This window comes from Burkholderia sp. B10 (genome assembly GCF_004368385.1).
GTDB lineage: Bacteria > Pseudomonadota > Gammaproteobacteria > Burkholderiales > Burkholderiaceae > Burkholderia > Burkholderia vietnamiensis.
Map to the genome: position 1 here is coordinate 1 of NZ_PQMX01000004.1, position 112525 is coordinate 112525.

General features: G+C 67.3%; 103 protein-coding genes, 1 tRNA gene and 2 pseudogenes (1 of these 106 cut by a window edge). 44 read left to right on the forward strand and 62 right to left on the reverse strand.

The features are described 5' to 3' along the window. The 10 genes and pseudogenes from C3Y15_RS02965 to C3Y15_RS03010 all read right to left on the reverse strand — a co-directional run. Positions 1 to 235 (reverse strand): annotated as a pseudogene (locus C3Y15_RS02965) (multidrug transporter); the annotation flags it as partial. Between the two features lie 47 nt (positions 236 to 282). Continuing rightward, a complete protein-coding gene (locus tag C3Y15_RS02970) occupies positions 283 to 3369 on the reverse strand; it encodes an efflux RND transporter permease subunit (RefSeq protein ID WP_059474707.1) in 3087 nt (1028 codons plus the stop codon). Continuing rightward, positions 3366 to 4469 carry an efflux RND transporter periplasmic adaptor subunit gene (locus C3Y15_RS02975; protein WP_081053433.1) on the reverse strand — a complete coding sequence of 368 codons (1104 nt, stop codon included), beginning with the start codon at positions 4467 to 4469 and terminating at the stop codon, positions 3366 to 3368. The genes C3Y15_RS02970 and C3Y15_RS02975 overlap by 4 nt, the downstream gene beginning before the upstream one ends. Before the next feature lie 158 nt (positions 4470 to 4627). Beyond that, a complete protein-coding gene (locus C3Y15_RS02980) occupies positions 4628 to 5062 on the reverse strand; it encodes a DoxX family protein (RefSeq protein WP_069246442.1) in 435 nt (144 codons plus the stop codon). After that, positions 5059 to 6249, reverse strand: coding sequence for a multidrug effflux MFS transporter (locus C3Y15_RS02985; RefSeq protein WP_069246441.1), 1191 nt, complete (start codon positions 6247 to 6249; stop codon positions 5059 to 5061). Before C3Y15_RS02985 ends, C3Y15_RS02980 begins: the two co-directional genes overlap by 4 nt. A gap of 57 nt (positions 6250 to 6306) precedes the next feature. Further along, positions 6307 to 6933, reverse strand: a complete 627-nt coding sequence (locus C3Y15_RS02990) for a thermostable hemolysin (protein WP_034194523.1) — start codon at positions 6931 to 6933, stop codon at positions 6307 to 6309. Between the two features lie 14 nt (positions 6934 to 6947). Then, a complete protein-coding gene (locus C3Y15_RS02995; RefSeq protein WP_069246440.1) occupies positions 6948 to 8423 on the reverse strand; it encodes an AMP-binding protein in 1476 nt (491 codons plus the stop codon). After that, on the reverse strand, positions 8420 to 9349 hold the full coding sequence (locus tag C3Y15_RS03000; protein ID WP_069246439.1) for a TauD/TfdA family dioxygenase: 930 nt from the start codon (positions 9347 to 9349) through the stop codon (positions 8420 to 8422). The genes C3Y15_RS02995 and C3Y15_RS03000 overlap by 4 nt, the downstream gene beginning before the upstream one ends. A 203-nt stretch (positions 9350 to 9552) precedes the next feature. After that, the gene (locus C3Y15_RS03005; protein ID WP_014725453.1) at positions 9553 to 10509 is read right to left on the reverse strand and encodes a LysR family transcriptional regulator; all 957 of its coding nucleotides are present in this window, start codon (positions 10507 to 10509) and stop codon (positions 9553 to 9555) included. A gap of 78 nt (positions 10510 to 10587) precedes the next feature. After that, entirely contained in the window at positions 10588 to 11139 is a 552-nt protein-coding gene (locus C3Y15_RS03010; protein WP_059888233.1) for a MarR family transcriptional regulator, read from the reverse strand. A gap of 106 nt (positions 11140 to 11245) precedes the next feature. Here C3Y15_RS03010 and C3Y15_RS03015 point away from each other — a divergent pair, with 106 nt between their 5' ends. The 4 genes from C3Y15_RS03015 (at position 11246) to C3Y15_RS03030 (ending at position 14742) form a co-directional block, all read left to right on the forward strand. Continuing rightward, positions 11246 to 12055, forward strand: a complete 810-nt coding sequence (locus C3Y15_RS03015) for an alpha/beta hydrolase (protein WP_045577782.1) — start codon at positions 11246 to 11248, stop codon at positions 12053 to 12055. 900 nt (positions 12056 to 12955) lie between these two features. Further along, complete coding sequence (locus C3Y15_RS03020; protein ID WP_011548546.1) at positions 12956 to 13183, forward strand: DUF2945 domain-containing protein; 228 nt, start codon at positions 12956 to 12958, stop codon at positions 13181 to 13183. After that, on the forward strand, positions 13180 to 13755 hold the full coding sequence (locus tag C3Y15_RS03025; protein WP_014725473.1) for a DUF488 domain-containing protein: 576 nt from the start codon (positions 13180 to 13182) through the stop codon (positions 13753 to 13755). Before C3Y15_RS03020 ends, C3Y15_RS03025 begins: the two co-directional genes overlap by 4 nt. Positions 13756 to 14004: 249 nt before the next feature. Continuing rightward, complete coding sequence (locus tag C3Y15_RS03030; RefSeq protein WP_011882694.1) at positions 14005 to 14742, forward strand: sulfite exporter TauE/SafE family protein; 738 nt, start codon at positions 14005 to 14007, stop codon at positions 14740 to 14742. A 205-nt stretch (positions 14743 to 14947) separates the two neighbouring features. Here the strand turns inward: C3Y15_RS03030 and C3Y15_RS03035 are convergent, their stop codons facing one another. From C3Y15_RS03035 to C3Y15_RS31625, 5 genes are all read right to left on the reverse strand, one after another. Next, positions 14948 to 15526 (reverse strand): NnrU family protein, encoded by a 579-nt coding sequence (locus C3Y15_RS03035; RefSeq protein ID WP_069246437.1) that lies wholly within the window; start codon positions 15524 to 15526, stop codon positions 14948 to 14950. Positions 15527 to 15909: 383 nt separating this feature from the next. Continuing rightward, complete coding sequence (locus C3Y15_RS03040) at positions 15910 to 16443, reverse strand: TfoX/Sxy family protein (RefSeq protein ID WP_069246436.1); 534 nt, start codon at positions 16441 to 16443, stop codon at positions 15910 to 15912. A 25-nt stretch (positions 16444 to 16468) separates the two neighbouring features. After that, positions 16469 to 17578, reverse strand: a complete 1110-nt coding sequence (locus C3Y15_RS03045) for a malate/lactate/ureidoglycolate dehydrogenase (RefSeq protein ID WP_045577778.1) — start codon at positions 17576 to 17578, stop codon at positions 16469 to 16471. A 55-nt stretch (positions 17579 to 17633) separates the two neighbouring features. After that, entirely contained in the window at positions 17634 to 19088 is a 1455-nt protein-coding gene (locus C3Y15_RS03050; RefSeq protein WP_011882698.1) for a M20 family metallopeptidase, read from the reverse strand. Positions 19089 to 19445: 357 nt separating this feature from the next. Further along, a complete protein-coding gene (locus tag C3Y15_RS31625) occupies positions 19446 to 19694 on the reverse strand; it encodes a hypothetical protein (RefSeq protein ID WP_162471376.1) in 249 nt (82 codons plus the stop codon). Here C3Y15_RS31625 and adiC point away from each other — a divergent pair. Together adiC and C3Y15_RS03065 are read left to right on the forward strand one after the other, a co-directional pair. Beyond that, entirely contained in the window at positions 19588 to 21114 is a 1527-nt protein-coding gene (adiC, locus tag C3Y15_RS03060; RefSeq protein ID WP_059474701.1) for an arginine/agmatine antiporter, read from the forward strand. The genes C3Y15_RS31625 and adiC overlap by 107 nt on opposite strands. Before the next feature lie 3 nt (positions 21115 to 21117). Next, complete coding sequence (locus C3Y15_RS03065; protein WP_014725479.1) at positions 21118 to 23457, forward strand: Orn/Lys/Arg decarboxylase N-terminal domain-containing protein; 2340 nt, start codon at positions 21118 to 21120, stop codon at positions 23455 to 23457. A gap of 75 nt (positions 23458 to 23532) precedes the next feature. Here the strand turns inward: C3Y15_RS03065 and C3Y15_RS03070 are convergent, their stop codons facing one another. After that, positions 23533 to 24267: a hypothetical protein gene (locus C3Y15_RS03070; RefSeq protein ID WP_059474700.1), complete on the reverse strand. Its 735-nt coding sequence runs from the start codon at positions 24265 to 24267 to the stop codon at positions 23533 to 23535. A gap of 161 nt (positions 24268 to 24428) precedes the next feature. Next, a complete protein-coding gene (gene ftrA, locus C3Y15_RS03075; protein WP_011882702.1) occupies positions 24429 to 25403 on the reverse strand; it encodes a transcriptional regulator FtrA in 975 nt (324 codons plus the stop codon). Between the two features lie 111 nt (positions 25404 to 25514). On the opposite strand from ftrA, the gene C3Y15_RS03080 reads away from it, so the two are divergent. Then, positions 25515 to 25934: a rhodanese-like domain-containing protein gene (locus tag C3Y15_RS03080; protein WP_041494226.1), complete on the forward strand. Its 420-nt coding sequence runs from the start codon at positions 25515 to 25517 to the stop codon at positions 25932 to 25934. Positions 25935 to 26035: 101 nt separating this feature from the next. After that, on the forward strand, positions 26036 to 26362 hold the full coding sequence (locus C3Y15_RS03085) for a superinfection immunity protein (RefSeq protein ID WP_011882704.1): 327 nt from the start codon (positions 26036 to 26038) through the stop codon (positions 26360 to 26362). 9 nt (positions 26363 to 26371) lie between these two features. Here C3Y15_RS03085 and C3Y15_RS03090 read toward each other — a convergent pair whose 3' ends face one another. The 5 genes from C3Y15_RS03090 to C3Y15_RS03110 form a co-directional block, all read right to left on the reverse strand. Further along, complete coding sequence (locus tag C3Y15_RS03090) at positions 26372 to 27568, reverse strand: cytochrome P450 (RefSeq protein WP_059474699.1); 1197 nt, start codon at positions 27566 to 27568, stop codon at positions 26372 to 26374. A 254-nt stretch (positions 27569 to 27822) separates the two neighbouring features. Next, on the reverse strand, positions 27823 to 28089 hold the full coding sequence (locus C3Y15_RS03095; RefSeq protein WP_034195440.1) for a YodC family protein: 267 nt from the start codon (positions 28087 to 28089) through the stop codon (positions 27823 to 27825). 336 nt (positions 28090 to 28425) lie between these two features. Then, complete coding sequence (locus C3Y15_RS03100; RefSeq protein ID WP_059474712.1) at positions 28426 to 29286, reverse strand: isocitrate lyase/phosphoenolpyruvate mutase family protein; 861 nt, start codon at positions 29284 to 29286, stop codon at positions 28426 to 28428. Positions 29287 to 29496: 210 nt separating this feature from the next. Beyond that, a complete protein-coding gene (locus tag C3Y15_RS03105) occupies positions 29497 to 30357 on the reverse strand; it encodes a MurR/RpiR family transcriptional regulator (RefSeq protein WP_059474698.1) in 861 nt (286 codons plus the stop codon). A 55-nt stretch (positions 30358 to 30412) separates the two neighbouring features. Further along, a complete protein-coding gene (locus C3Y15_RS03110; protein ID WP_011882709.1) occupies positions 30413 to 30766 on the reverse strand; it encodes a NirD/YgiW/YdeI family stress tolerance protein in 354 nt (117 codons plus the stop codon). Positions 30767 to 30976: 210 nt separating this feature from the next. On the opposite strand from C3Y15_RS03110, the gene C3Y15_RS03115 reads away from it, so the two are divergent. The 3 genes from C3Y15_RS03115 (at position 30977) to C3Y15_RS03125 (ending at position 34123) form a co-directional block, all read left to right on the forward strand. After that, a complete protein-coding gene (locus C3Y15_RS03115) occupies positions 30977 to 31639 on the forward strand; it encodes a response regulator (RefSeq protein ID WP_011882710.1) in 663 nt (220 codons plus the stop codon). Next, complete coding sequence (locus tag C3Y15_RS03120; protein ID WP_069246435.1) at positions 31636 to 33012, forward strand: ATP-binding protein; 1377 nt, start codon at positions 31636 to 31638, stop codon at positions 33010 to 33012. Before C3Y15_RS03115 ends, C3Y15_RS03120 begins: the two co-directional genes overlap by 4 nt. A gap of 910 nt (positions 33013 to 33922) precedes the next feature. After that, positions 33923 to 34123: a DUF805 domain-containing protein gene (locus C3Y15_RS03125; RefSeq protein ID WP_011882712.1), complete on the forward strand. Its 201-nt coding sequence runs from the start codon at positions 33923 to 33925 to the stop codon at positions 34121 to 34123. 469 nt (positions 34124 to 34592) lie between these two features. Here the strand turns inward: C3Y15_RS03125 and blaPEN-bcc are convergent, their stop codons facing one another. Then, the gene (gene blaPEN-bcc, locus C3Y15_RS03135; RefSeq protein ID WP_060042534.1) at positions 34593 to 35486 is read right to left on the reverse strand and encodes a PEN family class A beta-lactamase, Bcc-type; all 894 of its coding nucleotides are present in this window, start codon (positions 35484 to 35486) and stop codon (positions 34593 to 34595) included. A 116-nt stretch (positions 35487 to 35602) separates the two neighbouring features. Between blaPEN-bcc and penR the strand changes: the two genes are divergently transcribed. Beyond that, positions 35603 to 36493 (forward strand): beta-lactamase transcriptional regulator PenR, encoded by an 891-nt coding sequence (penR, locus tag C3Y15_RS03140; RefSeq protein ID WP_011882714.1) that lies wholly within the window; start codon positions 35603 to 35605, stop codon positions 36491 to 36493. 507 nt (positions 36494 to 37000) lie between these two features. Here penR and C3Y15_RS03145 read toward each other — a convergent pair. The 3 genes from C3Y15_RS03145 to C3Y15_RS03155 all read right to left on the reverse strand — a co-directional run bounded on the left by C3Y15_RS03145 (position 37001) and on the right by C3Y15_RS03155 (position 40761). Then, positions 37001 to 37255, reverse strand: a complete 255-nt coding sequence (locus C3Y15_RS03145; protein WP_011880668.1) for a hypothetical protein — start codon at positions 37253 to 37255, stop codon at positions 37001 to 37003. A 98-nt stretch (positions 37256 to 37353) separates the two neighbouring features. Next, positions 37354 to 39579 (reverse strand): amylo-alpha-1,6-glucosidase, encoded by a 2226-nt coding sequence (locus C3Y15_RS03150; protein ID WP_011880669.1) that lies wholly within the window; start codon positions 39577 to 39579, stop codon positions 37354 to 37356. 147 nt (positions 39580 to 39726) lie between these two features. After that, positions 39727 to 40761, reverse strand: coding sequence for a rod shape-determining protein (locus C3Y15_RS03155; RefSeq protein WP_034195446.1), 1035 nt, complete (start codon positions 40759 to 40761; stop codon positions 39727 to 39729). 271 nt (positions 40762 to 41032) lie between these two features. Here C3Y15_RS03155 and C3Y15_RS03160 point away from each other — a divergent pair, with 271 nt between their 5' ends. Continuing rightward, positions 41033 to 43483, forward strand: a complete 2451-nt coding sequence (locus tag C3Y15_RS03160) for a patatin-like phospholipase family protein (protein ID WP_124259670.1) — start codon at positions 41033 to 41035, stop codon at positions 43481 to 43483. Between the two features lie 12 nt (positions 43484 to 43495). Here the strand turns inward: C3Y15_RS03160 and C3Y15_RS03165 are convergent, their stop codons facing one another. Both C3Y15_RS03165 and C3Y15_RS03170 read right to left on the reverse strand, forming a co-directional pair. After that, on the reverse strand, positions 43496 to 44626 hold the full coding sequence (locus tag C3Y15_RS03165; RefSeq protein ID WP_059474694.1) for an ATP-binding protein: 1131 nt from the start codon (positions 44624 to 44626) through the stop codon (positions 43496 to 43498). A gap of 67 nt (positions 44627 to 44693) precedes the next feature. Continuing rightward, positions 44694 to 45404 (reverse strand): response regulator, encoded by a 711-nt coding sequence (locus C3Y15_RS03170; protein ID WP_011880673.1) that lies wholly within the window; start codon positions 45402 to 45404, stop codon positions 44694 to 44696. A 220-nt stretch (positions 45405 to 45624) separates the two neighbouring features. Between C3Y15_RS03170 and C3Y15_RS03175 the strand changes: the two genes are divergently transcribed. Further along, a complete protein-coding gene (locus C3Y15_RS03175; RefSeq protein ID WP_011880674.1) occupies positions 45625 to 46539 on the forward strand; it encodes a glutaminase in 915 nt (304 codons plus the stop codon). A 248-nt stretch (positions 46540 to 46787) separates the two neighbouring features. Here the strand turns inward: C3Y15_RS03175 and C3Y15_RS03180 are convergent, their stop codons facing one another. The 4 genes and pseudogenes from C3Y15_RS03180 to C3Y15_RS03195 form a co-directional block, all read right to left on the reverse strand. After that, on the reverse strand, positions 46788 to 47345 hold the full coding sequence (locus C3Y15_RS03180; RefSeq protein ID WP_059474693.1) for a hypothetical protein: 558 nt from the start codon (positions 47343 to 47345) through the stop codon (positions 46788 to 46790). A gap of 285 nt (positions 47346 to 47630) precedes the next feature. After that, a pseudogene (locus C3Y15_RS03185) lies at positions 47631 to 49080 on the reverse strand (IS1182 family transposase). Between the two features lie 114 nt (positions 49081 to 49194). Further along, on the reverse strand, positions 49195 to 49815 hold the full coding sequence (locus C3Y15_RS03190) for a LysE family transporter (protein WP_069240416.1): 621 nt from the start codon (positions 49813 to 49815) through the stop codon (positions 49195 to 49197). Positions 49816 to 49965: 150 nt separating this feature from the next. Continuing rightward, entirely contained in the window at positions 49966 to 51858 is a 1893-nt protein-coding gene (locus tag C3Y15_RS03195; protein ID WP_069240417.1) for an SAM-dependent methyltransferase, read from the reverse strand. A 436-nt stretch (positions 51859 to 52294) separates the two neighbouring features. On the opposite strand from C3Y15_RS03195, the gene C3Y15_RS03200 reads away from it, so the two are divergent. From C3Y15_RS03200 to C3Y15_RS03220, 5 genes are all read left to right on the forward strand, one after another. Next, a complete protein-coding gene (locus C3Y15_RS03200; protein ID WP_059460569.1) occupies positions 52295 to 53530 on the forward strand; it encodes an MFS transporter in 1236 nt (411 codons plus the stop codon). A gap of 61 nt (positions 53531 to 53591) precedes the next feature. Then, entirely contained in the window at positions 53592 to 54518 is a 927-nt protein-coding gene (locus tag C3Y15_RS03205) for a LysR family transcriptional regulator (protein WP_224056444.1), read from the forward strand. An 88-nt stretch (positions 54519 to 54606) separates the two neighbouring features. Then, positions 54607 to 56136, forward strand: coding sequence for an amidase family protein (locus C3Y15_RS03210; RefSeq protein ID WP_059739067.1), 1530 nt, complete (start codon positions 54607 to 54609; stop codon positions 56134 to 56136). Between the two features lie 8 nt (positions 56137 to 56144). Then, entirely contained in the window at positions 56145 to 57506 is a 1362-nt protein-coding gene (locus tag C3Y15_RS03215; RefSeq protein ID WP_011880681.1) for a D-serine ammonia-lyase, read from the forward strand. 226 nt (positions 57507 to 57732) lie between these two features. Continuing rightward, the gene (locus tag C3Y15_RS03220) at positions 57733 to 58557 is read left to right on the forward strand and encodes an alpha/beta hydrolase (RefSeq protein WP_059739071.1); all 825 of its coding nucleotides are present in this window, start codon (positions 57733 to 57735) and stop codon (positions 58555 to 58557) included. A gap of 248 nt (positions 58558 to 58805) precedes the next feature. Here C3Y15_RS03220 and C3Y15_RS03225 read toward each other — a convergent pair whose 3' ends face one another. Then, positions 58806 to 59189, reverse strand: a complete 384-nt coding sequence (locus C3Y15_RS03225) for a hypothetical protein (RefSeq protein ID WP_014723903.1) — start codon at positions 59187 to 59189, stop codon at positions 58806 to 58808. 357 nt (positions 59190 to 59546) lie between these two features. On the opposite strand from C3Y15_RS03225, the gene C3Y15_RS03230 reads away from it, so the two are divergent. Next, the gene (locus C3Y15_RS03230; RefSeq protein ID WP_069246434.1) at positions 59547 to 60182 is read left to right on the forward strand and encodes an isochorismatase family cysteine hydrolase; all 636 of its coding nucleotides are present in this window, start codon (positions 59547 to 59549) and stop codon (positions 60180 to 60182) included. A 67-nt stretch (positions 60183 to 60249) separates the two neighbouring features. Here C3Y15_RS03230 and C3Y15_RS03235 read toward each other — a convergent pair whose 3' ends face one another. From C3Y15_RS03235 to C3Y15_RS03265, 7 genes are all read right to left on the reverse strand, one after another. Next, positions 60250 to 60981: a ribonuclease T2 gene (locus tag C3Y15_RS03235; RefSeq protein WP_069246433.1), complete on the reverse strand. Its 732-nt coding sequence runs from the start codon at positions 60979 to 60981 to the stop codon at positions 60250 to 60252. Positions 60982 to 61305: 324 nt separating this feature from the next. Next, positions 61306 to 62445 (reverse strand): enoyl-CoA hydratase/isomerase family protein, encoded by a 1140-nt coding sequence (locus tag C3Y15_RS03240; RefSeq protein ID WP_124259671.1) that lies wholly within the window; start codon positions 62443 to 62445, stop codon positions 61306 to 61308. Then, the gene (locus C3Y15_RS03245) at positions 62442 to 63233 is read right to left on the reverse strand and encodes an enoyl-CoA hydratase (RefSeq protein ID WP_069246432.1); all 792 of its coding nucleotides are present in this window, start codon (positions 63231 to 63233) and stop codon (positions 62442 to 62444) included. The genes C3Y15_RS03240 and C3Y15_RS03245 overlap by 4 nt, the downstream gene beginning before the upstream one ends. Continuing rightward, a complete protein-coding gene (mmsB, locus tag C3Y15_RS03250) occupies positions 63233 to 64132 on the reverse strand; it encodes a 3-hydroxyisobutyrate dehydrogenase (protein WP_059734111.1) in 900 nt (299 codons plus the stop codon). The genes C3Y15_RS03245 and mmsB overlap by 1 nt, the downstream gene beginning before the upstream one ends. 18 nt (positions 64133 to 64150) lie before the next feature. Next, on the reverse strand, positions 64151 to 65680 hold the full coding sequence (locus C3Y15_RS03255; protein WP_014723909.1) for a CoA-acylating methylmalonate-semialdehyde dehydrogenase: 1530 nt from the start codon (positions 65678 to 65680) through the stop codon (positions 64151 to 64153). Between the two features lie 142 nt (positions 65681 to 65822). Continuing rightward, on the reverse strand, positions 65823 to 67535 hold the full coding sequence (locus C3Y15_RS03260; RefSeq protein WP_045577759.1) for an AMP-binding protein: 1713 nt from the start codon (positions 67533 to 67535) through the stop codon (positions 65823 to 65825). A gap of 230 nt (positions 67536 to 67765) precedes the next feature. Next, positions 67766 to 68899, reverse strand: a complete 1134-nt coding sequence (locus C3Y15_RS03265) for an acyl-CoA dehydrogenase family protein (RefSeq protein WP_014723911.1) — start codon at positions 68897 to 68899, stop codon at positions 67766 to 67768. Between the two features lie 137 nt (positions 68900 to 69036). On the opposite strand from C3Y15_RS03265, the gene C3Y15_RS03270 reads away from it, so the two are divergent. The 3 genes from C3Y15_RS03270 to C3Y15_RS03280 all read left to right on the forward strand — a co-directional run bounded on the left by C3Y15_RS03270 (position 69037) and on the right by C3Y15_RS03280 (position 72506). Further along, positions 69037 to 70071: an AraC family transcriptional regulator gene (locus tag C3Y15_RS03270; RefSeq protein WP_011880692.1), complete on the forward strand. Its 1035-nt coding sequence runs from the start codon at positions 69037 to 69039 to the stop codon at positions 70069 to 70071. Positions 70072 to 70182: 111 nt separating this feature from the next. Beyond that, the gene (locus tag C3Y15_RS03275) at positions 70183 to 71736 is read left to right on the forward strand and encodes a nodulation protein NfeD (protein ID WP_059623243.1); all 1554 of its coding nucleotides are present in this window, start codon (positions 70183 to 70185) and stop codon (positions 71734 to 71736) included. Beyond that, positions 71733 to 72506, forward strand: coding sequence for a slipin family protein (locus C3Y15_RS03280; protein ID WP_011880694.1), 774 nt, complete (start codon positions 71733 to 71735; stop codon positions 72504 to 72506). Before C3Y15_RS03275 ends, C3Y15_RS03280 begins: the two co-directional genes overlap by 4 nt. A gap of 60 nt (positions 72507 to 72566) precedes the next feature. Here C3Y15_RS03280 and C3Y15_RS03285 read toward each other — a convergent pair whose 3' ends face one another. After that, complete coding sequence (locus tag C3Y15_RS03285; protein ID WP_069246431.1) at positions 72567 to 73844, reverse strand: haloacid dehalogenase-like hydrolase; 1278 nt, start codon at positions 73842 to 73844, stop codon at positions 72567 to 72569. Positions 73845 to 74347: 503 nt separating this feature from the next. Here C3Y15_RS03285 and C3Y15_RS03290 point away from each other — a divergent pair. Then, positions 74348 to 74635: a hypothetical protein gene (locus C3Y15_RS03290; protein WP_011880696.1), complete on the forward strand. Its 288-nt coding sequence runs from the start codon at positions 74348 to 74350 to the stop codon at positions 74633 to 74635. Positions 74636 to 74885: 250 nt separating this feature from the next. Continuing rightward, positions 74886 to 75260, forward strand: coding sequence for a DUF2917 domain-containing protein (locus tag C3Y15_RS03295; protein WP_059739105.1), 375 nt, complete (start codon positions 74886 to 74888; stop codon positions 75258 to 75260). Between the two features lie 163 nt (positions 75261 to 75423). Here C3Y15_RS03295 and C3Y15_RS03300 read toward each other — a convergent pair whose 3' ends face one another. Then, positions 75424 to 75702 (reverse strand): hypothetical protein, encoded by a 279-nt coding sequence (locus C3Y15_RS03300; RefSeq protein ID WP_011880698.1) that lies wholly within the window; start codon positions 75700 to 75702, stop codon positions 75424 to 75426. A gap of 690 nt (positions 75703 to 76392) precedes the next feature. Here C3Y15_RS03300 and C3Y15_RS03310 point away from each other — a divergent pair. Next, positions 76393 to 77694, forward strand: coding sequence for an NCS2 family permease (locus C3Y15_RS03310; protein WP_011880699.1), 1302 nt, complete (start codon positions 76393 to 76395; stop codon positions 77692 to 77694). Between the two features lie 91 nt (positions 77695 to 77785). On the opposite strand, the gene C3Y15_RS03315 is transcribed toward C3Y15_RS03310, so the two are convergent. Continuing rightward, the gene (locus C3Y15_RS03315; RefSeq protein ID WP_059607089.1) at positions 77786 to 78637 is read right to left on the reverse strand and encodes a LysR substrate-binding domain-containing protein; all 852 of its coding nucleotides are present in this window, start codon (positions 78635 to 78637) and stop codon (positions 77786 to 77788) included. Positions 78638 to 78827: 190 nt separating this feature from the next. Here C3Y15_RS03315 and C3Y15_RS03320 point away from each other — a divergent pair, with 190 nt between their 5' ends. Genes C3Y15_RS03320 through C3Y15_RS03330 form a run of 3 tightly spaced genes read left to right on the forward strand, consistent with a single transcriptional unit; the run spans position 78828 to position 80572 of the window. After that, a complete protein-coding gene (locus tag C3Y15_RS03320; protein ID WP_011880701.1) occupies positions 78828 to 79367 on the forward strand; it encodes a hypothetical protein in 540 nt (179 codons plus the stop codon). A gap of 12 nt (positions 79368 to 79379) precedes the next feature. Beyond that, on the forward strand, positions 79380 to 79706 hold the full coding sequence (locus C3Y15_RS03325) for a hypothetical protein (protein ID WP_060122692.1): 327 nt from the start codon (positions 79380 to 79382) through the stop codon (positions 79704 to 79706). A gap of 2 nt (positions 79707 to 79708) precedes the next feature. Further along, positions 79709 to 80572, forward strand: coding sequence for an MBL fold metallo-hydrolase (locus tag C3Y15_RS03330; protein WP_011880703.1), 864 nt, complete (start codon positions 79709 to 79711; stop codon positions 80570 to 80572). Between the two features lie 151 nt (positions 80573 to 80723). Here C3Y15_RS03330 and C3Y15_RS03335 read toward each other — a convergent pair whose 3' ends face one another. Together C3Y15_RS03335 and C3Y15_RS32590 are read right to left on the reverse strand one after the other, a co-directional pair. Next, positions 80724 to 81011, reverse strand: a complete 288-nt coding sequence (locus C3Y15_RS03335) for a DUF1488 domain-containing protein (protein WP_011880704.1) — start codon at positions 81009 to 81011, stop codon at positions 80724 to 80726. A 242-nt stretch (positions 81012 to 81253) separates the two neighbouring features. Further along, on the reverse strand, positions 81254 to 81529 hold the full coding sequence (locus C3Y15_RS32590; protein ID WP_226184110.1) for a DUF2964 family protein: 276 nt from the start codon (positions 81527 to 81529) through the stop codon (positions 81254 to 81256). 224 nt (positions 81530 to 81753) lie between these two features. Between C3Y15_RS32590 and C3Y15_RS03345 the strand changes: the two genes are divergently transcribed. From C3Y15_RS03345 to C3Y15_RS03370, 7 genes are all read left to right on the forward strand, one after another. Then, positions 81754 to 83652: a sigma-54-dependent Fis family transcriptional regulator gene (locus C3Y15_RS03345; protein WP_069246430.1), complete on the forward strand. Its 1899-nt coding sequence runs from the start codon at positions 81754 to 81756 to the stop codon at positions 83650 to 83652. A gap of 98 nt (positions 83653 to 83750) precedes the next feature. Continuing rightward, positions 83751 to 84053 (forward strand): 2Fe-2S iron-sulfur cluster-binding protein, encoded by a 303-nt coding sequence (locus C3Y15_RS03350; protein ID WP_034195467.1) that lies wholly within the window; start codon positions 83751 to 83753, stop codon positions 84051 to 84053. A gap of 94 nt (positions 84054 to 84147) precedes the next feature. Then, positions 84148 to 84525, forward strand: a complete 378-nt coding sequence (locus C3Y15_RS03355) for a DUF2946 domain-containing protein (protein ID WP_034195468.1) — start codon at positions 84148 to 84150, stop codon at positions 84523 to 84525. A 217-nt stretch (positions 84526 to 84742) separates the two neighbouring features. After that, positions 84743 to 85108 (forward strand): copper homeostasis periplasmic binding protein CopC, encoded by a 366-nt coding sequence (copC, locus tag C3Y15_RS03360; RefSeq protein WP_011880709.1) that lies wholly within the window; start codon positions 84743 to 84745, stop codon positions 85106 to 85108. Positions 85109 to 85160: 52 nt separating this feature from the next. Further along, positions 85161 to 85607 carry a copper chaperone PCu(A)C gene (locus C3Y15_RS03365; RefSeq protein ID WP_011880710.1) on the forward strand — a complete coding sequence of 149 codons (447 nt, stop codon included), beginning with the start codon at positions 85161 to 85163 and terminating at the stop codon, positions 85605 to 85607. A 30-nt stretch (positions 85608 to 85637) separates the two neighbouring features. Beyond that, positions 85638 to 85814, forward strand: a complete 177-nt coding sequence (locus C3Y15_RS31630; protein WP_011880711.1) for a hypothetical protein — start codon at positions 85638 to 85640, stop codon at positions 85812 to 85814. An 86-nt stretch (positions 85815 to 85900) separates the two neighbouring features. Continuing rightward, a complete protein-coding gene (locus C3Y15_RS03370; RefSeq protein WP_069240423.1) occupies positions 85901 to 86530 on the forward strand; it encodes a LysE family translocator in 630 nt (209 codons plus the stop codon). A 38-nt stretch (positions 86531 to 86568) separates the two neighbouring features. On the opposite strand, the gene C3Y15_RS03375 is transcribed toward C3Y15_RS03370, so the two are convergent. Further along, entirely contained in the window at positions 86569 to 87894 is a 1326-nt protein-coding gene (locus C3Y15_RS03375) for a leucine-rich repeat-containing protein kinase family protein (protein WP_014723930.1), read from the reverse strand. A 147-nt stretch (positions 87895 to 88041) separates the two neighbouring features. Between C3Y15_RS03375 and C3Y15_RS03380 the strand changes: the two genes are divergently transcribed. After that, positions 88042 to 88126, forward strand: a tRNA-Leu gene (locus C3Y15_RS03380). Positions 88127 to 88505: 379 nt separating this feature from the next. Next, a complete protein-coding gene (locus C3Y15_RS03385; RefSeq protein WP_011880714.1) occupies positions 88506 to 90317 on the forward strand; it encodes an ATP-binding protein in 1812 nt (603 codons plus the stop codon). 40 nt (positions 90318 to 90357) lie between these two features. Here the strand turns inward: C3Y15_RS03385 and C3Y15_RS03390 are convergent, their stop codons facing one another. Continuing rightward, a complete protein-coding gene (locus C3Y15_RS03390; protein WP_124259672.1) occupies positions 90358 to 90963 on the reverse strand; it encodes a flagellar transcriptional regulator FlhD in 606 nt (201 codons plus the stop codon). Between C3Y15_RS03390 and C3Y15_RS03395 the strand changes: the two genes are divergently transcribed. Then, complete coding sequence (locus C3Y15_RS03395; RefSeq protein ID WP_011880715.1) at positions 90937 to 91578, forward strand: response regulator transcription factor; 642 nt, start codon at positions 90937 to 90939, stop codon at positions 91576 to 91578. The two genes, C3Y15_RS03390 and C3Y15_RS03395, sit on opposite strands and share 27 nt — an antisense overlap. Before the next feature lie 251 nt (positions 91579 to 91829). On the opposite strand, the gene C3Y15_RS03400 is transcribed toward C3Y15_RS03395, so the two are convergent. Continuing rightward, complete coding sequence (locus C3Y15_RS03400; protein WP_059568722.1) at positions 91830 to 93119, reverse strand: right-handed parallel beta-helix repeat-containing protein; 1290 nt, start codon at positions 93117 to 93119, stop codon at positions 91830 to 91832. A gap of 530 nt (positions 93120 to 93649) precedes the next feature. Further along, positions 93650 to 94534 carry a LysR family transcriptional regulator gene (locus C3Y15_RS03405; RefSeq protein ID WP_175658061.1) on the reverse strand — a complete coding sequence of 295 codons (885 nt, stop codon included), beginning with the start codon at positions 94532 to 94534 and terminating at the stop codon, positions 93650 to 93652. A gap of 76 nt (positions 94535 to 94610) precedes the next feature. Here C3Y15_RS03405 and C3Y15_RS03410 point away from each other — a divergent pair, with 76 nt between their 5' ends. The 3 genes from C3Y15_RS03410 to C3Y15_RS03420 all read left to right on the forward strand — a co-directional run bounded on the left by C3Y15_RS03410 (position 94611) and on the right by C3Y15_RS03420 (position 97313). Beyond that, positions 94611 to 95912 carry an aspartate aminotransferase family protein gene (locus tag C3Y15_RS03410; RefSeq protein WP_034195474.1) on the forward strand — a complete coding sequence of 434 codons (1302 nt, stop codon included), beginning with the start codon at positions 94611 to 94613 and terminating at the stop codon, positions 95910 to 95912. Positions 95913 to 95997: 85 nt separating this feature from the next. Then, a complete protein-coding gene (locus C3Y15_RS03415) occupies positions 95998 to 96861 on the forward strand; it encodes an AraC family transcriptional regulator (protein ID WP_011880719.1) in 864 nt (287 codons plus the stop codon). Between the two features lie 44 nt (positions 96862 to 96905). Then, on the forward strand, positions 96906 to 97313 hold the full coding sequence (locus C3Y15_RS03420; protein WP_011880720.1) for a DUF2000 domain-containing protein: 408 nt from the start codon (positions 96906 to 96908) through the stop codon (positions 97311 to 97313). A gap of 31 nt (positions 97314 to 97344) precedes the next feature. On the opposite strand, the gene C3Y15_RS03425 is transcribed toward C3Y15_RS03420, so the two are convergent. The 6 genes from C3Y15_RS03425 to C3Y15_RS03450 all read right to left on the reverse strand — a co-directional run bounded on the left by C3Y15_RS03425 (position 97345) and on the right by C3Y15_RS03450 (position 102788). Then, the gene (locus C3Y15_RS03425; protein ID WP_011880721.1) at positions 97345 to 97695 is read right to left on the reverse strand and encodes a VOC family protein; all 351 of its coding nucleotides are present in this window, start codon (positions 97693 to 97695) and stop codon (positions 97345 to 97347) included. A gap of 91 nt (positions 97696 to 97786) precedes the next feature. Next, positions 97787 to 98488: an ABC transporter ATP-binding protein gene (locus C3Y15_RS03430; protein ID WP_011880722.1), complete on the reverse strand. Its 702-nt coding sequence runs from the start codon at positions 98486 to 98488 to the stop codon at positions 97787 to 97789. Then, positions 98488 to 99261, reverse strand: a complete 774-nt coding sequence (livG, locus tag C3Y15_RS03435) for a high-affinity branched-chain amino acid ABC transporter ATP-binding protein LivG (protein WP_011880723.1) — start codon at positions 99259 to 99261, stop codon at positions 98488 to 98490. The genes C3Y15_RS03430 and livG overlap by 1 nt, the downstream gene beginning before the upstream one ends. Next, positions 99258 to 100529 (reverse strand): high-affinity branched-chain amino acid ABC transporter permease LivM, encoded by a 1272-nt coding sequence (locus C3Y15_RS03440; RefSeq protein WP_059460590.1) that lies wholly within the window; start codon positions 100527 to 100529, stop codon positions 99258 to 99260. Before C3Y15_RS03440 ends, livG begins: the two co-directional genes overlap by 4 nt. A gap of 11 nt (positions 100530 to 100540) precedes the next feature. After that, a complete protein-coding gene (gene livH, locus C3Y15_RS03445; protein WP_011880725.1) occupies positions 100541 to 101467 on the reverse strand; it encodes a high-affinity branched-chain amino acid ABC transporter permease LivH in 927 nt (308 codons plus the stop codon). A gap of 202 nt (positions 101468 to 101669) precedes the next feature. Next, complete coding sequence (locus tag C3Y15_RS03450) at positions 101670 to 102788, reverse strand: branched-chain amino acid ABC transporter substrate-binding protein (protein ID WP_034195540.1); 1119 nt, start codon at positions 102786 to 102788, stop codon at positions 101670 to 101672. 786 nt (positions 102789 to 103574) lie between these two features. On the opposite strand from C3Y15_RS03450, the gene C3Y15_RS03455 reads away from it, so the two are divergent. Further along, positions 103575 to 104132 carry a hypothetical protein gene (locus tag C3Y15_RS03455; RefSeq protein WP_060042505.1) on the forward strand — a complete coding sequence of 186 codons (558 nt, stop codon included), beginning with the start codon at positions 103575 to 103577 and terminating at the stop codon, positions 104130 to 104132. 62 nt (positions 104133 to 104194) lie between these two features. On the opposite strand, the gene C3Y15_RS03460 is transcribed toward C3Y15_RS03455, so the two are convergent. Next, the gene (locus C3Y15_RS03460) at positions 104195 to 104692 is read right to left on the reverse strand and encodes a PIN domain-containing protein (protein WP_011880728.1); all 498 of its coding nucleotides are present in this window, start codon (positions 104690 to 104692) and stop codon (positions 104195 to 104197) included. Then, the gene (locus C3Y15_RS03465; RefSeq protein ID WP_011880729.1) at positions 104689 to 105861 is read right to left on the reverse strand and encodes an XRE family transcriptional regulator; all 1173 of its coding nucleotides are present in this window, start codon (positions 105859 to 105861) and stop codon (positions 104689 to 104691) included. The genes C3Y15_RS03460 and C3Y15_RS03465 overlap by 4 nt, the downstream gene beginning before the upstream one ends. A 392-nt stretch (positions 105862 to 106253) precedes the next feature. Here C3Y15_RS03465 and C3Y15_RS03470 point away from each other — a divergent pair, with 392 nt between their 5' ends. Continuing rightward, positions 106254 to 107495, forward strand: coding sequence for an FAD-binding oxidoreductase (locus C3Y15_RS03470; protein ID WP_014723941.1), 1242 nt, complete (start codon positions 106254 to 106256; stop codon positions 107493 to 107495). A gap of 16 nt (positions 107496 to 107511) precedes the next feature. Here the strand turns inward: C3Y15_RS03470 and C3Y15_RS03475 are convergent, their stop codons facing one another. The 5 genes from C3Y15_RS03475 to C3Y15_RS03495 all read right to left on the reverse strand — a co-directional run. Then, positions 107512 to 108273, reverse strand: coding sequence for a FadR/GntR family transcriptional regulator (locus tag C3Y15_RS03475; RefSeq protein ID WP_069246429.1), 762 nt, complete (start codon positions 108271 to 108273; stop codon positions 107512 to 107514). Positions 108274 to 108344: 71 nt separating this feature from the next. Continuing rightward, positions 108345 to 109235: an amidohydrolase family protein gene (locus C3Y15_RS03480; protein WP_059734154.1), complete on the reverse strand. Its 891-nt coding sequence runs from the start codon at positions 109233 to 109235 to the stop codon at positions 108345 to 108347. Between the two features lie 63 nt (positions 109236 to 109298). Next, complete coding sequence (locus C3Y15_RS03485; protein ID WP_011880733.1) at positions 109299 to 110240, reverse strand: ABC transporter substrate-binding protein; 942 nt, start codon at positions 110238 to 110240, stop codon at positions 109299 to 109301. A gap of 89 nt (positions 110241 to 110329) precedes the next feature. Then, positions 110330 to 111367 (reverse strand): ABC transporter permease, encoded by a 1038-nt coding sequence (locus tag C3Y15_RS03490; RefSeq protein WP_011880734.1) that lies wholly within the window; start codon positions 111365 to 111367, stop codon positions 110330 to 110332. Positions 111368 to 111387: 20 nt separating this feature from the next. Beyond that, on the reverse strand, positions 111388 to 112525 hold the 3' portion of the coding sequence (locus tag C3Y15_RS03495) for a sugar ABC transporter ATP-binding protein (protein WP_014723944.1). The gene runs 401 nt beyond the window's last position; 1138 of the gene's 1539 nt are visible here — the last part of the coding sequence; the start codon falls outside the window, past its right edge; its stop codon occupies positions 111388 to 111390.

Below are 112525 nucleotides of genomic sequence, written 5' to 3' on the forward strand. Positions count from 1 at the left end.
TCTCGATCAGCCGCTGCAGGCGCGGATCGGCGAAGAATTCGCGCCAGCCGATGGCGCTCGCCGCCTGGCCGTTGGCGCTGCGCGTGCCGGCCGCAGCGGGCTGCGTCGCGTAGACGCCGCCGGCCGGGTACGCCTGCGCGACGGGCGCGTCGGGCCGCGTGTAATGCGGCGCCATCGTGCAGCCGGTGGCGAACAGCGCGAGCGCCGCGGCGGCCGCCATGCGAAATCCATTCATGTTGCCCTCGTTGCGTCCCGTCGCGGCACGCGTTGCAGATTGCATCGTCATACGGTCTCCAGCACGCGGGCGCGCTCGCTGTTCGCGGCCTCGCGATGGCGCTTCGCGATCAGCGTGTACACGGTCGGCAGCACGAACAGCGTGAACAGCGTACCGACCAGCATGCCGGTCGAGACCGTGATCCCGATCGCGAAGCGGCTGGCCGCGCCCGCGCCGCGTGCGAAAATCAGCGGCACGAGCCCGGCGACCATCGCGGCCGTCGTCATGAGGATCGGCCGCAGCCGTACCGCGGCCGCGTGCTCGATCGCCGCGCGCCGGTCGAGGTGCTGCGTGCGTTGCAGTTCGTTCGCGAAGCTCACCATCAGGATCCCGTGCTTGGAAATCAGGCCGATCAGCGTCACGAGCCCGATCTGCGTATAGATGTTCAGCGTCGCGAAGCCGAGGTACAGAGGCACCAACGCGCCGCACACCGACAGCGGCACCGACACGAGGATCACCAGCGGATCGCGCAGGCTCTCGAACTGCGCGGCGAGCACCAGAAAGATCACGACGAGCGCGAACACGAACGTGACCGTCAGCCGGTTGCCTTCCTGCACGTATTGCCGCGATTCGCCGAGCCAGTCGATCTCGTAGCCGGCCGGCAGCGGCTGTTTCTGCAGAAACTCGACCGCTTGCCCCATCGTCACGCCCGGCGCGGCCACCGCCGACAGGGTCGCCGAGTTCATCTGATTGAACTGCGTGAGCGCGTTGGCCTGGCTGCCGTTCGACACGCGCACGACGGTCGACAGCGCCACCATCTTGCCGCCGCGCGTCTTCACGTAGTAGCGGTTCAGCATGTCCGACGACAGGCGCTCGGCGCGCGCGACCTGCGGAATCACGTCGTACGAGCGGCCGTCGTGATCGAAGCGGTTCACGTAGTTCTCGCCCACGAGCACCGCGAGCGTATCGGCGATGTCCTTCATCGTCACGCCGAGCGCATTCGCCTGGTTGCGGTCGATCGTTACGCCGACCGCACGGCTGTCGAACGTCAGATCGCTGTCGACCACCGCGAACAGCCCGCTCTTCGACGCGGCAGCCTTCAATTTGTCCATCGTCGCGAAGATGCCGTTGAAATCGGCCGGCGCGCGCAGCACCATCTGGATCGGCAGGCCGCCGCTCGACGCGGGCAGCGACGGCAGCAGGAACGTGAACACCTGGTCGCCGGCGATCGCGTTCGCGCCCGCCTGCACCCGCGCCTGCAGGTCGGCCGCACTGCGCGTGCGCTTCGACCAGTCGACGAGGTTCACGCCGGCGAAGCCGAGATTCGCACCGCCGACACCGTTCAACACGAAGCTGGTATCCGCTTCCGGCAGCGAGCGGAACACCTTCTCGATCTGCGGCGCGTAGCGTTCGAGGTAGTCCAGATTCGCGTACTGCGGCGCCTTCACCTGCAGCATGATCGAGCCCTGGTCCTCCTGCGGCGCCAGTTCGCGCTTCACGCCGCTGAACAGCAGGCCGATGCCCAACAGGACGCCCGCTCCGAAAACCAGCACCGCCGGCCGCGCGCCGAGGCTCGCATGCAGCAGGCGCCGGTACGCGTGCGTGACGCGCGACAGCGTGTGTTCGATCGCCCGCGCGACACGGCCCTCCGACATCCGGCTGTCGAGCAGCAGCGAGCTGAGCATCGGCGAGAGCGTCAACGCGATCACCGCGGACACGCACACCGCCCCCGCGAGCGTGAAAGCGAACTCGCGGAACAACGAGCCGGTCAGCCCGCCCATCAGCCCGATCGGCGCATACACCGCAACGAGCGTGATGGTCATCACGATCACCGGCGACGCGATCTCGCGCGCGCCGAGCAGCGCCGCGCGCGCGGGCGGCTCGCCGGATTCGATGTGCCGGTGAATGTTCTCGACGACGACGATCGCGTCGTCCACGACGAGCCCGATCGCCAGCACCATCGCGAGCAACGTGAGCAGGTTCAGCGAGAAGCCCGCGGCCAGCATCAGCGCGGCCGAGCCGACGAGCGCGAGCGGAATCGTCACGACCGGGATCACGACCGCACGGAACGAGCCGAGGAACAGGAAGATCACGACCACGACGATCGCGATCGCCTCGATGATCGTCTCGCGCACCTCGTCGATCGACGCGTTGACGAAGCGCGCGACGTCGAACACGTCGCCGATCCTGATGCTGGCCGGCTTGCTGCGCTCCATCGTCGGCAGCAACGCCTGTACGCCGCGCACGATGTCGAGCGGGTTGCCCGACGGCGTCGCGTTGATCGCGATGTTGACCGCGCGGCGCCCGTTCATCAGCGCGCTCGCGTTGTATTGCTGGCCGCCCAGCTCGATCGTCGCGACGTCGCGCAAGCGCACGAAACTGCCGTTCGCCTCCGATTTCACGACGAGGTTGCCGAACGCGCCGACGTCGGTCAGGTCGGTGTTCGCGGAAATGTCGGCGACGGTCAGCGCGCCCTTCAACTGGCCCGGCGCAGCCTGCACGTTGTTCGCCTTCAGCGCGGCCGCGACATCGCCGGCCGACAGCCCGTGCGCGGCGAGCCGCGACGCGTCGAGCCAGACGCGCATCGCGAGATTCTGGCCGCCGACGATTTCGGCGGAGGCGACGCCCGGCACCGTGGTGACCAGCGGCTGCGCCACGCGCACCACGTAGTCGGTGATCTCGGGGATCGACAACGTATCGCTCGAGAAGCCCAGATACATCACGGCCGTGGGCGCGTCGGTCAGCTTGGTGATCACCGAGTCGTACGCACCCTCGGGCATCTTGTACTTGACCTCCTGCACCTTCGCCATGATTTCGGTCATCGCGCGATCGGCGTTCGCATTCAGGCGCAGCCGCGCCTTCACGACGCTCTTGCCCTGCGTGGACGTGGAGGTCAAATACTCGATGCCGTCCGCGGTTGCGATCGACTGGGCGATCGGCGTCGTCACGAAGCCCTGCATCAACGCCTGCGACGCACCGGGATAGGCCGTCTCGACGCTGATCGTCGCGCTCTCCAGCATCGGATACTGGCGCACCGGCAGCGCACCGAGCGAGCGCAGGCCCACCAGCAAAATCAGCAGGCTGCAGACGATCGACAGCACCGGCCGCCGCACGAAGATGTCGGTGAAACGCGCGCCTTGCGTGGTCTGGCTCATCGCACCGTCTCCCGTCGTGTGCCCGCATCGGCGAGCGCCTGCACCTTCGCGCCCGGTGCGACGCGCAACTGCCCGGTCGTCACGACCACGTCGCCGGCGCGCAGCCCGTCCTCGATGACGATGCGGCCACGCTCGCGCGCGCCGGCACGCACCTGGCGCACGCGCGCAACGCCGACGCCGCGCCCGTCGCGCTGCTCGACCACCACCACGGTGTCGCCCGCCTGGGAGGTCTGCACGGCGGTATCCGGCACGCTGATCACCGCGTCGCGGCCGGGCAGCGCCAGATGCGCGTCGATATACATGCCGGGGCGCAGCAACTGGCCGGTATTGGTCACCGTGGCCTGCACGGTGATGTTGCGGGTCTCGTCGCCGACCTGCGGCTCGATCGCCGTCACGTGGCCTTCGAAGGTCCGGCCCGGATACGCATCCGTCGTCACGCGCACCGTCTGGCCGAGCGACACGCGGCTCAACTCCTTCTGCGGCACCGTGAAGTTCGCGTACAACACGCCGAGATCCGTCAGCGTCGCGATCGGATCGCCCGGGTTCAGGTACTGCCCCAGGTTCACGCGGCGCAAGCCGATCACGCCGGAAAACGGCGCGCGTATCAGCTTTTGCGTGATGACCGCTCGAGTCTCGCGAATATCGGCGCGCGCGGCGTCGAGCTCGTAGCGGCGTGCGTCGAATGTCGCCTTCGGCTCGGCGCCGTTCGGCACGAGCTGCACGGCGCGGTCGAACTGCCGGCGCGTATAGTCGGCCTTCGCCTGCAAGCCGGCGAGCTTCGCCTGCTCGGGTGCATCGTACAGTTGCACGAGCGTTTGCCCGGCGCTCACGCGCGAGCCCGCGACGAACCGGATGTCGACGACGCGGCCGGCGACTTCCGGCGCGATGGTCACCTGCCGCACCGCTTCGAGCGAGCCGACCGCCTCGAGCGTCGGCGCATCGGCCTGCGGCTTCACGACGATGGTCTCGACCGGCAACGGCGCCGGTGGCGACGCAGGCCGATCGGCCGCCGATACACGTTCCGTGCGCCAAAGGAACAATGCGCCGGACAGGACGACCAACGCGCCTGCGGCAAGGAACACAGAGCGTCTCACCGATATCTCCCCAATGAATCAGTCATGACGTCAGTTTGGGTGGAGCCGCCGCGCCCGGACGTCAACTTTTCGAATCCCCGTTTAAATTTTTCGCATGCCCGACACGAAAAAAGCCGCTTGCCGCGACGAACGCGGCAAGCGGCGAAGCAACGCCCGCTACGAGCTCAGATGGTCGTGGCAGGCGCTCGCGGCGCATGAAGGGTCCATGCGCGCGCATACGGGTGTGACATCGCCAACAGGACGGCGCCGAACAGCAGCAATGGATTGGTGCCGACCGCCCCGCACATCAGGAACAGCACCGACATCGCCGCCGCGCCGGCGACACCCCACGCGATCGCGATGCCGAGCAGGATCGATAATCCTGCCGCCAGTTCCAGCCAGGGCACGATCAGGTTCACCGCGACGACGTGCGGAAGCGCGACGTGCACGATCGCGCCGGTCAGCGCGAGCCGCACGGCTTCGGGCGCCACCGCGGATCGCGAGACGGCTGCCGTCAGAAAGGGGCCTGCATCGAAGTGCCCGACGATCTTCGTCAAGCCCGCCCAGCTCCAGAACGCGCCGAGTACGAGCCGCAGCACGAGCGCGACGGCGGCCTTCATCGCGCCACCTGCGGATGGCGGCGATGCAGCTGCCGGAAGCCGATCATGGTCACGCCGAGCAGACACGCGAACATGATGGCAATCGTCGCGTTCGTCTCCATGGGCAATGCGCTGACGACCCCCGACACGATCGAACCGAGCGCCAGCATCAGGCACCCTTGCAGACTCGCTGCCGCGCCCGCGCGGCCCGGAAACAGGGCCATCGAGCGCGCCATCGCGTTGGAGAAGATGAAGCCCTGTGCAAACGCGATCAGCATGATCCCGCCGAGGGTGGTCACGAGGCTCAGCTCGACGCCGCTCGACGCCACGCAGGCCACCCCGAGCGCAAAGGTCGCGATGCCGACGCGCATCAGCTGCTCGCCGCTGTAGCGCCGGATCAGGCTCCGGTTCAGCGTCGTGCCGCCGAGGTAGCACAGGCCGACGCCGAGCGCAGTCGAACCGAAATAAGCCGCGGAATGCCCGAGGCGGATTTGCACGATGTACGGGCCGATCACGTTCCACATCAGGAACGCCGAGAAGCTCATCCCGAGCATCGCGACAGCCGACTGGAAGTGCGGATCAGACAGGATCTCGCGATAGCCCGCAATGGTTTGCCGCGGCGTGCGCCGCAACTCCGGCCGCAGCGTCTCGCGCAGGCCCGCGAACGCGAACGACAGCACAATGAGCCCATAACCGCAGTACACGACGAAGTTCCAGCGCCAGCCGGCCCACTCCTGCACGTGTCCGCCCACGTAAGGCGCGATCACGGGGCCCAGCCCGAACGCCAGGCTGAGGTAGACGATCGCGACGCGGAAGCGGTCGCCCTTCAGCCGGTCGACCAGCACGGCGCGCGCGACGACCTGGCACGAGCCGATCGCGAAGCCCTGAATCGCGCGTCCCGCCATCAGCACCTCGAACGAAGGCGCGACGACCGCCAGCGCGCTGCCGGCGATGAACAGCACGAGGCCGAACAGTATCGACGGGCGTCTGCCCCACCAGTCGGCCAGGATGCCGAAGCCGAGCTGGCCGATCGCATAGAACACGAGCGTGATCGTGATCGTGTTCTGCATCATGCTCGGCATGACGTCGAGTTCTCGACCGATGGCCGGGATGCTGGGCGCATAGAGGTCGATCGCGATCCCGCCGACGCTATTGATCAGCGGCGCCAGGAACACGAGGAAGTTTTCATATCTGTTTGAGTTGGACATGGGGACGTTCCTGAAATGACGGGACAGGCCGACGCGAGTGCGTGCGGCCTGTCGGGATCAGTGACCGTTGGCGGTGCATTCGACCTGCCTTGGCGGCATTCGGGCCGAGGGCGGATCGCCGAGCGGGCTCCACATCGGCAAATCGTTGCGTCGGGCCATGTCGTCGATCCTTACCATGATGACGCGCGGCGCGTTGTCGTAGTACGTGCCCCAGTCGACATGCCGGTCACGCACCCGGCTCACGCACGCGCGGCCGAGATCGTCGTAGGCGATCTGCAACGACTGCACGATGTAACGCACGCGCTCGGTCGCCGTCATCAGCACGTACCGGTAGTGGTGCTGGGCCAGGGTGCGGAACACGCTCGCCATCAGGTAGCGCCCGGCGCCCTTCGGGCCGAACGACGAGAACTGCCCGAGCTCGATCAGCTCCGCACGCGACAGCCCATACAGGCTCGTCAGCGATTCGTCGAGGTAGTGCTCCGAGAACAGCCGCGCGCTATCGCCCCAGCTGAGCCCCAGGCATGCGTATCCGGGCAAGGTTCTCTCGCGGTCGGTCAGACACCAGAACTGGTCCGGGCGAGGCTCAGGACGCGCGCCGTGCGCCTGATAGTAGTGCTGCGAGACCGCGAGCTGAATCTCGCGATAGGCGTCCTGGCCCGGGTGAAAGGTCCGTACGATCTGCACGTTCGGCTCCCCGGTCAGTAAAGCGACGCCGCATGGTCACGCTCGATCAGCTGACGGCGCGGCCGCCCGGTGACCGTGTAGTAATCCGTGCGGAAGCGCTCGATGTCGGTCACGACCCGCACGCGCCGCACCCGCGCGAAATCCGCGAGCCGCGGTTCGAGCCGCGCCATCTCGTCGCGCACCGCCGCTTCGTCGTGCGTGGACAGCACGATCGCCGCCGGCTCTTCGCGCCCTTCGCCGAACACCACGATGTCGTCGATCAGCGCGCTTTCCTTGTAGACCGTCTCGACCCACTCCGGCGAGATGTTGCGCGCCGTCGACAGGATGATCACGTGCTTCTTGCGGCCGGTGATGTACAGGAAGCCATCGACGATCTCGGCGAGGTCGCCGGTATGCAGGTAGCCGTCGGTGAGCTCGCACGACGTATCGTCCGAGTTGTAGTAGCCCGCGCAGAGCGTCGGTGTGCGCACGCGCAGCTCGCCGTCGACGATCACCGGCTCGATGCCGTCGAGGAACGTCCCGGCGGAACCGATGCGGCGCTGCCCCGGATAGTTCAGCGAGATGATCGAGCTGTTCTCGCTGAGACCGTACGCTTCGTATACCTGCACGCCGCGCTTGTCCAACGATTCGAGCACGGTGGCCGGAATCTTCGCGCCGCCCGTGATGATGTGCGGATTGCGGCGGCCGAACAGTTGCGTCGTACCGGTCGACTCCAGCAAGGCATCGGCCTCCTCGAGCAGCTTCGGCGGCAGGTACAGGAAGTTCGGATCGACGCGGGCGATCAGGTCCAGGTATTCGCGCGCATTGCCGCTGCGTGCGCCGTACTCCGCGTAGTGCGCGGGCATCAGCGTCAGCGAGCCGCCGGACAGCACCGGCAGGAACACGCCGAGCACCTGTTCGATCAGCAGGCTCATCGGCACGATCGACAGGTAATCGAGCGGACCGGCCGGCACGCGCTTCAGCACGTTCGTCACGAGCAGGCCGACCGCCTCGTCGCGGATCTTCACGCCCTTCGGCTTCGACGTCGTACCGGACGTATGGATGATCCCGCAGATGCCCGGCTCGATCCGCTCCCCGGTGGGTGCGCCCGCTGCGGGCCATTCGTCGCGCTCGCTCGCGGCGTCGATGCACGAGATGCCCGGCAGGATCGAGCCGATGCGCGCGGCCGTTTGCGCATCCTGCGCGAAGATCGCGGTGGCCTTGTGCAACAGGCTGCCGATCTGCTCGTCGGAAAACTCGATCGGCACCGGCAGAAGCACCGCCTTCACGCGCAGGATCGCGAGCATCGTCGCCACCCACGTGTAGCTCGAGCGCGCGGCAATACCGAACACGAGACCGCTGCAATCGCCGTACACCTCCTCCAGCTTGCCGCCGATCCGCGCGACGTCGGTGCGCAGTTGGTCGAGCGAGTATTCGCGGCCGTCCATCTCCCGCACGACGATGCGGTTCGGCGCTTCGGCGAAATGACGTTCGATGAGTGCGCTGATCATGCGATGGCTCCCTTGCGATAGCTTTGCGCACCGAAGATGCGGCGGCCCGGGTCGGCGAGACGGCGGCGGCCGTGCATCACGCGGCTGTTGTCGATCACGACGACGTCGCCCTTGTTCCAGAACAGGTCGTACGTATAGCGGGCGGTCACGTCCTTGATTTCGTCCCACACCTCGAAATCGATGTCGGTACCGTCGGCCCACGTGATCAGCGGCGGCTCGTAGTTCACGCTCGGCCCGAGCAGCGAGTTGCAGAACGCGCGACGGCCGGAGAAGCAGCTGACGGTGATCGCATCGGTGACACGCTCGGACGACACGAGAAACTGGTCGAGACGGCGATAGTGCTGGCCGCGAACGCGCTGGTTGACGACCTCCAGGTGCGAGTCGTTCACCTCGTGCGCCGGCAGCTGGAGTTCGACGCTCAGGAAGCGCTGCACGTTCGGCCAGGGAATGCGGCGCGAATACTTGATCTGGCGTTGCTCGAACAGGCGACGCACGGCCGGCGTCAGTTCCTGCAGCACGCGCTGACCGTCGCAGATCGTCGTTTCGGAGCCGACGCGAGCCGGCTCGAGGCAGTAGAACCATTGCAGGTCGGGCGTGAACGGCAGGTTGCCGTTCTCACGGTGCAGGCCCATTTCCAGCTCGCCGGCATCGATTTCGGCGGTGTTCTCCGTCGAGGTCTTGCGCGCGGGATCGAACGTGACGCGCGCCGAATGCAGGCTGACGAAGCGGTTGAAATCGTCGAGCGTATCGGCGAAATTGCGAAAGATCAGGACACCCGAATGGGCGAGTTGCTCGTACAACTGATCGGTATCGACCAGGTCGATCGCCTTCTGACCGGCCTCGAGGCTTTCGATCAACTCGAAGCCGAAACGCGGTAACGGTTTGTGCTGAACCCTCGCAGCGACTACATCAACAACATCCATCATGGTTGCCTCTCAGTGTGGTTAGTTTTGTGTTCGAAGCACGGCCTCGTCGAACACTGACTAATCTACCGACACGGCGGGGCGCACCGTTTTAAAAATTAAATGGTGGATGTGAATTTTGTTCAGGTTCCTGAAAGGAAGCCCGGCTTTGCTTCCCCATTGGCAATAACCCGCACCGCTCGCCGGCCGGCGCGAACCGATTGCGGCTAGGCGCGAGGCAATTCCCCCGGCTCGAACGCGTTGGCGCTCGCGAGATCCTTGAAGAGGCTGCGCATGGTGCGGATGTCGGGGTTCTTCTCCATCGGCGTCGACCAGATCACGTCCAGCGTGAAGGTCGGGAAGCCGAGCGGCACTTCGCAGATCTGTACGTTCGCCGGAATCGACAGGTGCTGGATCAGGCGCCGCGGCAGCGTCAGCGCGACCGGCAGCCGCGCGACGATGTTCAGGCAGGCCTGATACGTGTTGGCGCGCGCGACGATACTGCGCGAGCGGCCGAGCTTTTCGAGCCAGCCGTCGATCATGTTGCGCTCGGATACCCACGGCGTGGGGAACACGTGCTCCATGTCGCAGAATTCGTCGAGCGAGACGCGCGTCGACGGTGCGAGCTTGCGCGAAGCGGTCAGACACACGAAGGTGTCGGAGAGCACCGACTCCCATTGCAGGTCGGGATGCAGCCGATGATAGCCGGGGCCGAAGCCGATCGCGAAATCGAGTTCGCCGGCCAGCAGCCGTTCTACCGGCAGCTCGCGGCCGAGGCGATCGACGATCAGCGAGGTTTCGCGGCCGCGCTTCATGAACGACTCGAGCACCCCCGGCAACAGCAGCAGCTCGAAGTACTCCGGCGCGCATACGCGCATCACACGGCGTGACGTGGCGGCCACCTGGTCGTCGTCCATGTCGGCGCAGTGGTTCACCGCGTCGATCACGTTTCGCAGATACGGCTCGATCGCCTCGGCCTTGGCCGTCGCGACGAGGCTGCCGCGATCGACGTCGAACAGTACGTCGTGAAAGCAATTGCGCAAGCGTTTCAGGCAATAGCTGACCGTCGGCTGGCTGATGCTCAGGACCTCGGCAGTGCGGCGCGCGCTTTTATGTTCGTACAGACACAGAAATACCATCACGTCCTGAAGATCGAGTTGGCGCAATACGTTACTGTTAAGCACGATATTTCCTTATCGTTATTGTTGTCGCCGGCCTCATTTGTTGCGGTCTTTATCTTAAACCCATCGAGGTTCGGTCTGTCACGCCTGCTCCCCTCGCGCCCACCCTGCGCCATCGGACGGGAGCGCTTCGCCCGGTAGCGCGAGAAGCGCACGCTTCAGGAGCGATGCAAGTGTCGTGCGGTCGTCCCGATCCAGCCCGCCGAGCAACAGATTCAGTGTGTCCACGTGTACATTCACCGCCCTGTCGATCAGTGCGAGCCCTTCGCGAGTCAATCGCACGGCCATTCCCCTGCCGTCCTGCGGATTCGGGATGCGCTCGACGAGGCCGGCCTGCTCGAGTCGCATCAGGCGGTTCGTGATCGCGCCCGACGAAATCATCAGCGAGCGGTACAGCTGCGTGGGCGACAGTTCGTACGGTGCGCCCGCCCGGCGAAGCGTGGCCAGAACGTCGAATTCGCCTTCCTTGAAGCCGAACGGCGACAACGCCTCGGTCCGCGCCTTCTCGCAATGCTTGGTCAGTCGCGCCAGACGCCCGAACACCTCCATCGACGCCACATCGAGTTCAGGCCGCTCGTCGCGCCATTGCGCGACGACGAGGTCAACGTGATCTTCGGTACCCGGAACCGTCATGAATATCCTCGCATTCGATGGGGGCTTGGTCGCTCAACTTGCAGCCAATATATCTCAATATTAAGATAGTTCAGAAGTACACGGGGGACAGCAGTGGAGCAGGCAGATGGCAAAACTATCATTCAGTGACCACGATCTTTATTATGCGGACGTCGGCAGCGGCCAACCGATCATATTGATTCACGATCTGGGTAGCTGCGGTCTCGCATGGGCACGGCAAATGCCGTTTCTGCGTCAAGCGGGTTATCGCGTCATCGTGCCGGATCTGCCGGGGCACGGTGCGTCGTCGTACCCGGATCGCACGCTTGACGTGAGGGAACTTGCCGGCAGCCTGCAGTTTCTGCTGGATTATCTTGGCCTCGAAAGTGCCGCCCTCGTCGGCATCTCGCTTGGTAGCGCGATCGCCTTGACGATCGCGCTCGATGCGCCCGCACGCGTCGGCAAGCTGGTCGTCTGCAATGGCTTCTCGAACCTGGTCGACGACGATTTCGTCCGGCGCTTCGAGTTCTGGAAATGCGGTTTCGCGCGCGACGATGGCGCAAGCCGCTGGTTCGAGGAAATGTGGCCGCTGATGGTGAGCGCCGAATTCGCTCAATCGGAAGCTGGCGAGATCGCGTATCAGATCGGCCATGCGCGCGCGGCAACCACCGATTCCGCGCAGCTTGCCCGCCTTTGCATCGGGATCGCGAACTACGACGTCAGAAGGCGACTGAATCTCGTACGCAGCGAAACGCTCGTGTTGCAAAGCGAAGACGGCAGCATTTTTCCGGCGACCGAAGGGCAACGGCTCGCTGCCATGATTCCGGGTGCCCGCTACGGAACGCTTCCCGGAGGCGGACATCATGCAAATCTCGACCGCGCCGGGGCGTTCAATTGGGCGGTATTGCGCTTTCTTGGCGGGTCAAATGCTGTGTAGGGTTTCGCACGAATCTCGTCTGGAGGCGTGAGGTGCGTGGGCCGTCATCAACGGCACCGCAGGCGACGAAGCCGGCTTCGCGCTCGGCTTCCTCGGCTACTGGCTGACCGCGTTTGTCTACGTCGAGCAATGGTGAGAACGTCGTTGTTGGCGGAAAGTGCGCAGCAACGCCGTCGCCCGGCCGGATTCGGCTCCGAACGCAAACGGTCGTAATCGTTCGTGTTCGCCCGTAGCGCCATTCATCGTCGTAGCACTCCGACCTAGAAGTCCGCCATCTCACGTCTGCACCAGGTCATCGCTCTACATCGGAAGCGGTCGATCTCTCGGCGATCCGTCGATGGTGCTGAACAGCGCTCGAAGCGCTGCATCATGGGTTCATGACGCATCGCGGCCATCGACATCGCACAACGCTTGTTCACTCCCGGCTCGAAGCACGGGAAACCGGCACGTCGGTGCTTTGAAGCGTCTCCGTGATGCGTACTTTATCGACATCCAGCCAGCATGAATTTGTGGAAGATGACAACGCATCTGCAAAAACTGCCAGAGTTTTGCTGATGCACGATGTCCTGTCGGCGGTCCATTGCCGAACCGCGCGCCGATTCGAGGCGGTCGTTCGGAGACGGCGCCATATACCGGACGATCCGATCGGGATCGACTTTCATCTGCTTCGCCTGCTCCCCGTCGAGCCATCGGCGGAAGCAAGGTCGTCGATGCTTGCGAAGCAAAATGTCACTTCCGACGTCGACACGGGGCATGCAGATTGCATGGACGAGCCTGACCGAGGCCCCACACGATGCACCTCGCACGCGCGAAAGCGCGGCAATGTGCATACTGGCGTGACTCGCTCCACCCGCCGCTTGCGGCCGTATCGCAACAGCATCACCACGAGGAGGCTCACGCATGACGACGCCGTTCGAACCGGGCGACCATGTCCGCTGGAATTCCGAAGCCGGTTACGTGACCGGCACGATCATTGCGGTGCACACGCAGGATTTCGACTACAAAGGCCATCGTCATCGCGCGTCGCCCGACGACCCCCAATACGAAATCAAAAGCGATCGCACCGACCACATCGCCGCGCATCGCGGCCGCGTGCTCGAACGCGTCGCCGGCAAGGAGCGCACGTGACGCTCCCGTTCTACACGATCGGCCATTCGAACCGCACGCTCGGCGAACTCGTCGCGATGCTGCGGGCCGTCGACATCACGCTGCTCGTCGATATCCGCAAGATGACGCGCTCGCGCACCAACCCGCAGTTCAACGAGGCAACGCTGCCCGACGCGCTGGCCGCCGCCGACATCGGCTACGAGCACATCGCCGAGCTCGGCGGGCTGCGCGGCAAGTCGCGCGACGTGCCCGACGCACTCAACGGCTTCTGGACGAACCGCAGCTTCCATCGGTATGCCGACTACGCGCTGTCGCCGGAATTCCGCGCCGGCCTCACGCGGCTGATCGCGCTCGGGGAGCAGCAGCGCTGCGCGCTCATGTGTTCGGAGGCCGTCTGGTGGCGCTGTCACCGGCGTATCGTGTCCGACTACCTGCTCGCGCGCGGCGAGACGGTGCTGCACATCATGGGCCTGAATCGTGTCGAGCCGGCGCGCATCACGGCCGGCGCGACGGTCCGCGACGACGGTGCGGTCGTCTATCCGGACGCCGACGGCGATACGCAGGAAGATGCCGCGCCGCAATCGAACGAATGACCGGGCGTCGGCGCTGCCCGCGCCGGCTGGTTGATGCGGTTGGGTGACGCGGTTGGTTGATGCGACGGGTTGACACGACCGGTTGACGCAGCCGGCCGATGCGCCGCCGCACGGCGGCCGCCCGTGCGCGTCTGAAACGGAGCGCACGCACCGCCTTTGCGCGGACGCGATCCTGCATTACCATCGGGCCACCTTCGCGCTCGCGCTCGCCGCCGGCGCGCCCTGCCACGCTACCCTTCCTGCGCACCGATGCTCGTCCTCATCATCCTCGCCGGCCTGTGGGCCGGTCTCCAGAACGCCCTCGCGGGCGGCGGTTCGTTCGTCACGCTACCGGCGCTGATCGTATCGGGGATGTCGCCGCTCGCGGCCAACATCACGTCGACGGTCGCGCTGTTTCCCGGCCAGGTCACGACCGGCTGGGCAAGCCGCAAGATGGTCCGCGGCGCAGGCACGCTGTCGTTTCGCGCGCTGTTCGTGATCAGCGTGATCGGCGGCGCGCTCGGCGGGCTGCTGCTGCTCAAAACGCCGTCGTCGATCTTCTCGCAGCTGGTGCCGTGGCTCGTGCTGTTCGCAACCGTCGTGTTCGCATGGGGCAGTTTCTTCCGCAAGCCGACCGAGGCCGCGCAGCATCTCGGCCCGATGGCGGCCGGGATCTCGCAGTTCCTGATCGCGATCTACGGCGGCTATTTCGGCGGCGGCATCGGCTTCCTGATGATGGCCGCGCTCACGATGGCCGGCCTGTCGCCGCGTCACGCGATGTCGACCAAGAACGCGCTCGCGGGCGTGATGAACGCGTCGGCGGTCCTGCTGTTCGTCACCTCGCCGCAACTGCACTGGGGCGCGGCGCTTGCGCTCGGCAGCGGCGCGATCGTCGGCGGCCTGCTCGGCGCATGGGCGCTGCATCGCGTGAACGAGCGCGTGCTGCGGATCGCCATCGTCTGTATCGGCGCGGCACTGACGGTCGGGCTGTTCGTCAGGCCGCTCTGACGCGCGCGCCGCGAGCGTCGTCGCTATGCGCCCGCGTCGATGCGCGGGCGAACTCGCCAGCCGCCGCGCGATCGTGCCCGCCGTCGGTCAATGCTGCCGCCGATGTTGAATGCGTCGGCCGGTAGGCCGGGCGATGCCTGCCGCTCGCGCGCCGGGCCGCGGCCATCGGCGTGACGCAGTCGCCGAGCCTGCGCACGCGCAACGTTCAACCGAACGGCCGCACGCCGATCAACGGGCCGTGCAGGAACAGCGCAAACACCGCCCATGCGACGACGCCGGCCGCGATCGCCGACACATCGCCCGACAGACGGCCCGCCGGATAACGGACGCGGTCGCGCCGATCGCGCGTGCGCGACACGATGAACAGGATGAGCGACCACACGAAGAATGCGCCGAACAACACGGCCGCCCGCAACGTGCCGTTGACGAGCAGATGCGCGACGGCCCACACCATCACGCCGGCGACCATCGGATGTCCGGCGAGCGTCTTGATCCGGTTGCGCGGCACGTACGACGCGGCGATCAGCACGAACGCGATCGCAGTCAACATGCCCGTCAGATGGCGCACGCCGACCGGCGAGACCCACAGCAGCGTCGCGCTGTCGCGGGCGATCCCGCAGCCGCGCACGACCAACACCAAGCCGATCAGCGACGCAACCGAATAGCCGGCCTTCCAGCCGCGCTCACCGACGCGCGCGATTGTCGCGGCGCGCCAGCGGCTGGCCACGATGCGGATCGAATGTACGCCGAGGAAGATCGCCAAACCGAGAATCAGCACGAGCATCGGTTGTCTCCATCTGCAACGATGAGTGGGGAATGCATTCAGCGCGGCGTTCGATGCGCCGTTCGCGGGGCGGGTGTCGCGGTGCGGGCCGCTCAGATGTCGCGTGCGGCTCGCGCCGATCATAAACGCCGCGACCGTCGTTGTGAAGCGCGGAGAAACAGCGCGCGGCATGCTTGAAGTTTCGTCTAGCGGATGCGAGCAACGTGCGGCGCGCGAATCGTCAGGGCGTATGCGTGCGGACGGCGCAGGGCACTGAGCATCGAGTAAGAGTCCTGAGCGTCGCGTGCCGAGCGCCGAGCGCAGCGAACATCGACCGCCGCGGGTCCAGTATCGACAAGCCCCGAACACTGAACAATCCGCAGTTGCCGTCACGCCGACCGACGCTACGCCTGCTTACGCTTCGACGCCGGTTTCGCTCCGGATTTCGTTTTCGCTTTCGACGCACGCTTCGAAGCCGATTCCGTCGCCCGCTTCGCGTCAGGTTTCGCGGACGGCTTGACACTGCGCCCACGCATCGACCGCGACTCCGCCTCACCCTCGTCCACCGGCTTCCGCCTCGCCTTCGCTTTGCGCTTGGGCGCCCCCGCAAGCAACGCCGCCCGATACGCGCCGCGACACCAGTCGAACAGCGCGCCCGCATCCTCGAGCACGTCGGCGGGCGTTTCGTAATAGCCTTCGAGCGCGACGGTACGCGTGCGCCCCGTATACGAAAACGGCCCCATCCCCGCCGCGACGAACGCCGGACGATTCAAGTCGTCGACGCGCAAGAACAGCGACCCGCGCGCGAGGAAGCCGAACATCACGCCGTCGAGCCGCATCGCCGCGCCGCCGAAGAATCGCGTCACCACGACGTTGCCGAGCATCGCGAGCCGATACGCGATCTCGTCGCCGTGCGCCTTGTCTGCCTGCCAGCTCATCGGCACGCTCCTTCTTGCCGGTGCATCACGCGGCGCCGACGCAGCGTTGCGTCCATGCGTCGAATTCGGCGGCGTCGAAGCCGAGCGCCGCCGCGCTGTCGCCGATCTGACGCCACGTCGGCCGATCGACCGGGATGCCGTGCGCGAGCCGCTCGGCGCGGCTCGCCTCCTCCGGCTCGCCGGGCATCTGCACCGGCGCGTCGCCGGAACGCGGCGACGCCTTCGCCCACGCGACGAACGCATCGGCCTCGCGCTGCGCATCGGCCGCATCGAACGCGTTCGGATCGATCAACACCGACAGCATGCCGTTGACGATCGCGCTGGTCTTCTGCAACGTGCCGTCGTAGGTCGTATGCCCGCCGACGAGTGCGCCGCCGAACACCTCGCACATCGCGGCGAGCGCATAACCCTTGTGCAGCCCGAACGGCAGCAGCGCGCCGAACGGTTGCTCGTGCATGACGGCCGGATCGTCGGTCGGCCGCCCGCGATGGTCGATCAGCGCGCCCGCCGGCACGCGCTTGCGCTGGTGGTACGCGACGCGCGTCTTGCCGTACGCGACCGCGCTGGTCGCGAAATCGAGCAGCAGCGGCGCGCGCCCGGCGCGCGGATACGCGGCGCAGAACGGATTGGTGCCGAACCGGGGATCGGCGCCGTGAAGCGGCGCGACCAGCAGATCGCCCGGCACGTTGACGAAATGGAACGAAGCGAGCCCCGATCGCGCGCATTGCTCGGCCCAGTGGCCGATGCGGCCGAGATGATGCACGTCGCGCAATCCGATCGCGCAGATGCCCATGCGCCGCGCGCGCTCGATGCCCTCGACCATTGCCTCGAACGCGATCACCTGCCCGAAGCCGCGGCCGCCGTCGATCGTCAGCACCGCGCCGCCGTCGCGCACGATCGCCGCATGCCGGTTCAACTGCAACTGCCCTTCGCGGCAGGATGCGACGTAGTTCGGGATCATCCCGATGCCGTGCGAATCGTGACCGGCGAGGTTCGCGCCGACCAGGTGCTCGGCAACCAGCCGCGCCTCGCGCGCGCTGCTGCCGGCCCGTTCCCACAGCGCGGCGACGAAGTCGTGCAGCGGTTCGGCGCGCATGCACAACGCATCGGTATCGGGTATCGGCGGCATAGTCATCGGCAGGACTCCAGGGGTTCAGACCGACGTCGGCGCGATCGGCCGACCATCGCGCTCAGCGAGCGGAAGCGATCACGTCCGCGACCGCCGCGGTCAGCTTCTTCGCATACGGCACGTGCAGGAACTCGTTCGGCCCGTGCGCGTTCGACTTCGGCCCCAGCACGCCGCACACCATGAACTGCGCCGACGGGAAGCCGGCCTGCAACACGTTCATCAGCGGGATCGTGCCGCCGAGGCCCATGTACCCGCACGCTGCGCCGAAGTGGCGGTGCGACGCGGCATCGAGCGACGACGCGAGCCACGGCGCGAGATCGGGCGCGCTCCAGCCGGTCGCGGCGCCCGCATCCGGCTTGAACGTGACGCGCGCGTTGTACGGCGGATCGAGTTCGAGCAGCGCCTTCAACTGCTGCACGGCCTGCGCGGCGTCGACGAGCGGCGGCAGGCGCAGCGACAGCTTGAACGCGGTGCGCGGCCGCAGCACGTTGCCCGCATCGGCGAGCGCCGGCAACCCGGACGCGCCGGTCACCGACAGCGACGGCCGCCACGTCGAATTCAGCAGCGCCTCGCGCGGGTCGGTCGTGGTCGGCAGCACCGGCTTGCCGTCCGCGCCGCAGGCCCACGGCAGGCCCTTCCATACCGCATCGCCGAGGATGGCCGCGGCCGCATCGGCTTCGCGCACGCGGCTGTCGGGAATCTCGCAATGGAACACGCGCGGCAGCAGGTTGCCGCTGCCGGCGTCCTCGAGGCGCTCGAACAGCTGCCGCATCACGCGGAAGCTCGACGGCGCGATGCCGCCGAACACGCCCGAATGAATGCCTTCGTCGAGCACCTCGACCTGCAGGTCGCCGGACACCAGCCCGCGCAACGACGTCGTGAGCCACATCTGGTCGTAGTTGCCGGCGCCGGAATCGAGGCACACGACGAGCGACACCTGGCCGAGCCGGTCGCGCAGCGCGTCGACGTACGGCAGCAGATCGTAGCTGCCCGACTCCTCGCACGTCTCGATCAGGCCGACGCAGCGCGGCCGTTCGACGCCCTGCTCGTCGAGCGCGCCGAGCGCCGCGAGGCTCGCGTAGATCGCATAGCCGTCGTCCGCGCCGCCGCGACCGTACAGCTTGCCGTTCTCGAACTTCGGCGTCCACGGGCCGAGGTCGGCGCGCCAGCCGTCGAATTCGGGCTGCTTGTCGAGGTGGCCGTACAGCAGGATCGTGTCCGTGCTGCCGGCGCGCGTCGCCGGCGTTTCGAAGAAGATCACGGGCGTGCGGCCCGGCAGCCGAACGATCTCGAGCTTCAGCCCTTTCACCGGCTGGCGTTCGGCCCACTGCGCGGCATCGGTCACGACGCGCTCCAGATAGCCGCGTTTCGCCCAGTCCGGGTCGAACGCGGGGCTCTTCGCGGGGATCGCGATGTAGTCGGTCAGGGCGTGGAGGATTTCATCGTTCCACTTGCGCTCGACGAAAGCGACGAGCTTGTCATGGTCGAGGACGGGGGTAGTGTCGACGGAGGTCATGGTGGGTGCCGGGATCGGGCTGACGAAGATTCGGATGATACGCCGACGGCCCGCCGCCCGGGTGCATTCACGGCGCGCTGGCTTTCAGTGCCCTTTCCGCCACGGCCGGCAAGCGATACCGTTCGGCAGAACGCGCCCCATCAACCAAAACGATTACGAGCCGCCGGATTATTTAGGCCGCGAATTGATTTAGCCATTTCGTCAAGGATATTTACCGGGCGCCGGTTGTTCCGCGCATCCAGCGAATGACCGAGAAAATCGGCGAAGCCTTTATCAGTAAAGGCCGAGCGCCCGACATACCGAAACGGCGCGTCGCTGCCCGCCTACTTTCAATGACATGAATCAATATTAAAGTCATTAAATTCCGGCGTTTACCATTACCAGAACGGGCCAAAGCGATAACATGGCGACGTTAATAAAACGGCGATCCATTTCGGAATCGTCCACCGGCGCCGGCCGCGCCACCTCAACCGCATCACGTCCGTTCAAGGAGCCTCGCATGTCCGATGCCAGCTCGTCCTCCTCCCGTTCCACCGCTGCGTCGGCAGCGTCCGACGCGCCGAAGATCGGCGTCGTTCCCGCCACGCTGATGGTGGCGGGCAACATGATGGGTTCCGGCGTCTTCATGCTGCCCGCGAACCTCGCCGCCACCGGCGGCATCGCGATCTTCGGCTGGTTGATCACCGTCGTCGGCGCCGTCTCGCTCGCGCTGGTGTTCGCGAAGCTCGCGGCGATCGACCCGGCCGCCGGCGGCCCCTACGCGTACGCCAGAAAATCGTTCGGCCCGTACATGGGCTATCAGACCAACCTGATCTACTGGCTCGCGAACGTGCTCGGCAACGTCGGCCTCGCGGTCGCGGGACTCGGCTACCTCACGCACTTCTTCCCGGTGATGAAGGACCCGCTGGTGTTCGCGCTCGCGCAGATCTTCGTGATCTGGCTGTTCACCTACGCGAACATCCTCGGGCCGAACGTGGTCGGCCGCGTGCAGTCGGTCACGACCGTCGTCGCGCTGGTGCCGATCCTCGGGATGGCCCTGTTCGGCTGGTTCTGGTTCAGCAAGGACGTCTATCTCGCGGGCTGGAACGTGTCGGGCACGAGCAGCATCGGCGCGATCGGCGCGACGCTGAACTTCACGCTGTGGGCGTTCATCGGCGTCGAGAGCGCGTCGGTGTCGGCCGGCGTGGTCGAGAATCCGTCGCGCAACGTGCCGATCGCGACCGTCGGCGGCGTGGTGCTCGCGGCCGTCTGCTACGTGCTCAGCTCGACCGTCATCATGGGGATGATTCCGAACAAGGCGCTGCTCGCCTCGAGCGCGCCGTTCGCCGACGCCGCGCGCCTCGCGCTCGGCGACACCGCCGCGAACGCGGTCGCGCTGTGCGCGGCGCTCGGCTGCCTCGGCTCGCTCGCGGGCTGGACGCTGCTGGTCGGACAGACCGCGAAGGCCGCGGCCGACGACGGCCTGTTCGCCAGCGTGTTCGCACGCGTGAACTCGAAGAACGTGCCGTCGGCCGGGCTCGCGATCGTCGCCGTGATCATGTCCGTGCAGGTGCTCGCGACGATGTCGCCGAGCGCAAGCCAGCAGTTCGGCAAGATCGCGTCGATCGCGGTGATCATGACGCTGCTGCCGTACATCTACTCGTGCATCGCGATCAAGGTGCTCGGCTACGGCAAGATGCCGCCGCACCAGTTCACGTTCTACACGATCGTCGGCCTGATCGGCGCGGTCTACTCGCTGTGGGCGATGGTCGGCTCCGACGGCCAGCAGACGCGCTGGTCGCTGATCTTCGTGATCGCGACGATCGTGTTCTACGAACTGTCGATCAACCGCCAGCGCGAAATCGAGGAAACCCACGTCCATCCGGGCGGCCGTTCGCCGCGCTGGGTGCGCTACTTCGCGCTCGGCGTCACCATCGTCGCGCTCGCCGCGACGTTCTGGATCTCCGTCGGCCAGCACGAGGCCGATATCCTTCACGCACGCTCGCCGGCCGCGGGCGTCGCGGCAACCCAGCACACGGGGGAATAACAGATGACCGCTTCCTTGACCCAACCGGCATTGCGCCGCCTCGGGATGAAGGCGCTGCTCGTGCAGCACGACATCGACGAGCGAACCGCGACCGGCCGCGCCGCCACCGCGCTCGCCGAAGAATTGCGCACGCGGCTCGTCGACGTCGTGATCGCGACCTCCGCCGACGACGCGTGCGCGGTGGTCGTCGCCGATCCGGCGATCCAGTGCCTGCTGCTCAACTGGGAGCTCGGCAACGATCCGGCCCACGCGCCCGCGCAGGCCGTGCTCGACGCGATGCGCGCGCGCAATGCGACGGTGCCGGTGTTCCTGCTCGCGAGCCGCGCGAGCGCGGCCGCGATTCCGGTCGACGCGATGCGCAAGGCCGACGACTTCATCTGGATGCTGGAGGACACCACCGCGTTCATCGGCGGGCGGATCGTCGCCGCGATCGAACGCTACCGCGAAACGGTGCTGCCGCCGATGTTCCGCGCGCTCGCGCAGTTCTCGCGCGTGTACGAATACTCGTGGCACACGCCGGGCCACACGGGCGGCACCGCGTTCCTGAAGTCGCCGGTCGGGCGCGCCTACTTCGAATTCTTCGGCGAAGCGCTGTTTCGCTCGGACCTGTCGATCTCGGTCGGCGAACTCGGCTCGCTGCTCGACCACTCCGGCCCGATCGGCGACAGCGAGCGCTATGCGGCGCGCGTGTTCGGCGCGCATCGCACGTATCACGTGACGAACGGCTCGTCGATGTCGAACCGCGTGATCCTGATGGCGAGCGTCACGCGCAATCAGGTCGCGCTGTGCGACCGCAACTGCCACAAATCGGCCGAGCACGCGATGACGATGTCCGGCGCGATTCCGACCTACCTGATCCCGTCGCGCAACCACTACGGCATCATCGGCCCGATCATGCCCGAGCGGCTCACGGCCGCGGCCGTGCGGCTCGCGATCGACGCGAACCCGCTGGTGCGCGGCCGCGACGGCATCAGCCCGACGCCCGTGCACGCGCTGATCACGAACTCGACCTACGACGGGCTGTGCTACAACGTCGCGCGCGTCGAGGAGCTGCTCGGCCAGAGCGTCGACCGCCTGCATTTCGACGAAGCCTGGTACGGCTATGCGCGCTTCAACCCGATCTACCGCGATCGTTATGCGATGCACGGCGATCCGGCGCAGCACGACGCGAGCAAGCCGACGGTGTTCGCGACGCAATCGACGCACAAGCTGCTCGCGGCGCTGTCGCAGGCGTCGTTCATCCATATCCGCGACGGCCGCAATCCGATCGAGCACGCGCGCTTCAACGAGGCGTACATGATGCACGCGTCGACGTCGCCGAACTACGCGATCATCGCGTCGAACGACGTGAGCGCGGCGATGATGGACGGCCCCGGCGGCGAAGCGCTGACGACCGACGCGATCCGCGAGGCCGTGTCGTTTCGCCGGATGCTGGCGCGCCTGCATGCGGAATACGACGAGAACGACGACTGGTTCTTCGACGGCTGGCAGCCGGACACGGTCGTCGACCGCAAGACCGGGCGACGCGTGCCGTTCCACGAAGCGGACGAGACGCTGCTCGCGACCGATCCGTCGTGCTGGGTGCTGCATCCGGGCGACACGTGGCACGGCTTCGGCGCGATCGAGGACGACTACTGCATGCTCGACCCGATCAAGGTGTCGATCGTCACGCCGGGCGTCGCGCCGCACGGCGGGCTGATGCCGGTCGGCATTCCCGCGTCGGTGGTGACGGCCTATCTTGACCGGCAAGGGATCGTCGTCGAAAAGACGACCGACTTCACGATCCTGTTCCTGTTCTCGCTCGGCGTGACGAAGGGCAAGTGGGGCACGCTCGTCAACACGCTGCTCGACTTCAAGCGCGACTACGATGCGAACGCGCCGCTCGAGCAAGCGCTGCCGGAGCTCGTCGCGCGCTATCCGGAGCGTTACGGCAAGCTGGGGCTGCGCGAGCTGTGCGATCTGATGTTCGCCGCGATGAGCGACCTGAAGACGACCGAGATGATGTCGCGCGGCTTCTCGACGCTGCCGCAGCCGGACTACAGCCCGGCCGAGGCGTACGAGCATCTGGTTCACAACGACATCGAGATGCTCGAGCTGTCGGAGATGGCCGGCCGCACCGTCGCGACCGGCGTCGTGCCCTATCCGCCCGGCATTCCGCTGCTGATGCCGGGCGAGAACGCAGGGCCGGCCGACGGTCCGCTGCTCGGTTACCTGAAAGCGCTCGAACAGTTCGACCGGCGCTTCCCGGGCTTCACGCACGATACGCACGGCGTCGAAGTGGACGACGGCGTGTACCGCATCGCGTGCATCAGGCAGGCGGGCCGCGATAGCGCCGCGCGCTGAGCGAAGGCGGTGAGCAGCGACCGGCGTCACGGCCGGTCGCTAACGGCCCCGGCCGGGGCCGGGGGTGCCGGCCCGCTACGCGGGCAACTTGGCGACCCACGCGGCAAGCTGCGCTTCGCCTTCGTCGTCGAGCTTGCCGCTGAGTTCTCCATACCACTGCACGATCGCGTCGGCCGGCTGCGTGGCCTTCAGGATCTCGAGGCTGTTCTCGAGGAACGCGCCGAAGAACGGAATCCCGCGCATGTAGAGGAACGTCGAATCGGTGATGCGCACATGGCCGTACACGTCGCGCAGCCACCCGAGATGCGGCAGCGCCTCGCGCGCATGACCGCTTTGCATCAATGCCGAAATGAAGTTCGTGCGCGCGGCGACGTCGGACTGTTCGTGCGTCTCATGATTGATCTCGGCCGCCTTCTGCATCCACGCCTCGCCGCGCTCCACTTCGTCGCACATCACCGACGTCGTCGCGAGCTGCACCGCGTTGTGCGCACTCGGCTCATGGCCGAACAATTCGAGCCAGTAAGGGAATGCCTCCGCGTAGCGCTGCAGCGCCGAATACGACAGCGCGCACAGACGCGCCGCGTCGGCCAGCCGTTGCGCATGCGGCGCGGCAGCCGCGATCGCCGCTTCGTGCCGGCCGGCCTGATATGCCGCCAGCGCCGCGGCCAGTTCGGGGGCGATGTCGGGGCCGCGCTGTTCGTCCGCGTCGGCGTCCGACGGCTGCGTGCGTTGCGTAGACGATGCGGGCGGCGTGAGCAAGGCGGCCTCGTCGCGCGGTTTCTTCCCGAACAGCTTTCCCAGCAGACCCATGTCGTTGTCCTTGTCGTTATGGTGAAGGAATGGCGGCGCCGCATCCACGGCCGCCGCACGGCGACCGCCATCTTACGCGTGCGACGCGGTGGCGGAAACGGGCAACGGGAAAAGCGAAAAGGCGACCGCCGCGTGCAGCCGTCCAGGAGCGCCGCGACGCGTCACGCGCGCGGCGGCCGCACGCCGCGATCCATGCCGCGCCGGTAAGCGGCCGGGCTCGTCGCCGCGACGCGCCGGAAATGCCGGCGCAACGATTCCTCCGAGCCGAAGCCCGCACGCGCGGCAACCTGCGCCAGCGACAGGGACGGCTGCGCTTCGAGCATGTCCTTCGCGACGTTCACGCGCTCGCGGATCAGCCACGCGAGTGGCGACATCCCGGTCGCGTCGGCGAACTGCCGCTGCAGCGTGCGCGGGCTCATCGCGGCATGCGCGGCCAGCGACGCGAGCGTGTGCGGCTCGGCCGCATGCGCGCGCATCCAGTCGATCAGCTTCGCGAGCCGGTCGCTGCCGCCCGGCGCGACGGGGCGCGGCACGAACTGCGCCTGCCCGCCGTCGCGATGCGGCGGCAGCACGAGCCGCTGCGCGACGCGGTTCGCGATCGCGCCGCCGTGATCGCGGCGCACCAGATGCAGCAGCATGTCGAGGCCGGCCGCCGAACCGGCCGACGTGACGATCTGCCCGGCATCGACGTACAGCGCGTCGGGGTTCACGCGCAGCGCCGGATAGCGCGCCTGCAGTCGCTCCGCGTAACGCCAGTGGGTCGTCACGGTGAGCCCGTCGAGCACGCCGGCCGCCGCCAGCACGAACACGCCCGAACAGATCGAACAGAGCCGCGCGCCACGGCGATGCGCGGCGCGCAGCTTCTTCAGCAGCGGTTCGGGCGGCCGTTCGTCCGGGTCGCGCCAGCCGGGAATCACGATGGTGTCCGCACGATCGAGCATCGCGAGCCGGTACGGCGCGGCGACCGTGATGCCGCCCGCGGCGCGCACCGGCCCGGGCTCGCTCGCACAGACCGCGAAGCGATACCAGTCGACGCCGAGTTCCGGCCGTTCGAGTGCGAACAATTCGACCACGCAGCCGAATTCAAAAGTGCAGAGCCGATCGTAGGCAAGCGCGACGACGAGATGATTGTGCATGGCGCGATGTTACCGGAACTTGTCGATCGCGCCACTGCCGGAAAACCGGCGCGCACGCGATACTGGCCTCGTTGCGGCGCATTCCGCGCCGCCTGCTCAGGAGCGCATTTCATGTCATATGTCACCGACGTCCCGGCCGCCGACAGCGCAAGCGCCGCCACGCATTTCGAAGCGTCGCTGCGGTTCGAAACCGATTGCTGGGACGTGCACGACGCGCTCACGTCCGGCGCAGCCGATTTCGTGCTGCTCGACGTTCGCGGTCCCGAACAATTCGCGGCCGGCCACGTGCCGGGCGCGCGCAACCTGCCGCACCGCAAGATCGTCGCGGGCAAGCTCGGCGACCATCCGGCCGACACGCTGTTCGTCGTCTACTGCGCGGGCCCGCACTGCAACGGCGCCGCGCGCGCGGCGATCCGGCTCGCGCGGCTCGGCCGCCCGGTGAAGCTGATGATCGGCGGGATCGCCGGCTGGCGCGACGAGGGTTTCGCGCTGAGCAACGATGCGCAAATGGAAACCGGTGCCATGCACTGATCGTCGCTAAAAACGCAACAATCAATTGCCGAAGGAAGGCCTGCACACGAACGGAAAAAGCGCGACAATCGGTCTCATTGCAGTCTGGACGGAGTAGCAACATGCCACACGCAGTCCTGATTCAGGTAGCCGGTTCGATCGCAGCGATCGCGCTCTATTTCCTGCCGGCCGTCATCGCCGACCGGCGCGGGCGGCACGACAAGCTGACGATCGCGATGTTCAACGCACTGTTCGGATGGACCGGCATCGGCTGGCTGATGACGCTCTACTGGGCGTGCCAGCCGAACCCGCGGGCCGACGTCGCGCAAACGATCCTCGCGAAGCGCCGCGGCATCAGCATGCGGACCTTCTCGACCGGCCTCGTCGAGCGCGTGCAGCGCCGTATCGCCGCCCAGGAGCAATGGGCCGAAAAGCAGGGCTGCCGCTGAACCGCCTGTTCACGCCTGGCTCGCGATGCCGAAGTTCGGCATCCTGATGTTGGTCGACGCGCGGTAGTCCCACACGAGCCCGCTGGGCAGCTCGCCGCTGCTCGCATGTAACCACACGTCGAACGCCCCCGTCGTCACCGCCCGCGCGATGCGCTCGCCCGGGCAGCCATGCGGCCCCGTACCGAAGCCGAAAGTCGGCGCAGGCGCGCGGCCGGGCAGCAGGCGATGCGGCTCGCGATGCACGGCCGGATCGCGGTTCGCCGCGGCGAGCACGACGAGGATCGCCGCGCCGGCATCGACGCTCACGCCTTCGATCGTCGTATGCGACGCGACGAAGCGGCGTGTGTTCTGCACCGGGGAATCGAAGCGCCCCACTTCCGCGACGAATGCGTCGAGCGCAGCGGCATCCGGAATCGCCCGCCCGCCGTCGGCGCTCGCGCGCGCCGACTCTTCCCATGCGATCAGCACGTTGCCGAGCCACGCGGCGCTCGCCTCGCATGTCTGCGACAGCAATCCGACCAGATTCGCGACCAGCGCGCCGCCGGCCTGCCAGCCCGCGGCGCGCGCCGCATCCTGAACCGCCGCGACGAGCGACCCGTCCCGGGCGCGCGTGCGTGCGACCCGCTCCGTCATCCGTTCGAGCAAGCGCCGCGCAGCATCGCTTGCACGCGCCAGCGTCGCGTCGTCCGACAGCGGCGACAGCGGCGACAGCGCGGCGACGAACGCGACGACGAGCGCAGCGATGTCGTCGAGCTGTGCTTCATCGAAGCCGAGCAGATCGGCGACCGCGCAGACGGGCACCGTCAGGCACCATGCGTTCAATGCCTCGGCGTCGAGCGGCGCGCGCAGGCGGCGGCCGGCGAGCGACGCGGTCCGCTCGCGCAACGCGTGCGCGTCGATCGATGCGAATGCCGCGCGCAGCGCCTGTTTCGGCACGTCGTGGCGCAACGCGCCGTCGTTCATGCGGATCAGGTCGCCGAACAGCGCGCCGGCGGTGGTGCCGCGCAACGCGGGCGGCACCGGCGCATCGAGCGGCCTGACGCGGCAGGCCGGATGGCCGAGCACCGCCGCCACGCTGGCCGCGCGGCTCGCGACCCACAGGCCGAGCGTCGCGTCGAACGCGAGCGGCGGCCCGTCGACGAGCGTCGCGTAGTAGGGATAGGGATCGCGGTGCGTAACCGCGGCAATCGGATCGGTCGGGTTCATGCGAGCAGTATCGGCGCGCAGGCCGGCAGCATGTTTCGGGTCGACGTGAAATGTCGATGTGCGGGTGTGTGGGGGCTTCGAGGGCGCGCGGGCCGCGGGCCGCGGGCCGCGGGCCGCAGTGGCGCGGTGGCGCGTGGGCGCAGGGGCCGCGGCGGCGCGTGTGGGCGGGATAGGCCCGACAACCGCAATGCCGCTGTGAACCCGCCAGCACAATAGGCGCAGCGGCCGTACCGAACCGGCGCCCCGCTCCTGCGTCAGGCCGCCGAACGAAAGCGAAACGTTTGCATGCGCACGCGCGCGCGGCCGGCCGAAATCGCGCGCGGTTCGGGCGCGACCGTCTCGTGGTGAAACATTTCCTGCCGGAAGTGGCCGCCGTCGTCGAACCACTGGCAGATCAGCCAGTCGGCGTCGTCGAACACGACGGGGCCCGCGTAAATCACGGTCATGCGCGGGCCGCCGGTTTTCAGCGTCACGACATCGCCGACGCGAAAGCGGCTGCGGTGATTTTCTCGGATTGTCATCGCTCTCTCGATTTTTATATATTCATTATTTCCGGCGCCCCGCCGGCCGATCATTCGGATATGCCGCAGATTAACAATCCGAAAAATAACCGGCAACTCCCGAAAACCGAAAAAATACCGGTCTTAAAATCGGGACAATACGTAAATCGGGTACGCCGGGCGCATGATTGGCGCCAATGCCGGCGCGGCTTGCGCGCCGACTCCCGCCAATCGGCCGGAATTCGCAGAGTAAACGATGTAATTGCCGCAGTCACCGAAGATTAAATCGACTGCGGCTTCGTTTGATAACGGTCAACCGGTATCCATCTGGAAAACGTTACCCCGATTTAGCCACGATCATTCTGCGAAACGGACCGGCGAATTGTCCCGCGCGGCGAACCAGCGATCGAGATCGCTGCCCGGCACCGCCTCTTGCGCGAAGGTAAACGTGCCGTCGCGCGCCATTTCCGTCGCCGCCCTCAGAAATGCGCCCAGCGCGGTCCGCGCGAGCGCGCCGCCGACGCTCACGCGCTTCACGCCGAGCGCGGCGAGTTCGTCCATGCTCAGCACGCCGCCCCGCAGCCCCATCACGACATTGACCGGCGCGCCGACGGCGCGGGTGACGGCCGCGATGTCGTCGCGATCGGTCAGGCCCGGCGCATACATCACGTCGGCGCCCGCATCGCGATAGGCGGTCAACCGCGCGATCGTGTCGGCGAGATCGCGGCGTCCGTGCAGATAGTTCTCGCAACGCGCGGTCAGCATGAACGGAAACGGCAGCTCGCGCGCCGCGGCAACGGCCGCCGCGATGCGCTCGACCGCGAGGTCGTGCGGATAGATCGGCGCGTCGGCGCGTCCGGTCGCATCCTCGATCGAGCCGCCCACCGCGCCGGCCGCGGCTGCCAGCCGGATCGTGTCGGCCACCGTGTCGGGCGCATCGCCGAAGCCGTTCTCGAGATCGGCGCTGACCGGCAGACCGCCTGCGGCGACGATCTCCGCGATGTGCGCGAGCATTTCGTCACGGCCGATCGCGTTGTCCGGCCGGCCGCACGAATAGGCGAAACCGGCGCTGGTGGTGGCGAGCGCGTCGAAGCCGGCCATCGCGAGCAGCCGCGCGGAGCCGGCATCCCACGGGTTCGGGATGATGAACGCGCCGGGGCGCGTATGCAGCGCACGAAACGCTTGCGCGTGGCGCAATTGCAGAACGGAATCGGACATCGTCGTCTCCTCGGAACGGAGACGCCAGCATACGCGCGCACGGCGCGGGCACGGTTCGGCGTGCGCTGAAATATCGATGCGGACGAGACCGGCACGGGAGCCGCGCCGTTTGATCGCGACCATGCGCGTGCGAGCGCCGGGCCGTCTGCCGCCGTGTTAGACCCGCGTCAGGCCGTCGGCGGCGCAAGCGTCCCGCAGCCGCGCGCGCGGCTACACGACGTACGCGCCCTTCGCATGCAACTCGGCTTCGGTGCGCTCGAGCGCCGCGACCGCACCGCTGCCTTCCAGCGCGAGCAGCTGCGCGACCAGCGCTTCGGCCATCGCATGCGCGGCCACCAGCGACGGAAAGAACGACGGGCTGTCGTGCGTGAAGATCAGTTGCGCATCGGCATGCAGCGCGATCGGCGCGACCGCGCTGTCGGTGATCGCGACGATCTTGCTGCCCTGCGCTTTCGCGGCCTGCGCCACGCGCGTCGCTTCGGTCGAATACGGCGCGAAGCTGACGATCACGGTCACGCTGTGTTTCGCGATCGTGCGCAGCTCCATCTCGAGCGAACCGGCGACGCCGTTGAGCAGCGACACGGTCGGCCGGAACAGCCGGTAGCCGTACACGAAACCGAACGCCACCGGATAGCACGACCGGAAGCCCGCGACGTGCACGTGCGCTGCCTTGCGGATCAGCTTCGCGGCGTCGGCGAGCGCGTGCTCGTTCTGTGCGGCGGTCGCCGACAGATTGTGCTGCTGGGCCGCGAGCAGGTCGTGCGCGAGCGACGCCTTCGCGTCGGGCCGCACGAGCGAGCGCGCGCGCTGCGTGAGCGGCTCGGGGCGCGTGCGCACGCGCGCGACGCACAGATCGCGCAGCTCGTTCCAGCCGGGAAAACCGAATTGCTGCGCGAGGCGCACGAGCGACGCCGGCTGAACCTGCGCGTGCTGCGCGACCTTGCGCATCGACGACGTGGCGACCTCGTCGGGATGATCGAGCAGAAATGCAGCACCCGCCTGGAATTGCGGGCTCAGTTCGGAAAATTGCGCCCGAATCCGGGACGCGAGTTCATCGAAATTGGCAGCCATCTTGGTGAGAACGGGAACCGGTCGCCCATGGTATCACCGGCCCCGCGCGCACCGTTCAGCGCAGCACGTCCACGCGATCGACGTCGACCTTCACGCTGCCGGACCACTTGCGCTCGAACTCGCCGGTCAGCTTCACGTCGCTCTGCTCGCTGACGGGCTGCCCCGCCGCCCACAGCTTCCGGTCGATCTCGACGCGGATCGTGCCGGTCGCATCGGCGAACTCGTAGTCGTCGCCGCCGACGTGCCGGACGATCCGTCCGTGCAACTGCACCGGCTGGTCGTCCTTGCCGGTGGCGAGCAGGTCCTTCACGGTCGTGGCGGCGGCCGCCGACGGCCCCGTGTATTGCGCGTGCGCGCCGGCCGACAGCGTGGCGAGCGCGACGGCCAGGATGCTGAACAGTTTCTTCATGATGTCGTTTCCTCTTCTTCGATGGTGCGCCGCGCCCGGATCGAGCGCGACGGCCAGAGCTTACGAAGCGTAAGATTAAGCGCACCTGAAGGCGCGAACCGCGCGACGCGGTCGTGGCGCCGGGCGCCGGCACTTAAGCACGACCTAAGATACGGGCGCTTATCATGGACACCCCGGGCGCATCGCGCCCTGCTGAAGAGATACCAATCCATGCGCGTACTGCTCGTCGAGGACGATCCGCTGATCGGCAGCGGGCTCGAACAGGGCCTCAGACAGGAAGGCTTCGCGGTCGACTGGGTGAAGGACGGCGACGCCGCGTCGCTCGCGCTGCGCTCGACCGGCTACGGGCTGCTGCTGCTCGACCTCGGGCTGCCGAACCGCGACGGTCTGTCGGTGCTCGCGGCACTGCGCCGCCGCGACGAAACGCTGCCCGCGATCATCATCACCGCGCGCGACGGCGTGCCGGACCGCATCGCCGGCCTCGACAGCGGCGCCGACGACTACCTCGTCAAGCCGTTCGTGCTCGAGGAGCTGCTCGCGCGCATTCGCGCGGTCACGCGGCGTCACGCCGGGCGCGCGCAGACGACGCTCGCGATCGGCCCGCTGCGGCTCGATCCGATCAAGCATCTGGTGTGGCTCAACGACGACGAAGTCACGCTGTCGCCGAAGGAGTTCGTGCTGCTGCACGAACTGATGCGCGACCCCGGCGCGGTGATTTCGCGCGAACAATTCGAGGAACGGCTGTACAGCTGGGGCGAAGAGATCGAGAGCAACGCGGTGCAGGTTCACATCCACAACCTGCGCAAGAAGCTCGGTCACGACATGATCCGCACGGTGCGCGGCGTCGGCTACCGGATCGGTGACGGCGCATGAGCGGCCTGCAACAGGCGATCGCGCGCTGGCGCAGCGCGTCGCTGCGGCGGCGCCTGCTGATGTGGTTGCTGCCCGCCGCCTGCGCGATCGGGCTGGTCGCGAGCGCGGGTACCTACTGGGGCGCGCTGCGCGAACTCGACGACCTGCTCGACGATCAGATGCGCAGCATGTCGAAGCAGATCGTCGTCGGCCCGAACGGCGAGCTGTCGTTCCGCGATCGCGGCAGCGACAAGCACGGCTTCAAGCGCGACGATCCCGACGCCGTACTGCTGCAGGTATGGCGCGACGGCACGCTCGTCTATTCGACCGATCGCGAATCGGCGCTGCCGCCGCCGACGCGGTCGGGCATCGCGAGCGTCGACGTCGACGGCCAGCCGTGGCGCACCTACGTGACCGAACGCGCCGGCACCACGATCCGGCTCGCACAGGCGCGCCACGCGCGCTGGGAAGCGATCGCGGGCATCGCCGTGCATCTGCTGTGGCCGGTGTTCTCGATGCTGCCGGTGCTCGCGATCGGGCTGTGGTTCGGCATCGGCGCGGGGCTGCGGCCGCTGCGCACGATCGCGTCCGGTCTGAAGCGCAGGAATGCCAACAACCTCGAACCGGTCGACGTCGCGTCGATGCCGAACGAGGTTCGCCCGCTCGCCGAAGCGATCAACGACCTGCTCGCGCGGCTCGAGCGCGCCTTCACGCTGCAGCGGCACTTCATCGCCGACGCCGCGCACGAGCTGCGCACGCCGATCATGGGATTGTCGATACAGTCGGAATTGTTGCGGCGCGCGTCGACGGCCGACGAACGCGAGCAGATCCTCGCGCAGATCCATGCGGGCACGACGCGTCTCGGCCATCTCGCCGAGCAGTTGCTGACGCTCGCGCGCCTCGAGCCGGACGCGCCGGCGGCCGCAGCGGCCGCCGCGCGCGTCGATCTCGCGGTGCTGTGCCGCTCGGTCGTCGCGGAGCGCGCGCGGGTCGCCGATGCGCATCGCATCGACCTCGGCGCGATCGTGGCGTCGCCGGTGATGGCCGCCGGCAATCCCGACACGCTGCGCGTGCTGCTAAACAACCTGGTCGACAACGCGATCCGCTATGCGGGCGAAGGTGCGCGCGTCGACGTGTCGGCACGCGTCGAAGGCGCGACGCCCGTGCTCGAAGTCGCCGACAACGGCCCCGGCATCCCCGAGGCGGAGCGCAACGACGTGTGGGAACGCTTCTATCGCGGCGCGGGCGCGCAGGCCGTCACGTCGTCCGGCAGCGGGCTGGGGCTGTCGATCGTCAAGCGGATCGCCGAACAGCATCGCGCGACCGTCGCGCTCGGCACGACCGAGGGCGGACGCGGGCTGACCGTGACGGTGCGCTTCCCGGCCGCGGCATGACGAGGCAAGACGAGTCCTGACGCGGGCCGGTCGCGCGGCTTGTCCACAGATTGTGTTGGCAAGCTTGTGGACAACCAGCCGCCAACGACAGCAAGCCATTGATCCGAAAAGATTTGATCGGTGTGCGCAGCAAACGCGCCGTCGCGCATGGCTATCGCATGTGATACGCAGCAAAGCGACGTCGCCGCGGACACCGCTGGTAGCCTCGACATCGCGAACCGTGCGGCTCGGCGATACCGAATTCATTGAAGCGGCAGTTCATGCCGACCCAGCTTCGTCACGCACTCGCCAGCAGTCCGACGTATTTCAACGATGCGATCGAATGGTCGACCGTGACGTTTCGATCAGCCGCCATCGCGAAACAACAGCTGCCGTCGTTCCGGAAAGTCGCGCCGACGGGCATTTGCACGCCGTGAACCGCCGCGCAGCGGGACACCGCGCCACACGATCGCCACATGCACTTCTCCACAGAAAATGTTGGCAAGCTTGTGGATATCCTGCGCACCGCGACGCTAAGCCCTTGATCCGACAGACTTTGGCACGTGTGATGCAGACGCTGCGCCAGCCGGGCCGCGTTATGCACGGCTTCGCCGCAGTTCGCATCACGATGCCACGCGGCCAGACCCGCGCTGCACGACGTGCGCATCGCGGCACTTACACACAGATTGTGTTGGCAAGCTTGTGGATATCCTGCGCAAGCGTTCGCTAAGCCATTGATCGGCCGGCGATTCGCGCGCCATGTCAACGTTTCGGCACGGCCGTCGCGCCGCACCGGCGACCCCCGTGCGTCCCTTGACGGCCGCACACGCGACGCGTCACGATCACACGACGCCGCGCACGTCACGCGTCGGCGCCACGGGCCGGCCGCTCCGCCCGCATTCGACAACGACACATCACTCCGAGGAAGGCCATGGAACATTTCAACGCAGGGCAAATGCTGGTCGCGCTCGTGCTCGTCGCGATCGTCGTCTATCCGTACGTGCGCATCGTGCGGCGCACGGGCCACTCGGGCTGGTGGATCCTGACGATGTTCGTGCCGGTGCTGAACTTCATCATGTTGTGGGTCTTCGCGTTCGCACGCTGGCCCGCCACCGACGATCGGCAACGCTAGGGCCTGCTCACGCTTATAACGGGCTTGCGAACCGGCCTGCGCATCGGATGAGCCGGCCGGCCCGCTTGTCCACAGATTATGTTGGCAAGCATGTGGACAGCGTGCGCATACCGGCACCAAGCGCTTGATCCGAAAGACTTTCTGCGCGGTGCTCCAAATGCGGCACGCGGCGCGCAACGCCGCCTCCCGCTTGTCCACAGATTGTGTTGGCAAGCATGTGGATAGCCTGCGCACACCGCAACCAAGCGCTTGATCCGAAAGACTTTGTTCCCATCGCTTCGAATCGGGCAGCGCCCGCCGCCGCGGCCGCGTTGCGGCAAGCGCGGCGGCCGGCCGGCTTTTCCACATATTTTGTTGGCAAGGATGTGGATATCCTGAGCATGCGCGACGTAAGTCGTTGATCGCACAACGTTTGGCTGCCGCGGTCACGACTGCGGCAGCGCCTGCCTCGATCGCCGCGCCCCGCCCGTCACGCGAATGTCGCGACCGCGATCCGCGCCGCCGCGGCGATCACGTTCTCCTTCGCCTTCGCATCGGCGCGTGCCTGCGTGTAGTACACGGTCAGCACGATCGGCGCGCGCGACGGCAGCCACACGACACCCGCGTCGTTCGTCGTTCCGTAGTCGCCGGTGCCGGTCTTGTCGGCGACCTGCGAACCGGCCGGCACGCCCGCGCGAATCCGCTTGTCGCCGACCTTGTTGCCGCGCATCCATGTCACCAGTTGCGCACGCTGCGCGGGCGGCAACGCGTCGCCGAGCGTGAGCGCGCGGATGCTCGCGGCCATCGCCGCGGGCGTCGTCGTGTCGCGCAGGTCGCCCGGCAGCGCCGTATTCAGCTCGGTTTCCCAGCGATCGAGACGGAACGTGTCGTCGCCGATCGAGCGTGCATACGCGGTCACGGCCGCCGGCCCGCCGATCAGCTTCATCGCCAGGTTCGCGGCCGTATTGTCGCTGTACTGGATCGCCGCCTCGCACAGCTGCGCCACCGTCATCCCGGTGTCGACATGCCGGCCCGACACGGGCGAGGAGTTGACGAGATCGGCCTGCGCATACGTCACGCGCTGCTGCAGCAAACCGGGATGCTCGACGCTCCGCGCGAGCACCGCCGCGCCGAGCATCGCCTTGAACGTACTGCAGAACGGAAAGCGCTCGTCAGCGCGATGCTGCGCGCGCCGGCCGCTCGCGGTATCGATCGCGCATACGCCGAGGCGGCCGCCCGCCGCCCGCTCGAGCGCGGCGAACGTCGCGGCGGACGCGATGTCGGGTGCGGCGGCCGACGGCGCCGCGCACGCGCCGACGGTCACGACGAGCGGCGCCGATGCCGCGGCCAGCAACAAGGTTCGACGTTGCGATGAGTAGGTCATGTCATGTCTCTCGTGGTGGAATGGATGCAGAACGGCCGGCCGGCGAGACAGCACTATCGTGACTTTACGTTTGTCCGACAAGCAATGATAATTGGGCGCTGACAAAAGAATTTCTTATGACAAAGCTCCGTCCTCGTCTCCCATTGAACGCGTTGCGCGCCTTCGAATCGTCCGCGCGCCACCTGAATTTCACGCGCGCCGGCCTCGAGCTGAGCGTCACGCAGGCAGCCGTGAGCCAGCAGGTGCGTTCGCTGGAGGAGCGGCTCGGCTGTGCGCTGTTCACGCGCCTGCCGCGCGGCCTGGGCCTCACCGACGAAGGGCGCGCGCTGCTGCCGGTGCTCAGCGACGCCTTCAGCCGGATCGAAACCGTGCTCAATCAGTTCGACGGCGGGCGCTTCCACGAGGTGCTGACGCTCGGTGCCGTCGGCACCTTTGCCATAGGCTGGCTAATGCCACGCCTGAAGCGGTTCGGCGAGACGCACCCGTTCGTCGAGCTGCGACTGCGCACCAACAACAACGTCGTCGATCTCGCCGGCGAAGGCCTCGATTTCGCGATCCGCTTCGGCGAAGGCAACTGGCCCGCGACGCGCAACGAGCGTCTGCTCGACGCGCCGCTCAGCGCGCTGTGCGCGCCGGACATCGCGCGGCGTCTGTCGCGGCCGGCCGATCTCACGAACGAAACGCTGCTGCGCTCGTACCGCACCGACGAATGGCTGGGCTGGTTCGACGCCGCGCAGGTCGAGCCGTGGACGGTCAACGGGCCGGTATTCGATTCATCGCGACTGATGGTCGAGGCCGCGATGCAGGGCGCGGGCATCGCGCTCGCGCCGGCTTGCATGTTCGCGCGCGAGTTGCAGCTCGGCATGCTGGCGCGGCCACTCGACATCGACGTGCGCGGCGGCGCCTATTGGCTCACGTCGCTGAAGTCGAAGCCGCTGACGCCCGCGATGCAGTTGTTTCGCGACTGGATCGTCGCGGAAGCGGCCGACGCCCCGCCGCACGAATGAGGCACGCGTGTTTGTCCACAGAAAATGTTGGCAAGGATGTGGATATCCTGGGTACCCGGCGCGTAACCCGTTGATCTGGCACGAATTCCAGGTGCCACGTGCGCATCGCGCATTGGCCGCCACAGGATCGAGGCGAACGCGGCCGATTCCGAACTATGAGGAATCTATCGCGTGACACTTATCCACAGATTTTGTTGGCAAACCTGTGGATATTCCGCCAAAGTGCCGCGCAAGCCACTGATGCAAAAGGGAATTTGGTAGATCGCGCGCCGCAGGTCAACGATGCGACATCGATTGGCACCTGTGCGTCACCTGTGCGGTGCCCGTTTCACGACCGTCCGACAAGTGTCCGATCGTGAGCCGGTTCTCCACAGATTTTGTTGGCAAGCGTGTGGATATCCTGCGCACCGCGCCGCTAACTCATTGAGCGCACGGGAATTTGTATGCACGGCGCTGGATCGGGCAGCGCCGGCGCGGGCAGCAACGCACGCGCCGGCACCGTCCGCGTCAATGCCGGTCGAGACCGCTGCGCAGCTCGCTCGCCTTGTCGCGCAGCGCCTCGTAGCCCGAGCGCGCATGTTCGGGCAGATCGGGGTCGCCGATCAGCGCACCGAGCGTCTCGATCAGGCTGAACAGAATGCCTTTCGCCGCGCCCGCCGCAATGCTCTGCGATTCGATCGACTTGTGCAGATGGTCGACTGCTGCTTCGAGATTTTCTAGCTTGTGCTCGTCCCGATCGTCGGGCCGGTTGTCCGTGGTCATCTTGGATGCCTCCGCCATAGTTAAAGGGTCATGTCGGGATTCTATGCCGCGGCGCGCGTATGTGGCACGACCTGGCTCAACGACGCGCCGCCCGGCCGCTACAGCACCGCGACCACCTTCACGCGCCCGGACCGCTCGGCCGCCGCGACCACCTGCCCGTCGACGCGGCGGAACATCAGCGAGACCGTCTCGTCGCCGACGCGCAGTTCGTCGATGCGCAGCCAGTCCACCCCTTCCGGCAGCGCCGGGCGCTCGACGCGCACCTCGAGACGCGACGCGTCGACGCTCACGCCGAGGCACGCCTGCAGCATCATGAACGGCGCGCCCGCCGCCCACGCCTGCGGCAGACACGCGACCGGATAGGCCGTCGGCGGCTCGCCGCGCCGGCGCGGGAAGCCGCAGAACAGCTCGGGCAGCCGCATCTCGAAGCTGACCGCTGCTTCGAACAACGCACGCAGCAGGCTCACCGCGGCCGCCTTGTCGCCATAGCGCGCGAGCCCGCGTGCGATCAGCGCATTGTCATGCGGCCACACGGAGCCGTTGTGATAGGCCATCGGATTGAAGCGCGGCTGCCCGGCCGCGAGCGTGCGGATGCCCCAGCCGGTCTGGAACAGCGTCGAGCCGAGCACGCCGGCCACGGCCGCCCCGCGCTCGGCATCGGGCAAGCCGAACGCGAGCAGATGGCCCGCGTTCGACGCCAGCACGCGACACAGCTCGCCGTGCCCGTCGAGCGCGATCCCGTAGAAGTCGCCGTCCGGCATCCAGAACAGCGCTTCGACCTGCTCGCGCAGCGTCTTCGCGCGCAACGCGTAGCGCGCCGCATCGGCCGCATGACCGCGCCGATGCGAACACGTCGCCATCGCGTCGAGCGCCGCGCACGCATACGCCTGCACTTCGACGAGCGCGATCGGCCCGTCCGGGAAGCGGCCGTCCGCGTGGAACACCGAGTCGTGGCTGTCCTTCCAGCCCTGGTTCGCGAGGCCGCGCTCCGACGTGCGCTGATAATCGAGCAAGCCGTAGGGATTGCGGTCGCACTTGTCGATCACCCACTGCGCGGCGCGCTCGAGCGCGGGCCACAGCTCGTCGATCAGCGCATCGTCGCCGGTATGTTCGACGTAGGCGCCCGCGAGCACGATGAACAGCGGAGTCGTGTCGACGCCGCCGTAGTACAGCGCGAACGGCACCTCGCCGGTGGCCGCCATCTCGCTGCGGCGGAACTCGTGCATGATCTTGCCCGGCTCCGCGTCGCGAAACGCCGACGTCTCGCGCGCCTGATGCTCCGCGAGAAAGCGCAGCACGCCGCGCGCCAGCGACGGCTGCAGCCACAGCATCTGCAACGACGTGATGACCGCGTCGCGGCCGAACGGCGTCGAGAACCACGGAATGCCCGCATACGGGTACGGCCCGGTGTCGAGCTGTGTCGTGAGCAGGCCGAGATCCGCGAGCGAGCGGTCGAGCCACGCGTCGAACAGCGGGTTGCCGGTGTTCACGCGCGCCATCGATTCGCGTCGCGAACGCATCTCGCGGTGCACGCCGACGAGCGCGGTGCGCAGCGCGACGCGCCCGCAGCCGGGGCCTTCGCCGTCGTGCGCGGGGCCGAGCGTCGCGTCGACGGTCAGATAGATCGACAGGCACGCCTGGGCGGCGATCGTCAGCGTGTAGTCGGCACGGTCGACCGACAGCGCGTCGGGCGCCGGCGAGAAATGCACGGTGACGTTGCGCTCGACGCCGTCGAGGCCGTCGTAGCGCAGCCGCACCGCGCCGTCGGCGACGCGCGGCGCGGCGACCGTGCCGCGCTTCGGGCGCTGCGTGCCGCGCACTTCGAACATGTCCTTGAAATCGGCCGCGAACGACAGCGACAGCGGCACCTCGGCCTCGCTCGCGCCGTAGTTGGTGAGCGTCAGCGCTTCGTACAGCACGTCGCCCGCGAGCACGCGCGTGCGTTCGATGTGGATCACGCCTTCGGGCGTCTCGTGGCCGCCGAGCGGCGGCAGCGGACGGTTCGTCAGATGCGCGGTGAACGACGCGTTGTCGGCGCTCGTCGCGCCCGACAGCAAGGACGGCGCGCGACCGCCGAAGGTCAGACGCCATGCGGACAGCACGCGCATGTCGTCGACGAACAGACCGTCGTCGCGGCCGCCGATGTCGCCGAGCGCATCGCTGACGACGAACGCGTCACCGGATTTGAGGACGTACTGATTGTTGCGTGCGAGCGCCTGCGGGTCGGCTTCGGGCGCGATGAACGCGGGACCCGACGCCCGGGCGGGAGAAACCGGCGCGACTTGCGGCGCCTGCGTCGTGGTGGCTTCGGCGTGATTCGGCATCGATGCTCCTGTGTCGAAACGCAACGCGCGGCGCGCGTCGCGTGTTTCGCACAGGATAGGCCAGAACGATGGATGTGCGCAGCGCGTGTGTGGCAGAGGCGCTGCGTGGGCGCGTGGGCGCGAGTGGCTGGCGTGGCCCGCCCGGCGTCAGTCCACCGGGCACATCGCGAGCCGCCCCATCGCCTCGCCCGCGCCGCGCACGGCACAGGTCGCGGGCTCGTCGGCGACGCGGGCGACCAGCCCCGTCTCGTCGCGCAGCAGGCGTTCGAGATCCGCGAGCAGCGCGCCGCCGCCCGTCAGCACCACGCCGCGATGCGCGATGTCGGTCACCAGTTCGGCCGGCGCGTTTTCCAGCACCGATTTCACCGCGCCGATCACCTGCTTGAGCGGCGCGGCGAGCGCGTCGGCCACGTCGTGATTGGACAGCTCGATCGAGCGCGGCAGCCCATCGCCGATGCCGCGTCCGATCGCGCGCGTCGACGTGCGCGGCACGGCGCTGGTGGCCGAGCCGATCGTCTGCTTGACGCGCTCGGCCGTCTGTTCGCCCAGCAGCACGCCGTACACGTTGCGCACGTAGTTGATGATCGCGGCGTCGAACTGGTTGCCGCCGACGCGGATCGCCTCGCGATACACGATGCCGCCGAGCGCGATCACCGCGACTTCGGTCGTCCCGGCGCCGATGTCGACGACCATCGAGCCGACCGGCTCGGTGACCGGCAGGCCCGCGCCGAGCCCGGCCGCGAGCGCTTCCTCGATCAGCGCCACGTCCGATACGCCGGCCGCGAACGCGGCTTCGCGCACCGCGCGACGCTCGACCGCCGTGGCGTCCGACGGCACGCACAGCGTGACCTCGACGCGCCGGCGAAAGCGCGAACGCGTGTGCGACATGTCGATGAAGCGGCGGATCATCTGTTCGGCGGCGTGCGCATCGGCGATCACGCCGTGCCGCATCGGCCGCACGGCCTGCAGATGCCCCGGTTCGCGCCCGAGCAGCGCCTTCGCCCGCTCGCCGACCGCTTCGAGGGTCGGACGCGCATCGGACATGCCGGCCTTGCGGAAGCAGACGACCGACGGCTGGTTCAGGACCACGCCGCGCTCGTGCGTATAAATCCGCGTACTCGCCGTTCCAGGGTCGATCGCAACGGGTTGCGCAAACAACTTTCCGAACAGCGGTGTCGACATATCAACCCTTTTCATGAACAAACCGGCCGGAACGGCCGGCCCGCATCGATGCGGCACGCATTTGCGGTCCCATCACGGACTTAGCGGCAAATCGTTCCGATACTTTAGGCAATTCTAATGATTTTTTTGCGACGAAATGACCGAAAACCCGGGCCGGCCGCCGCACGACTACGCGCCGAGCGCTCGCGCTGCGCTTGTAAAACACGGTAATCTCTCGGTCTTGCCTGCCCCCGGCAGGCTTCCGACGCCCGATCACGCCAGGTATTCCAACATGACAGCGCCTGCCTCCCTTCGCTGGCTCGCGGCGCGCCGGCTCGGCGCAACGCTCGTTGCGCTCTGGTGCTGCGCCGCCGCCGCGCAGCCCGTGCCGGCCGCCGACACCGCAACGCGCGCCGCCCAGGCAGGCGCCGGCACGGCCGGCGCCGCTTCGGCCGCGGCCGCGGCATCGACGACGATGGTGGCCGCCGCCGCCGTAGCACCCGCCGCAGCCCCCACACCGAGCTGCACCGCCGACGGCGGTCCGGCCGGCCGCCCATCGGTCGGCCTCGTGCTGTCGGGCGGCGGCGCGCGCGGCTACGCGCACCTCGGCGTGCTGAAGGTGCTGGAAGACAACCGCATCCCGATCGACTGCATCGCGGCCACCAGCATGGGCGCCGTAGTCGGCGGCCTGTATGCGAGCGGGATGGCCGCCGACGAAATGCGCAAGCGCCTGTCCGAAGTGAACCTGACCGACATCGCGTTCGACGTGACGGACCGCGCCGACCTGCCGCAAAGCAGCCGCGAGGACGAGCGCCTGTACATCAAAAGCCTGACGCTCGGCTTCGGCAAGAAAGGCGTGAAGGCGCCGGTCGGCCTCGTGCAGGGCAACCGGCTGCAGGCGCTGCTCGCCGACTGGACCGCCGCCGTGCCGACCAACCAGCCGTTCGACCGGTTGCCGATCCCGTACCGCGCGGTCGCGACCGATCTGCAGACGGGCCAGATGGTCGTGCTGGACCGCGGCTCGCTGCCGCTCGCGATCCGCGCGAGCATGGCGATGCCCGGCCTGTTCGCGCCGGCCGAGATCAACGGGCGCGCGCTGGTCGACGGCGGCCTCGTCAGCAACCTGCCGGTCGACACCGCGCGGCAGATGGGCGCGAAGGTCGTGATCGCCGTCGACATCGGCTCGCAGCTGCGCCCGCTCGACGCGCTCGCGTCGCCGGCCGACGTGATGCAGCAGATGGTCGGCATCCTGATTCGCCAGAACGTAACGTCGCAGCGCAAGCAGCTCGCCGCGCAGGACGTGCTGCTCACGCCCGACCTCGGCTCGCTGGCGTTCACCGACTTTCAGAACGCGAAGCAGGCGATCGCCGCGGGCGCGGCTGCAGCGACGGCCGCGCTGCCGCGCCTCAGGCACCTCGCGCTCACGCCCGAGCAGTACGCGGCGTACCGGTCCGCGCATGCGCAGCCGCTGCCGCCGCCGATCCGCATCACGCGCATCGAGATCAAGACGACCGGCGGCGTGCCGAAGCGCGTCGTCAGCGATGCGCTGCACGTGAAGCCGGGCGACATCTACGATCCGGCGACCGTCAGCCAGGACCTGCTGCGGCTCACGACCGACGGCAATTTCGAAAGCGTGACGCAGCAGATCGTGAGCCACGGCGACGACAACGTGCTCGAGATCGATGCGCGCGAGAAATACTGGGGGCCGAATTTCCTGCTGTTCGGCGTCGGGATGTCGAGCAGCTCGACCGACGAAGGCGGCTTCCGCCTGCACGTCGGCTACCGGCGGCCGTGGCTCACCGAATCGGGCCTCGAATTCCGTGCGGATGCGACGATCGGCAGCGACCTGCAGTCCGCGCGCGTCGAGCTGCGCCAACCGTTGCCGGCCGCCTATGGCTTCTACATCTCGCCGTACGCGGAATATCAGCGCCGCTACGTGAACGTGTACGACAACACCGGCGAGGTCAAGCTGAACCAGTATCTGATGCAGACGGCGCGCGCCGGGCTCGACTTCGGGCTGCCGATCGCGCGGCTCGGCGACTTCCGGATGGGCATCGGCTACGCGACCGGGCACGGCTCGCCGAACTACAACCTGCCGCTCCCGTTCGAGGAGAACGGCTCGACGCTGATGTGGCCGAGCTTCACGTCGCAGGCGCTGACGGCGCGCGCGCGCCTCGTCATCGATCAGCTCGACGACCCGATGTTCCCGCGCCGCGGCTACTACACCGAGTTGCGCATCGAACGCTCGCTGTGGTCGCACAACAGCCAGTCGGCGGAGGATCTCGCAGATACGTCGAACAAGCCTTACACCGAGCTCTACGGCAAGGCGATGATCGCGCAGCAGTACGGCCGGCACAGCGTCAGCGCCACGCTCGAGGGCGGCAAGAGCATCGGCGGCACCAACCTGATCAACGCGTTCAACTTCACGCTCGGCGGCTTCCAGCATCTGGCCGCGTATGCGGCCGACCAGCTCACCGGCAACGAGCTCGCGTACGGCAACGTGACGTACATGAACCAGCTGATGACGTTCAACGCGTCGCCCATCAAGGCGCTGTCGGTGGGCGCGAGCGCCGAACTCGGCAACGTGTGGACCAGCGGCGTGAAGGTCGGCGGCAGCACGCTCAAGCAGAGCTATACGTTCTTCACGAGCCTGACGACCGCGTTCGGGCCGCTGTACATGGGCGTCGCGCTCGCGCCGGGCGGGCGGCGCAACATCTACCTGCAGCTCGGCCGCACGTATTGAAGGCGAAGGCGCTCAGATCGGCCAGCTGATCTCGAACCGCGCGCCGCCGAGCACGACCGGATCGACGACGGCGATCCGGCCGTTGTGCGCGTGCAGCACCTGGCGCGTGATCGCGAGCCCGAGCCCGTAGCCGCCGGTGCGGCGGTCGAGGCGCACGAACGCGTCGAAGATCCGTTCGCGTTCGCTCTCCGGCACGCCGGGGCCGTCGTCCTCGACGAAGATCGCGATGTTGCCGTGCTCGAGCGCGATGCCGACGACGATCCGCGCGTTCGCGTACTTGCTCGCGTTGCGCAGCAGGTTGCGCATCGCATACGACATCAGCCGCCGGTCCATCTTCACGCGCAGATCGGACGCGATCGCGATGCGCGACTCGATCGCGCGCTCCGGATACAGCAGCTGCGCGTCGCTGATCTGGTGCTCGAACCACGCGACGGGCGCGGTCAGCTCGAGGTTCGACTGCAGCGAGCTGTATTCGAGCCGTGCATAGGTGAGGCTCATGTCGATCAGCTCTTCGAGTTCGGTCACGTCCTGCGCGATGCTGTCGAGCGCGCCGTAGTATTCGGCGGCGGAGCCCGGCTCGCGCAGCATCTCGAGCGCGAAGCGCACGCGCGCGAGCGGCGTGCGCAGCTCGTGCGAGATGCCGTTGGTCAGGTCGCGCTGCGCGGCGATCAGCCGCTCCATGCGCATCGCCAGCGCATTCAGCGTGCGCGCGAGCGGGCCGATGATCACGCTGTGCGATTCGCGCGCGCGCGTGTTGAAGCGTCCGCCGGTGAAGTCGATCGCGCGCTCGCGCACCATCACGAGATCCGACCAGACCGGCCGCATCCAGCGATAGGCGGCAAGCGCGGGCGCGGCGAGCATGAACGCGAGCACGATCCAGATGTCGCCCGGCAACGCGTCGAACGCATGCCATACGACCTGCGGCGACAGCACGACGCACAGCGCGAGCCCCGGCACGAGCGCGGTCAGCAGCACGAGGCCGAGCAGATGCAGGTAGGTGCGCACGTAGAGCCGCGACCAGCTCGGAATGCGGTCGGCGCGCGTGTCCGTCCATGCGCGGCGGAAATGCAGCCAGCGCCATTTGGCGTAGCGCAGCGGCGACAGCGGCGCTGCGTCGGGATGCGAGGGGTTGCGTCGGATCATCGCGGCTTCCGGCTATCGTGCGCTGCGCGGATGCGGCGGCCGACGGCGCAGCGGCGGCGGCGCGCCATCAGTCCCACGCATGCTTGCTGAACTGGTAACCCTTGCTGCGGATCGTCTTGATCCGCTGCGGGTTGCCCGCGTCGTCGTGCAGCTTGCGGCGCAGCTTCGAGATGCGGCCGTCGATCGTGCGATCGAGGCCGTCGAATTCGACGCCGCGCAGCTGCAGCATCAGGTCGTCGCGGCTGACGACTTCCCCGGCCCGGCACACCAGCACCCACAGCAGGTCGAACTCGGCCGACGTCAGGTCGGGCGAGCCGCCGCCCGGCAGCACGACCGAGCGGTCGGTGCGATCGATCGAGAACTGCCCGAACGTGTAGCGCTCCGGCTGCGCCGCCGCGCCTTCGATCGAGCGCGCCGGGACACGGCGCAGCTGTGCCTTGATGCGGGCGAGCAGGATGCGCGGCTCGACCGGCTTGTGCACGTAGTCGTCGGCGCCGAATTCGAGGCCGAGCAGTTCGTCGAACGGCTCGTCGCGCGCCGTCACCATGATGATCACGCCGTCGTACTGCTTGCGCGCTTCGCGGCAAATCTCGAAGCCGTCCTTGCCCGGCAGGTTCACGTCGAGGATGACGAGATCGGGGCGCGTCGACAGGATCGCCGGCACGGCGGCGTCGCCGTGCAGCACCGTGTCGACTTCATAGTCGTTCTTGCGCAGGTAGCCGGCGATCAGCGTGGACAGGCGGGTGTCGTCTTCGACGAGCAGGATGCGAAAGGACATGGTCAACGGTCGGAACATACGGGAGGACCGTACCGGCACCGGCTTGCGCGGATACCGGCCGGCGGCCGAAACGTACCGCATGATACTGCGCCCGCCGGTCGCACGTTGAGGCATCTTGAAAATAAGGGCGCCATGGCGGTCGCGCTTGACGAATCGGCGGCAAAACTGTTCCATACGGGCTCCCCGGAATTCGGGCCGTGCGCCCGCCCTGCTCCACGTGATGAACTACCAGCCGATTCTCGAACGCATCCACACCGAACTCGCCCCCTGGATCGGCCAGGGCCGCGTGGCCGACTACATTCCCGAGCTGGCGAAAGTGCCGGCCGACAAGTTCGGGATGGCCGTCGTGACGCTCGACGGCAACGTTTACACGGTCGGCGACGCGCGGGAGCGCTTCTCGATCCAGAGCATCTCGAAGCTGTTCGCGTGCACGCTGGCGTTCCAGCTGCTCGGCGACGCGCTGTGGGAGCGGGTGGGCCGCGAGCCGTCGGGCACCGCGTTCAATTCGCTGGTGCAGCTCGAAAGCGAGCGCGGCAAGCCGCGCAATCCGTTCATCAACGCCGGCGCGCTGGTCGTCACCGACGTGCTGTGCCGCCGTTTCGTGAAGGCTGAGACGGCGCTCGTCGAATTCGTGCGGCGGCTGATCGGCGCGACCGACGTGGATTACGATTCGCGCGTCGCGCTTTCCGAGCTTCAGCACGCGGAGCGCAACCGTGCGATGGCGCATTTCATGGCGAGCTTCGGCAACATGCAGATGCCGCCGGACACGGTGATCGACGCGTACTGTCGCCAGTGCGCGATCGAGATGAACTGCATCGAACTCGCGCAGGCCGCGCTGTTTCTCGCGAACGGCGGCGTCGCGCCCGTCACCGGCGAGCGGATCGTCGATGCGAGCTCGGCCAAGCGGCTGTCGGCGCTGATGCTGACCTGCGGCACCTATGACGCGGCGGGGGATTTCGTCTATCGGGTCGGGCTGCCGGCGAAGAGCGGCGTGGGCGGCGGGATCGTCGCGGTGCTGCCGGGGGAAATGGCCGTTTGCGTGTGGGCGCCGGGGCTCGATGCGAATGGAAATTCGTTGGCGGGGACGCTGGCTCTCGAATGGCTGACCACGTATTCGGGGCGGTCGATTTTTTGAGGTGGCGGGGACAAGCTCGCCTCAGCGGGGGCGAGGGCGGCAGGTGAATATCGGTGCGCACCGGTGCGCTTAATGGTGGATTCGGCCATTGGGAGCGATTGACCCGGAGCGGTCCCTCGATTTTCTGCAAAGCGGTCGCTCCAAAGCACGAATCAACCGTTGAGCCTTGTGGTACCAAAGAAGATTTCGACGAGCAAAGCTAAGAGTACCTGGCCATGACGGCTCATCCCACTCAACGGCAACGCAACCTACTTTGCGACAGCCTTTGTCGCCTGCTTTATGAATTCGGCTTTGGCCGCCCTTGCCAACTCTTCTGGTATCGGTGTACTACGAACGGACTTGTCCAGTTCTGCCAACGCGCTACCACGGGCAATCAATGCGGGGTATACATAGGTCAAGCAATACTCCCCAAGGCGCTTGTATTCGCGTACTGCGGCAGCAGCGTCTCGCTCGTACATGCCAAAATTGGCCGCGTCCACCTGCTGCAACTTCCCTGAATACGCCTCGTTGTCTGTTCCTCGAGCCAGCGCGGTGAAGAAGATCATGCGCATGCTTGCTTCTCTCATTGCCTCGTAGACCGCCTCCGCTTGTTGTGTGTTCAAGCCACCTTTCAGTAGAAGGTCACGGTCGTAAGTGAACCAGTTCCGCTCGTAGATCGCTTTCTCGCACGCCACAAACTTGGTCTGCCAGTCCGCATCTTTGTACGCTCCAAAACCATCGTCAACACCGGCGGCCATAGCATGGGGCAACCCCGTTGCTTGTACGACGAAGAGTGCAGCAAGCAGAGTTTTTTTCATCATCTTCATTCATCCTTGTTGAGTAGTTCAGCGATCGTAGTAGCAGATTACGAAGTGGGAATTGTAGTGCTGGCATTGGAACGACCGCTCATGGCTGCGCTGTGGAACGCTGTCTGTCCGATTTTGTCGACGATTCTGCCTCGGCAGTCGACTGACCGCTTCTGGCCGAGGCCGTGTAAAAACGCGCAGAACGGCCGACCGATCCCTCCTCGGCGGGAGCACAGTTGCGTTAGGACGTGACGCAGGCAAATGAAGTGATCGTGTTTTACTGGCAAACAGCGTCGGCGCGCGCATTCACGCGCCTGCCAGCTTCATCGCTCGCATCGTCTTTGCGAACCCGAGAATCCTGATGACTCGCTTGAGGTTGTATGCCAGCACGTGCAAACTCATTTCAGCGGCGACATGGCCAAGTCCGCGCGTCTGGAAGTGCGTCGCCCCATCCAGTACTTGAGTGTGCCGAACACGTGCTCGACCGTGCGCCGTCGCATCGTCATGGCATCGAGCTGGCGATCCAGCCTGGACTGCATCGCCTCGAGCACCGCTGCGTGTTCCCATCGTCGAATACGCCGATAGTCAGTGGGCGTGCACCGGTTCTTTATCGGGCATTTCGGGCAAGCGCTGCTCCAGTAGGTACGCAGGGCCATCGGAGTTTCGCGCTCGACGGAAGTAAATCGGTAAATCGCCCGTTGCCCCGCTGGACATAGGTATTGGTCGTCTTTGGCGATGTAGATGAAGTCGGCCCGATCGAACCGTCCATCTGCCTTTGCACTGGAGGTTTGTGTTTTTGGCACCAGAGCTGCAATACCAGCGTCATCGCATGCTTTGATCTCCGTGCCGCTGTAATACCCGCGATCGGCCAGCGCCTTGAGCTTCTTCTTGCCCATCGCTTCGCGCGCGGCTTTGGCCATCGGGCTTAGCTGAGCGCGGTCACTACCGACGTTCGTCACTTCGTGTGTCACGATGAGGTGGTGCTTCGTATCAACAGCCACCTGAACGTTGTAGCCCACCACGCCTGTGCACTTGGCTTGCGACATCATCGAACGTGAGTCGGGATCAGTCAGCGAACCCTGTTTTTCCGGTAAATCATTCAACAGTTCCGCGGCCCGATCCAGATCGCGCATCTGCTCGCGCAGCGTCTCGATCTTTTCCCGCAGCCGTTCGGTTTTCGCTTCGACCTCTGCGGGTTGCGTGCGATCAGCAGTTTCCAGCGCATCCAGATAGCGCTGGATGCTTTGCTCGATCTGCTCCTGACGCTTTGCGATCTTGTTGGGCGTGAAGTTGTTATCGCGACTGTTGACCGCCTTGAACTTGCTGCCGTCGATGGCAACGACTGCTTGCGTGAACAGCTTCAGGTCGCGGCATATCACCACGAAGCGGCGGCATACATTGCGAATGCCGGCGCCATTGCTGCCCGTGAACTCGGCAATCGTCTTGAAGTCCGGCGCGAGGCGACCGGTCAGCCACATCAGTTCGACATTACGCTGGCACTCGCGCTCCAGACGTCGGCTCGACTGCACACGATTGAGTAGCCGTAGATGTAGAGTTTGAGCAGAACGGACGGATGGTAAGACGGTCGGCCCGTGATCGCCGGCGTGGTGCCTTCGAAGCCCATGGAAGCCAGATCGAGTTCGTCTACGAATGCGTCGACGATCCGCACGGGATCGTCTTCAGCGATAAAGTCTTCGAGACACTCCGGCAGCAACGTGGCCTGATTGCGGCTTGCACCTTCGACGAATCGCCCCATCTCCGCCTCTCGCGCTAACAGGTTGATTCAGTCTAGGCGATCGCGCGGGTTTTGACACACCCTCGGCCGCTTGCGGGCAGCCGTGGTCGGCATTCGCGATGCCCGATAACCGGGCTATCGATCCAGCGCGAGCTTCGCACCCAGACCGAGCAAGACAGTCCCCATCACGGCATCGATCGGCTTGCGTATGCGCGCGTAACCCACTTGCACGCGCTCGGTGGAAAACAGAATCGCCATCGCGCCGAACCACGTCAGCGAGACTGCCGTAACGATGGCCAGGGTCGCGCCGTGCACCCACAGCGGGGCATGCGCCGGCAGGACCGTGATGAAAAGGCTGCCGAAAAACGCCGCCGCTTTCGGGTTGGTAAGTCCGACCAACAGACCTCGTCGATATGCCTGCCCGTCGCTCTTGGCGGACTGCGCATCTACCTCGGTTTGCTGCATCGGTTTTCTCAACCCGGCGAGCGTCTTTCCGCCGAGATAGACGAGATAAACCGCGCCGGCGATCCGAATGACTTCATACAGCCATGCGAGCTTTGCGAGGATGAGCCCAAGGCCGAAGATTGCCAGCGCCGCCCATAACGCATGTGAAGTCGAAATGCCGGCAGTCGCGTAAAGACCGGCTCGTCGTTTGGCAAGTGCATGCGACGTGACGGCGATAAGGTCGGGACCGGGGCTGACGCAGGCCAGAAGCATTACGCCGCCGACGGCGGCGAGTTGGGCAACGTAGGTCATATAAGCGCTATAGCCTTTGAGAAGACCATGATGGGCGGACTCACTCTAGCACGGCCAAAATGGGCTAAACCGGCTCAATAGCCGTCGCATTCAAATGCATGCTTCGTCTTGACGCTTATCGGTATCGAACTCCCCACGCACGAACCGTTCTCAAACCGTCGCAAGAATCAACCGCGCAGGCGTCACCCCGATGAGCAATCCGTCGTCGCGGTTCGCCAGATAGCGCTGGTTCAACTCCTCCGGCGTCCACGCATTGATCTGGCCGAATCCCAACGCACTCAACTTCTCGGCAATGACGGCCGGCTCGAAAAAGGTTTTCCACGGCTCGCCGCGCTCGGCGAGCCGCGCCGTAAACTGCTCCATCGCGATACGCATGATCGTCGGCAAGCCCGAAAGCGGCGTCACGTACTCGAACAGCACGGCGCTGCCTTTCGCGCAACCGGCGATGAAGCGCAACGTGTCGATGACCGCCTCCTCGTCGAGATACATCGTCACGCCGAGCCAGCTGAAAACGGCCGGCGCATCGGCGTCGAAACCCGCCCGCGCCAATCCCTCCGCCAGCCCGACGCTTTCGAAGTCGACCGGCACGAAATGCAGCGACGACGGCACCGCGATGCCTGCCTCACGCAAGCGAGCCTGCTTCCACGCCTGCGTTGCCGGCAAATCGACCTCGAAGATTCGCCCGGGCATATCGGGATGCCGAAACGCGCTGGTATCGAGCCCCGCCCCGAGAATCACGTACTGACGAATGCCGCGTTCGACGGCCTCGCGCCACACGTCTTCGGCCAGCCGGCTGCGCACGATGACCGAGCTGCGCATGCCGACCGACGGCGGCTCGCGGAATCGGTCGAGATTGTCACGCAGCGCCTGTGCTTCGGCGGCGCCGAGGATCGGCAGCGCAACGGGATCGTCGAGCACCAGCGGCCGATCGAGCAGTTGATGTGCGGCGCGCTGCGTCGCGACCATCAACGCGCTCGGCTTCGGGCCGCCGTCGACTGGCGACATGTCGCGGCCGGCGAGATGCGCGGCGTTCAGATACGCGAGCAGCGAATCGTCGAGGCCCACGCCCAGTTGCAGATCGGGCTCGCGCATCAACGCATCGCGCACACGTGCCTCCAGCACCGCGTCGTCTCCGCAAAAGCTGTCGCGGAACAGTTGCTGCCAGCGCCCGACGATCGCCTGCACCGGCGCGGCGCCGGGGTCGACACCGGCTGCCATGTTCGCCCTCAGCTCGACCACCAGCGCCGGCCATGCGCGATGCTTCGCGCTCGCGAACTGACGACGGCGCACCCCGTCGGCCTGCGCCGGACTGAGATACTTCGCGAGCAGCGCGCAGCGCGCGTGCATGAAGGCTTCGTCGATCCATTCCAGCATCTCGACGGTAATGCCCACGATTTGCCGCGCGCGCGGCTCGCGCAGCTGCATCAGCATCAGCTTGGTCGCGAGGTCCGGGTCATTGCGCGTCATCCGGACCACGAGCCGGATCCAGCGCCACGCCAAAGCCTGAGCCGCATCGCTCGCGGTGGGCAACGCGTTCTGCATGGCAACGCGGACCTCCTCTATCAGCGCGGCCCATGCCGGATCCGACGGCGCCGCCGTCTCGGGCCCGGATGCCAGCAACGCATCGAGTTCTTCGTCATCGAGATGCTTTTCGTACATGTTCATCAGCTCCAGAGCGTTCATCCAATCGGCGGCGGCGATCTCGCTGCCGGCGCAAACCATGTCGACGATGTATTGCAAGCGACGGCCAAGGCGCTGCGCGCGCAGCGCCTGCGCATTCAACTCGGCGATCTGTCGTTGCAGCAGTTCCAGCGGAACGCGAGCCGGGTCGCCCTCGAGGCTCGCCTTGATGTCCGGCAGCGAATACCCGAAACGTTTCAGCGCCTCGATGCGATGCAGCCGGATCAGGTCATCCTGCCCATACAGGCGCGCGCCGCCTTCGGTACGCTGCGACGGCGACAGCAGCCCGATCGCGTCGTAGTGGTGAAGCGTACGGACAGTCAATCCCGCCTTGTTCGCGAGTTCGCCGATTTTCAGTCGCATTGCTTTCTCGATCGTCGAGGGTCAACGTTAAAAGCTGACGTAGCGTCAGGTGCAAGGGGAATCGACGGGTTGGGGGCATCGCTCCGGCCCCCAGCGGTCCCTCGTTGCGCAGCGTGCATCGTGCCATGACAGACGGCGCCGGATCGCGCCGATGCGCGAGCTTGGCGAAAAGGTGACGAAACGCAGCCCAATATACAGACTGTCGCACCGCAAGCACGGCGAAGCACGCGCGTATCTAGGGACCGGTCACGGCGGGCAGTAATTCACTCCGCCCCGTCGCCGCGCTTCTCGGATGAGTTTTCGCGAACGGAGACATCGGAATATGTCACTTGTCGGCACATTTGCGGCTGCTTACGATCGATTCGACTAGTCAAGGCGGGCGCGCTCGGCATGGCCGACGCGAGCCCGGTCTCTTCTCTATCGACAGGTGCCCGGCATGATCGACCCGAACAAGAGCAGACGCGCCAGCTTCGCGGTATTCGCGCTGCTATATCTAGGCTATTGCATTTCATACATCGACCGCTCGGCGATCGCGCTCTCGCTCGTTGCCATCGGCAAGGAGTTTCATGTCGGCTCGGCCGCGCTCGGCATCGTCATGAGCACGTTCTATATCAGCTATGCCGCCATGCAGATTCCCGGCGGCTGGATCGCCGACCGCTGGGGCAGCAAGAAGGTCATCGTCGTCTCGGTGGCATTCTGGTCGCTGTTCACTTTGATGACCGGCCTCGCGTGGTCGCTCGCCTCGTTGATCGCGATCCGTTTCATCTTCGGTCTGGGCGAAGGCGGTTATCCCGGCGCGGCCGTCAAGGGCGTCACCGAATCGGTGGCGCGAGCGGATCGTCCGAAGATGTCCGCGCTGCTGATGTCGTCGAACTACGTCGGCAGTTTCATCGCGCCGCTCGCGATCGCACCGCTGATTCTGCTGCTCGGCTGGCGCCATGCATTTTTCGTTGCGGGCTGCGCCGGCCTCGTGTTCGCGCTGTTTTATCTGTTCGCCGTGAAGGATACGCATCAGAAGCGCGATTCAAATGGCCGCGCCGCGCGCATCGACGGCGACGCGACGCGCGCGCTGCTCAAGATGCCGCTGATGTGGAAGATCCTGTTGACGTGGTTCGGCATGGGCATCGTCAACAAGGGGCTCGACGCATGGATGCCCGCGTATCTGCTGACCGAGCGCCACCTCGATCTGAAGGCCGTCGGCATGCTTACACCGTTGCCGTTCGTCGCGGCGAGCATCTCGACCGCACTCGGCGGCTGGATTCTCACGCGCTGGTTCGATGGTCGCGAGAAGTGGCTGATGGCCGCGTGCTGCGCGATCTCGGGGTTCTTCCTCTACCAGATGTACACGGCGCAAACGGTGACGGGCGTGATCGCGTATCAGTCGATCGTCTACTTCTTCAAATCGTTCGTGTTCGCAGGCGTGTTCGCGTTGCCGGCCAAATTCCTGCCGACCAATCTCATCGGCACAGGCGCGGGAATGGTCAACTTCGGCGGTCAGGTAGCGGGGTTCGTTGCGCCCGCAATCATCGGCCTGCTGGTGTCGGCGACGGGCAACTACGACGCCGTGTTCGGCTTTCTGATCGTGGCAACGGCGTTCGCGCTCGTCACGAGTCTGTCGATTCGTCTGGTGCCCGAAGCCACTCCGCACGTGGGCGCGACGAAAGAAGCCTGATCGCTCGACGGCGGCGACAGGCGCTATGATGAAGCATCACGTGTCATCACATCGAGCCATCATGAGCGCCCGCATTCTTCAGGAAGCCGCCGTCCGCTACTTCCTCGAAGTGGTCAACACCGGCTCCGTTGCCGACGCCGCCAGTCGTTTGAACGTCGTGCCTTCCGCCGTGAGCAGGCAAATCGCGCGGCTCGAAAGCGAGCTCGGCACGCCGCTGTTCGTGCGGCGATCGCGCGGCATGGTGCCGAGCAAGGCAGGCGAAATGCTCGCCGCGTATGCGCGCCGTTCGCAGCTCGACGCGGAGCAGATTTCTCTGGAAATCGACGCACTGCGCGGTGAAGCCGAACGCACGATCCGCATCGCCTGCACGGAAGGATTCTCGGCCACGTTCGTGCCGCGCGCGATGGCGGTGTTCCGCCGAACCGTCGCCCCGGCGTCGTTCGAGGTCGTGGTCGACACGGCCGCAGGCGTCACGCAGCGCGTGCGCGAAGCCGAATGCGATGTCGGTCTGACGTTCAGTTTCGGACCGGAAAAAGACATCCACACCGCGTTCTCCATGCCTTCGCCGATTCACGCGATCGTCGCGGCATCGCATCCGCTCGCGCAGGAGCCGCAGGTTTCGTTCCGTCGACTGCTCGCTTATCCGCTCGCGTTGCCGGGCGTGCATTCGACGCTGCACAAGCTGATCGATATCTATTGCAGCCGCGAAGGCGTCGCATGCAAGAGCGTGCTGAGCAGCGCAACGCTCGAAACGCTGCTCGGCTTCACCATCGCCAGCGACGCCGTCACGTTCAGCGGAGAACTGTTTGTGCGGCCGCGTCTGGCATCGGGCGAGCTGGTCGCGTTGCACGTGCCGGAACTCACGACGAGCGAACGCGCCATCGAAATCCAGACGCTCGCGCGGCGTGCGTTGCCGCCGCTTCTGGACGCGTTTATCGAGCACTTGAGCCGCGAGCTCGCACCTGCCGCACGCGTTGAGCAAAAGTGAATCCACGTTTCGATATTCATCACTGGTCGCTGCCTTTCTCGTCGTCTACATTGGCGCTCTGTTGCATGACCGTTTAAAGGACCGCCCGATGAGCGACCGCCACGAACTCACCCGCCATACCGCCGTCGCGTTGCGCGCGCTGTTGCTGGCGCGGGAAATCTCCGCTGTTGAACTGCTCGATGCCTGCATCGCGCGCATCGAAACGCTCAATCCGTATGTCAACGCAATCACGGCGACGAGTTTCGAACGCGCACGCCGCGAAGCGCGCGCCGCCGACGCCGCGCTCGCACGCGGCAATGCCGTCGGTGTACTGCACGGCTTGCCTGTCGGCATCAAGGATCTCGAAGAAACCGAAGGCCTTCTGACCACCTACGGTTCGCCGTTGTACCGCGCAAACATTCCCGCACAGGACAACACGCTGGTGCGCCGGTTGCGCGCGGCAGGCGCGATCGTGGTCGGCAAGACCAACGTGCCCGAAATGGGCGCGGGTGCGAACAGCTTCAATCCGGTGTGGGGCGCGACGGGCAATCCATTCGATCCGCGTCTGAATGCGGGCGGTTCGTCGGGCGGCTCGGCAGCGGCGCTTGCGCTCGATATGGTGCCGCTCGCATCCGGTTCGGACACGGGCGGCTCGCTACGGATTCCGGCGGCCAAATGCGGCGTGGTCGGTTTGCGCACCTCGCCGGGGCTCGTGCCCAGCGATCGCAAGCCGCTCGGCTGGACGCCAATTGCCGTGGTGGGGCCGATGGGTCGCACCGTCGAGGACACGTGGCTCCAACTCGCCGCGACGGTCGGGCAATCCGGCAGCGATCCGCTCGGTTATCCGTGCGCGCTCGACGCGACGATGGAACGCCGCGCGCACACGGATCTCGCGACGCTGCGTGTGGGCTACACGGAAGATTTCGGTGTCTGCGCGGTCGATGACGATATCCGCGCCGTGTTTCGCCGCAGGATCGCGTTGCTGCGCGGCGAAGTGGCCGTCTGCGAGCCGATCGACGTCGATTTCTCGGGCGCGCATCAATGCTTCGACGTGTTGCGCGCGGAAGCCTTCGTCGCGGGTCTGCAAAAAGCCTACGAGACGAATCCCGATCTGCTCGGGCCGAATCCGCGCGCCAACTACGAAATGGGCATCAACCTCGGTCTTGCCGATTGCGTGCGCGCGCATGCCGACCAGACGCGGCTGTTCCGCCGCTTCCAGACGCTGTTCGATCGCTACGACGTGATCCTGTCGCCCACGACGCCTGTTTCGCCGTTCCGTTGGACGCAGCCGTATCTGAAATCGGTGAACGGCATCGCACTGGAAAACTACTATCGCTGGCTGTCGCTGACCTATGTCGTCACGCTGACGACGAATCCGGCCGTGTCGCTGCCGTGCGGCGTCGATCATCGCGGCATGCCGTTCGGCTTGCAGATGATCGGTGCATTTCGCGGCGATCTTGCGCTGCTCGACGCGGCACGCGCATTCGAAACACTCTTCGAGTCGTCGGACGAAATGCGCCGCCCGATTCCCGATGTCGCGAAATTGCGCGCATCGGATGTCGATCTCCGTTCCATCGTCACGCATCCGCCGGTGCTGGACGCCGCGTCGTCCTCCCACGCTTGCGCTTCGGCAGTCTGATTTTGCCCATGACCGATTCCATCTACGGCAAGCCACTCGAATCCTGGCTTCGCGACTACCCGCTTCTGCGCCCATTGATGGCGCTCGAGCCGGTCGAGTGGTTCAACCCCGCCGTCGCGCCGCTGACCGAAGCGCTCGATGACATTGCGCTGGACGCCTCGCATATCGCCGATGCGAGCGCGCGCCTGCAACGCTTCGCGCCGCTGCTGGCCGACCTGTTCGCAGATGTGTGCGACACGGGCGGCATCATCGAATCGCCGCTCACCGACGTGCCTGCGTTCGCGCAGGCATTGAGCGAACGTTACGGCGTGGAAACGCCGCGGCGCCTGCTGCTCAAGCAGGACAGCCATCTGCCGATCTCCGGCTCGATCAAGGCGCGTGGCGGCATCTATGAAGTGCTCTTCTACGCCGAGCAGCTTGCGCTGCGCCACGGCTTGCTCAACGACGGCGACGATTACCGCGTCCTCGCCGGCGACGCATGTCGCGCGCTGTTTCGCGAGCACCGCATCGCGGTCGGGTCGACCGGCAATCTCGGCATGTCGATCGGCATCGCGAGCGCGACGCTCGGCTTTGCGGCGACCGTGCATATGTCCACCGATGCGCGCCAATGGAAGAAGGACCGCCTGCGCGCGCATGGCGTGACGGTCGTGGAGTATGCGGGCGATTACGGCGAAGCGATCGAGAACGGCCGGCGTCTTGCGGCTAACGATCCGATGTGCCACTTCGTCGACGACGAAAATTCGACGACGCTGTTCCTCGGCTATGCGGTCGCGGGTGAGCGCCTGAAGCGTCAGCTCGAAGCGTCGAACGTGCGTGTCGATGCGACGCATCCGCTCTTCGTGTATCTGCCTTGCGGCGTAGGCGGCGGCCCGGGCGGTGTCGCGTTCGGCTTGAAGCTCGCCTTCGGCGATGCGGTGCACTGTGTTTTCGCGGAGCCGACCCATTCGCCGTGCATGTTGATGGGCGTGCTGACCGGCTTGCACGAGCAGCTTGCGGTGCAGGATTTCGGTATCGACAACGTGACGGCCGCCGACGGCCTCGCGGTCGGACGCCCTTCCGGATTCGTCGGTCGTGCGATGCAACGGATGATCGATGGCTATTTCACCGTCGAGGATCGCGAGCTATATGCAATGCTCGCGCTGATGGCGCAGACGAGCGACATCCGGCTGGAGCCGTCGGCGCTGGCCGGCGCACCGGGTTTCGCGCGCGTGTCGACGGAGCGGCAAGGTTACCGTGCCCGCATGCAACTGGACGACTCCGTCATGCGGGACGCGACGCATGTGATCTGGGCAACGGGCGGCGGTATGGTGCCGCAAGCTGAGATGAACGCATATCTGCAGGCCGGGCGGCAGGCACTGGCGGGGTCTTGATTGCGGCTTCGAGGCTATAACTGGATCGGGCGCCCGGCCGGTGGCCCCGTGCTGTTTTTTCAGCGCTTGCGCTAGCGTCGTTCAGAACATTTCAGATTGCTGCTCTGCTGCCCAACCTATCATTGCTGCACAGCAGCCGGAAGCGTCGCGCGACGCTCTTCATATCGATGCGCGGAAAGCCGGCCCATGAAGCGAAAGGCAATTCCCATCTGAAGGAGCGAGCAAAATGAGCCGGATTACGACGCCTGACGGTACTGAAATCTATTACAACGACTGGGGAACCGGGCAGCCGATCGTGCTGGTTGGCGGGTGGCTGGTCAGCGCCGACATGTGGGAATACCAGGCGCACTTCCTCGCCAGCAACGGCTTCCGCGTCATAGCGTATGATCGCCGGGGCTTTGGACGGTCGAGCCAGCCGTGGTCGGGCTACGACTACGACAGCCTCACGAGCGACCTGGACGAGTTGATTCAGCAGCTGGACCTCACCGACGCCATTTTGGTCGGCTACTCGATGGGCGGCGGAGAAGTTGCACGATACATCGGTACGCGCGGATCGAAGCGTGTCGCCAAGGTCGTTCTTCTCAGCGCGACGACCCCGTTACTCATGGCAGGGGCCGATAACCCGGCGGGCGTTCCCCGCGACATTTTCGACGGATTGCGTGCCGGCGTACTCCATGATCGCGCCGATTTTCTGGTCAATTTCGGTCGCGCCTTTACAGGAGCCGATCATGACGCGTCGGTGGTCACGCAGGCGATGCTCGACTGGACATTCGATATGGCAATCACGGCGAGCATCAAGGCAACCCATGACTGCATTGCATCGTTTTCCGAAACCGATTTGCGTCCCGACCTGAAAAAATTCGATATCCCCACGCTGGTCATCCACGGCGGCGCCGACCCCGTTGTGCCAATCGACCTTTCGGGCAAGGTGTCTGCCGAGCTGATTCCCGGTGCGAGACTGGTTGTCTACGAGGGCGCCTATCATGCGTTGTACTACACGCACAAGGATCGCCTCAATCAGGACATCTTGGACTTTGCCCGATCGTCGTAGGACTGCCGCCGCCGCTTCGACATGGCTCAGGCAAGCGCCGCAAGCCCTTGCCGAACGCGATCGCGATGCATCCAGCCCACCATACGGATGCCGACGCGGAAAACGGGCTGCGGAAAGCGGTTGGTCGCGCAACCGGAACCGCCGGCGGTGCGATCGCGCGGGAGCTTCGTATCATTGCGGCGATCGAAGCATTCCCGTGCAACGTACACCTCCGGCGTCAGACCTCAAAACCAACCACCGAACCGCGCTCACAAATCTCCCCGCACCTCCCCCGTTCCCAGCGCGCTGCGCCGCCGGTTGACTTCGGCCCAAAGCTCGTCGCTGTCGTCGTTGCGCAATACGACGATCCAGTCGAGCTGCTCGTCGGTCACGTCGAAGTATTCGCAAATCTCCCGGCGTACCGCATCGACGAACTGCGCGTATTCGGGCGTCGCCTGCGCCCGCGCATGCAACGCGTCGTATTCGGCATCGTCGACGCCGCCGCCGTGGTCGTCGATATAGCGCGAGATCCACTGATCCAGCTCGCGGTCGTAATCGGCCTCGGCGCGCATCGCTTGCACAGCCGTATAGAAATCCAGTTCGGCAAACGCGGCGATCGCCGCCGTTGTCGCCTCGTCGAAGGTAGTCGTCATGCCATCTCTCGTGTTGATCGTCGCGCATCATCGCACGGGGCGCACGCCTGGGGACGCGCGCGCTCCGGTATGCCGCCCATCGCGGCCGCCTGCGCGACAAAACGCATATTTTGCCGCACTCCACGAACCTGAGCGCCGACACGAACGCCGCTCGCGAATAGCCGATAATGGCCGCAGCCGCTGGCAGAGGGCAACGCGGCGCACGCCCGCATGGTCGGCACGTGTACCACCCCACCGGCTTACATTGCCCGACCTGAAACACGCGCGCGCCCGAACCGTTGCCGCCGTATCCGCCCCAGCCGATTGTTTGAACCCACCGAAGTGACCATCGAAGTGACCCACGGGAGAGCATCAGCCATGCAACCGGAACACGCTTCAGATCACGCCACGAACGACCCGACAGGCCCGGATGCACGCGCACACGCGCCGCTTCCGCCGCTCGTGCCCGCGCAAACCGCACTGATCGTCATGCACTACCAGACCGACATTCTCGGGCTGTTTCCGTCGGCGGCGCCCACGCTGCTCGCGAACACACGCCGGCTCTGCGACGCGGCGCGCGCGGGCGGCGCGCACGTCTGCTTCGCGAATCTCCACTTCAGTCCCGGCTACCCCGAAGTCAGCCCGCGCAACAAGAACGGCCAAGGGATCAAGCAGCTCGGCCGGTTCGTCGACGACGGCCCATGCCCCGAACTCGGCCGGCTCGACGGCGAGCCGCTGATCGCCGCACATCGCGCGAGCGTGTTCTTCGGCACCGATCTGCAGGCACGGCTCGCCGCGCGAGGCATCGACACGCTGATCCTGGTCGGGATCGCGTCGACCGGCGTCGTGCTGTCGTCGGTTGCGCACGCAAGCGATGCGGATTTCCGTCTGTACACGGTGAAGGACTGCTGCTACGACCCGGACCCGATCGTGCACGAGCATCTGTTCGCGACCGCGTTCGAGACGCGCACGACGGTGTTGTCGCTCGAACAGGCGCTGCGCCTGCTCACGTGAATGCGCAGCGCGCCGGCCGCGCCGACCACACCGTGGGCGGCCGGCGCGGCACGCGCGACGTCGCGCCTCACTTCGCGATATACACGCCCGAGGTCGGACAGGTCCCCTGCGTATTGCCGTCGGTCACGAGCGACGCTGCGCTCGGGAACTGCGTGGTCGCGCTCGTCTTCACCGCGATCCATGCTTCGGTGAAATAGCTGACGCCGTTGGTCTTCGTGCACTTCAACGACACCGCGCTGCGCGTGTTGCTGCCGAACGCGCCTTCGAACGCGGACAGCAGCTGGTTGCGCGTCACGGTCTTGCCCGCGTTCGCCTGCAGGAACGCGTTGAACGACGTGTTGCCGAGCCGGCTCACCATGCCGGTCGCCTGATTCCAGTAGGCGTCCGCCGATGCCGAATTCGAGCAGGTGCCGTGCTTGAACCATTCGTGCTTGTCGAGGCACGACGCGACGCCCGGCATGTACGTCGACAGCGTGTTGCGGGTGCTGGTGCTGATCGGATACGCATCCATGCTGCACCACTGGTGCGCGTTGTCGAGGTCGACGTCGCTCTGCGGCACGCCGCAGTAGAACGGCTGGTTGCCGTCGTAGTTGTTCGGCCACAGGCCATGCAGCGACAGGCTCGTCGCCGCGTACGTGCCGGCCAGGTTCGTACACTCCGGCGTGTCGTGCGATGCGCAGAAGCCGGGCTCCCACGATGCGGCGAGCAACAGGTAGTCGTAGCTGGTCTGCGCGACGGCATGCAGCGACGCGGATGCGACGGCGAGCGCCGCCACGGTGCGGGCGAGTGTGTTCAACATGGCATGTCCTCGGAAAAGGCTTGCGATCGCGCGCGGCGCCGCAAGGTTGTCGAATGTCTGCCCGCGATTGTTGCCGCAGCCACGTTGCACGAATATGAACGGATGACGAAACGGAGCGGCGGCCGTGGATTCGCCATGGGGGGACGCCGCTACCGGACGCGCGCGTCCATTCTGAATGCGCGATCGCACCATCATCGACGCGCTCGTTCAGGCGGTGCGGCCGATGATCGGACGCCCGGAACCCCGAAAAAGCCGGTTGAACACGGCGCACGCACACGTGAGCGCAACCGCGCCCGACACGCCGCGCCGATCACCCCGCCTTGTTCACACCCCGCCGAGATCGACGAGCGGATGCGCGAACAGTTTCCACGGCGACGTCAGGAAATGCCGCACGCGCTCGGCGCGCAGTTCGACCAGCGACGCCGGCGCCCAGCGCGGCTTGCGGTCCTTGTCGATCAGGTGCGCGCGCACGCCTTCGCGGAAGTCGCCCTCCTCGATCGCACGCGCGACGATGCCGAGCTCCATCCGGAACGACTCGGCCAGCGTCATCTGCCGCCCGCGCAACAACGCTTCGCGCGTCACGCACAGCATCGTCGGCGAATGGCCGGCGAGCGCGTCGAGCGTCGTCTGCAGCCACTGCCGATGCTCGCGTGCGAGCTCGTCGCGCGCGAACTCCTGCTTCAACGTCGCGACGATCCGCTCGACGGTCGAACGCTTGTCGAAGTGACGCACGATCCAGCACATCTGCGTGTCGAGCGCCGCATGCGGCACGACGTTGCACGGCGGCTCGAACACCTTGCGCAGCGCCGCCAGCACGTCGCCGTCCCATTTGACGCTTTCGATGCGCGTCTCGAACGTATCGAGCCACGACGACGGCACGCACAGATCCGCGAGCTTCGCGATCAGCGCATCGGCGCCGGACAACACCGCGCCGGTCAACCCGACGTACAGCTCGAGCTCGACCGGCATGCGCGCCAGGAAATGCGTCGCGCCGACGTCGGGCACGAGCCCGATGCGCGTCTCGGGCATCGCGATCTTGCTGCGCTCGGTCGCGACGCGCAGCGCCGCGCCCTGCGCGAGGCCCATGCCGCCGCCCATCGTCACGCCGTCCATCAACGCGACCACCGGCTTCGGAAACGTGTGAATGGCGTAGTCGAGCCGGTACTCGTCGACGAAGAACGGCAGCCAGGTTTCGCGCTGCGCGACCATCCGGTGCAGCGCGCGCACGTCGCCGCCCGCGCAGAAGCCCTTCTCGCCAGCGCCGCGCAGCACCACCGCGACGATCTGGTCGTCGCCGCGGCAGCGCTCGAGCAGCGCGGCCAGCTCGCCGATCATCGAATACGACAACGCATTGAGCGCGGCCGGCCGGTTCAGCGTGATCAACGCCACGCGGTTCACCACGCGGAACAGCACCTCGGGCGCGGGTTGCGCGAAGCGGTCATCGGTCGTCATCGGCGTGCTCATCGTTGCGTATCTCCATCGGTATGCCATTGCGACGCGCGCTTGCCGAGAAACGCGGCCACGCCCTCGCGCGGATCGGCGGTATCGAACAGGTCGACGAAGCGTTCGCGTTCGACCGCGAGCGCCGCACTGCGCGGCACGCCGCGGCGTGCGAGGCCGATCAGCTCCTTGCTGTACGCGAGCGCATGCGGACTCTGCCGCACGACGTTGCGCGCGAGCGCCAGCGCCGCGTCGCGCGCGGCGCCGCTTTCGACGACGTCTTCGACCAGCCCGATGCGCAGCGCGGTGGCCGCATCGACGCGCGCGCCAGCCAGGATCATCTTCTTCGCCCAGCCTTCGCCGACGAGCCAGGGCAGCGTCTGCGTGCCGAGCCCGCACGGCAGCAGGCCGACGGACGCCTCGGGCAGCGCCATCTGTGCATGCGTCTCCGCGATGCGCATGTCGCACGCGAGCGCGCATTCGAGGCCGCCGCCCATCGCATAGCCGTTGATCGCCGCGATCGTCACGACGCGCGCGTCGTGCAGCGTCTCGAACGCCGCGCCGAAGCGCGCGGCCATCGCGCGCGCGACCGCGGCGTCGCCGTCGGCGAACGTGTTCAGATCGGCGCCGGCGCTGAAGAACTTCGGGCCGTCGCCGGTGATCACCAGCGCGCGCACGCGCGGGTTCGCGTTCAGTTCGGCGACGGTGTCCTGCAGTTGCCGCAGTCCGTCGGCGGTAAAGGCGTTCGCGGGCGGACGCTTGAGCGTCGCGCACGCGATCGCGCCGTCGTCGACGTAGTCCAGTTCGATCATCACGCGTCCTTCTTGCCAGCCGGTTGGTACAGGCGGATCACCGCCGAGAAATCGAGTTGCCCGTCGCCGCGGCTGCTCATCGTCTGGTACAGCTGCTGCGCGAGCGCGCCGAGATAGACGGGCTGGCGCGCCTGCCGCGCGGCATCGTTCGCGAGGCCGAGATCCTTCAGCATCAGATCGGTGCCGAAGCCGCCGCTGTAGCCGCGCGACGAAGGCGCGGTGTCGATCACGCCCGGATACGGGTTGTAGGTGTCCGAGCTCCAGCAGCGGCCCGTCGACGTGTTGACGATGCCGGCCAGCACCTTCGGATCGATGCCGAGCGCGACGCCGAGCGACATCGCCTCCGACACGGCCGCCATCGAGATGCCGAGCACGAGGTTGTTGCAGACCTTCGCGACCTGCCCCATCCCGGTCGCGCCGCAGTGGACGATGTTCTTGCCCATCGCGGCGAGCACGGGCTTCACGCGCTCGAAATCGGCGTCGCTGCCGCCGACCATGAAGGTCAGCGTGCCGGCGGCCGCGCCGCCGGTGCCGCCCGACACCGGCGCATCGACGAACGCGCCGCCATGCTCGCGCACGAGCGCGCCGAACGCCTGCGCGCTCGCGGGGTCGATCGTGCTCGAATCGATCACGGTTGCGCCGGCGCCCAGGCCGGCCAGCACGCCGTTCTCGCCGGCGAGCACCGAGCGCACGTGCGGCGCGGCCGGCAGCATCGTGATCACGAACGCCGCGCCGGCCGCCGCATCGCGCGGCGACGCGGCCACCTGCGCGCCGGCGTCCTGCAGCGCGCGCAATGCATCGGCGCTCAGGTCGAACGCATGCACTTCGCGGCCGGCCTTCAGCAGGTTCAGCGCCATCGGCGCACCCATGTGGCCGAGGCCGATGAATCCGATCTTCATGTTGGTGTCCTCCCCGGCTCAGTGCAGCCGGATCGTCGTGTTGACCGGGCCGGCCGTCGTATCGTCGTCGAACCAGCGCGCGGTGACCGTCTTGGTCTGCGTGTAGAACTGCACGACCTGCTTGCCGTACGGGCCGAGATCGCCGAGCTTCGAGCCGCGCGAGCCGGTGAAGCTGAAGAACGGCACGGGCACCGGGATCGGAATGTTGATGCCGACCTGGCCGACGTCGATCTCGCTCTGGAACTTGCGCGCGGCCGCGCCGCTCTGCGTGAAGAGGCCCACGCCGTTGCCCATCGGGTTCGCGTTGACGAGCGCGATGGCTTCGTCGAGCGTGTCGACCTCCATCACGACGAGCACCGGCCCGAAGATTTCGTGCGTGTAGATCGTCATGTCGGTCGTCACGGCGGAGAAGATGGTCGGACCGATGAAGTTGCCGTCCTCGAAGCCGGGCACCTTCACATCGCGGCCGTCGAGTTCGAGCTTCGCGCCCTCCTTGACGCCCGCATCGATCAGCGACAGGATGCGCGCCTTCGCGCCGCGCGACACCACCGGGCCGACGTCGGTGCCCGCTTCCGAGCCCGCGTTGACCTTCAGCGTCTTCGCCTTCGCGACGATGTCGGGCAGCCACTCGCGCGCGCTGCCGACGAGCACCGCGACGGAAGTCGCCATGCAGCGCTGGCCGGCCGCGCCGAAGCCCGCGCCGACCAGCGCGTTGATCGCCTGCTCGCGGTTCGCGTCGGGCAGCAGGATCGCGTGGTTCTTCGCGCCCATCATCGACTGCACGCGCTTGCCGTGCTGGCTGCCGAGGTTGTACACGTGCGTGCCGACGGCCGTCGAGCCGACGAACGAAATCGCCTTCACGAGCGGATGCGTGCAGATCGCGTCGACGACTTCCTTGCCGCCGTGCACGACGTTCAGCACGCCCTGCGGCACGCCGGCCTCGATCGCCAGCTCGACCAGTTCCATCGTCGACAGCGGGTCCTGCTCGGACGGCTTCAGCACGAACGTGTTGCCGCACACGATCGCCATCGGGAACATCCACAGCGGGATCATCGCCGGGAAGTTGAACGGCGTGATGCCGGCGCAGACGCCGAGCGGCTGGCGCAGCGTGTAGGTGTCGACGCCGCCCGCGACGTTCTCGGCGAATTCGCCGAGCTGCAGCGTGCCGATCGAGCAGGCATGCTCGACCACTTCGAGGCCGCGGAAGATGTCGCCTTCGGCATCCGGCAGCGTCTTGCCCTGCTCGGCGGTCAGCGTCTTCGCGATGCGCTGCTGGTTCGCGCGCACGAGCGCCTGGAACTTCAGCATGATCCGCATGCGCGCGGAGATCGGCGTGTTCTTCCAGGTCGCATAGGCGGCGTGCGCGGCCTGCACGGCCGCGTCGACTTCCGCCGCGGTCGCGAACGGCACGCGCGCGAGCACCTGTTGCGTGGCCGGATTGACGATGTCGCGCCACTCGCTCGTGGCGGACTCGACGAAGGCGCCGTCGATCAGCAGCTTGACCGTCGGCACGTCTTGCCCCGGCTGGGGCGTCGCATTCGCGTTCATCGGTGTGCTCTCCTTGCAGTGGGCCGCGTCGCGCGCTCGCGCCGGGCGGCCGGGTCAGTCGGTTCGATCGGTTAGATCATCTTCTGCCGCGTCGACGGGCCGCGCATGATCGCCGCAAGCGGCGCGCCCGGCCCGCCGGCGGTCACTTCAGTTCGGCGGCGAAATCTTCTTCCCAGTACTCGCCGGGCATGCGTGCGGTCGCATCGTCGCCGCGCTCGATCTCGCGGCGGCGCAGCTCGACGCGACGGATCTTCCCCGAGATGGTCTTCGGCAGCTCGGCGAACTGCAGCCGGCGAATGCGCTTGTACGGCGCGAGCTTCTCGCGCGAAAAGCGGAAGATCTCCAGCGCGAGCGCCGGGCTTTCCTCGAAGCCGTCGCGCAACGTGATGAAGGTCTTCGGCACCGACAGCCGCACCGGGTCCGGGCTCGGCACCACGGCCGCTTCCGCGATCGCCGGGTGCTCGATCAGCACGCTTTCGAGCTCGAACGGGCTGAGCCGGTAGTCGGACGACTTGAACACGTCGTCCGCGCGGCCGACGTACACGTAGTAGCCGTCGTCGCCGCGCATCGCGATGTCGGACGTGCGGTAGTGGCCGTCGCGCATCGCGTACGCGGTCGCATCCGGGTTGTTCGCGTAGCCGTTCATCAGCCCGACCGGGCGCATCGCGCCGGTGCCGCCGCCGAGCGGCAATGCGACCTCGCCTTCGCCGACGGGCGCGCCGTCCGGGTCCAGCAGTGCGATCCGGTAGCCGGGCAGCGGCCGGCCCATCGAGCCCGCGACGACCGGCTGCCCCGGCGTGTTGCCGATCAGGCAGGTGGTTTCGGTCTGGCCGTAGCCGTCGCGAATCGTGATGCCCCACGCCTTCTTCACGCGCTCGATGATCTCCGGATTGAGCGGCTCGCCCGCGCCGACGATCTCGCGCAGCTGCACGTCGAACGTCGCGAGCGGCTGCTGCACGAGCATGCGCCACACGGTGGGCGGCGCGCACAGCGTCGTCACGCGGTATTTGACGAGCGCGTCGAGCACCGCCTTCGGCTCGAAGCGCGCGTAGTTGAAGACGAACACGCACGCCTGCGCATTCCACGGCGCGAAGAAGCAGCTCCACGCGTGCTTGGCCCAGCCCGGCGAGCTGATGTTCCAATGGATGTCGCCCGGTTGCAGCCCGATCCAGTACATCGTCGACAGGTGCCCGACCGGGTACGTGCGGTGCGTATGCTCGACGAGCTTCGGCTTCGACGTCGTGCCCGACGTGAAGTACAGCAACATCGCTTCGTTCGACCGCGTGACGGCGTCGGGCTCGAACGCCGCGCTCGCCGCGTAGCCGTCGTTCATCGCGAGCCAGCCGTCGCGCGGCGCGCCGGCCACGATCTTCCGCTTCAGCCCGAGGCCCGCCTGTTCGAACTTCGCGGTTTCGTGCTCGTCGACGATCGCATAGGTCGCGCCGCCGATCTGCACGCGATCGCGCACGTCGTCCGCCGACAGCTGCGTGGTCGCGGGCAGCACGACCGCGCCGAGCTTCATCGCGGCGAGCATCGCGTCCCACAGCTCGACGCGGTTCGGCAGCATCAGCAGGATCCGGTCGCCGCGCACGACGCCGATGCCGCGCAGCCAGTTCGCGATCCGCGACGAGCGCTCGGACATCTGCGCGAACGAATACGGGTCGCCCGTCCCGGTCGCCGCATCGACGATCCACAGCGCGGGCGCGTCGTTGCCGCGCGCCATCGGGTCGAAATAATCGAGCGCCCAGTTGAACGCATCGAGCACCGGCCATTCGAAATCGCGGTACGCGGTTTCGTAGTCGGTGCGATGGCGCAGCAGAAAGTCGCGTGCGTCCAGGAATGCCTGTACCGTCATCGTGTTCTCCCGTCCGCGAGCGTCGGTGCATCGCACCTTGCTCGCGCTCCGTGCCCGAATTGTCTCCATCCATACTGCGGACGACCGGCGCATGCGCCGGTCCCCCATCGTCGCGGCGCACGGTCACGTCGTTGCGTGCCGCGTTCACCGCCTTCACCACCTTCACCACCTTCACCGCGTCGCTGCGTGCCCTGCCTGATTGCCCGTTGCTTCGTTGCGCGCGCAGCCGCTCACAGCTGCCGTGCGATCACCATCCGCTGCACTTCGCTGGTGCCCTCGTAGATCTGCGTGATGCGCGCGTCGCGATAGTGGCGCTCGACCTCGTAGTCGGCGAGGTAGCCGTAGCCGCCGTGGATCTGGATCGCGTCCGAGCACACGCGCTCGGCCATCTCGGATGCGAACAGCTTCGCCTGCGACGCCTCCGACAGGCACGGCAGCCCAGCCGTGCGCAGCTTCGCCGCGTGATGGACGAGCAGGCGCGCCGCGTTGATCTGGGTGGCCATGTCGGCGAGCTTCTGCTGGATCGCCTGATGCTCGGCGATCGGCTTGCCGAACTGCACGCGCTCGCCCGCATAGCGGCGCGCCTTGTCGAATGCGGCGCGCGCGATGCCGAGCGCCTGCGCGGCGATGCCGATGCGTCCGCCCTCGAGATTCGACAGCGCGATCTTCAGCCCTTCGCCGCGATTGCCGAGCAGCGCGTCGGCGGGAAGCGTGCAGTTCTCGAGCGTGATCGGGCACGTGTCGGACGCGCGAATCCCCATTTTCTTTTCGGGCTTGCCGACGATGAAACCCGGCGTGTCGGTCGGCACCAGGAACGCCGAGATGCCGCGCTTGCCGGCATCGGGATCGGTCATGGCAAAAACGATCGCGACGCCGGCGCGCTGGCCGTTGGTCACGAACTGCTTCGCGCCGTTGAGCACCCAGTGGCCGTCGTGCAGCTCCGCGCGGGTGCGCAGGTTGTGCGCCTCGGAGCCGGCGTGCGGCTCGGTCAGGCAGAACGCGCCGATCACGCGGCCGGCCGCCATCTCGGCGAGCCAGCGATCCTTCTGCGCCGGCGTGCCGAAGCCGAGGATCGGCCCGCAGCCGACCGAGTTGTGCACGCTCATCATCGTCGCGCAGGCGGCGTCGCCGGCCGCGATCTCCTCCATGGCGAGCGCGTACGCGACGTAGTCGGTATAGGCGCCGCCCAGCTCCTGCGGCACGATCATCCCGAGCAGGCCGAGCTCGCCGAGCTGCGCGACGACGGTGTCGGGCAAGCGCGCGTCGTGGTCCCACTGCGCGGCGTTCGGCGCCAGCACCTCGGTGGCAAAGGCGCGCGCGGCGTCGCGGATCATCCGCTGATCTTCGGTGTAAAGCTCGTCCATGGTCCTGCCGTCTCCTGCGGCCGCCTGTGACGGCCGTCGTTTCGTTTCGATGCAACAAGTGTAGGCAAGCGCGCGCCGGTGTTCGATGCTCGCGCCGCTCATTTACACTGAGCGTTTTTGCCATACCGGCGATACGGATGAAGCAGGACGAAAGGGGAACCATCGCGATCAGCCTGGTCGCGTACAGCGTCGCGCTGGCCGCCCGCCGCGGCGTCGCGGCGGAGCCGCTGCTCGCGCAGGCCGGCATCGCGCCCGCGCTGCTCGCGCAGCCGCGCGCGCGCGTGAGCGCGCAGCAATACGGCGCGCTGTGGAATGCGATCGCGCGCGCGCTCGACGACGAGTTTTTCGGGCAGGACCGCCATCCGATGCGCAGTGGCAGCTTCATCGCGATGAGCCAGGCCGCGCTGTCCGCGCAGGACGGGCTGCGCGCGATGGCGCGCGCGGTGAACTTCATGCACTGCGTGCTCGACGATCTCCACGCGGAGCTCGACGCCAATCCGCAGCGTGTGCGGCTGCGCTTCGTGCACCGCAACAACGGCGCTGCGCCGGCGATGTTCACGTACGCTACCTATTTCATCATCGTGTACGGGCTCACCTGCTGGCTGATCGGGCGGCGCATCCCGGTGCTGCACGCGAGCTTCCGCTGCGACACGCCGCCCGCCGATCACGAGTATCCGTCGATGCTGTGCGACGACATGCGGTTCAACCAGCCCGATTCATATGTCGATTTCGATCCGGAATTCGCGACGCTGCCCGTCGTGCAGAACGCAAAGACGCTGAAAACCTTCCTGCGCAACGCGCCGGCCAGCTTCATCGTCAAGTACCGCAATCCGAACGCGCTCGCGCAGCGCGTGCGCGCCGTGCTGCGCGGGATGCCGCCCGCGTCGTGGCCGGGCGCGGACGGGATGGCCGCGCGGCTGCACGTGGCCGAGGCGACGCTCAGGCGCAAGCTGCACCAGGAAGGCCAGGCCTACCAGTCGATCAAGGACACGCTGCGACGCGATCTCGCGTTCGAGGCGCTGGCCGATCCGTCGCGCACGATCGCCGACGTCGCGGCGGCCACCGGGTTCGCGGAACCGAGCGCGTTCTACCGCGCGTTTCGCAAATGGAGCGGGCGCAGCCCGGCCGAGTACCGTGAAGAGGCGCTTGCGCGCGCGGGCGGCGCGCGCTGAACGCCGCCGCCTTCGCGCTTTCCGCCGAAAGCGCCTAATCTTCAAGCATCGGGCCAACGCCCATTTCCGCGAGCCGGACGGCGTGCGGCCGCGCGCCGCCCGGACGCCCCGATGCGCATTCATCGTCACGCGCCGCCGGCGCCCGCCGTGCGCGGCGCCCGTTCCCGTCACCCGCTGTCCGCGCGGGTCGCGCGCGCCGCGCTGTTCGCGGCGCTGCTCGTCGTGTGCGCGGCGGTTGCCGCTCCAGGCGCCGCCGCGCCGGCCAACGCGCCCGCCGCCGCGGCGCCGGTCGTCGTGATTCCGGTCAACGGCGCGATCGGCCCGGCCAGTGCCGACTTCATCGTCCGGTCGCTCGACCGTGCGGCAAGCGTGCATGCGCCGCTCGCGATCCTGCAGCTCGATACGCCCGGCGGGCTCGACACGTCGATGCGCCAGATCATCAAGGCAATCGTCGGCTCGCCGGTGCCCGTGGCGGCCTTCGTCGCGCCGGGCGGCGCACGGGCCGCGAGCGCCGGCACCTATATCGTCTACGCGAGCCACGTCGCCGCGATGGCGCCCGGCACCAATCTCGGCGCGGCGTCGCCGGTGCAGTTCGGGATCGGCGGCGGCGCGCCGGGTACGCCGCGATCGTCGCCTGCCGCGGCCTCGGGCGCATCCGGCACGTCGGCGACGTCGGCCGAATTGCCGAACGACACGCAATCGACCGAAATCCGCAAGGCGACGCAGGACGCCGCCGCGTACATCCGCGGCCTCGCGCAGCTGCGCGGGCGCAATGCCGACTGGGCCGAGCGCGCGGTGCGCGAGGCCGTGAGCCTGTCCGCGAACGACGCGCGCGCGCAGCACGTCGTCGATCTGATCGCGCAGGATCCGGCCGATCTCGCGCGCCGGCTCGACGGCCGCACCGTGACGACGAGCGCCGGCACGCTGCGGCTCGCGACCGCGCACGCGCCGCTCGTCGTGCTCGCGCCCGACTGGCGCAGCCGCTTCCTGTCGATCGTCGCCGATCCGAACGTCGCGCTGATCCTGCTGACGATCGGCATCTACGGGCTGTTCTTCGAATTCGCGAATCCGGGCTTCGTGCTGCCGGGCGTGGCCGGCACCATTTGCCTGCTGATCGGCCTGTTCGCGATGCAGTTGCTGCCGGTCAGCTATGCGGGCCTCGGGCTCGTGCTGCTCGGGCTCGGCTGCCTCGTCGCCGAGGCATTCCTGCCGACCTTCGGCGTGCTCGGCTTCGGCGGGATCGTCGCGTTCACGATCGGCGCGCTGATGCTGATCGACACCGACGTGCCGGGCTACGGCATTCCGTGGCCGCTGATCGCGGGCCTCGCGGCCGCCGGCGCGCTGCTGGTGGCCGGCGTGTCGAGCGTCGCGCTGCGCGCGCGGCGGCGGCCGGTCGTGACGGGCGCCGAGGCGATGCTGGGCAGCGTCGGCGAAGTGCTCGACGACGGCCTGCGTCCGGACCAGCCGCACGGCGCCGCCGGCCCCGCGCCGTCGGCGGCGGGCTGGGCGCGCGTGCACGGCGAGCGCTGGCGCGTCGCGAGCAGCACGCCGCTGGCGGCCGGCTGTCGCGTGCGCGTCACCGGCCGCCACGGACTGACGCTCACCGTCACGCCGCTCTACGACGTGCCGGCACACGAACCACAACAGCGGGGAGCCCCGTCATGATCGGCTATACGTTCGGCTTCGGCAGCGTCCTGATCGTCTTCGTCGTGGTGCTCGTCGCCTCGTCGATCCGCGTCTTCCGCGAGTACGAGCGCGGCGTCGTGTTCATGCTCGGCCGCTTCTGGAAGGTCAAGGGGCCGGGCCTCGTGCTGATCATCCCGATCGTCCAGCAGGTCGTGCGGATCGACCTGCGCACCGTCGTGTTCGACGTGCCCGCGCAAGACGTGATCACGCGCGACAACGTGTCGGTGAAGGTCAATGCGGTCGTGTATTTCCGCGTCGTCGATCCGGAAAAGGCCGTGATCCAGGTCGCGCGCTTCTTCGAGGCGACGAGCCAGCTCGCGCAGACGACGCTGCGCGCGGTGCTCGGCAAGCACGAACTCGACGCGCTGCTCGCCGAGCGCGAGCAGTTGAACGCCGACATCCAGAAGACGCTCGACGCGCAGACCGACGCGTGGGGCATCAAGGTGTCGACGGTCGAGATCAAGCACGTGGACCTGAACGAGACGATGATCCGCGCGATCGCGCGGCAGGCCGAGGCCGAGCGCGAGCGGCGCGCGAAGGTGATCCATGCGGAAGGTGAATTGCAGGCGTCGGAGAAGCTGTTGCAGGCCGCGCAGCGGCTCGCGCAGCAGCCGCAGGCGATGCAGCTGCGCTACCTGCAGACCCTGACGACCATCGCGGCGGACAAGAATTCGACGATCGTGTTTCCGCTGCCGATCGATCTGCTCGGGGCGTTGCTGGACCGGCTGGGCGCACCGCCCGAGCGTTGAGGCTCGGATATGCCGGGCGCCGGCGCCGATGGGTGCGGCGGCGCCCGCGTCCGGTGCGCGTCAGGCCAGCAGCTTGCGCTCGGTCTTGCCGTACTTGATCGACTTCTCGTCGGGAATCATCAGCCCGGTGTGCTCGTCGCGGCCCTGCAGCAGGAAGCGCGCGTCCGGGTTGCCGATCTGTTCGGACGCGAGCTTGCTGTCCGCGCCGATCTCGCCCTTCTTCATCCGGTTGACGATCACGCCGGCTGCGGTGTCCTTGAAATCGCGCAGCATCCACGCGTCGCCGTCGCTGTCGCCGAACACCAGCAGCGGGCCGTAGCCCTTCTTCGACGCGAGGACGTTGCGGATCCCCACCGTCTTGCCGGGCCCCCAGTTGAAATGCCAGCCGGCCGGATAGGTGCTCGTGTACTTGCCGTCCTGCATGTCGAGCCGCAGGCCGATCACGTTCTCGGGCGCCACGCCGTAGCCGTAGTTCGGGTTGCCGGCGAACACGCGCACGACGTCGTCGAGCGACGCGGTGCTCACGTATACGTCGATGCCGTTCGCGCGCAGCGTATGCATCACCGAGCGGATCTCCTCGTGAATGCGGATGCCGTGGAAATGCGTATCGGCCACCACGCCCGCCTTGCCCGGCAGCGCCTTCGGGCTTTCGTAGCGGACCTTGCGCAGCGCGTCGCCGATGCCGTAGTTGTTCGACGCTTGCGCCATCGCCTGCAGCTCGGCGGTCGTCATGTTCTTGTAGAAGTAGATGATCCACTTGTAGCCGACTTCGAGCGGATGCGTGTCGCAGATCGCGTCGTACATGAAGTACAGCTTCGCGCGGAAGTCCTTGAACTGGTCGGTCTCGCGAATCTCGTCGAGGCTCTTGTCGCCGCCGAAGCCCTGGTAGTTCGCATAGAGCCAGCGGTAGTCGGACTCGACGTCGGCGGCGAGATCCTCCATCGTCACCGGCTTGCCGTCGACGGTCGTGTAGTCCTTCATGAACGCGCCCTTCGGCACGTCCTTCCACATCACGCCGACGAACTCGTCGGGCGTCAGCTTGTATTGCAGATGGTTGATCTGGTACATCAGCAACGCTTCTTCGCAGTCGTTCATGATGCACGTGTTGTCCCAGTCGAACACCGCATACGGGCGGCGCTTGGCGTCGTAGCCCGCGCTCGCGACGCCATGCCGGTCGAGCACCATCTGCAGGCGCGCGGCGTTGAACGGCGACCAGCGGCCGGGGTCCAGCGCGTCCGGCGCGGTCGCGCTCTTCGCGCCGGCCATGCCGGCCTTGAGCATCAGCGGCGTCGCAGCGGTCGCCGCGGCAAGGGTGTTGATGAACTTGCGGCGTTGCATGGTATCTCTCCGTTGAAATGCCGAATCGGCTTCGGCCGCTGCCCCGCGCGACGCGCGACACATCGCCCCCATTCGAGGCCGCAAAGGCGTCGAATGGGGGCGAATGATGTGACGAAATTATTTCGGCAATTTGACAGCGTCGCGCCACGACGCGACGGCGAATTGATCCGGCGCGACATCCGGACGCGTGCGCGGACCTCGCGTGGGGCGCTGCGCCGCGTCCTGGTGCCTCCCGTCCCTACCGCGGTTGCCGGCCGCCGTTCTCGAACCCGAGCGGCGCAGCGCTGCGTGACTTCAAGGCCGGTTACATACACACCGCATTGCGAAGGCTCGAACCGGCGCTCTCATATATGACATGACGCGCCGGCCCGCCGCGCAGAACGGCAACCGGAGCGCGACGAAGGACGACGCCCGCGCCGCGCCACGCCCTGCAACTCGACGGTTCCGGCGGTGCGTGCGCCGAAATGCGTACAATCGCGGCTTCATTTCCCGGAGGTGCCGCGATGGCCATGAAGAAAACCGATCTCGAAAAGAACAAGGCGCTGAAGCTCACGCAAGCGATGAAGCAGTCCGGCTCCGCGCGCTTCGGCAAGGGCGCCGACGAAGCGGCGAAGCTCGATCGCCGCGCGCAGCGCAAGCTCGACCAGGAACAGGGCCTCGTGCCGTTCGCGTGCAAGCTCAACGCCGAACTCGTCGAACAGCTGAAGGCGCGTGCGGCCACCCATCCGAACGGGATGACGGGCCTGCTGTCCGAACTGCTCGTGAACGGCCTCGCGCAGCGCGACGCGTGAGCGCCGCGCGACGCCCAAATAGTCGTTGACAACGCCGTACGACATCGACACACTCGTTCGCATGCCTACGTTCAAGCTCATCGCCATCGCGATTCATTGCTCGGTGAACATTCGAAAGAATGGATCACGGGAGGCGCTTGTGCGTTAGCATCCGAGCAGTACGCATGTCACACGAGGCCTCACCGGAAACGGATGAGGCCTTTTTGTTCTGGTGCGCTTCATTCGTCCGGCCCAACGAATGGAGCAGACGATGGACCAGGCAAGCTTGTTGTTCGACCGTCCCGACTCGCGCCGCGCCGGCGCGATCGCGTTACCGACCGTCGTGATCCGCTTCGCGGTTGCACCGCACACGACACTGACGTGGCGCGCGCCGAGCGATGCGGAAATCCGCGCGCACGGCGCCGCGCTGTGGATCACGCGCCCGCCGAGCGTCGACGACTACTGGGTGCAGCCGGGCGACGTGCTGCGCATCGCGCGCGGCGATCGCATCTGGCTCGGCACCTACGACGGCCGCCCCGCCGAAGCATCGATCACGACCGCATACGTGCGGCGCGGCGACCGCCTCGGACGCACGCTCGCGCGGGTGCGCGGCTGGCTCGCCGCAAGAGGGAGAAGGCGGGACTGACGCTGCGCTGCCGCGCAACGCGTTGACGCGGCGAACGACCGCGTCGGAAAACGAACGCAACCGCGGCGCAATCGGCCGCGGGTGCGCTTCGAGTGGCGCGGCACGCCGCTGCGTGCCGCGCGCGATCGCGCGCCCTGCGCAGCTTTCACATGCAATGCATGCGTCAGGTGCTGGCGGCGAGACGCGGGCCCGTACCGCGGGGTGTGGTGTCGACGTCCGGACGTTGCGCCGCCTGCGAGGTCACCCACGGATCGATGCCCTGCTTTTGCACCTCCTCGAGGAACGACACACGCGTGCGCCAGTAATCCGCTTGTAGTTTCGCATCGATGACGCGCTGTTCGGCCGTGAACAGTTCCATGCGCGCCGTGACGAGCATCGACGCAGCGGTTTTTTCCGGCGTGGGGGCGTGCCGCATCGCCCAACGGCTGATCCAGTTCAACATGCTGACCTCCGTGATGACGGACGAACCCGCATCGGGCTATCGCAACCGGTCGCGCGTGCCCGAACGCGCAACGACCGTTACCGCACTTCGCCGCCTGGCCTGCACGGACTGCGACTCCCCCGCGTCGGCAGCGATCGGCCGGCGTGCGTGCACGGTTCATCTATCGTAGAAAGACTTGCCGGTTAACGCGATGGCGTCTTGCGATCTTTTACACAGAAACCACAGTCGCGCGAGCGGCGCGAAATCGCAGTTGCGCACGCGCCGGCTTCGGAGCAGCATAGCCCGATGTCCGCCGCCGCCCGGCCTGCCGAACGGCCGGCGCGCGCAGTTGCCCGCCCGTTCGGGCGGGCGCGCCCTTGCAGGCGAACCCTCTCTACCGCACGGCGTCGTGCCGTCGCCGTCGTACCCGCCACCGAATCGTTTCCATCGTTTGCGCCCGGCCGCTTCGCCCGAACCGGTAAAATGCGCGCCGCCGTCGCGCGACGTGCATCTGCAACGTGCATCTGCGGCCGTCCGCGCGAACGCGCGCGATCGCGCCCCGCGACTATATCGTCCGAGCTATCCACGCTATTACAATCCGCCGATAGCGTCGCAATAGTGGCTGGTTACAGTACGCCGGCCTCGCGCTGGCTTACAACAATTCGGCACGAACAACAAGCAACACGACAACCCGACCGGAGAAACGCCTTCATGGAATCCATCAAGCGGTATTTCGGCTTCGCTGAAGCCGGCACCGACTTCCGCACCGAAATACTCGCGGGCGTCACCACGTTCCTGACGATGGCCTACATCATCTTCGTCAACCCTGCGATTCTCGGCGACGCCGGCATGCCGAAGGAATCGGTGTTCGTGGCGACCTGCCTCGTCGCGGCGCTTGCGTCGATCATCATGGGCCTGTACGCGAACTATCCGATCGCGTGCGCGCCCGGCATGGGCCTGAACGCGTATTTCGCTTACACCGTCGTCAAGGGCATGGGCTTCACGTGGCAGGCAGCGCTCGGCGCAGTGTTCATCTCCGGCTGCCTGTTCCTGCTCGTCACGCTGTTGCGCGTGCGCGAGGCGATCGTCAACGGCATTCCGAAATCGCTGCGCATCTCGATCACCGCCGGCATCGGCCTGTTCCTCGGCATCATCTCGCTGAAGACGTCCGGCGTGATCGTCGGCAGTCCCGCGACCCTCGTCACGCTCGGCGACCTGCACAAACACGACACGATCCTCGCGATCGTCGGCTTCTTCACGATCGTCACGCTCGACTATCTGCGCGTGCGCGGCGCGATCCTGATCGGCATCATCGGCGTCACGGTCCTGTCGTTCTTCTTCGGCGACAACCAGTTCCATGGCGTGTTCTCCGCCCCGCCGTCGATCGACGCGACGCTGTTCAAGCTCGACATCGGCGCCGCGCTGTCGACCGGCATCATCAACGTGATCCTCGTGTTCTTCCTCGTCGAGCTGTTCGATGCGACCGGCACGCTGATGGGCGTCGCGAACCGCGCCGGCCTGCTCGTCGAAGGCAAGATGGACCGCCTGAACAAGGCGCTGCTCGCCGACAGCACCGCGATCGTCGCGGGCTCGGTGCTCGGCACGTCGTCGACCACCGCGTACATCGAGAGCGCCTCGGGCGTGCAGGCCGGCGGCCGCACGGGCGTGACGGCGATCACCGTCGCCGTGCTGTTCCTCGCCTGCCTGTTCATCGCGCCGCTCGCCGGCGTCGTGCCCGGCTACGCGACGGCGCCCGCGCTGCTGTACGTGTCGTGCCTGATGCTGCGCGAGATGGTCGACGTCCCGTGGGACGACGCGACCGAAGCCGTGCCGGCCGCGCTCACCGCGCTGCTGATGCCGTTCACGTATTCGATCGCGAACGGCGTCGCGTTCGGCTTCATCGCATACGGCGGCCTGAAGCTGCTGACCGGCCAGGCCCGCACGGTCAAGCCGATCGTCTGGATCATCGCGGCCGTGTTCCTGTTCCGCTACTTCTACCTCGGCGGCGAGTGACCCACGCGCCGCGGCGCGACCCACGATGACGCAACGCCACCTTCGGGTGGCGTTTTCGTTGGGGCGCGCATGCGGCGCACGCGCCGCCGCATCACGCGTCTGCCTGCCGAAGCACCCAGCGCGCGAACGTGCGCAGCGGGCCGTCGCCCAATTCGAGCGCTTCGGGCACCACGAGACAGAAGCGCTTGACCACGCCGCGGCCGTCCGGCCAGGGCGCCGCGAGCAAGCCCTGCGCGATCTCGGCTTCCACGTAGAGCCGCGGCACCAGCGCGACGCCAAGCCCGGCCAGCGCCGCGGCGATCAGCATCGAATAAAGATCGTGGCGCGCGCCGGCAGCCGGGTTGTCGACCGGCAATCCCGTCTCCTGCACGTAGGCCGACCACGCGTCGGGCGTCTGCCGCTTGTGCAGGCGCGGCAGCGTGCCGAGCAGCGCGTCCGGGTGCCCGCCCGCGAGCAGCGACGGGCGGCAGACCGGCACCAGCACCTCCTCGCACAACCGATACGTATGCATGCCGGCCCACGCCGGATGCTCGAAATGAATCGCGGCATCGAAGCCGCTGCCGGCGAGCACGAACGGCTCAGCCCGATCGGCCAGATGCACGGTGATGTTCGGATGCTCCGCCTGGAATCCGCCGAGCCGCGGAATCAGCCAACGCGTCGCGAAGGTCGGCGTCACCGCGATGTCGATGCTGCCGCCGTCGCCCGCCTGCCCCATCAGGTACTGGCTGTCGCGCTCGAGCCGGTCCAGCACTTCGCGCACCTGCGCCGCGTAACGCGCGCCGTTCGGCACGACCCGCACGCGGTTGCCGACACGCTCGAACAGCGCCACGCCCAGGAACGCCTCGAGCCGGCCGATCTGCCTGCTGATCGCGCCTTCGGTCAGCGCGAGCTCGTCGGCGGCCCGCGCGAAGCTGCCGTGCCGCGCGGCGGCCTCGAATGCCATCAAGGCCGAGTTGCTCGGAATCCTGCGTCGCGTCACGTTTCCCCCGGTTGGGCCACAGCTTGATCGAATGTCACTGAACGATGACGAATCATCGTTTTTCCACCGTTCGGCGACTCACTATCATGACAAAAACTCAATCAACGAGCCAGCCCGCCGATGCCGACGGCCGCTCGCCACCCGTGGAGAAGTCATGATCTATGCCGTTGAATGCAGCATCGCCGAGCCGGCCGTCGAAGCCGAGTGGAACGACTTCTACAGCCGCGTCAAACTGCCCGCGCTGATCTCCGTGTCGGGCTTTCGCACGTCGCAACGCTTTCGCGCGCTCGGCGGCGACGGCCCCGTCTATCTGGCGCTGCATACGATCGACGCGCCGGACGTGCTGACGTCGGCCGAGTATCGCGCGAAGGGCGGCGGCAATTTCGCACGCTGGCAGCCGCACATCGTCGAGTGGCGCCGCAACGTGTACGACAGCGCCGCGCCCGCGCCGGCCGTCGCCGACGGCCAATGGCTGGCCGTGAGCGACGACGCCGCGCCGTTCGCCCAGGCCGGCATCGCCGCCGCCGCGCTGCATGCGGTCGCGCTGGATCGTCGGCCGGCCCACCGCTGGCTGGCCGTGCTCGATCGCGACGGAGCACGGCTCGCGTCGCACGCAGCCGGCGCGGCGATCCGGCTCTATGCGCCGATCGGCGAGCAGCTCGTCGGCACGCCGGCCACGGCCGCCGCACGCTGACGGGAGCCGGCCATGCCCAGCGTCACGATTTTCATCGCCGAGGCCGGCATGCCGGCGCAGACGTCCCTCGCCGCGCTGTCGTCGGCATGCGACACGCTCTGCACCGACGTGCTGAATGCCGCGCCCGGCACCGTCCACGTCGCGTTCGTGCCAGTGCGGCACGGCTGCGGACACCCGGTCAGCGCGGAGATCCGCTTTCGCCTCGGCCCACTGCGCACCGCCGAATTGATCGATCGATTCATGGCTTCGCTCGACCGCGAAATTCTCTGCCACACCGGCTTGGTCGCGCGCATCCGCTGCTTCGGCCACGACAGCGCCCACCTTCACGCCCGGAACTGACCATGAACCCGTCCATTGCGCGCCCGCCGTTCCCGTGCCGTCAGATCGGCGATTTCTCCGTCATTGCGCTCAGCGACGGCACGCTGAGCGCCGGCCTCGATCTGCTGTCGAACATCGACGTCGACGCGGCCGCGGGCATCATGCAGCGGGCCGGCGTGCCGGCGCCGTCCGACGTCAACATCAACTGCTATGTGATTCGCGGCGGCGGCCGGACCGTGCTGGTCGACGCCGGCGCCGGCGGCTTCCGCAACTGGGGCGGCCTGCTGCCGGCGGCGCTGTCGCAAGCCGGGATCGATGCGCGCGACATCGACACGATCCTGCTGACGCACGCGCATCCCGACCATATCGGCGGCCTGCTCGATGCGCGCGAACAGCCGGCCTTCCCGCGCGCCGAGGTGCTGATTCACGACCGGGAACGGGCGTTCTGGCTGGATCACGACGCATACGAACGCGCCAGCGAGCGCGCACGCGGGAATTTCGAGCTGGCACGGCGCGCGTTCGACGCCTGTCGCGCGCAGCTGCGCACCATCGCAGGCGGCAACGTGCTGCCCGGCATCGCGGCGGTGCCGCTGCCGGGCCACACGCCCGGCCATACCGGCTATCGCGTCGAATCGCGCGGCGAGCGCCTGCTGATCTGGGGCGATCTCGTGCATTTCGCGCCGGTTCAGGTCGCGCACCCCGACGTGTCGATCGCGTTCGACCACGATGCGTCGCTGGCATGCGCGACGCGCGCGGCCACGCTCGCGCACGCCGCTGGGGAGAACCTGATGATCGCGGGCATGCACCTCGCCGATACGGGCTTCGCTCGCATCGCCCGCGCGCACGGCGCGACCGACGGCGCGTATGCGCTGGTCGCGACGGATTGAACGCGATGGAATCCTGACGGGTTCGGGCGGCGCGAACCGGGCGCAATGCGACGCGCGGGTCGCCGCACGCGCGGCGCCGCATGCGCGCCGCGCCGATACGACACGGGCGCCGGAATTCGGCGCCCGCTGCGTCACTACCCGAGCGTGCGGCTCAGCGCCAGTTCGCCTCGTAGAAGCGCACGTAGCCGCTGCGCAGCGTCACGCATTGCGCGCGCGTTTCGGACAAGAGCCGCCGTGCGGCCGCCTCGATGCGCTCGCGATGCTGGTCGTACGCGCCGACCATGTCCTCGAAGCGCGGCGACGCGGCGCCGAAATGGTCTTCCAGCGCTTCGGCCGTGATCTGGCATTTGACGCGCTCGCCATTCACGAGCGCCGTGAATCCGAGCATCAGGTCGCGCCCCGAATATTCGGGCTTCTCGTTCGTGAAATGGATCTGCATGGCGCCGCCCTTCGTCCGGTAGTCAACACGTGACCGCGTCCGTCGTCCGCCACCGGCCGGACGAAAATGGACGCGGGCTCGCCGGCAGGGGCGTCGCCCACGGGCTTGTCGCGCGGACGATGCATGCCGGTTGCATTCCACTTTAGACGGTTTCGCGCAGGAGGCAAATTTTGGGCGTGCGTCGTTCCGACGCGCATTTTCGTCCGACCAGCGCGCCCTGCAGCGGCGTGCGCCGCGCGGCGTCAGTGAGGATCGGTGGGCCAGATGTTGAGCGCGATCGCGGCGGTCGTCGCGCCCACCGCGATTGCGGCCGCCCCGTACCGGACGGCGTCGATCGCGTCGAACAGCAAACCGTGGATCGCGACGCCGATGCCGCCGAGCATGATGAAAGTGGCGATGGCCGCCAGCACGACTCTGAGTTCCGTCCGAACCATGATGGGTCTCCCGAACGGATGCATGTCACGTCGCATGCATGTTGCAATGCGGAACACGGCGCGTGCGTGCTCCACTTCCATCATTGCAGGCGGCCGCGTGAAAGCAAGACGGGTTTATACGCGGCGCGCACAACGCGCGCGGCGCTTGTATGATGAGGCGATATCGATCGCGGCCGCCGGGACGCGCGGGCGCAGCCCGCCAAGCGCAGCCCGGATGGCGCCGCGCAACGCGTCACGGCGGGCCGACCGCGACGCACGGTGCCCCGGCACGCGCTTCGGCGCCGCCCGCGGCCGACAGGAGACGACACATGCCTCAACCTTTCGTGCTGCCCGCCGCCGCGGGCCGCAACGACCTGCTCGCACAGGCGCACGCCCGCTCGACGTCGCTCGGCCTGCGCGCGGACGAGCGCCCCGATTTCTCGCCGCTGTCGCGGCTCGCGCTGCGCGAACTCCTCGACACGAACCATGCGCTGTTCGCCCACGCGCGCCCGGTGATGGAGAACCTGCACGCGCAGATCGCCGACACGCAAAGCCTCGTGCTCCTGACCGATGCCGACGGCGTGATCCTGCACAGCATCGGCGACGCGGACTTCATCGAGAAGGCGAACCGCGTCGCGCTGTGCACCGGCGTGTCGTGGGCCGAAGGCACGCGCGGCACCAACGCGATCGGCACCGCGCTCGCGTCGGGCCAGGCCGTCGCCGTGCACGGCGACGAACACTTCCTGCGCGCGAATCACATCCTCACCTGCTCGTGCGCACCGATCATCGATCCGTTCGGCCGCACGCTCGGCACGCTGGACGTGAGCGGCGATCCGCGCGGCTTCAGCCCGCACACGCTCGCGCTCGTGCGAATGTCCGCGCAGCTGATCGAGAACCATCTGTTCGCGAACCGCTGCGCCGAAGCGCTGCGGCTGCGCTTCCACGCCCACGAGGATTGCGTCGACTCGCTGTTCGCCGGGCTCGTCGCGTTCGACCGCGACGGCGGACTGATCGCCGCGAACCGCAGCGCGCAGTTTCAGCTCGGCGCGACGTTCGATGCGCTGCAGCATCGCGGCTGCGACGCGCTGTTCGGCATGCAGTTCAATCAGCTCGCGCAGCAGGCGGCCCGTGCGCCGGGCGCGCCGTTCCAGTTGACGCTGTCGACCGGCGTGCGCGTGCTCGCGCGCTGCGAATTCGCCGAGGCGCGCAAGACGACCGTCGCCGTCACGCCGCCCGCACCGGCGCCCGTCGCCGCGCGCCCGCGCGCGGTCGACCCCGAGGCGATCACGTTCGCGACGCTCGACACCGGCGATACACGGATGGCTGCCGTGCTCGACCGGGTCGCGAAGATCCGCGGGCGCGACCTGCCGCTGCTGATCCTCGGCCAGACGGGCACCGGCAAGGAATGGCTCGCCCGCGCGCTGCACCAGGCGTCGCCGCGCGCCGACGGCCCGTTCGTCGCCGTCAACTGCGCCGCGCTGCCCGATTCGCTGATCGAGGCCGAGCTGTTCGGCTACGAGGACGGCGCGTTCACCGGCGCGCGCAAGCGCGGCAGCCCCGGCAAGATCGCGCAGGCCGACGGCGGCACGCTGTTTCTCGACGAAATCGGCGACATGCCGCTCGCGCAGCAAGTGCGGCTGATGCGCGTGCTGCAGGAACGCGCGGTGATGCCGCTCGGCGGCGCACGCGCGGTGCCGGTCGACGTGCGCGTGGTGTGCGCGACCCACCGCGACCTGCGCGCGATGATCGCCGAGCGCACGTTCCGCGAAGACCTGTTCTACCGGATCAACGGGCTCGCCGTCACGCTGCCGCCGCTCGCCGCGCGCACCGACCTGCCGGTGCTGGTGGAGCGCATCCTCGCGCGGCTCGCGCACAGCGAGCCGATGCCGACGCGCGTCGCCGCCGACGTCCTCGACGCATTCCTGCGCCACCGCTGGCCCGGCAACCTGCGGCAGATGACCAACGTGCTGCGCACGGCCGGCATGCTCGCCGAAGACGAAGCCGAAATCACGCTCGCGCACCTGCCCGACGATTTCTGGCTCGACTGCGAAGACGCGCCGGCGAGCTCGCCCGCGCCGGCAGGCACGCGCGCGGCAACGACGTTGCAGAGCCACCAGGCCGCGGTGATCGATGCGGTGCTCGCGCGGCACGGCGGCAACGTGTCGGCTGCCGCGCGCGAGCTCGGGCTCGCGCGCAATACCGTCTACCGCTATCTGCGCCGGCACTGAGATCGCGGCCGGCGGCCTGCACGGCGCCGGCCGCGCGCGGCTTCGGGTATGCTTGGGCGCTCGCATCGCATTGCCGCCGCCTGCCGCCCGCCTTCACCATGACCGATCCGGAACGTCCCCCTCTCGTGCGCGTCGAGCCGCTCGGCGCGACGTTCGACGCGCCCGACTCGCTGACGCTGCTCGAAGCCGCCGCGTTCGCGCACGTCAGCCTGCCGCGCTCGTGCCGCAACGGCACGTGCCGCACTTGCCTGTGCCGGATCGTCAGCGGCAGCGTGCGCTACACGATCGAGTGGCCGGGGCTGAGCCGCGACGAGAAGGCCGAAGGCTATACGCTGCCGTGCGTGGCCGTCGCGACGTCGGACCTCGTGCTCGACGTGCCCGACGCCCAAATGATCGAATGAGCGCGGCGCGCGGCCGTGTGCCGCGCCCGCCGCCGCGGCGGCTGCGTGGCATAATCCGCAGCATCGCCTTCCTCCATATGCCGCCGCGCATCGCATGCTGAGTCGTCGTCTCCGCAAGATCGTCAGTCTGATCGGGATGCTCGCCATCCTGATGACGACGCTCGCGCCGACGATCTCACAGGCGCTGACGACGCAACACCGCGTCGACGCGCTGCTCGCCGGTTACTGCACGGCCGGGCCGAGCGATGCCGACCACGGCGACGCTGCGTCGTCGAAGAGCCTGCAGGCCCATCTGCAGGCATGCGGCTATTGCAGCCTGCTCGCGCATACGCCGGCCCTGCCCGCGCCCGAACTGACGTTCGCGGCCAATCTTGCGCCGCTGCGGCACCGCGAAGCGACCCGCTTCGAGAGCCTGCCGCGCGCGCTGCCGCTCACCGTCGCGCAACCGCGCGCGCCACCGTCCGCCGCCTGAAGCACCGTCACCGCGCGTGATGCGTTGGCGCATCGCGCCGTCCGCCTGCGCGCGCCTCGTCGCGCGCGGCGCCAAAACGTTCCTGTTCGACCGTATTGCCTGCCCGCGGCATCGCGCCGTGCGCGCACGCCCGCTTGCGGCATGCGCGCGTGCGAACGCGCGCGGCGACGCGTCGAACGCATCGTTCTCCTCGTCATCTCCGATCGGATCAACCAACATGAAAATCACTTCGTTCGTTCGCGGCGCACTCGTCGTCGCCGGCTTCGTCATCGCGCAGGCTGCTCATGCGCACGCACACCCGAAAACCCTCGACCCCGCCGCCGATGCCACGCTGGCGAGCGCGCCGCACGAGGTCGCGATCGACTTCAGCGAAACGCTCGAACCCGCATTCAGCTCGATCGTGGTCACCGACAGCCACGGCCAGTCGGTCGCCGACGGGAAATCGACGGTCGACGCCGGCAACCGCAAGCGCATGCACGTCGCCCTCGCAAGCCTCGCGGCCGGCACGTACACGGTCGCGTGGGTCGCGGTGGCAAGCGACGGCCATCGCACGCAGGGCCGCTACACGTTCACGGTGAAGTGACGCCGACGATGCCCGCACGGCAACTTCCGATACCCGACAAGGAATGCACTCGATGAAACGCTCGATTCCCGCCAGCCTGCTGTTCGCCCTGCTCGCGCTGCAGGCGCCCGCCACCTTCGCCGCGTCGGCCGTCCAGGCCGATGGCTGCTGGATCCGCACGATGCCGGCGACGGTCCCGTCGTCCGGCTACTTCACGCTGAAGAACGACGGCGACAAGCCGGCCACGCTCACCGGCATCGACACGCCCGCATACGGGATGGCGATGATCCACGAAACGCTGACGGCCGGCAGCTCCGCGAAGATGGTCCACGTCGACGCGGTCGAGGTGCCCGCGCACGGCACGGTCACGTTCAAGCCGAAGAGCTATCACGTGATGCTCGAGGACGCGCGCAAGCCGGTCGCGCCCGGTGCGAAGGTGCCGCTCGCGCTGCACTTCGCCGACGGCTCGACGGTGTCCGTGACCTGCGACGCGAAGGCGCCGTCGTACACCGGCCAGTAACGCCCTATTTCCCGCCCGAAGGAGACCAACATGAGCCACCAACGCCCGACGCTCGCCGACCGGATCGTCCGCTACCGGACGCCGCTGAATCTCGCCGTGCTGATCGTCTGCGGTTTATGGGCGGCGTGGGTCGCGTGGATCACGCGGCCGGCCGCGATCGATTCGCCTGCGTCGATCGTCGCATCCTGCGTGCGCGACACGCGTTGACGCGATGCGCCGGGGTGAGCCGCGCGCAGCCGTGGCATCATGCAGCGATTCACCCCGACCGCAGACCCCGCCTTCCGGAGCGCCGCATGTCCGTTCAGACCTGGATGTTGTTTGCCGCCGCCTATCTCGCGACCACGCTGTCGCCCGGCCCCAACGTGCTGCTGGTGATCCGCAATACGGTGCGCTACGGCTCGCGCGGCACGGCAGCCACGATCGCCGGCAATCTCGTCGCGCAGGGCGCGGTGGTCGGGCTGGTCGCGCTCGGCGTGGGCGCGGTGCTGGCCGCGATGCCGCCGCTGTTCGTCGCGATGAAAGTCGTCGGCGCCGCGTACCTGATCTTCATCGGCATCCGGCAACTGCGCGGCGATCGCCACCGGCGCGCGCCGGACAGCGGCGCGACAAGCGTCGAACCGGATCGCAGCAAGCTGTTCCGTGAAGCGCTGTTCGTGTCGGGCAGCAATCCGAAGACGATGATCTTCCTGTCCGCGTTCATGCCGCAGTTCATCTCGCACGATCAGCCGCTCGCGATGCAGTTCGTCGCGATGTACGCGACGATCGCATGCACCGTCATCGTCGTGCACAGCCTCTATTCGTTCGGCGTGCGCCGGCTTCATCGCGGCTTCGGCGTCAGCCCGTGGCTGCGCGCGGCCAAGCGCGCGAGCGGGCTGCTGTTCGTCGCGCTCGGGATCAAGCTGCTGACGGCGCGGCAAGCTTAAGCGCGAACGCCCGCGCGGGCACCGCGCGCACGACACCGTCAGTCCATCGTTGCAGCCAGCGCGGCGACGATCTGCTCGAACGACGGCCGCGCGTCGACCTCGTCGTTCACGCACGCAGCGGCCAGCGCGCCGAGGGCTTGCGCGGCGGCCCAGGCACGCGGCTCGCATCGCTCCAGCAACTCGCGCAGCAAGTAACCGAACGCGCGGACTTCCAGCCGCTCGAACCGCGCCGCGCGCACGCGGTCGTTCACGTCGTAGAGCGACGCCGCGCCGAAATCGCCGAGCAGCGCGCCGCCTGCCCCGTCGTGCAGGATGTTGTGCGCGTACAGGTCGCCGTGCATGATGCCGCGCGCATGCAGATGCGCGGCGACCGACGCGATGCCGTGTGCGAGCCGCGCTGCGTCGGCCGGCGCGAAGCGCGCATCGGCCGCATAGACGTCGCGCGTACACGATGCGAAGCTCGGCGGCCCGGCGAGATTCGTCAGCGCCGGATCGACCAGCTCCATCACGAGGCCGTGCGCGCCGTCCGGATGACCGCGCAGCTTGCCGATCACCGGAATCATGTTCGGATGGCGGCCCGCGTGCAGGCACGCGGCCATTTCGCAGTCGGGCAGCCCGTCGCTCGTCACCGCGCCCTTGAACAGCTTCACCGCGACCGCGCGCGTCGCGCGGCCCTCCGCACGCCACTGCGCGCGGTAGATCACGCCCGACGCGCCTTCGCCGAGCCGGTGTTCGCATGCGAGCGACGCCCAATCGATCTCGGCCACGCCGGGCTCGGCAGACGCGGCGGCCTCCGGGCCCGCGCCGAGCGGATTGCCGGCGGCCGCGAGCCAAGAAAGGCGCGGCAGGCGCAACAGCCAGTCCGGCAGCGCGTCGAGCCGGTTCGCGGACAGACGCACCAGCTCGAGCGCACGGCACGCCGCCAATTCGGCCGGCAGCGCGCGCAGCCGGTTGCCGGCGAGCATCAGCTTCTGCAGGCGTGAACAGTCGCCGATGTCGGCCGGCAGCGCGTCGATCTCGTTGTCGGTCAGGATCAGCCAGCGCAGCGCACGCGGCAGCGCGCCGCGCGGCACCGTGCGGATCCGGTTCGCCTTGAAGCCGATCATGTCGAGCTGCGGGCACGCGCCGAGCGCTGCGGGAAATTCGGTGAAGCGGTTGCCGGACGCGAACAGGATGCGCAGCCGGTGCAGCCGCGCGAGGTCATCCGGCAGCGTGGACAACGCATTGCCGGACAGATCGAGCACTTCGAGCGTGTCCGCGAGGTCGAAGATCTCGCGCGGGAATTCGGTCAGCCCGCACGCGAGCTTGAGTTCTCGGGCGCCGGACAACTGGCCGGATTGAAGTCGTTCGAGGGTGGTCGTCACGGGAAGAAGCGGGTACGGATGCGATGTTGGGCCGGGCGGACCGACGGATTTTACCGGGATCGCGCACGCCGCCGGCGCAATCGCGTCATACCCCCTTCACAAACGCGCAATGTGACGCTAGAATTGCGCCCCTTGCAGTACCGAAGTGCCGACGTGGTGAAATTGGTAGACACGCTATCTTGAGGGGGTAGTGGCGAAAGCTGTGCGAGTTCGAGTCTCGCCGTCGGCACCAGATACGGTTTTCATCGACCGTGTTTCGGGCATAGGAAAGAAACCGCGACAGCGCAACGCTTCGCGGTTTTTTTATTGGGCGCGCACAACGCGCGGATCGCTCGGCCGCAGCAATCGACGGCAGCGAGCATGCCACGACATCGTTGGCCGATCCCGCTCGGCTCCCCGGCGAGCGATGCTCCCCTCCCCACGCCGTTCCGCTCGGCGCCACAAAACGGACGATCGACCGATGGACGCCATGATCCGACATGGCGATACTTGACCGTCCATCGGCGCGATCCTTGCCGACGATCGACCAACCCAGCGTCGACATGCCGGCCCAGCAGGACCGACGTGCGCCGCCTGCTGCAATTGCGTTCGTACCTCGGGGAGCCCGTTGGATGACGATGCATCCGGAAAGCCCGATCGCCGCCGAACAACTGAAGCTCGTCTACGGCATCGTGACCCTGAGCGTGTGCGGCGGAACGCTGCTGGCCGCGACACTCGTCGTTTCGCTGGAGCGCCTCGGGCGCGTCGATCCGCTGGCCGGCGCCGCGTGGCTGTCGTACATCGTCGCGTGCTCGACGGCGCACGCGTGCCTCGCGTGGCGCTACCACCGCTCGGCCAACCGCGACACGCGCAGATCGCGCTGGGCGGCAGGATTCGTCGCCTGCAGCACGGCGGCCGGGATCGGCTGGGGGTGGTCGTCGATCGAACTGGCGAAGGGACGCGGGTTCGAGGTCGAGAGCCTCGCGGTCACCGCCACGCTCGGGGTAGTGGCCGGCGCCGTGCCGGTCTTCGGCACGTATCTTCCGGCGTTCCTCGCGTTCCTGTTGCCGGCCACCGTCCCATACGTCGTCGCCGCCGCGCTGTCCGACAATCGCGTGCAGCAGGCGACGGCGCCGATGATGTTCCTGTTCGTCTGCGTGATTGCCTATCTCGGCCTGCTCGCCAACCGAAGCGCGGCGCAGAACATTCGCCTGCGCTTTCGTGCGGAACAGCTCGCCCGCGATCTGCGCGCGCGCAACCGGACCGCGAAGCGGCTCGCGGACGACCTGCTGCGCCAGAAGCAGATCGCCGAAGAAGCCAATCTCGCCAAATCGCGCTTTCTCGCCGCCGCGAGCCACGATCTTCGTCAGCCGTCCCACGCGCTGAGCCTGCTGGTCGGCGCGTTGCGCGGCACGAAGACCGACGCGGAGCGGGCGCAGATACTCGTGCAGATCGAGCGTTCGACCGATGCGCTCGACTCGCTGTTCGGCGCGCTGCTCGACGTGTCGCGGCTCGATGCCGGCGTGGTGGACGTGCATCGCAGGCCGGTGCACGTCGACGCGGTGCTCGAACACGCATGCACCGATCACATGCTCGACGCGGCGGCGAAAAACCTGACGCTGACGCGCGTCCCGTGCCGCGCGATCGTCGATACCGATCCGGTGCTGCTCGAGCGCATCGTGCGCAACCTCGTGTCCAACGCGGTGCGCTACACGGATGCCGGCCGGATCGTGGTCGGCTGCCGACGACGCGGCGCACGCGTCGCGATCCAGGTATGGGACACCGGACGCGGGATCGCCGCCGACCAGCTCGAGCTGGTGTTCCAGGAGTATTACCAGGTCGGCAACCCGGAGCGCGACCGCGCAAACGGCCTCGGGCTAGGGCTCGCGATCGTGCGACGGCTGGCCGACCTGCTCGAATGCGAGCTGAAGGTGCGCTCGGCGCCCGGCCGCGGATCGTGCTTCGAAGTGTGGGTGAGCCGCTGCGATCACGCTGCTGCGCAAGCCGACGCATCGGCCGAACCCGCCGACGACGTGTCGCATCACTCGGGGCTCGTCGTCGTCGTGGACGACGAGCTCGCGATCCGCGACGGCATGGCCAGACTGCTCGAACTGTGGGGCTATGAAACGATCGTCTCGGACAGCGGCGACGCTGCGATCGAACGCTTGTCGGCATGCGCGCGCCGCCCCGACCTGCTCGTCTGCGACTTCCGCCTGCGCGGCGCCGAAAACGGGCTGACGGTGATCGAGCGGCTGCGCAGCGAATACAACGACGACATCCCCGCGCTGCTGATCAGCGGCGACACGGCCGCCGACCGCCTCGCCGAAGCCCATGCGAGCCATTGCCTGCTGCTGCACAAGCCGATCCCGAACGGCAAGCTGCGCGCGGCGATCGGCAACCTGATCGCGGCCGGCGTGCGCGCGCGGAGCGGCGAACCGGAGTGAGCCGAACCGCGCGCCGTCGCATCGATGACGCCGGGCACACTCAGGCGCGGCACGCAGATCGATCGAACGACGCGAGTTCGCTCCTCTCGATCCTCAGCGTCATCGACAGCGATGCATTCGCATCGGCCGGGTCGCCCGTCATGCCGAGCCGGAACGTCGCGGTCGCGCAATCCGCCAGCAGTCGTTGCAGCGACAACCACAAGTACGACACGTTCGACTCCCACACTGCGTCACCCGAATCACGAATCCTCGGCATCCGCGCCAAATTGCAGTTCGAATCCGCGCAATCCGGCGGTCCGCCCATCCGGCGATCCGGCCATTGCCGCGATTCTGTTTGGTTGTCGGCGCATCGAATTTGGCCTGCACCGGGACGCCACCACGCAGCGACGATCGCCGGGGATTGGTTACCGGCGCGAGTCAGTCGCGGCGATTCATGCGGCAATGTAAATACGATGTCGCCGCAACGATCGACGTCGCCGAAACAGGCGCGTTGCACGCGCACGATTGCCTGTAAGATCGCACGGCGGAACGCGACCACGACCAGCCATCCGGGCCTTGCACGCAACCTCGGGCCTCGTTCAACCGGCAGCTTTTCCTCCCTTCGGCATCGCGGATTCTCATGAAGATTCTCATCGTCGACGATCATCCGATTCTGCGCGACGGCGTAGCCGCATTGCTGCGTCAAAACGGCGAAGACGTAACGGTCGCGCAAGCCGGCAACGCCGACGATGCGATGCGGATGCTCGATCAATCCGCCGATTTCGACGCGATCGTGCTCGACCTGAAGCTGCCGGGAATGAACGGCCTCGATGCGATCTCCGCGTTTGCCGGCAAGTGCCCGCAACTGCAGATCATCGTGCTGTCCACGTCCGAGGATGCGGCCGACGTGCGGGCCGCCTTCGCGCGCGGCGCGCTCGGCTACGTGCCGAAATCGGCGGGGCCGCATACGGTGCTGTCGGCGATCAGGATGGTGCTCGACGGCGAGCGCTACGTGCCGCCGCTGATGCTCGACGATTCGTCGTCGGCCGCACCGGGCAGCCCGCGTCCTGCGCCGGCGACGCGCAGCGCCGGGCCGCTCACGCAGCGCCAGATCGAGGTGCTGCGATACGTTGCAGAAGGCGTGCCCAACAAGGTGATCGCGGATCGCCTCAATCTGTCCGAGAAGACGGTCAAGGCGCACGTCACGGCGATCTTCAAGGCGCTCAATGTGCTGAACCGTACCCAGGCGGCAGCGGCCGCGCGCAAGGCCGGGCTGCTGTGAGCCGGGATGGGCAGCTCGCGCACGCGCGACAAGCGCCGCGAGATCCGATCGCACCATGTACGCCCCGATGCGGCGGCCGGATTTGCCGGCACACCCGCGCCGGATGGCCTGACGCGCGATGTGCTTGTCGGCGCGCGCCGAGGCCAACATTCGGCACCGACGCGATTCGGCCGCACGTCGCGACGATGATGCACGCGTATGCCGAAACCTGCGGTCCGTGCGGCGCCGCGTGACGGCGTTGCGCCGCGCGGCTACCGCATCAGATTGGTACGCACCTGCGGCATCGTCGCCGTCGCCGCGCCGGTCGCCTGAATCGTTCCCGACGGCGATGCGCCGACCGGCGCGACCAGCGCAACGCCGTCGAGCGTGTTGCCGGCCACGACGATCCGGCCGGCCGGGCAGCCGCGCGACAGCAACGACACCGGCGCTTGCGCGATCGACGCGAACGCGTTGTTTGCCGCCTCGAACGCGCACACGTTCCCCAGCGCGCGGAACCCGGTGTAGCCGGACCCGGTCACGCGATTGCGCGTGACGACGACGTACGACACCGTGCCCGACCACGTATCGAGCTCGAGTGCGCCCTGTTGCGTCGGCAACAGTCCGTTGTCGACGTTCGCGTTCTGGACGTTCGACACGACGTTGTTGTCGACGACGACGTTCGAGACGCCGTAGGTGCGCCAGCTGTCCTCCTGCGCGACCAGAATGCCGGCCGCCTTCTGCACGCCGTCGACCGTATTGTTCGAGATCGTCACCGCCTGGCCGCCGACGACGGCGATTCCGCGCCCCCAGTAGTTTCCCGATACGGTGTTGTGGTCGATCAGCACGTTGTTGCTCACGCGGCCGTCGGACAGATAGCTGACGACGGCGATCAGGTCGTCGCCGGTGCCCGTCACCGTGTTGCCCTGCACCAGCACGTTGGCTGCGCCGTCGGTCATGTGGATGCCGTCGGCAAGCGTCGCGCGCACCGTATTGCCGACGATCGCGACGTTGCGGCCGCCGAACACGAAGATGCCCGCGCTCGCGCCGCCCTGCACCGTCACGCCGAGCACCTGAACGCCGGTGCCGGTCACTTCGACCTTGGTCGACGCCGGTGTCGCGAGGCGCGTCGTGCCGGCGCCGATCAGCGTGACGCCGACCAGCGTCGAATCGGCGCCGCTCATCACGATCGTCTGGTCGGCCGGATTCGTCGCCGCGAGCGTCGCGCCGTAGCCCGACACGACGACACCCGACATCGCAACCGACAGCGACCGGCTGACCGTATAGCGTCCCGGCGAAAGTATCAGCGTTTGCCCGGCCTGCAATGCATTGAGCGCCGTCTGCAGCGCGTCGGCCTGGTCGCTGCCGTCGACGGCCGGCTTGACGATCACGGGCGGCAGCGTAGCCGATGCGGCCGGTCGCACGCGCGATGCGCGGGATGGGTGGAACGCGTGCGACGGCGCGGTATACGTGAGCGTCGCCGCGTGGACCGGAACCGGCGCATGGCCGGCGCTGCATGCCAGCGCGGCGAGCGCGGCACTGACGATCCGAAGTGACCTGTTCATGCTGACCCCTCGTTGCCCATCCGCCCGCAGCGGCATCCGATGCGGCGGCATCCGGCCCGATGAGGTCGGCGGTCGACGGCGAGCCGGCGCGACCGAGGTCGGCCAGCGGGACGGAACGGGTTCGTGCGAAAACAGTTGGGTGGCGCATCGCTTGACGTCGTCACCCGCGCTTCCACCGAAACAGGCGCGCTCCCCCCGAACGCGGCCCGATGGTCGACGGTCCCCGGTAGCCAGCTACCGTCGAACGACGTGCGAAGGCCGTTGCATGAGCGACGCGGGATGGTGGGCGGCCCTGTCGACCCGCGCATCGGGTCGCTCGATTCGAAGTCTATTTCGCGATCGACGCGTGTAAATGCGACAGAAGGCGCGCGACGTCGTAAGACGGTCGCGGGGCAGCAGCGCGCCTGCACGCGACCGAACTTACGACCCGCGATGCAGAAAGCCGCACTGCGGGCACGCGCATCATCGGTTCTGACGGGAGTTGCGCTGCGACGCACCGTAACGGCATGCGCCACGTCATCCGCCGCGAGTCACAACAGCGGCAACACCGCGCGTATGTGCTCGGCGAACACCGCCGTCAGATGCGACGGCCGCTTCCGGTCGAAGCGCAGCGTGATGCCCACCGCCGGCAGCGGCGGCAGCCCGCGATCGGCGGCGAGGATCGCGAGGTCGGCGGGCACCGCCGTTTGCGTCATCACCGCGATCGCCTGCCCGGAGCGCACCAGCGCAATCAGCCCCGCGAGGCTGCTGCTCGCATAGGCGACGCGGTAATCGCGCCCGGCGCGCGCCAGCGCGTCGCACGCCGCGATGTGATCGAGCGTGTCGGGATCGGAAAGCGCGAGCGGCAGCCGCTCGAACTGCGCGGTATCGAGCCCCGGATAGCCGATCCACACCAGCTGCTCGCGGCGGATGAAATCGTCGGTTGCCGCCTCGTCGGGCACCGAGATCATCGCGAGATCGACGGCGCGCTTGTCGAGCTGTTCGAGCAGCCGCGGCGTCGGCCCGCACACGACCTCGACGATCGCGTGCGGATGATGGCTCGAGAACTGCCGCAGCAGCGACGGCAGCCACACCTGCGCGTAATCGTCCGGGCACCCGAAGCGGATCGTCCCCGACAGACCCGTACCGCACAGATCGGCCAGCGCCTCGTCGTGCTGCCGCAGGATGCGCTGCGCATGCAGCAGCAGCCGCTCGCCGGGATGCGTGAGCACCACGCCGCGTCCGGTGCGCTGGAACAGCGGCTGGTCGACGCTCTCCTCGAGCCGCCGCATCTGCTGGCTGAGCGCGGACTGCGTGCGGCCGACCCGCGCCGCCGCGCGGCTGAGCGAGCGCACTTCGGCGATCACGACGAACGAGCGCAGCAGATCGATGTCGAGCGAACGTGCCAAGGTATTAGCTCCTTTTCTACCTTGCATAAGAACTATTCGTTTCCATCAAAACAGAGCGGCGCCTAGACTGCAAGCATTCCCTGCCCCTCGCCTGGAGAAAACGATGTCCGCAAACGACGACGCAACGTTCTGGCACAACGCGACGCATCACCTGATCCGCTACGGCGGCACGTTCGAGCCGCTCATCGTCGAGCGTGCGCAGGGCAGCTTCGTCTACGACGCGGACGGCCGCGCGATCCTCGACTTCACGTCGGGCCAGATGAGCGCGGTGCTCGGGCACTGCCATCCGGACATCGTCGCGGTCATCGCCGAATACGCCGGCAAGCTCGATCACCTGTTCAGCGGGATGCTGTCGCGGCCGGTCGTCGAGCTCGCGACGCGCCTCGCCGACCTCACGCCGCCGGGCCTCGATCGCGCGCTGCTGCTGAGCACCGGCGCGGAATCGAACGAAGCGGCGATCCGGATGGCGAAGCTCGTCACCGGCAAGTACGAGATCGTCGGCTTCGCGCAGTCGTGGCATGGGATGACGGGCGCGGCGGCGTCCGCCACCTACAGCGCGGGCCGCAGGGGCGTCGGCCCGGCGGCCGTGGGCTCGTTCGCGATTCCGGCGCCGTTCGCGTACCGGCCGCGCTTCGAGCGCAACGGCGCGTACGACTACCTTGCCGAGCTCGACTACGCGTTCGATCTGATCGATCGCCAGTCCAGCGGCAATCTCGCCGCGTTCATCGCGGAGCCGATCCTCAGCTCGGGCGGCATCATCGAGCTGCCGGACGGCTACATGGCGGCGCTCAAGCGCAAGTGCGACGAGCGCGGGATGCTGCTGATCCTCGACGAAGCGCAGACGGGCGTGGGCCGCACCGGCACGATGTTCGCGTGCCAGCGCGACGGCGTGACGCCCGACATCCTGACGCTGTCGAAGACGCTCGGCGCCGGGCTGCCGCTCGCGGCCGTCGTGACGTCCGCGCAGATCGAGGAGCGCGCGCACGCGCTCGGCTACCTGTTCTACACGACCCACGTGTCGGACCCGCTGCCGGCCGCGGTCGGCCTGCGCGTGCTCGACGTGGTGCAGCGCGACGGCCTCGTGCAACGCGCGAACCTGATGGGCGAGCGGCTGCGGCGCGGGCTGCTCGACCTGATGGAGCGCTTCGAATGCATCGGCGACGTGCGCGGACGCGGGTTGCTGCTCGGCGTCGAGATCGTCAAGGATCGCCGCACGAAGGAGCCGGCCGATGGCCTCGGCGCGAAGATCACGCGCGAATGCATGAAGCTCGGGCTCAGCATGAACATCGTGCAGCTGCCGGGGATGGGCGGCGTGTTCCGGATCGCGCCGCCGCTCACGGTCAGCGAAGCCGAAATCGATCTCGGGCTGTCGCTGCTCGAACAGGCGATCGCGCGCGCGCTGTAACGCCGTCGCGTGCGCCGGCGCCGCACGGACCCTCCGCGATCTGCGTACACTATCCGCCGGGCAACGACGGGCAGCGAGGCGAGCGATGGGACGCGCAGCGGATGACGGCGGCACGCACGAGCACTGGCTCGTCGCGCGCCGCGATCCTGAAACGGGGATCGAAAGCCTGCGCGCGCATTTCAGCGGCCACGCATACGACCCGCACGATCACGACGACATGCTGATCGGCTTCACCGAACAGGGCGTGCAGCGGTTCCAGTGTCATCGGTCGCTGCATACCAGCGTGCCGGGCCGCGCGATCCTGATCGAGCCCGGTGCGACGCACGACGGCCATGCGCCGGAAGCCGGCGGCTTCACGTATTCGATGCTGTACCTGCCGCAGGCATGGGTCGAGCGTGCGGCGCGCCGCATCGATCTTCCAGGCCTGAGCGGCGTCGAAGCCGCGTTCGGCCATACGCTGGTCGACGATCGCGCGCTCGTCGAGGCGATCCGCGACGCCTTCGTCGCGCTGCACGGCAACGAAGGCAAGCTCGCGCGCGACCAGACGCTCGACCGTCTGCTCACGCGGCTCGGCGGCCAGCTGCGCGCGTCGTCGCCGACCGGCGTCGGCGGCCGCGACGTGCCGCCCGCGATCGCGCGCGTGCGCGAGCTGCTGCACATGCGAATGGACGGCAACCCGGGGCTCGACGAACTCGCCGAACTCGCTGGCGTCGATCGCTTCCGGCTCACGCGGCTGTTCCAGCGGGCCTACGGCACGTCGCCGCACGCGTATCTGGTGCGCCTGCGGCTGCGCGCCGCGCGGCGGCTGCTCGCGGCCGGCCGCACGCCCGCGCAGGCCGCCGCGGACGTCGGTTTCGCCGACCAGAGCCACCTCGGCCGCTGGTTCCGCCGCGCGTACCGGATGACGCCGGCCGCGTATCGGCGGATCTGCACAAACGTTCCAGACTGAACGCGCGCGGCGTCCGATCATGAGCGCTTCAACCAGGAGCACTCATGTTCGATACGAAGGTGGCATTGATCGTGCGCGACGATCTCGCGGCGTGGCAGAAACTCAACGTGGTCGCGTTTCTCGCGACGGGTGTCGCGGCCGGTGCACCCGATGCGCTCGGCGAGCCATACGAGGATGCGGCCGGCAATCGCTACGGCCGCATGCTCGGCCAGCCGATGCTGGTGTTCGCGGCCGATCTGAACGGGCTGCAGGCCGCGCATCGGCAGGCGCTGTCGCGCGAGCTGAGGATCGTGCCGTACGTGCGCGCGATGTTCTCGACCGGGCACGACGCGGCCAACCGCGACGCGTTTCGCGCCGAGGATGCCGCCAATCTGGATCTGGTCGGCCTCGCGCTGCACGGGCCGAAGAAGGCCGTCGACAAGGCCGTGAAGGGGCTCTCGCTGCACGCATGAAGGTGTCCGTGCGGCGCGGCGCGCGAGCCGGTCAGCGATGCACGAGCACGTTCACGAGCTTGCCGAACGGATCGCGCACGAAGAAGCGCCGCACACCCCACGGCTCGTCGGCCGGCCCGTATTCGACCGCAATGCCGGCCGCCTGAATGCGCGCGAGCGCCTCGTCGAGGTCGTCGACTTCGATCGACAGATCGGGCGTCGGCGTGCCGGACCCGCCCTGCGATGCGAAGCTGATCTGCACGCGCATCCGCTCGGCGCTGCCGTAGGTGGCGATCCAGCCGAGATCCATCAGCAGGTCCAGACCGAAGATCTGCTGATAGAAGCGCTTGGCGTCGTCGACCGACTGCGTGTCGACGTTCGCGACGATGCGTTTGACCTTCATCGGTTGCCTCCTCGGTACGTGTGAACGAGCGGCAGCGGCACCGCGCGCCGCAAGCCGCCGACCCGTTGCAGGCCGGCGGCGCGCGGTGCACTCAGCCGCCGAGATACGCCTGCTTGATCCGGTCGTTCGCGAGCAGGTTCGCGCCGGTGTCGGCCAGCACGACGCGCCCCGTCTCCAGCACGTAGCCGCGATCGGCCACGCCGAGCGCCTTGTTGGCGTTCTGCTCGACCAGGAACACCGTGACGCCTTCGTCGCGGATCGTCCGGATGATGTCGAAGATCTGCGCGATCACGAGCGGCGCGAGGCCGAGCGTCGGCTCGTCGAGCAGCAGCAGGCGCGGCTTGCTCATCAGCGCGCGGCCGATCGCGAGCATCTGCTGCTCGCCGCCCGACATCGTGCCGGCCCGCTGGGCCGCGCGCTCCTTCAGGCGCGGAAACAGCTTGAACACGTGCTCGATGCCGTCGTCGATCTCGTGCCGGCTCGCGAAGAAGCCGCCCATCTTCAGGTTCTCGAGCACCGTCAGGCTCGGGAACACGCGCCGCCCTTCCGGCGAGATCGCCATCCCCTGCCGCATGATCTGGTGCGTCGACATCGCGGTGATGTCGTTGCCCTCGAACAGCACGCGGCCGGACGACGCGCGCGGCGTGCCGCACACGGTCATCATCAGCGTCGTCTTGCCGGCGCCGTTGCTGCCGATCAGCGTGACGATCTCGCCCTTGTTCACTTCGATCGACACGCCGGCGAGCGCTTCGACCGCGCCGTAGTGCGTATGGACCCGTTCCAGCTTCAGCATCACTCTTCCCCCAGGTACGCCTTGATCACGCGCGGGTCGTTGCGGACCGCGTCGGGCGTGCCGATCACGATCGGCCGGCCGTGCTCCATCACGAGGATGCGGTCCGACACGCCCATCACGAGGCTCATGTCGTGCTCGATCAGCAGCACCGATACGCCGAACTCGCGGCGCAACCTGTCGATCAGCTGCTGCAGCTCGATCTTCTCCTGCGGGTTCAGGCCGGCCGCCGGCTCGTCGAGCATCAGCAGGCGCGGCTCGGTGATCATGCAGCGCGCGATCTCGAGACGCCGCTGGTGCCCGTACGACAACGTGCCGGCCGGCCGGTTGGCGACCGCCGTCAGCCCCATCCGGTCGAGCCACACGGCCGCGCGTTCGAGCGCTTCCTTCTCGGCGCGGCGATACGCGGGCGTCGCGAACAGGCCCGGCAGCAGCCCCGACTTCACCTTGCGATGCTGCGCGACCAGCAGGTTCTCGACCACCGTCAGCGACTTGAACAGACGGATGTTCTGGAACGTGCGCACCAGGCCCTTCAACGCGATCTTGTGGCTCGGCAGCCCGGCGATCGCATGACCGTCGAGCACGACGTCGCCGCCGGTCGGCCTGTAGAAGCCGCCGACGCAGTTGAACACCGTGGTCTTGCCCGCGCCGTTCGGCCCGATGATCGCGAACACCTCGTTGCGGCGCACGTCGAAATCGATGCCGTCCACCGCGAGCAACCCGCCGAAGCGCATCTGCAGCCCGGCGACCTTCAACAGTTCTGGATTCGCGCTCATTGCGGCAGCTCCACGTGGGGACGGCTCGCGGGCAGCAGGCCCTGCGGACGCCACATCATCATCAACACCATCACCAGACCGAAGATCAGCATCCGGTATTCGGCGAAACCGCGCGCGACTTCGGGCAGCACGGTCAGCAGGATCGCGGCGAGGATCACGCCGAGCTGCGAACCCATCCCGCCGAGCACGACGATCGCGAGGATCAGCGCCGATTCGATGAACGTGAACGATTCGGGATTCACGAGGCCCTGGCGCGCCGCGAAGAACGCGCCGCCGATGCCGGCGAACGCCGCGCCGAGCGTGAACGCCGACAGCTTGATGCGGGTCGGGTTCAGGCCCAGCGAGCGGCACGCGATCTCGTCGTCGCGCAGCGCTTCCCACGCGCGCCCCATCGGCATGCGGATCAGGCGGCTCGTCACGAACAGCGTGAAGCCGACCAGCGCGAGCGCGATCAGGTACAGGAAGATCACCATGTGCTCGCCGCTGTATTCCAGCCCGATCAGCTCGTGGAAGGTCTTCGCGCCTTCGACGCTCGCCGAGCGCGCCATCTCGAAGCCGAACACCGTCGGCTTCGGAATGCTCGAGATGCCGTCCGGGCCGCCCGTCAGGTCGGTCAGGTTGTTCGCGAGCAGGCGGATGATTTCGCCGAAGCCGAGCGTGACGATCGCCAGATAGTCGCCGCGCAGCCGCAGCACCGGGAAGCCGAGCAGGAAGCCGAAGGTCGCCGAGGCGAGCGCCGCGATCGGCAGGCACTCCCAGAACGACAGCCCGAAATACTGGTTGAGCATCGCGTAGGTATAGCCGCCGACCGCGTAGAAGCCGACGTAGCCGAGATCCAGCAGCCCCGCGAAGCCGACCACGATGTTCAGCCCGAGGCCGAGGATCACGTAGATCAGCGCGAGCGTCGCGACGTCCACCGCGCCGCGCGAGCCGAAGAACGGCCACACGAGCCCGACCGCGAGCAGCACCCAGATGATCGCGCGCTGCTGCTGCGCGCCGATCGCGGGCGCCGCCGGCAGCTTCACCGCCGATTTCGCGCGCACGAGCCACGGCTTGAACAGCTGGAACAGGAACACGGCCGCGACCGCGATCCAGACCGGACGCCAGTGCGGCGTCAGCACCACTTGATAGCCGTCGAGCTTCAGCTGCAGGCCCAACACGGGAATCGTGAGGATCGCGGTCAGCAGCGCGGCGGCCACCGCATTCTTCAGCGCCTGGCCGGCGGTCGCGCCGGCGGACGGACGGCGCACGGAAATGACTTGACTCATCTGCGTCTCCCTCAGACCTTTTCGATGTCCGACTTGCCGAGCAGGCCGGTCGGGCGGAAGAGCAGGATCAGCACGAGCAGGCCGAACGCGACCACGTCCTTGTACTCGGCCGGCATGTAGCCTGCGGCGAAGGTTTCGGCGAGGCCCAGCAGCACGCCGCCGAGCATCGCGCCCGGGATGCTGCCGATCCCGCCGAGCACGGCCGCGGTGAACGCCTTGATGCCGGCGACGAAGCCGATGTACGGATTGAGCTTGCCGATCGTCAGCCCGATCAGCACGCCGCCGACGGCCGCCAGCATCGCGCCGAGCACGAACGTGAACGAGATCACGCGGTTCGTGTCGATGCCGAGCAGGTTCGCCATCTTCATGTCCTCGGCGCACGCGCGGCATGCGCGGCCCATCCGCGAATGCGAGATGAACAGCGTGAGCGCGATCATCAGCACGAGCGTCACGCCGACGATCAGCAGGCGCGCATACGGCACCGTCACGTCGTAGTCGCCGCCGAGATGGATGTCGAACGCGCCGGAGATCAGCACCGGCACGGACACGTCGCGCGCGCCCTGGCCGATCTGCACGTAGTTCTGCAGGAAGATCGACATGCCGATCGCCGAGATCAGCGGCACGAGGCGCGGGCCGCCGCGCAGCGGCCGGTACGCGACGCGCTCGACCGCGAAGCCGTACAGGCCGGTGACGAGCACCGACACGATCAGCGCGGCGCCGAGCACGAGCGGCAGCGGATAGCCGGCCGAGATGCCGATCGCGGTGAGGGTCACGAGGCCCACGTACGCGCCGATCATGTAGATCTCGCCGTGCGCGAAGTTGATCATGCCGATGATGCCGTAGACCATCGAATAGCCGATGGCGATCAACGCATAGATCGCGCCCAGCGTCAGGCCGTTGACCAGCTGCTGGGCGAATTGGGGAAAGAAGTCAGTCATGTGCGGGAAGCTCCCGTTGGCATCGGTCGCGGGCCGCCGCCGGATCGTGGCGTGGGGCCGCGCGCGATGCACGGTGTGTCTGGTGTGTCTCGGGCCGCCCGTCGGCGCGCATCGGGCCGATGCGCGGCCGATGCGCGACCAATACGCACGCCGCCCCGTCCGGATGCCGGACGAGGCGGGTGCGCGGGCGGGTACTGCGTTGTTACTTGGCGGCGGTCTTCGTCGCGTCCTTGTGCCACGTGTAGACGACGAACTTGAACGCCTTCAGGTCGCCCTGGGCGTCGTACGCGACCTTGCCGATCGGCGTGTCGAACGTCGTCTTGTGCATGTACGCGGCCACCTTCGTCGGGTCGGTCGTCTTCGCGCCCGCGATCGAATCGGCGATGATCTTCACCGCTGCGTATGCGGGCATCTGGAACGGACCGTTCGCGTCGCGCTTCTTGTCGGCGAACGCCTTCACGAGGCCCGCGTTGGCCGGGTCGGCCGAGAAGTCGGCCGGCAGCGTGACCAGCATGCCTTCCGACGCCGGGCCGGCGATCGCGGTCACGTCCTTGTTGCCCACGCCTTCGGGGCCCATGAACGTGGCCTTCACGCCCTGCTCGCGCGCCTGGCGCATCAGCAGGCCCATTTCCGGGTGGTAGCCGCCGAAGTAGACGAAATCGACGCCTTGCGACTTCAGCTTCGTGATGACCGCCGAGTAGTCCGAATCGCCGGCGTTGATGCCTTCGAACAGCACGACGGGGATCTTCGCGGCTTCGAGGTCCTTCTTCACCGACGATGCGATGCCCTGGCCGTACGACTGCTTGTCGTGCAGGATCGCGACCTTCTTCGGCTTCACGTTGTTGATGATGTAGTGCGCGGCGGCCGGGCCTTGCTGATCGTCGCGGCCGATCGTGCGGAAGATGAAGTGACGCTTCTTGCCTTCGGTCAGCTGCGGCGCAGTGGCCGACGGCGTGACCATCACGATGCCTTCGTTCTCGTAGATGTCGGAGGCGGGAATCGTCGAGCCCGAGCACACGTGGCCGATCACGTACTTGATCTTCTGGCTGACGATCTTGTTGGCGACGGCGACGGCCTGCTTCGGTTCGCATGCGTCGTCCATCGTCACCAGTTCGAGCTTGTTGCCGCCCGCGCCGCCTGCCGCGTTGATCTGTTCGACCGCGGTCAGCACGCCGGCCTTCACCATGTCGCCATACTGGGCGACCGAGCCGCTCATCGGGCCGGCGAAGGCGATCTTCACGGTTTCCGCTTGCGCGGCGGCGGCGCCGGCGGCGAACAGCACGGCGGCGACGGAAATGGAGGTAAGACGGGACAGCGTCATCAGGAGCTCCTCGATGTTGTTAGTCATACGGGCAAAGGCGGCATGACTTGCGCAATCGAACAGCACCCGGGGCGAGGAGATGGGACACGCCCGAGACACATGAAGACGGACCTGCGGAGGGATGATGCGTAGCGGGGCCCGGCTCTTGCAGTCCCCGAAGGGGACGTCTGGTTCGGAAAGACATCGTGATGCGTCTTGCATTGCGCAAGCGTTTCGCCTGCCCCGCTTGCCAAATCGCTGGTCGGAGGGATGTTCCGACAGCCGTTGGCAAGGCAGCCGAAATTATATGGGCGTTTTTGAAACGTCTGTCAAAAATGCGGCTCCTATGAGGGAAAACACGGAGAAACCTCGGGCGGCGGCGGTGGCGATCTGGGAGCAACTGGGTGACGGTCGTGAGGTTGGTGGCCGGTGCAATCGGGTTGCGATTTTGAAGCTCTCTGCACGATGAAGCCTTGCTGGACAACGCGTTCGGCGAGATCGGGAGGCATGACGCGTGATTCGGAAGTCGTGCACGGCTGTATGCCGCGGCAGGTATTCAACAGAGGATTCGGGCGAACGCACCGGCGTGGGGCGCGAGCGGATCGCGCGATTTCCTTCTTTATGCTGACGATTTCATGCGCCGCGAAAGCATATTGTTATATCTGTGAAATAATTCGAACTCGCAACCGCAATCCAGCCAGCCCTCCTGCACGTCGTTTGACGCGCCCCTGTCGCGCCCCCTGTCGCACCGCAGCCAGCCAGTGATCTGCCGTTTTTCTCGTTGCATGTCACCTGCCGGAGGGCCCGATGCATCATCCTCTTCGTTTTTCTTCCGCCGCCACCATTGCGTGCGCGCTTTCGCTCGGTGCTGCCGACGCTTCGAGTCGCGATTCGCTGATCGACGGTTCGGGCAATACCAATCTGTTTCATTCGGAACGTCGCGCCGCAGCCCGGAACGACGTCCGCCCGGTTCGCGCGAAACGACGCGAGAAGGAAGCGGTGCCGCTCAAGCGCAGCCCGTTCGATACGCGCGATACGCGTGCATTGCGTGTGTCGGGGGACAAGCTCGAGCCGCAGCCTTCGACGGGCGGCGGCCTCGGTCGCGTGCTGTCGGAGATCGAACAGCGCGAGCAGCGCCGGAACGAACATCTGTGGGCCGACGAGCAGCGGCCCGTCGATGTACCGCACTACTCCATCGGCGCGCCGAATCCATTCCTCTACGTGCCCGACGCGTCGAACCGGTTCAATTCGGCTGTGCTGCCACCGCCGCCGCGTGCGTTGTTCTACGACAACGGTGCGCGCTCGCGTTGCGTGGTTACGCGCGGCGCGGGGACGTCGCGGTCGGTTTGCAATATCGGGAGGTGATGGGGGGCTGTGGTGGGGTAGCAGTTGCCGTCAGGCATCCTGTGCCACCGTCGCCCGGCAGATCAGAACTGCCAATCCTGCTGGTGCATGAACTCCTCGAGATCGATACACGGAATCTCGAAATGGGCGCATACGTTGGGAATCTTCGCGGCGTGCGGCTTCGGCACCAAGCCGGCGCCCGCACGCTGCCACCCCTCTTCGGTCACGACCGTTCCCCGGCGCACCCTGGCGCACGCTATGACGAACGGATCGGCGACCGGCGTGCCCTTGAGACGTTGCTGCTGCCCGATCAATGCCTGAAAGTGCTTGATGCGCAAAATCGCTGCGACGAATCGGAGTTCGTCCACGGTCGGCGTCGTGAATACGGATCGGTTGCCTTTCACCCACGCCGACACATCAGCGCTCACGGCCTGTCGTTCGATTTCGTTCAACACTTCTCTCGTCGAAATCAAGCGCCGCTGGCTTACGAGTTTCTCGATACCATCCCAGATACTGCGGAACACGCGCGGATAGAAATGCTGCAATGATCGAATGGAGCTGGTATCGAAGACATAGATCATGCACCGGCCCCATGAAGAACATGCTCTTCAAATCCGGCGAAGCTTTTCGGCTTGATACCGAGAAAATCCGCCGCCTGCTCGAGCGTGATCTGGTGCCGGTAGTGGCGACCGACGACTTCCCGCGCGAATCGATCGCTCAGATATGCACCCTGGTTCGCATAGTAGCTACCGCCGGCCGTATCTCTGCGCTGCGCCGACCACATCGCAGCCTTGCTCCTGTAGAAAGCCGGACTGACTCGTCCCTGATCCAGCAAGCGCCGCAGCACGGCCTCGCGGCTCACGCCGAAATAGCCGGCCAGTTCGGCAAACGCTTCCTCGGACACAGACTCGACATTGGCAGGAAGCGTTGCCGCAAGACGGTCGAATACGGCGTGCGGAATCAGTATCTCCGCCGCGATGGCATTGCAGAATCGCTCGATTTTCCTTTCGGCTTGGGGAAGCGCATCGATATAACCGGAATCGAGCTTGCTCAGGCCATTCATGTTCAGGAGCAAGTGCGCCAATTCATGCATGAGGCTGAATATTTGACGCGTCTTGGTCGTACTGTTGTTCAGATAGATGATCGGAAATGCGTCGTCCATCAAGCAAAAGCCCGAGATTTCACGCTGCCTGAATGCCGACTTGAAAACAAAAATACCCGCTTCCTCAACGGCCTTGCGCCATTGCTTGAGAGCGAGTTCATCATTGCGCCACGACGCTTGTTCATCTAGCGTGATACCGAGCGCATCGCGAACCCTGGCGGCCTGCCTGGATACGGGCTCCGATAGTGACAGCGACGACGACTTCCAGATCATCCGGGCTGCCGGGTTGCGCCCGCCGAACACCTCCCCGAGCGAGAGCTGAAATGCCTGAGCCTGCCGGATCTGCAGATACGTGTCGCGTGCAAGCGATCGCATGTCGGCTTCCGGGAGCGTCCGAAATTCGCTCTGGGGTACTTTCTCGTCGGGCGGAGCCGGAAGAAAGAAGACGGCGAGCGGCCTCTTGAAAACTTGATACGCGAGCTTCTCGAGTTGAGCGTAGGTCGGCGCCCCGGCGCCGGCCTCCCAGTCGGCAACCTCGGCAGCGGGGACGCGCAGCATGATCGCCACCTCGTCGAGCGACAGTCCGACCGTCTCTCTTGCCCAGCGCAACACCTCGGCCTGCACGCCTTCAACGGGTTCTCGTTTCATCCCAGTTTCTCTATCGATTCAAAAGGGCCACCATCCACCATCGGCACATGATAGATAGATGCGTCACTCGCCACGCACATGCTACGCAATTCGCTCCGGGCGCGCGCCGCAACATCGCCCTCACCAGTACGTCGAATTCATTCTAATTCATGGGGTTACCGCGCCGACGCAAGATCGCAACCGCCTGATTCCGGCCGATCCTTTGCTCGAGAGCTGCGCAGGAAATGTCGCCGATCTTGACGACGCGCCCGGCAGACCACATCCAGGCTTTGCGAAGCGAACGGCAGAGCGGGTATGCTAACGAGCAGCCACATGCCGATGCGTTATCCGGCATCCGGCCTCGTCCGCCAAGTTGGCCGATCAGCGACTTCAACCGCCACCACCACTACCGAATGGACTTCGACGTAATCGTTCTAGGCGCCGGCATCGTCGGCGTCAGCGCCGCGCTGCACCTGCAGGATCGCGGCCGCAAGGTCGCACTCGTCGACCGCGCCGCGCCCGGCGAAGGCACGAGCTTCGGCAACGCGGGGCTGATCGAGCGCTCGTCGATCGAGCCGTATCCGTTTCCGCGCAGCCCGTTCACGCTGATGCGCTACGCGCTGAACCGCTCGACCGATCTCTACTGGCACAGCGCGTCGCTACCGGCGTTCGCGCCGTGGCTCGCGCGCTTCTGGTGGGAATCGGCGCCGCTGCGCCACGCGGCCGCGTCGCGCGACATGCTGCCGCTGATCGAGCGCTGCATCGCCGAGCACGACGCGCTGATCGCGCGCGCCGGCGCAGGCGAGCTCGTGCGCGCGAGCGGCTGGATGGAAGCGTTCCGCACGCCTTCCGCGTTCGAGCGCGCCGTCGCCGATGCGGGCCTCACCGCGCGCCGCCACGGGCTCGGCATCAAGCCGCTCGACGCCGCAGCACTGCGCGCCAAGGAACCGAGCCTCGCGGCCGGCTTCTGCGGCGCACTGCACTGGCTCGATCCGAAAAGCGTCGTCGATCCGTCCGCGCTCGTCAAAAGCTATGCGCAGCTGTTCGTGCAAGGCGGCGGCACGCTGCTCACCGGCGATGCCGCGAGCGTCGACGCGCTGTCGCCCGGCTGGCAGGTCATGACCGACCAGGGCAAGATCGCCGCGCCGGCGATGGTCGTCGCGCTCGGCCCGTGGTCCGATACGGTGTTCGGCAAGTTCGGCTACAAGATCCCGCTGCGCGAGAAGCGCGGCTATCACATGCACTACGCGCCATCGGAGCGCGGCACGCCGTCGGCGCCGATCGTCGATCGAGAATACGGCTACGTGATCGCACCGATGCGGCGCGGCTTGCGGCTCACCACGGGCGTCGAAATCGCGCGCCGCGGCCTGCCGCCGACCGGCGTGCAGCTCGATCGCGCGGAACGCATCGCGCGTCCGGTGTTCGGCTTCGGCGAGCGGCTCGATCCGCAGCCGTGGCTCGGCTTTCGCCCGTGCACGCCCGACATGCGGCCGGTGATCGGCCCCGCGCCCGCGCATCGCGGGCTGTGGTTCTCGTTCGGGCACAACCATCACGGGCTCACGCTCGGCCCCGTGTCCGGCCGCTTGCTGGCCGAGATGATGACCGGCGAAACGCCGTTCACCGATCCGACGCCCTACCGCGCCGAGCGCTTCTGACGCCGGCGGCCTGCGCTCAGTCGAGCGCGCGGCCGAAGATCTCGATCACTTCGTCCAGATGCTCGGCCATCGCGCGACGCGCGGCCGCCGGGTCGCGCGCGCGAATCGCGTCGAGGATCGCGCGGTGCTCCAGCTCCGACCGGTGCGGCATGTCGTTCGGCATGTAGAGCGACTGCAGCCGCTGGAACATCGGATCGTATTTGTGCGCGAGCAACTGCTTGATCATCAGCGCATAAGCGGCGTTGTCGCTCGCCTCCGCGATCCGGATATGAAACAGGCGATCGCCCGGATGCGTGAGCGACCCGCTCCGGTTGTCTTCCTGGTTGCGCAGGAACGCGTCGCGAATCCCCTCGATCTGCGCGTCCGAGCCGTGCTGCGCGGCGAGCGCCGCCGCCTCCGGCTCGATCAGGCGGCGCGCCTGCAACAGCGCGAACGGCGGGATCTCGGTGTCGAGGTCGAGCGCGATGCCGAGCTCCGGATCGATCTCGACGATCGAGAACGGCGCGACCTTCGCGGCGGCAAGCGGCTGCGGCGCGGCAGCGGCCTCGCGCTGGCGCACCTTCACGCCGTCGCCGACGCGCACGCTGACGAGCCCGTTGACCTCGAGCGCGATCAGCGCCTCGCGCACCGACGTGCGCGACACGCCGAACCGCTCGGCCAGTTCGCGCTCGGGCGGCAGGTAGCTGCCCGGCGGGAAATCGCCGGACTCGATCATCGCACTGAGCTTGTCGGCGATCTGCTGGTACAGGCGGCGGTTCTGAATCGGCTGGATGGACATACTTCGATACGGATGAGCGGTTGTTTTGCGAACGGTCCGACGCATCGAGCGCCGGGCCGTGCGCGCCTATTCTATATGCCGGCCATCGCATCGCCCGGCACCGCATAGCAGCGCGCGGCCGTGCCGCCCCACAGCGCGTCGCGCTCGGCCGGAGACAGCCGCGCGGCGGCCCAGCGCTCGACCAGCGACGCCACTTCGTCATACGACGCCGCGAGCAAGCACACGGGCCAGTCCGATCCGAACATCAGCCGCTGCGGGCCGAACGCGTCGAGCGCCGCATCGAGGCATTGCTCGATGTGGCGCAGGTCCGGCGCGCACAGGCCGCGCCGCCAGTCCGCCTCGGTCACGAGCCCCGACAGCTTGCACACGACGTGCGGCAGCGCGGCCAGCTCGCGCAATTCGGCACGCCAGCGCGCGAACGCCGTCGCGTCGCGCTCGAATTCGGCGAGCGCCGGCTTGCCGGCATGATCGAGCACGAGCCAGTGCGCGTCGTGCCGCGCGCAGAACGCGCGCAGGTCGCGCAACTGGCGCTCGAACACCAGCACGTCGTATACGTAGCCATGCTGTTGAAGCCACGCGACGCCGCGATTGAACGCGGGCTGCCCGACGAACGCCGCGACGTCGGCTTCGTCCTGCAGCTGATGGCGAAAGCCGCGCAGCTTTGGGCTGCGCCACGCGGCGACGCGCTCGGCCAGCTCCGGCGCCGCGAGATCCTCCCAGCCGACCACCGCCGCGATTCGCGCGTCGTCGCGCGCGAGCTCGAGCAGGAACGCCGTCTCGTCGCGCCCGGCGCGCGCCTGCACCGCGATCGACGCAGCGAGCGCATGCGCGTGCATCTGCGGCCACAGCGCAGCGGGCAGGTAGTCGCGGGCGAGCGCGTCCATTGCCGGGCCGATCCACGGATAGTCGGCCGCGCGATAACGCCAGAAGTGCTGATGGGAATCGATACGCACTGCGCTCATGGTGTCCTCGTGCTTCACCTCGCGTCGTCGCCGCGCGCAGCATCGCCGCGCGCCGCATGACGCTCAGTCGTACAGCACCGCCGTGATCTTCGGGTCGTCGATGTTGGTCTTGTCGTACCAGTAGAAGCCGGTGTCGATGACCTTCGGCAGCTTTTCGCCCTTGATCGCCTTCACCGCGGCTTCGACCGTCTTGTAGCCGATCCCGACCGGGTTCTGCGTGATCGCGCCGGCCATCAGCCCGCTGCGGATCGCGTCCTTCTGCTGCTTGCCCGAATCGTAGCCGATGATCACGACCTTGCGCTTCATCTCGCGCACGCCGTTGACCACGCCGATCGCCGAGCCCTCATTGGTGCCGAACAGACCCTTGAGCTTCGGATACGCCTGCAGGATCGACTTCGTGACCTCGGTGGACTTCAGCTGGTCGCCTTCGCCGTATTGCACGGTCACCACCTGCACCTTCGGATGCGCGGCCTTCATCCGTTCGAGAAAGCCGTCGCGGCGGTCGATGCCGGTGCGGCTCGTCTGGTCGTGCGCGACCACGGCGACCTCGCCTTCGTCGCCGATCAGCGCGGCGAGCTTGTCGGCCGCGAGCGCGGCGGCCGCCTTGTTGTTGGTCGCGGCGGTGGTCACCGGAATGTCGCTGTCGACGCCCGAGTCGAACGCGATCACCGGAATCTTCTCGGCCTGCGCCTTCTTCAGCAGCGGCAGCGCGGCCTTGCTGTCGAGCGCCGCGAAGCCGACCGCGGCCGGCTTCTTCGCGATCGCCGCGGACAGCATGTCGATCTGCTTGTCGACCATCGCCTCGGTCTCGGGGCCTTCGAACGTGACCTTCACCTTGTAGTCCTTCGCCGCCTGCATCGCGCCGGCTTTCACGGCCTGCCAGAACTGATGCTGGAAGCCCTTCGAGATCAGCGGGATATAGGCTTCCTGCGCATGCGCGCCGGCCGTCACGCCGACGGCGAACGTCAGCCCGGCGATCGCGTTCAACACCTTGCTCCTGATCACTTCGCGTCTCCTTGGTTGTATCGACTGAAATGCCGGCCCGGCCGGCGATGAAGCGCATGCGGGTTTGCGTTTCTGCGTTCTTTCGTGCATCAGCGGCGGCGCCGGCGCAGGATGTCCACGTAGACGGCGAGGATGATGATCACGCCCGTGACGACCGTCTGCCACTCCTGCGCGACGGACATGATGCGCAGCCCGTTGGTCAGCACGCTCATGATGAACGCGCCGATGATGGTGCCGACGATGCTGCCCGAGCCGCCCGACAGCGACGTGCCGCCGATCACGACCGCCGCGATCGCATCGAGCTCGTAGCCCTGGCCGAGCGCGGGCTGCGCGGAGTTCAGCCGCGACGCGATCAGCAGCCCGGCGATTCCGCACACGGCGCCGCCGAACGTGTAGACGGCGATCTTCCACGCATCGACGTTCACGCCCGACAGCCGCAGCGCTTCCTCGTTGCTGCCGAGCGCGAACGTGTAGCGGCCGAACAGCGTGCGGTTCAGCACGATCGACGCGCCAATCGCGACGACGAACAGGATCAGCACCGCGTTCGGAATCGGCAGCGCGGGGATCACGCTGCCGATCAGCGAGTCCTGCGCGATCGACGTGAAGCCGGGCGTGTCGTTGAAGTAGATCGGCCGCGTGCCGGAGATCACGAGCGACAGCCCCTTGAGCAGCATCATCATGCCGAGCGTCGCGATGAACGGCGGCACCTTCATCTTCGCGATCACGAAGCCCGACACGCAACCCGACAGCGCACCGCAGCCCAGTGCGGCGACGATGCCGAGCGGCAGCGGCATTCCCCAGTTGGTCAGCACGACGCCGGCCATCACCGCGCAGAACGTCATCAGCGTGCCGACCGACAGGTCGATGCCCGACGTGATGATCACGTACGTGCACGCGACAGCGAGCACGCCGTTGACGGCCGTGGCCTGCAGAATCGCGACGAGGTTGTCGACCTCGAGGAAGTTCGGCGACGCGAAACCGAAGAACACGATCAGCAACACGAGGCTCGCGAACGCGAGCAGCTTCTGCCGCGCGGCCGGGTTGAACAGGCGCGACTTCAGGTTCGCGGCGCCGGCCGGCGTGTCGGCGGACGCGAGGGGCGGAACGGGATGCGTATCGTTGGACATGATCGGAGTGGACACCTGAATCAGGACAACACGGTCGACTCGCGCTGCGTCGCGAGCTGCATGATCTTTTCCTGCGTGGCGTCGGCCGCGCGCAGCTCGCCGGTCACGCGCCCTTCGCACATCACGAGAATCCGGTGGCTCATGTGCAGCACCTCGGGCAGCTCCGACGAGATCATCACGATCGCCTTGCCGTCCGCGGCGAGCGCGTCGAGCAGCTTGTAGATCTCGCTTTTCGCGCCGACGTCGATGCCGCGCGTCGGCTCGTCGAAGAACAGGATGTCGCAATCGCGCAGCAACCACTTCGCGATCACGATCTTCTGCTGGTTGCCGCCGGACAGCAGCCGCACCGGCTGCGCGACCGACGGCGTGCGGATCGCGAGCTGCCGCACGTACGCGTGCGCGGCGGCGCGCAGCGCGCGCGCGTCGACGAACATGCCGCGATGCACGAAGCGCGGCATGCTCGACAGCGCGATGTTGTTCTGCACGTCCATGCCGAGCGCGAGCCCGAAATGCTTGCGGTCCTCCGACAGGTAGCCGATCCCGTGCGCGACCGCATCGGCCGGCGTGCGGATCGTCACCGGCTTGCCGTGCACGCGAATCTCGCCCGCGTCGACCGGGTCCGCGCCGAACACCGCGCGCGCGACCTCGGTGCGGCCCGCGCCCATCAGCCCCGCGAAGCCGAGAATCTCGCCGCGCCGCAACGTGAAGCCGACGTCGCGGATCGCGCGGCCGCGCGACAGCCCGCGCACTTCGAGCGCCACGTCGTTCGCGGACGTATCGGGCGGCGTGCGCGGCTGCGTATCGAGCTGGCGGCCGACCATCATCGCGATGATCGCGTCCATCGACGTATCGGCCATCGGCACGGTCGCCACCCATTTGCCGTCGCGCATCACCGTCACGCGATCGGCGATCTGGCGCAGCTCGTCCATCTTGTGCGAGATGTAGACGATGCCGACGCCGTGCGCCCGCAGGTCGCCGATGATGCGGAACAGCTCGGCGATTTCCGCGTTGTTCAGCGCGGCGGTCGGCTCGTCCATGATCAGCACGCGCGAGTCGAACGACAGCGCCTTCGCGATCTCGACCATCTGCTGCTTCGCGACCGTCAGCCGGCCGACCGGCGTGCGCGGATCGAGAGCGAGCCGCATCCGCGCGAAGATC

What these genes read in the sequence shown, in the direction of transcription:
- C3Y15_RS03165 (WP_059474694.1), bottom strand. Translation starts at nt 44,626, where the DNA reads ATGATCCGACGCAACCCCTCGCATCCCGACGCAGCGCCGCTGTCGCCG.
- C3Y15_RS03315 (WP_059607089.1), bottom strand. Translation starts at nt 78,637, where the DNA reads ATGGCATTCGAGGCCGCCGCGCGGCACGGCAGCTTCGCGCGGGCCGCC.
- C3Y15_RS03115 (WP_011882710.1), top strand. Translation starts at nt 30,977, where the DNA reads ATGCGCGTACTGCTCGTCGAGGACGATCCGCTGATCGGCAGCGGGCTC.
- C3Y15_RS03255 (WP_014723909.1), bottom strand. Translation starts at nt 65,680, where the DNA reads ATGAACGCGAATGCGACGCCCCAGCCGGGGCAAGACGTGCCGACGGTC.
- C3Y15_RS03190 (WP_069240416.1), bottom strand. Translation starts at nt 49,815, where the DNA reads ATGACCTACGTTGCCCAACTCGCCGCCGTCGGCGGCGTAATGCTTCTG.
- C3Y15_RS03240 (WP_124259671.1), bottom strand. Translation starts at nt 62,445, where the DNA reads ATGAGCACGCCGATGACGACCGATGACCGCTTCGCGCAACCCGCGCCC.
- C3Y15_RS02970 (WP_059474707.1), bottom strand. Translation starts at nt 3,369, where the DNA reads ATGAGCCAGACCACGCAAGGCGCGCGTTTCACCGACATCTTCGTGCGG.
- C3Y15_RS03095 (WP_034195440.1), bottom strand. Translation starts at nt 28,089, where the DNA reads ATGACAATCCGAGAAAATCACCGCAGCCGCTTTCGCGTCGGCGATGTC.
- C3Y15_RS03080 (WP_041494226.1), top strand. Translation starts at nt 25,515, where the DNA reads ATGTCATATGTCACCGACGTCCCGGCCGCCGACAGCGCAAGCGCCGCC.
- C3Y15_RS03225 (WP_014723903.1), bottom strand. Translation starts at nt 59,189, where the DNA reads ATGACGACTACCTTCGACGAGGCGACAACGGCGGCGATCGCCGCGTTT.
- penR (WP_011882714.1), top strand. Translation starts at nt 35,603, where the DNA reads ATGACAAAGCTCCGTCCTCGTCTCCCATTGAACGCGTTGCGCGCCTTC.
- C3Y15_RS03020 (WP_011548546.1), top strand. Translation starts at nt 12,956, where the DNA reads ATGACGACGCCGTTCGAACCGGGCGACCATGTCCGCTGGAATTCCGAA.
- ftrA (WP_011882702.1), bottom strand. Translation starts at nt 25,403, where the DNA reads ATGCACAATCATCTCGTCGTCGCGCTTGCCTACGATCGGCTCTGCACT.
- livG (WP_011880723.1), bottom strand. Translation starts at nt 99,261, where the DNA reads ATGAGCGCGAATCCAGAACTGTTGAAGGTCGCCGGGCTGCAGATGCGC.
- C3Y15_RS03310 (WP_011880699.1), top strand. Translation starts at nt 76,393, where the DNA reads ATGGAATCCATCAAGCGGTATTTCGGCTTCGCTGAAGCCGGCACCGAC.
- C3Y15_RS03035 (WP_069246437.1), bottom strand. Translation starts at nt 15,526, where the DNA reads ATGCTCGTGCTGATTCTCGGTTTGGCGATCTTCCTCGGCGTACATTCG.
- C3Y15_RS03420 (WP_011880720.1), top strand. Translation starts at nt 96,906, where the DNA reads ATGTTCGATACGAAGGTGGCATTGATCGTGCGCGACGATCTCGCGGCG.
- C3Y15_RS03385 (WP_011880714.1), top strand. Translation starts at nt 88,506, where the DNA reads ATGACGATGCATCCGGAAAGCCCGATCGCCGCCGAACAACTGAAGCTC.
- C3Y15_RS03150 (WP_011880669.1), bottom strand. Translation starts at nt 39,579, where the DNA reads ATGCCGAATCACGCCGAAGCCACCACGACGCAGGCGCCGCAAGTCGCG.
- blaPEN-bcc (WP_060042534.1), bottom strand. Translation starts at nt 35,486, where the DNA reads ATGACCTACTCATCGCAACGTCGAACCTTGTTGCTGGCCGCGGCATCG.
- C3Y15_RS03465 (WP_011880729.1), bottom strand. Translation starts at nt 105,861, where the DNA reads ATGAAACGAGAACCCGTTGAAGGCGTGCAGGCCGAGGTGTTGCGCTGG.
- C3Y15_RS03245 (WP_069246432.1), bottom strand. Translation starts at nt 63,233, where the DNA reads ATGATCGAACTGGACTACGTCGACGACGGCGCGATCGCGTGCGCGACG.
- C3Y15_RS31625 (WP_162471376.1), bottom strand. Translation starts at nt 19,694, where the DNA reads ATGTTGCCCGCCACCATCAGCGTGGCGGGAACGACGCCGATCTTCGGC.
- C3Y15_RS03235 (WP_069246433.1), bottom strand. Translation starts at nt 60,981, where the DNA reads ATGTTGAACACACTCGCCCGCACCGTGGCGGCGCTCGCCGTCGCATCC.
- C3Y15_RS03160 (WP_124259670.1), top strand. Translation starts at nt 41,033, where the DNA reads ATGACAGCGCCTGCCTCCCTTCGCTGGCTCGCGGCGCGCCGGCTCGGC.
- C3Y15_RS03330 (WP_011880703.1), top strand. Translation starts at nt 79,709, where the DNA reads ATGAACCCGTCCATTGCGCGCCCGCCGTTCCCGTGCCGTCAGATCGGC.
- C3Y15_RS03290 (WP_011880696.1), top strand. Translation starts at nt 74,348, where the DNA reads ATGGCCATGAAGAAAACCGATCTCGAAAAGAACAAGGCGCTGAAGCTC.
- C3Y15_RS03105 (WP_059474698.1), bottom strand. Translation starts at nt 30,357, where the DNA reads ATGGCTGCCAATTTCGATGAACTCGCGTCCCGGATTCGGGCGCAATTT.
- C3Y15_RS03195 (WP_069240417.1), bottom strand. Translation starts at nt 51,858, where the DNA reads ATGCGACTGAAAATCGGCGAACTCGCGAACAAGGCGGGATTGACTGTC.
- C3Y15_RS03430 (WP_011880722.1), bottom strand. Translation starts at nt 98,488, where the DNA reads ATGCTGAAGCTGGAACGGGTCCATACGCACTACGGCGCGGTCGAAGCG.
- C3Y15_RS03275 (WP_059623243.1), top strand. Translation starts at nt 70,183, where the DNA reads ATGCGCATTCATCGTCACGCGCCGCCGGCGCCCGCCGTGCGCGGCGCC.
- copC (WP_011880709.1), top strand. Translation starts at nt 84,743, where the DNA reads ATGAAAATCACTTCGTTCGTTCGCGGCGCACTCGTCGTCGCCGGCTTC.
- C3Y15_RS03345 (WP_069246430.1), top strand. Translation starts at nt 81,754, where the DNA reads ATGCCTCAACCTTTCGTGCTGCCCGCCGCCGCGGGCCGCAACGACCTG.
- C3Y15_RS03180 (WP_059474693.1), bottom strand. Translation starts at nt 47,345, where the DNA reads ATGAAGATGATGAAAAAAACTCTGCTTGCTGCACTCTTCGTCGTACAA.
- C3Y15_RS03405 (WP_175658061.1), bottom strand. Translation starts at nt 94,534, where the DNA reads ATGCAAGGTAGAAAAGGAGCTAATACCTTGGCACGTTCGCTCGACATC.
- C3Y15_RS03155 (WP_034195446.1), bottom strand. Translation starts at nt 40,761, where the DNA reads ATGTCGACACCGCTGTTCGGAAAGTTGTTTGCGCAACCCGTTGCGATC.
- C3Y15_RS03015 (WP_045577782.1), top strand. Translation starts at nt 11,246, where the DNA reads ATGGCAAAACTATCATTCAGTGACCACGATCTTTATTATGCGGACGTC.
- C3Y15_RS32590 (WP_226184110.1), bottom strand. Translation starts at nt 81,529, where the DNA reads ATGATGGAAGTGGAGCACGCACGCGCCGTGTTCCGCATTGCAACATGC.
- C3Y15_RS03175 (WP_011880674.1), top strand. Translation starts at nt 45,625, where the DNA reads ATGAACTACCAGCCGATTCTCGAACGCATCCACACCGAACTCGCCCCC.
- C3Y15_RS02980 (WP_069246442.1), bottom strand. Translation starts at nt 5,062, where the DNA reads ATGAAGGCCGCCGTCGCGCTCGTGCTGCGGCTCGTACTCGGCGCGTTC.
- C3Y15_RS03475 (WP_069246429.1), bottom strand. Translation starts at nt 108,273, where the DNA reads ATGTCCATCCAGCCGATTCAGAACCGCCGCCTGTACCAGCAGATCGCC.
- C3Y15_RS03355 (WP_034195468.1), top strand. Translation starts at nt 84,148, where the DNA reads ATGCTGAGTCGTCGTCTCCGCAAGATCGTCAGTCTGATCGGGATGCTC.
- C3Y15_RS03200 (WP_059460569.1), top strand. Translation starts at nt 52,295, where the DNA reads ATGATCGACCCGAACAAGAGCAGACGCGCCAGCTTCGCGGTATTCGCG.
- C3Y15_RS03270 (WP_011880692.1), top strand. Translation starts at nt 69,037, where the DNA reads ATGAAGCAGGACGAAAGGGGAACCATCGCGATCAGCCTGGTCGCGTAC.
- C3Y15_RS03390 (WP_124259672.1), bottom strand. Translation starts at nt 90,963, where the DNA reads ATGATCGTCGACGATGAGAATCTTCATGAGAATCCGCGATGCCGAAGG.
- C3Y15_RS03045 (WP_045577778.1), bottom strand. Translation starts at nt 17,578, where the DNA reads ATGACTATGCCGCCGATACCCGATACCGATGCGTTGTGCATGCGCGCC.
- C3Y15_RS03220 (WP_059739071.1), top strand. Translation starts at nt 57,733, where the DNA reads ATGAGCCGGATTACGACGCCTGACGGTACTGAAATCTATTACAACGAC.
- C3Y15_RS03085 (WP_011882704.1), top strand. Translation starts at nt 26,036, where the DNA reads ATGCCACACGCAGTCCTGATTCAGGTAGCCGGTTCGATCGCAGCGATC.
- C3Y15_RS03400 (WP_059568722.1), bottom strand. Translation starts at nt 93,119, where the DNA reads ATGAACAGGTCACTTCGGATCGTCAGTGCCGCGCTCGCCGCGCTGGCA.
- livH (WP_011880725.1), bottom strand. Translation starts at nt 101,467, where the DNA reads ATGACTGACTTCTTTCCCCAATTCGCCCAGCAGCTGGTCAACGGCCTG.
- C3Y15_RS03370 (WP_069240423.1), top strand. Translation starts at nt 85,901, where the DNA reads ATGTCCGTTCAGACCTGGATGTTGTTTGCCGCCGCCTATCTCGCGACC.
- C3Y15_RS02995 (WP_069246440.1), bottom strand. Translation starts at nt 8,423, where the DNA reads ATGATCAGCGCACTCATCGAACGTCATTTCGCCGAAGCGCCGAACCGC.
- C3Y15_RS03030 (WP_011882694.1), top strand. Translation starts at nt 14,005, where the DNA reads ATGCTCGTCCTCATCATCCTCGCCGGCCTGTGGGCCGGTCTCCAGAAC.
- C3Y15_RS03295 (WP_059739105.1), top strand. Translation starts at nt 74,886, where the DNA reads ATGGACCAGGCAAGCTTGTTGTTCGACCGTCCCGACTCGCGCCGCGCC.
- C3Y15_RS03230 (WP_069246434.1), top strand. Translation starts at nt 59,547, where the DNA reads ATGCAACCGGAACACGCTTCAGATCACGCCACGAACGACCCGACAGGC.
- C3Y15_RS03110 (WP_011882709.1), bottom strand. Translation starts at nt 30,766, where the DNA reads ATGAAGAAACTGTTCAGCATCCTGGCCGTCGCGCTCGCCACGCTGTCG.
- C3Y15_RS03300 (WP_011880698.1), bottom strand. Translation starts at nt 75,702, where the DNA reads ATGTTGAACTGGATCAGCCGTTGGGCGATGCGGCACGCCCCCACGCCG.
- C3Y15_RS03260 (WP_045577759.1), bottom strand. Translation starts at nt 67,535, where the DNA reads ATGACGGTACAGGCATTCCTGGACGCACGCGACTTTCTGCTGCGCCAT.
- C3Y15_RS03010 (WP_059888233.1), bottom strand. Translation starts at nt 11,139, where the DNA reads ATGACGGTTCCGGGTACCGAAGATCACGTTGACCTCGTCGTCGCGCAA.
- C3Y15_RS03280 (WP_011880694.1), top strand. Translation starts at nt 71,733, where the DNA reads ATGATCGGCTATACGTTCGGCTTCGGCAGCGTCCTGATCGTCTTCGTC.
- mmsB (WP_059734111.1), bottom strand. Translation starts at nt 64,132, where the DNA reads ATGAAGATCGGATTCATCGGCCTCGGCCACATGGGTGCGCCGATGGCG.
- C3Y15_RS03415 (WP_011880719.1), top strand. Translation starts at nt 95,998, where the DNA reads ATGGGACGCGCAGCGGATGACGGCGGCACGCACGAGCACTGGCTCGTC.
- C3Y15_RS03285 (WP_069246431.1), bottom strand. Translation starts at nt 73,844, where the DNA reads ATGCAACGCCGCAAGTTCATCAACACCCTTGCCGCGGCGACCGCTGCG.
- C3Y15_RS03480 (WP_059734154.1), bottom strand. Translation starts at nt 109,235, where the DNA reads ATGAGCGCAGTGCGTATCGATTCCCATCAGCACTTCTGGCGTTATCGC.
- C3Y15_RS03335 (WP_011880704.1), bottom strand. Translation starts at nt 81,011, where the DNA reads ATGCAGATCCATTTCACGAACGAGAAGCCCGAATATTCGGGGCGCGAC.
- C3Y15_RS03410 (WP_034195474.1), top strand. Translation starts at nt 94,611, where the DNA reads ATGTCCGCAAACGACGACGCAACGTTCTGGCACAACGCGACGCATCAC.
- C3Y15_RS03395 (WP_011880715.1), top strand. Translation starts at nt 90,937, where the DNA reads ATGAAGATTCTCATCGTCGACGATCATCCGATTCTGCGCGACGGCGTA.
- C3Y15_RS03090 (WP_059474699.1), bottom strand. Translation starts at nt 27,568, where the DNA reads ATGAACCCGACCGATCCGATTGCCGCGGTTACGCACCGCGATCCCTAT.
- C3Y15_RS02985 (WP_069246441.1), bottom strand. Translation starts at nt 6,249, where the DNA reads ATGTCCAACTCAAACAGATATGAAAACTTCCTCGTGTTCCTGGCGCCG.
- C3Y15_RS03460 (WP_011880728.1), bottom strand. Translation starts at nt 104,692, where the DNA reads ATGATCTATGTCTTCGATACCAGCTCCATTCGATCATTGCAGCATTTC.
- C3Y15_RS03265 (WP_014723911.1), bottom strand. Translation starts at nt 68,899, where the DNA reads ATGGACGAGCTTTACACCGAAGATCAGCGGATGATCCGCGACGCCGCG.
- C3Y15_RS03065 (WP_014725479.1), top strand. Translation starts at nt 21,118, where the DNA reads ATGACCGCTTCCTTGACCCAACCGGCATTGCGCCGCCTCGGGATGAAG.
- C3Y15_RS03425 (WP_011880721.1), bottom strand. Translation starts at nt 97,695, where the DNA reads ATGAAGGTCAAACGCATCGTCGCGAACGTCGACACGCAGTCGGTCGAC.
- C3Y15_RS03325 (WP_060122692.1), top strand. Translation starts at nt 79,380, where the DNA reads ATGCCCAGCGTCACGATTTTCATCGCCGAGGCCGGCATGCCGGCGCAG.
- C3Y15_RS03440 (WP_059460590.1), bottom strand. Translation starts at nt 100,529, where the DNA reads ATGAGTCAAGTCATTTCCGTGCGCCGTCCGTCCGCCGGCGCGACCGCC.
- C3Y15_RS03170 (WP_011880673.1), bottom strand. Translation starts at nt 45,404, where the DNA reads ATGTCCTTTCGCATCCTGCTCGTCGAAGACGACACCCGCCTGTCCACG.
- C3Y15_RS03000 (WP_069246439.1), bottom strand. Translation starts at nt 9,349, where the DNA reads ATGATGGATGTTGTTGATGTAGTCGCTGCGAGGGTTCAGCACAAACCG.
- C3Y15_RS03365 (WP_011880710.1), top strand. Translation starts at nt 85,161, where the DNA reads ATGAAACGCTCGATTCCCGCCAGCCTGCTGTTCGCCCTGCTCGCGCTG.
- C3Y15_RS03205 (WP_224056444.1), top strand. Translation starts at nt 53,592, where the DNA reads ATGAGCGCCCGCATTCTTCAGGAAGCCGCCGTCCGCTACTTCCTCGAA.
- C3Y15_RS03100 (WP_059474712.1), bottom strand. Translation starts at nt 29,286, where the DNA reads ATGTCCGATTCCGTTCTGCAATTGCGCCACGCGCAAGCGTTTCGTGCG.
- C3Y15_RS03125 (WP_011882712.1), top strand. Translation starts at nt 33,923, where the DNA reads ATGGAACATTTCAACGCAGGGCAAATGCTGGTCGCGCTCGTGCTCGTC.
- C3Y15_RS03450 (WP_034195540.1), bottom strand. Translation starts at nt 102,788, where the DNA reads ATGACGCTGTCCCGTCTTACCTCCATTTCCGTCGCCGCCGTGCTGTTC.
- adiC (WP_059474701.1), top strand. Translation starts at nt 19,588, where the DNA reads ATGTCCGATGCCAGCTCGTCCTCCTCCCGTTCCACCGCTGCGTCGGCA.
- C3Y15_RS03215 (WP_011880681.1), top strand. Translation starts at nt 56,145, where the DNA reads ATGACCGATTCCATCTACGGCAAGCCACTCGAATCCTGGCTTCGCGAC.
- C3Y15_RS03210 (WP_059739067.1), top strand. Translation starts at nt 54,607, where the DNA reads ATGAGCGACCGCCACGAACTCACCCGCCATACCGCCGTCGCGTTGCGC.
- C3Y15_RS03050 (WP_011882698.1), bottom strand. Translation starts at nt 19,088, where the DNA reads ATGACCTCCGTCGACACTACCCCCGTCCTCGACCATGACAAGCTCGTC.
- C3Y15_RS03145 (WP_011880668.1), bottom strand. Translation starts at nt 37,255, where the DNA reads ATGACCACGGACAACCGGCCCGACGATCGGGACGAGCACAAGCTAGAA.
- C3Y15_RS03350 (WP_034195467.1), top strand. Translation starts at nt 83,751, where the DNA reads ATGACCGATCCGGAACGTCCCCCTCTCGTGCGCGTCGAGCCGCTCGGC.
- C3Y15_RS03120 (WP_069246435.1), top strand. Translation starts at nt 31,636, where the DNA reads ATGAGCGGCCTGCAACAGGCGATCGCGCGCTGGCGCAGCGCGTCGCTG.
- C3Y15_RS03320 (WP_011880701.1), top strand. Translation starts at nt 78,828, where the DNA reads ATGATCTATGCCGTTGAATGCAGCATCGCCGAGCCGGCCGTCGAAGCC.
- C3Y15_RS03070 (WP_059474700.1), bottom strand. Translation starts at nt 24,267, where the DNA reads ATGGGTCTGCTGGGAAAGCTGTTCGGGAAGAAACCGCGCGACGAGGCC.
- C3Y15_RS03040 (WP_069246436.1), bottom strand. Translation starts at nt 16,443, where the DNA reads ATGAGCTGGCAGGCAGACAAGGCGCACGGCGACGAGATCGCGTATCGG.
- C3Y15_RS03490 (WP_011880734.1), bottom strand. Translation starts at nt 111,367, where the DNA reads ATGTCCAACGATACGCATCCCGTTCCGCCCCTCGCGTCCGCCGACACG.
- C3Y15_RS03455 (WP_060042505.1), top strand. Translation starts at nt 103,575, where the DNA reads ATGCATCATCCTCTTCGTTTTTCTTCCGCCGCCACCATTGCGTGCGCG.
- C3Y15_RS31630 (WP_011880711.1), top strand. Translation starts at nt 85,638, where the DNA reads ATGAGCCACCAACGCCCGACGCTCGCCGACCGGATCGTCCGCTACCGG.
- C3Y15_RS03470 (WP_014723941.1), top strand. Translation starts at nt 106,254, where the DNA reads ATGGACTTCGACGTAATCGTTCTAGGCGCCGGCATCGTCGGCGTCAGC.